Source organism: Staphylococcus sp. HMSC069E10, from assembly GCF_001809205.1.
GTDB lineage: Bacteria > Bacillota > Bacilli > Staphylococcales > Staphylococcaceae > Staphylococcus > Staphylococcus hominis.
Window position 1 is genome coordinate 1 of the sequence record NZ_KV796489.1, and the last position, 115,343, is coordinate 115,343.

Here is a 115,343-nt window from a genome sequence, read left to right on the forward strand (position 1 = left end):
CTAGATACTTTATGTCCCGGACTCTTTTTAAATTTTAATACTTAAAAAGTGGAAATATGTTATGATAATTAAAAGAAAGTGATTATAAATATTGGAGGTAATCAAGTCTTGTTACATATGCATATTGTGAGTTGGGTTTTAACCATTGTGTTATATATTATTGCATTTTTACACATTTCAAAATCACAGGGGCCAACACCAACTTTTAAATCATTACATATGGGGCTTAGAGTCTTTATGCTCCTTACAATATTCTCAGGATTTTGGGAATTAATTGAAGAGTTTATGGCAGCGAGTCATGGTGAAGGTGGCAACCACATGCTTCTTACTTTAAAAATGTTATGTGGCTTAGGTGTTGTTGCTTTAATGGAAGTATCATTAGCTAAAAGAAAAAAACATGCACCTAGTCATGGCTTATTTTGGGCAACAATTATTTTAATTATTATTACTATGGCTCTTGGAATTATCTTACCATGGGGTCCATTATCTAAAATGTTCGGTTTAAGTTAAGTAAAAAGAATCGTTTGAGTGTCTACTCAAACGATTCTTTTTATATATTGCGTGCTTTATAACCAATCATATTGATTAAATCTTTAGGATGACTATAAGGAGGCGCATAGGCAACTTCAAATTCAGCCAATTCATCTACTGTAAGTTGATTCATCATAGCCATTGATAAAATATCAATACGTTTATCGGCGCCTTGTTTTCCAACTGCTGCGGCGCGTATTAATTGTCTATTGTCTTTATTAAAATAGACACGTAAGTGTAGGGGTGTATTACCTGGGTAATATCCTGCGTGTGCACCAGACTTAATTTCAACCATCTCATAATTAAATAGACTTAATTCTTCAGGTTTTATTCCTACGCTCGCAAAAGTGTAGTCAAAAAATTTTACAATATTTGAACCAAGAAAACCTTTAAATGTAATATGTTTATTACCTGAGAGTTGTTCTGCTATAATACTTGCTGCACGATGAGCACCCCAAGCTAAAGGTACTTGAGCATTCATATTTACATGGCGATAATGTGAGGTGATGACATCACCTAGAGCATAAATATCAGGTATATTTGTTTTAAAGCAATCATCAACAGGAATAAAACCTTGTTTATCTATATGAATATTTGATGAACGTAAAAATGATGAATTAGGATGAGTTCCTATACCTTCAATAATGATATCGAAATCTTCATGTATACCAGATTTAAAATAAACAGTATGCGCTTGAATTGATTCAATTTCTTCATTTAATCTATATGAAATGTTTCTTTGATCAATTTCGCTAAAAATGGCTGCATTCATATCTTGGTCCATTAATTTATTGACTTTATCTGAACGATGAATCCATGTCACATCAAGACCACGTTGATAAAGGTTTTCTAATACTTCTAATGAAATGTAACCAGCACCGACAACTAATGCTCGCTTAGCTTTATGACGAGAAATATATTGATCGATTTGGTCCATATCTTCTGCATTTCTTAGAGTGAAAGTAAAATTATTAGTAAATCCAAGAGTATTCGCACTAGCGCCAGGACTTAAGATTAATTTGTCATAAGTTTCGTCGAATGTTTCGCCTGTTTGATGATTTAATACACGTACGACATGTTGTTGATCGTTTACTTCAATTACTTCATGATGTGTTTTAACTACAATATTTTTCTTCTCTTTAAAAATGTCTGGTGTAATAGGCAATATTTGATGACGATCAGAAACGAGATGTCCAATATAGTAAGGTAAACCACAATTAGCAAAACTCATATCTCGATCTTTTTCAAAAATGATAATGTCGCTTTCTTTATCTAAGCGACGAATTTGACTTGCACATGTTGCGCCTCCAGCAACAGCACCAACTATAATAATTTTAGCCATACATATCCTCCATAACTAAGAAGTAAACAAGTGAGATACAATTATAATTTTTAGAATCTTACTTTAAGTACTCTCATTTTTATTATTGATAAGGTATTTCTAGTTTGAAAAATTCATTTAGGTAACGCCCAATTCCATCTTCGTTATTGGAATAAGTGATATGATTAGCGATATGTTTTAAATCATCTAAACCATTGTCCATAGCAATTCCGTATTGAGCATATTTAATCATTTCTAAATCATTATCTTCATCTCCAAATGCAATAATATTAGAAGAATCTATATTTAAATATGATTTAACATAGTCAATGCCACGAGCTTTACTAATACCTCGTTTTACGATTTCAATAACAGGAAAAGGTGCACCCCAACGACGATGTTCAATATTTTCAGCATAAAAACGAGTTAACATTTGTTTAATACGTGTGATATTCACTTCTTCAGCTTCCACTAATATGGAAGTTGGAGATTCATCAAGTTTTTCTAATAAATTGCCTGTTTGGATTTTAGGATTGCCCATTGAAAAACCTTCAAATAATCGAGGATCATGGTCATTGATAAAGACACTGTCTCTCACTTCAGCAATAATGTTTGTAACATTAGCTTTTTGAAGTGCCTCTATCATACTTCTAGCGATGTCTACATCTAATACCTCATGTTTGGTTTCAAAGTCATCTGCTTTTGGATGATGAACATAGGCACCATTAAAATTAACAATAGGTGTATTCATGTTAAGTTCATGATAATATATTTGGCTTGCACGATAAGGACGTCCAGTTGCAATCATCAAGTAATGACCTTGTTTTTGTAAGGAAGTTAAAACTTTTTTTGTATAATCACTAATTTCTTTATTATCATTTAATAATGTTCCATCTAAATCTAAACAAATTAAATAAGGTTTCATAAATATCTCCTTGCATTACAGTTCATAAATATTAGTTTATTTGTATCATAGCATTTTATTGGCGTTTTGTCGGATATTTGATATATTAGTGTAAAGATAATTATTGAGAGGTGATACTAATGGAAGAAGCATTAAAAGATAGTATCCTTGGCGCTTTGGAAATGGTAATTGACCCTGAATTAGGTATAGACATTGTTAATTTAGGTTTAGTATATAAAGTAAATGTTGATGATGAAGGATTATGTACTGTAGAGATGACACTTACATCTATGGGCTGTCCACTTGGACCACAAATCATCGATCAAATTAAGACAGTATTAGCCGAAATTCCAGAGATTCAAGATACAGAAGTTAATATTGTTTGGAATCCGCCATGGAATAAAGATATGATGTCTAGATATGCAAAAATCGCATTAGGTGTTGGATAAATTTAAGTGAGCTCGACAGCATTAATTGTATGAAGCTCTTTATTATGAAGAGCTTCATATAATATTTAATAGAGAGTAGGGGATGAATTTTTCTTCTACTCTCTTTTTTAATATATAAGAATGTGACAATTTTATTTTTAAATGAGTAAAAAAGAAATGACACAATTGTAATATAAATTGAATTTACTTCTAGGTTATACTACAATACATAAGACTTATATCTTAAGAAAAGTATAATTTTCAACAATTAAGAATTAATCAATGAAAATGAATTTATATTTTATTTAATTGTATATCAAATTTTCAGTCAACTTAGTATAAAACACAGAATCATATTATACAGTGTATTAAATTCATAGACTATAGAATGACCAATCATACATACAAATTTCTATAATTAACTTTATTGTTATTCTGATTTTAGTGCTTTTATATCTAATGAATTTATTGAAAATTTATTATTTAATAGGGAAAGAATGTGAACAATGAAACAAAATTTAGAAAAGGGCGTTCATGATAAAATAAAAATGCGCTATATGCCTGGTTTAGATGGTCTAAGAGCAATTGCCGTATTAGGCATCATTATATATCATTTGAATAGAAAGTGGCTAACTGGTGGTTTTATTGGCGTAGATACTTTCTTCGTCATTTCAGGATACTTAATTACAAGTTTACTTTTGAGAGAGTATGAAGAAAAAGGAATTATTAATCTTAAACAATTTTGGATTAGACGCATAAAACGTCTACTGCCAGCGGTGATAGCTTTATTAATAACAGTAGGTATTGCGACCTTATTATTTGAACCTCAACAAATTATTAGAGTTAAACATGATATTATTGCGGCGTTATTTTATGTTTCAAATTGGTGGTATATCGCTAAAGATGTTAACTATTTTGAACAATTTTCATTCATGCCTCTTAAACATTTATGGTCTCTTGCTATCGAAGAACAATTTTATTTATTTTTCCCATTCGTTTTAGTGATATTATTACTTACGATTAAAAAATATCGTAATGTGACACTTATATTTTGGATAGTATCATTGGCCTCTTTATTAGAAATGGTCATTATATCACAACCAAATGTGGGATATTCACGTGTTTATTTTGGTACAGATACTCGTTTACAAACATTATTATTAGGCGTCATATTAGCATTTGTTTGGCCACCATTTAAATTAAAAGCTAATCCACCACAACGATTACGTCGTGCAATAGATGGTATTGGTATAGGTAGCCTACTTATCTTAATTATTTTATTCTTTACAGTTAATGACGATAGTGATTGGATATACAATGGTGGGTTTTATTTGATATCTTTAGTGACATTATTTGTTATTGCAAGTGTCGTTCACCCATCTACAATGATTGCTAAATTTTTAGGACATCCTTTGTTAGTGTATATCGGAAAACGTTCATATAGTTTATACTTATGGCATTTCGCCGTCATTAGTTTTCTACATATACATTTTGTTGATGGTCAGTTACCAATATATGTATATATCTTAGATATACTATTAACTGTGGTGTTTGCGGAATTATCTTATCGTTATATTGAAACACCATTTAGACGTGAAGGATTAAGTGCATTTTCTTTTGACCGATTACGTAAACCTAAATTTATAAGAACAATCGTTACTATCATAGCTGTGATTCCATTGTTATTAATATTTATGGGTGCATTTGATCGATTTGGAAAAGATGAAATTGCAAATAAAGCAAACAGTTTTAATACAAGTACTGCTGATAAATATTTAGTCAAAATGATGCCCGGTGAAAATATTAAGTTAAATGGACAAACAAGTAAGAGTGAGAATAAAGATAAAGTTTACACAAATATCAGCCCATTACTTATTGGCGATTCAGTTATGGTAGATATTGGTGAAGAATTTAAATCTCAAGTTCCTAAAGCAACTATAGATGGTAAAGTAGGTCGTCATTTACAAGAAGCCCTGATAGTTGCAAATAATTATACTAATTATAATAAACCATCAAATCAAGTTGTATTAGAACTTGGTACAAATGGAGATTTTACTCAAGATGAGCTTGATCAACTTATTAGTAAATTTGGTAAAGCTAAAATATATTTAGTTAATACAAGGGTACCGAGAAGCTGGCAAGATAATGTAAATAAACAACTTTCAGACGCAGCTAAGCGACATAAAAATGTTGTTTTAGTAGACTGGTATAAACGTTCTGCCGGTCACACTGAATATTTTGCATCTGATGGTGTGCACTTAGAACATAGTGGGGTACAAGCATTATCGGATGAAATACTAAAAAATATGACTAAAAAATAAATAATTAAAAAGGATTAACTAGTTGAGGATGCTCACAAAGTTAATCCTTTTTTAGCATTTAAGAAAAAAATAAGGTAACAATGTTTAAATAGTAAGGTAATATGATAAGTAATGAATGAAACGTAAATGAATGCTTGATATGATAGGATTTATTGAATTGTTAAAAAGATGAGTAAAAGTGTTGATTAATTAGTAAAGAAGGTCTATAATGTAATTAAGGTCAAAGAAAGTCAAAGTCAAACGAAGAAGTATTTGACCATACTCTTATACAAAAAGTAGGGGTGAATACATTTGGATATCAATCAAATGACTTATAAAGTACAAGAAGCTTTGCAAAAAGCAATTGAATTAAGTAAAGAAAATGAATTACAAAATATTGAAATTGAAGCAATACTAAAAGGAACTTTAGAAGAAGACGAAAGTTTGTTTAAAAGTATTTTAGAACGTGCAAATATAGACACTGATCAATTAAATCAAGCGTATAGTGAAAAATTAAAACACTATCCATCAGTACAAGGTGATAATGTTCAATATGGACAATATATTGGCTCAAAAGCAAACGAATTATTAAATAAAGCTGAGTCATATATGAAAGAATATGAAGATGAATATATCTCAATGGAACATATTTTACGTGCTGCTATGGACATTGATGAAACAACACAACAATTTGTAGGAAATAAAGAAGAAGTAGTCAAAGAAATTATTACTAAAGTTAGAGGGGGAAATCATGTGACTTCACAAAATCCAGAAGTAAATTATGAAGCTTTAGAGAAATATGGTAGAGATTTAGTAGAAGAAGTTCGCCAAGGCAAAATGGATCCAGTTATTGGTAGAGATGAAGAAATCCGTAATACCATTCGAATTTTAAGCCGTAAAACTAAAAATAACCCAGTATTAATTGGAGAGCCTGGTGTAGGTAAAACTGCAATTGTAGAAGGATTAGCACAACGTATTGTACGTAAAGATGTGCCGGAATCATTGCTAGATAAAACTATTTTTGAATTAGATTTAAGTGCATTAGTTGCAGGTGCAAAATTTAGAGGCGAATTTGAAGAACGTCTTAAAGCAGTACTTAAAGAAGTGAAAGAATCAGATGGACGTATTATCCTATTTATCGATGAAATTCACATGTTAGTTGGTGCTGGTAAAACAGATGGTGCAATGGATGCTGGTAATATGTTAAAACCAATGTTAGCTCGTGGTGAATTGCATTGTATCGGTGCTACAACATTAAATGAATATAGAGAATATATTGAAAAAGATTCAGCCTTAGAACGTCGATTCCAAAAAGTAGGTGTAAGTGAACCTGACGTAGAAGATACAATTTCAATCTTACGTGGTTTAAAAGAACGCTATGAAGTTTATCATGGTGTGCGTATTCAAGACCGTGCTTTAGTAGCAGCAGCAGAATTATCAGATCGTTATATTACTGATCGATTTTTACCAGATAAAGCAATTGATTTAGTCGACCAAGCTTGTGCAACTATCCGAACAGAAATGGGATCAAATCCAACTGAATTAGACCAAGTTAATCGCCGTGTTATGCAATTAGAAATTGAAGAAAGTGCATTAAAAAATGAATCAGATAATGCAAGTAAACATCGATTAGAAGAATTACAAGAAGAACTTTCAAATGAAAAAGAAAAACAAGCGTCATTACAATCTCGTGTAGAACAAGAAAAAGAAAAAATCGCGAAAGTTCAAGAAAAACGTGCTGAATTAGATCGTAGTCGTCAAGCTTTAGAAGATGCGCAAACAGAAAGTAATTATGAAAAAGCAGCAGAATTACAATATGGTACGATTCCACAATTAGAAAAAGAATTAAAAGAATACGAAGAAGCTTTCCATGATGAACAAGGCGATAATGAACGCATGATTCGCGAAGTTGTTTCTGATGAGGAAATTGGAGATATTGTAAGCCAATGGACAGGTATTCCAGTTTCTAAATTAGTCGAAACAGAAAGAGAAAAATTATTAAACTTAAGTGATATCTTACATGAACGTGTCGTAGGGCAAGATAAAGCGGTTGATCTTGTGTCAGATGCTGTAGTGAGAGCGCGTGCAGGTATAAAAGATCCTAATCGTCCAATAGGTAGTTTCTTATTCTTAGGTCCAACTGGTGTAGGTAAAACAGAGTTAGCTAAATCACTCGCTTCATCATTATTCGACTCTGAAAAACATATGATTCGTATTGACATGAGTGAATATATGGAAAAACATTCTGTTTCTAGATTAATTGGTGCGCCTCCTGGTTATGTAGGCCATGATGAAGGTGGTCAATTAACTGAAGCGGTAAGACGTAACCCATATTCAGTTATTCTACTCGACGAAGTTGAAAAAGCACATAGTGATGTATTCAACGTGTTACTTCAAATTTTAGATGAAGGGCGTTTAACTGATTCTAAAGGTCGTAGCGTAGATTTCAAAAATACAATTATTATCATGACAAGTAATATTGGTTCACAAATATTATTAGAAAATGTTAAAGATTCTGGTGAAATTACTGAAAGCACTGAAAAAGCAGTTATGGATAGTTTACATGCATTCTTTAAACCAGAAATTTTAAACCGTATGGATGATATTGTATTATTTAAACCATTATCTATAAATGATATGAGTATGATTGTAGATAAAATTTTAACTCAATTAAATATTCGATTAATGGATCAACGTATTTCAATTGAAGTATCAGACGAAGCTAAAAAATGGTTAGGTGAAGAAGCATACGAACCACAATTTGGTGCTAGACCACTTAAACGTTTTGTACAACGTCAAATTGAAACACCACTTGCTCGTATGATGATTAAAGAAAATATGCCAGAAGGTACAAAAGTAAATGTTGATCTTAACGATAGTCAAGAATTAACATTTGATGTACAAAAATCTTCAGCTGAATAGTATATAAAAAGGCATTGGAAAGCAAAGCTTTCCAATGCCTTTTCTTATTATTAAACTTGTTAAGAGCGTTATATTACTCCAAACACGTAATACAATACCATTTAGACGTCTCTATTCCCTTTACGAGCGAAATCATTAGGTTTAATCATAGCACCTAAAATGGCAATAGCAATGGTAATGATGATTGCAATAATAATTGGTTTAATCACATCTAAACTGCCGCCACCATTTAAACTATTAAGTACAAAGTTAACCATTTGTGTTAAGATTAACGCCCAAATAAAAGTTACGAGGTATTTCATATATATGACCTCCAATTTATATATATTATCATTTTAAAGTAAAGTGAATTATTTGTATAGTATTAGTAGAGAATGTATAAAAATTTGTGCCATTTTTTATATGAATTATTGGCTCGTGACTGTTTAACAAAATCGTCTAATAAAGTGTAACTACTTGAGTTAGATTTAAAAAGTATGTTAAATTAATACCTGGTATTAAAAAATGAAGTGAGAAGGTGTACGTTCATGAACGTAGGTATAAAAGGTTTTGGTGCTTATGCACCTGAGAGAGTAGTCGATAACGCCTATTTTGAAGGTTTTTTAGATACGTCTGATGAATGGATTTCAAAAATGACTGGCATTAAAGAAAGACGTTGGTCTCGTGACGACCAAGATACGTCAGATTTAGCATATGAAGCAAGTAAGAAAGCAATTGAAGATGCTGGTATTAAACCGAATGATATAGATATGATTATTGTAGCTACAGCAACTGGAGATATGCCATTTCCATCTGTAGCTAATATACTACAAGAAAAATTAGGTACTGGTAAAGTGCCTACTATGGATCAACTTGCTGCATGCTCAGGTTTCATGTATTCAATGATTACTGCAAAACAATATGTTCAATCTGGAGACTATAAAAATATTTTAGTAGTGGGTGCGGATAAATTATCCAAAATCACTGACTTAACTGATCGTTCAACTGCTGTACTATTTGGAGACGGTGCAGGTGCAGTAGTAATTGGTGAAGTCTCAGAAGGACGAGGTATTATTAGCTATGAAATAGGCTCAGATGGGTCAGGTGGAAAATATTTATATTTAAATAAAGAGACTGGTAAACTAGTAATGAATGGACGCGAAGTTTTTAAATTCGCTGTAAGAATTATGGGCGAAGCGTCTACACGTGTAGTTGAAAAAGCGGGTTTAGAATCTGATGATATTGATATGTTTATACCACATCAAGCAAATATCAGAATTATGGAATCAGCACGTGAAAGATTGGGTATTGAAAGAGAAAAAATGAGTGTTTCAGTTAACCGTTTTGGAAACACGTCAGCTGCTTCGATTCCTTTAAGTATTCAACAAGAGTTAGAAAACGGAAGAATTAAAGATGATGACACTTTAGTACTCGTAGGTTTCGGTGGTGGCCTAACCTGGGGCGCTATGGTAATCAAATGGGGTAAATAGGAGGATTTAATGTATGACTGAAAACAAAAGAGTGGTAATTACTGGTATGGGTGCATTATCACCTATTGGAAACGATGCCCAAACAAATTGGGAAAATGCCTTAAAAGGTGTCAATGGAATTGATACAATTACACGCGTTGATACTGAAGAATATAACGTTCACTTAGCAGGTGAATTAAAAGACTTTAATATTGAAGATCATATTTCGAAAAAAGATGCGCGTCGCATGGATCGTTTTACACAATATGCAGTAGTAGCGGCAAGACAAGCTGTAGAAGATGCTAATTTAACTATCAATGATGATAATGCTAATCGTATCGGTGTTTGGATTGGTTCAGGTATTGGGGGAATGGAAACATTTGAAGTTGCACATACAATACTGAAGAATAAGGGACCAAGAAGAGTTAGTCCTTTCTTTGTTCCAATGCTTATTCCTGACATGGCTACTGGGCAAGTTTCAATTGATTTAGGTGCAAAAGGACCTAATGGTTCAACTGTTACTGCTTGCGCAACAGGTACAAATTCTATCGGTGAAGCATTTAAAATCATTCAAAGAGGTGCTGCTGATGCTATGATTACTGGTGGTACTGAAGCACCTATTACGCATATGGCACTTGCAGGATTCAGTGCAAGTCGTGCATTATCAACAAACGATGATAAAGAAACAGCATGTCGTCCTTTCCAAGAAGGACGTGACGGATTTATCATGGGTGAAGGCGCTGGTATCTTAGTCATTGAATCATTAGAATCAGCACAAGCACGTGGCGCACAAATTTACGCTGAAATTGTAGGATATGGTTCAACTGGAGATGCTTATCACATTACTGCACCAGCACCTGAAGGCGAAGGTGGTTCTCGTGCAATGCAAGCGGCTTTAGATGATGCAGGTATTGAAGCTAAAGATATTCAATACTTAAATGCACATGGTACAAGTACGCCAGTAGGTGACTTGTATGAAATTAAAGCGATTAAAAATACATTTGGAGATGCAGCTAAAAACTTAAAAATTAGCTCAACTAAATCTATGACAGGACATTTATTAGGTGCTACTGGGGGAATTGAAGCAATTTTCTCTGCATTATCTATTCGTGACTCTAAAGTTGCACCGACGATTCATGCAGATTCACCAGATCCAGAATGTGACTTAGATATTGTTCCAAATGAAGCACAAGATTTAGAAATTGAATATGCAATGAGTAATAGTCTAGGTTTCGGTGGGCATAACGCAGTATTAGTATTTAAAAAGTTTAAAGATTAAAAATTAAGTTAAGAGTAGAAAACCATGCAATAAGATGCATGGTTTTCTTATATTATAGAAAAAGTGAAATGAGAATAGTCAAAATGAAGTAAAATGCACATAGTATTAGAGCAGGTAGTAACCATGTTGAAATGGTATAATGCTCTTTTTTTACTTGTTTTGGATTGAAAAAGTCATCGTTCTCTAAAGTTTTTTTCTTAGAGCGAGAAGCGAGTTGATAACGCATGCGTCTAAAACCAAAACTTGTAGCATCAAATATACCTTCTTGTACAAGGAGAATTAAAAATAACAATATAAATAATACAAGTGATATATAAAATAAGATATTAATAAATGAGACAAACGAATGTTGAGTTACGAACATCCAAAGTAAAAAAGTACATATGAGTGGCAAAAAGAGCCATATAAACCAAGTTTTAATATTGTTCATGTATACCTCCGACTTTTTTATCTATATAGTCTAATTTACTGTAAATTTACTATAAATAAAATCTAAAATTTATATTCTTTTAAATAATATATATAAAAATTACACTTATATTAAGAAAATGTAAAATTATATTGCAATTTTATGAAAATAGTATATATAATATGTATAAATATTTCTGAAAATTTTGAAGGGAATGTTAATTTTGAATATTTAGTAAAGGGGGACTATATGATGACGCGATATATATTAAAACGTTTGGGATATATGGTTTTATCGTTATTTATTATCATCACAATTACATTTTTCTTAATGAAAATGATGCCTGGATCACCATTTAATGATGCTAAATTAAGTGCTGAGCAAAAAGCAATTTTAAACGAAAAATATGGATTAAATGATCCAGTAGCAGTGCAATATCTTCATTATTTAAAAAATGTAGTAACTGGAGATTTTGGCTATTCGTTCCAATATCATAATCAACCAGTTTGGTCATTAATTAGACCGAGATTGATTCCTTCTATGGAAATGGGTATTACTGCAATGATTATTGGAGTGATTTTAGGTTTAATTTTAGGTGTAGCTGCTGCTACGAAACAAAACACTTGGGTAGACTATACAACTACTGTTATTTCAGTTATAGCAGTATCAGTACCTTCATTCGTCTTAGCAGTACTATTACAATACGTTTTTGCAGTACGTTTAAGATGGTTTCCAGTGGCAGGATGGGAAGGATTTTCAACAGCAGTATTGCCTTCCTTAGCATTATCAGCAAGTGTAATGGCCACAGTAGCTCGTTATATTCGAGCTGAAATGATAGAGGTACTAAGTTCTGATTACATATTATTAGCAAGAGCTAAAGGTAACTCGCCGATAAGAGTCCTTTTTGGACATGCATTAAGAAATGCATTAATTCCTATTATTACAATTATTGTTCCAATGTTAGCCGGTATTTTAACAGGGACTTTAACTATTGAAAATATCTTTGGTGTACCTGGTTTAGGGGACCAATTCGTTAGATCGATTACAACAAATGATTTCTCAGTTATTATGGCTACTACAATTTTATTTAGTACATTATTTATCGTTTCAATTTTTATCGTAGATATTCTTTATGGTGTAATTGATCCAAGAATCCGTGTACAAGGAGGTAAAAAATAATGCCTGAAAATTTTAATAAACCATTTGATGACCATTCAAATGCAGCGATGTCACATACCTCTGAGGGAGCGGTTGGGACGGATTTTGTTATTAGAGAACTCGATTTAAATAAAGAACCAGAAATACAACGTGAAAGTAAAAACTTCTGGCAAGATGCTTGGACACAGTTGAAAAGAAATAAACTAGCTATTGTCGGTTTGATTGGACTCATTTTAATTGTCATTCTTGCATTTTTAGGACCAGCATTTAGTAAACATGATTATGCTGAACAAGATGTTACTAGACGAAATTTACCTGCTAAAATTCCAGTACTAGATCAAGTACACTTTTTACCTTTTGATGGAACAGGGGCAGATGGTAAGAGCGCTTATAAAGAAGCGGGCGTGAAAGAAAATTTTTGGTTTGGTACAGACCAATTAGGTCGTGATCTTTGGACTAGAACATGGAAAGGTGCTCAAATTTCATTATTTATTGGCATTGTAGCTGCTGCACTAGATATCTTTATAGGAGTCGTTTATGGTGCTATTTCAGGATTTTTTGGGGGACGTGTTGATAATGTGATGCAACGTATTTTAGAAATTATAGCATCTATTCCTAATCTTATTATTGTTATTTTATTTGTATTGATATTTGAACCATCTATTTGGACGATTATTTTAGCTATGTCTATCACTGGATGGCTAGGTATGAGTAGAGTAGTGCGTGGTGAATTTTTAAAACTAAAAAGTCAAGAATTTGTAATGGCTTCAAGAACATTAGGGGCTTCAAAATTTAAATTAATTTTTAAACATATTTTACCGAATACACTAGGTGCCATTGTAGTAACATCTATGTTTACTGTACCAAGTGCAATTTTCTTCGAAGCATTTTTAAGCTTTATTGGTATAGGGGTACCTGCACCGAAAACATCACTTGGTTCACTCGTAAATGATGGACGAGCAATGTTGTTAATACACCCACACGAATTATTTATTCCAGCTACAGTATTAAGTTTATTAATTTTATTCTTTTACTTATTTAGTGACGGATTACGCGATGCATTTGATCCAAAAATGCGTAAATAACAAAGGAGGCAAAATCTATGTCAGAAAGAGTGTTAGAAGTCAACAACTTGCATGTTTCCTTTGATATTACTGCCGGGGAAGTGCAAGCGGTTAGAGGAGTAGATTTCTTTTTAAATAAAGGGGAAACATTAGCGATTGTCGGAGAATCAGGTTCTGGCAAATCTGTAACAACAAAAGCAATTACAAAATTGTTCCAGGGGGATACAGGGAGAATTAAAAAAGGGACAATTAATTTTTTAGGGGAAGATTTAGCAATTAAATCTGAAAAAGAATTAAACAAACTTCGTGGTAAAGATATTTCTATGATATTTCAAGACCCTATGACGTCATTAAATCCTACGATGCAAATTGGTAAGCAAGTTATGGAACCTTTAATAAAACATCGTCATTATAGTAAATCTGAAGCAAAAAAACGTGCACTTGAGATTTTAAATTTAGTAGGACTGCCTAATGCAGAAAAAAGATTTAAAGCATATCCTCATCAATTCTCTGGGGGTCAACGTCAAAGAATTGTTATTGCAACTGCATTGGCGTGCGAACCTAAAATTTTAATTGCAGATGAACCAACGACAGCACTTGATGTAACAATGCAAGCACAGATTTTAGATTTAATGAAAGAATTACAACAAAAAATTGAAACATCTATTATTTTTATTACACATGACTTAGGGGTAGTAGCAAATGTGGCTGATAGAGTGGCTGTTATGTATGGAGGGCAAATGATTGAGACTGGAAATGTCGATGAAATCTTCTATGATCCAAAACATCCATATACATGGGGATTATTATCTTCAATGCCTGATTTAACGACAAGTAACGAGACAGAGTTAATTGCAATTCCAGGTACTCCGCCTGATTTATTACATCCACCAAAGGGTGATGCATTTGCAAGACGTAGTCAATATGCACTAGACATTGACTTTAAAGAAGTTCCACCATGGTTTAAAATATCACCTACTCATTATGTAAAATCATGGTTATTAGACGAACGCGCTCCAAAAGTTGAACCGCCAGAGATGGTACAAAAGAGACAACGTCAAATGCCTAATAATTACGACAAGCCACGTCGAGTAGAAAGGGTGTCGTTCGATGGAGAAGAATAAAGAAATATTATTAGAAATTAAAAACTTAAAGCAGTATTTTAATGAAGGTAAACGTAATGAAGTTAGAGCAATCGAAGATATTTCATTTAATATTTATAAAGGGGAAACATTGGGATTAGTAGGAGAATCTGGATGTGGAAAGTCTACAACTGGAAAAGCCATTATTAAATTAAATGATATTACTGATGGTGAAATTCTTTATGAAGGACAAGATATTCAGAAGATTGCTAAAAGAAAAGATTTATTAAAATTTAATAAGAAAATTCAAATGATTTTTCAAGATCCATATGCTTCTTTAAATCCACGTCTAAAAGTCATGGATATTGTAGCAGAAGGTATTGATATTCATAAGTTAGCAAGTGATAAAAAAGATCGTAAACGTCGAGTATATGATTTGCTAGAAACAGTAGGTTTAAGTAAAGAACATGCGAACCGTTATCCACACGAGTTCTCTGGTGGACAACGTCAACGTATAGGAATTGCTCGTGCTTTAGCTGTAGAACCTGAGTTTATTATTGCAGATGAGCCAATTTCTGCATTAGATGTTTCTATTCAAGCTCAAGTAGTGAATTTAATGCTGAAATTACAAAAAGAACGAGGTATTACTTTCTTATTTATTGCCCATGATTTATCAATGGTCAAATATATTTCTGATCGTATAGCAGTAATGCATTTTGGAAAAATTGTAGAATTAGGATCGTCTGACGAAATTTATTATCATCCTTTACATGATTATACTAAATCACTATTATCTGCTATCCCTCAACCTGATCCTGATAGTGAAAGAACAAGAAAACGAATTGTGTATGAAGAAGATGAATCTAAAAATGCAGAACGTAGACTGCAAGAAATTAGACCTAATCATTACGTTTTTGTAACAGATGAAGAAGCAGTACGTTTAAAAGAACACGATCAAACTCATCTTCAACATAATTAAGTCTGAGGAAGGGAGGACAACATTAAGATGAAAAAGATAAATTTTAAAGTGATTTTAGGATTAATCGTGACAACTTTGCTACTTAGTGCATGTGGGAAAAGTGGCGGATTATATGATGATAGCGGTCAGACTTATCGAGTAGCAACGTCATCAGATATGAATACTCTGGATACCGTTTTGGCAACTGATACCGTTTCTTTTACAATTTATAATCAAGTTTTCGAAGGATTATATACATTAAATGGAAAAGATGAAGCAATTCCAGGAATAGCTAAAGGTGATCCAAAAGAATCTAATAATGGAAAAACATTAACGATTAAATTACGTAAAAATGCAAAATGGTCAAATGGAGATCCAGTTACAGCACATGATTTTGTATTTGCTTGGAGAAAAGCTGTAGATCCAAAAACGGCTTCAGAATATGCATACATAATGTATGATATTAAAAATGCAGAAGATATTAATTTAGGTAAACACGGAAAAAAACCAAAGGATCTAGGTATTAAAGCCTTAGATGATTACACATTAAAAATTGATCTTACTAAACCTATTCCATATTTTAAACAAATGCTAGCATTTGGTACATTTATGCCACAAAATGAAAAAGCAGTTAAAAAATATGGTGATAAATATGGAACAACTGCTGAAAAAGTAGTATATAATGGTCCGTTTAAAGTGAGTAAATGGGCAGTAGAAGATAAAATTATGCTGACCAAAAATGATAATTATTGGGATAAAAAGGCTGTTAAATTAGATAGAGTAAATTATAAAATTTTAAAAGATACTCAAGCTGGGGCATCACTATATGATACCAATTCGGTAGATAGTGCAGGTATCACGTCTGAACAAGTCGATAAATATAAAGATGATCCAGGTCTATTCAAACGTTTAATAGCATCTACTTTCTTCTTGAAAATGAATGAAAAACAGCAACCAGAGTTCAAAAATAGAGATATGCGTTTAGCAATCGCACAATCTGTAAATAAAAGAGATTATGTTAATGAAGTTCTAGGAACAGGTGCTAAACCTTTTGATGGTTTCACTGCACGAGATACTGTTAAAACACCTGAAGGAAAAGATTATGCGAGTACTGTTAAATCACCTTTAAAATTTAATCCTAAAGAAGCCAAACAACATCTGAATAAGGCGAAAAAAGCTTTAGGAAAAGATAAATTCACTTTTACTTTAAATACTGAAGATACACCAGATTCAAAAATTTCTGCAGAATTTATTAAATCTCAAATTGAATCTAATTTACCAGGTGTAACAGTTAAAATTAAACAATTACCATTCAAACAAAGAGTAGAAGCAGAGTTATCAATGAATTATTCAATGTCATTATCAGGTTGGGGTCCTGACTATCCAGATCCAACTACATTTTTAGATACAATGACTACTGGCAATGCCCAAAATAATACTGGATGGGGAAGTAAAGAGTACGATAATTTATTAAAAAAAGCGAATGGAGAATTATTGCAAAAACCTAAAGAACGTTTTGCGACGATGAGACAAGCTGAGGAGCTATTTTTAAACGATGCACCCGTAGCTCCAATTTATCAAAAAGGAACAGCTACATTAAGAAATCCACAAGTAAAAGGTATAGAATATCATCAAATCGGTGGAGATTATTCACTTAAACATGTATATATCGATAAATCAATTGATCGTGAAACAGGAAAAAAGAAAGATAACTAAAATAAGACCACGAGTATTTTACTTATACTCGTGGTCTTATTTATAATGATTTATCTCTTACGTCCTAAGCCCATTGCACGTTCCATTTTTTTCAGTGTTTTAAAAGAAGCTTTTTGAGCTTTGTCACGCCCTTGATCTAAGATGTCATCCAATCTATCTGAATTATAAAATTCGTTATATTTTTCTTGGAAATGTACTAAAAAGTCTTTAACTACTTCTGATAAGTCTGTTTTGAATGTTCCGTATCCTTCATTCTCGTATTGTGTTTCAAGCTCTTTAATAGATTTATTAGTTAAACTTGAATAAATTGTAAGTAGGTTAGAAATTCCTGGTTTATTGTCTTTATCAAACTTGATAATACCATCTGAATCAGTTACAGCGCTTTTAATTTTTTTCGCTGCAACATTTGGTTCGTCAAGTAATGAGATAAAGTTTTTTTGATTATCATCACTTTTACTCATTTTCTTTGTTGGATCCTGTAAACTCATTACACGTCCACCAACTTTTGGCATACGAATTTCTGGTTTAACTAATATATCGTTATAACGACTATTAAAACGTTCTACTAAATTTCTAGTAAGTTCCATATGTTGTTTTTGGTCTTCACCTACGGGCACAATATTTGTATTATAAATAACAATATCAGCTGCCATTAAAGGTGGATAAGTTAATAAACCAGCTGGAATACCATCTGTACGTTTTTGCGCTTTATCTTTATATTGCGTCATACGTTCAAGCTCGCCAACACTTGAAATGGTCGTTAACATCCAACCGGCTTGAACATGTGCTGGAACTTCTGATTGAATAAATAATGTTGATTTATCTGGATCAATACCTGAAGCTAAATAAATTGCTGCTAACTGACGAATTTGTTTACGCAATTTGATTTTATCTTGTGGGACAGTAATCGCATGTTGGTCTACAATACAAAAGTAACAGTTGTAATCGTTCTGTACGTCTGAAAATTGTTTTAATGCACCAATATAGTTACCTAATGTAGGTATCCCACTTGGCTGTATTCCTGAAAATAATGTCTCCATATAGATGCCTACTTTCTTTAAAAATAATTCATTTTAACTAGATTATAACAGTATTTTTTAAAATTGTAAGTTATGTTATAATAGAGATACACATAAGAAATTAGATTTTGTAGAGAAATTTTTAGAAAATTTGAAATTTCTCAGAAAAATTAGGATTTTCTCATTTAATTTTAATGTTAGCATATTATACTTATAATATAAGCTTAAGACAAATTAGCATAATTATTAATATAATGAATAATATTTATTCAATAGGAGAGTGAGATGTATGGTAACATTATTTACATCACCAAGTTGCACATCTTGCCGTAAAGCGAAAGCATGGTTACAAGAACATGACATTCCGTATACGGAGCGTAACATTTTTTCTGAACATTTAACAATTGATGAAATTAAACAAATTTTAAAAATGACTGAAGATGGAACAGATGAAATTATTTCAACTCGTTCTAAAACTTATCAAAAATTAAACGTAGATATTGATTCTTTACCATTGCAAGATTTATATACAATTATTCAAGATAATCCTGGACTATTACGTCGTCCAATTATTTTAGACGAAAAACGCTTGCAAGTTGGTTATAACGAAGATGAAATCAGACGTTTCTTACCTAGAAAGGTTCGTACTTTCCAATTACAAGAAGCTCAACGTTTAGTCGACTAATATTTAAAATTTAACAACATATTATTTAACAGCACTGGCTTAGCTATAGTGCTGTTTTTTATAATAAAAAAAGGGAATATAATATGATATAGTGTCCTATTTAAAATAGTGAAATTTAATCAAACAAATAAATTGTAATTTAACTTACGTTCTAATACAATATGGTTACTATTCATCGACTGTAAGGAGTGAGATGATATGAGAATAGAACGCGTTGACGACACAACTGTGAAATTATTTATCACTTATGGTGATATTGAAGCAAGAGGATTTAGTCGTGAAGATTTATGGACAAATCGTAAGCGTGGTGAAGAATTCTTTTGGTCAATGATGGACGAGATTAATGAAGAAGAAGATTTTGTAGTCGAAGGACCTCTTTGGATTCAAGTACATGCATTTGAAAAAGGCGTGGAAGTTACAATCTCTAAATCTAAAAATGAAGAAGCAATGAACATGTCAGATAATCATGCAAATGAACAATTTGAGGAACAAGTGAATGAATTGCTAGCTAATACATTAGAACAAGAAGAAAGTATTGAAGATTTATTTGAACAACGTGCACAACAAAAACAAGCACATAAATCTAAACGTAAATCATCACAACAACGTTCTAGTTTAAGAACAATTATTGTGAAATTCGAAGACTTAGAAGAAGTCATTCATTACGCTTATCATCATAATCTATCTACAGATGAGTTTGAAGATTTATTGTATATGAGTGATTCACATTACTACTATGCAATTCACTTCGATAGTACTGTTAGCCAAGAGACAATTAATGATAGCTATAGTCAATTACTTGAATTCGCTTATCCTAGTGATAAGACAGAAGTGTATTTAAATGATTATGCTAAAATTATTATGAGTCATAATGTTACTTCACAAGTACGTCGTTATTTTACTGATTCAGTAGAATAATATATAACGATTAATCGAGAGTAGAGAAGAAATTTAAAATGAATTTCTTTTCTACTCTCTTTTTTTAAAGTAAATGAATCACCTTAAACGTTTAATAGTATGAGGTGAATGCATGTTAGTAGCGATTAATCGTAATAATGAAACTGTATATGCTCATCAAGCTATCATTACTGAAGAATACCGATGTCCATATTGCAAAGAAAAACTTCTTTTAAAAAAAGGGTTAAAAAAGATTCCGCATTTTGCTCATGTTTCTCAAACTAAAAGAAGATGTATGAAAAATGAAACAGAAAAACATTACTACGTTAAATTTTTTATTGCTCAACGTCTAAAACAATATCACTTTAATGTTGAAATAGAGCCTTATTTTTCTGAAATTATGCAGTATCCTGATATTCTTGTGAATGCAAAAGTAGCTATAGAAGTTCAATTTTCAAGAATAAGTATAAAAGAGGTCAAATCTCGATCAAGAGGACTTGAACAAATTGGAGTAGCAGTTATTTGGATTATCGAACAAGTACAATATCATAAGGGTTATTTATACTTGAACACATTTCAAGCTTATTTCATTAATCCGATTGATAGAACGCTATATAGTTGGGAGCATGAAAAACAACTTATAGTAAAATATGTCAATATACAACATATTGGTGGCCGAAAATTTATTGCGCATAGACGAATGATTCAAATTTCTGAATTGTTATCATTCAATGAACAAAAGAATGAGTCATATTGTTATAAATTGTCAAATAGACATATCAGTCGTTATATTTTTAATTGTAGAAAAAAACGTTCAGTGCTAGAACCGTCTTTAAGTGCTATGTATCAATTACAAATAACTGACGATGAGGTATGTAGAGATACAGGTTATATTTTTTCGTATCAAATTTTTATTGAAAATCATCCAGTACAATGGCAACTCAAGCTGAAGTTGTTGTTAAAACATAATCTTCCCAAGCAGTATTTAATGTCGTATTTGAAATTCAGACAATTTTATCTACTGGATATTAATAAAGAAGAAATTACGTTAAAGTTAATAGATGATTATATTCAACAAATAAGCGGGAGTTTAAACGTGCAAAATAAATAAAAGAATGAGAAAATTATAACATTAATTCATTTAGGAGGTACATGTATGAGTCAACAACTTACTAGAGAAGAGCAAGAACGAAAATATCCAAATGAAACTTGGGATTTAACAACTATTTTTGAAAGCGATGAAGCTTTTGAAAAGGCATTAAAAGAGGTAGAGAGCTATCTAGGTAAAGAAGAACAATTTAAAGGACATCTAGGAGATAGTGCTAAAACTTTATATAATGCTTTAGCTTTAGAAGATGAGATTGGAACACAATTAGAAAAGGTATATGTTTATGCACATCTAAAACAAGACCAAGATACATCTAACGATAAATATACTGGTTTTGAATCTCGTGCGCATCAACTCATCATAAAAATTAGCTCAGCATGGAGTTTCTTAGTTCCAGAGATTTTGCAAATTGATGAAGAGAAATTAGAATCTTTTATTAAGAGTAACGATGATTTAAAACGTTATGCATTTGACTTGAAATTAATTAATGAAAAACGTCCGCATATTTTAGATGCTGATAAAGAAAAATTATTAACCCAAGCGCAAGATGCATTATCAACTCCAGAAAATGTCTATGGTATGTTTAGTAACGCTGATTTAGAGTTTAAAGATGCAGTAGATAAAGATGGGAAAAAACATCCTTTAACACAAGGTACATTTATTAAATATTTAGAATCAGATGATCGTGAATTACGTCAGTCAGCTTACAACAACTTATATGAGGCGTATGGTGCATATAACAATACATTAGGTTCAACTTTAGCTGGTGAAGTTAAGAAAAATATTTTCAATGCGCGTGCGCATAACTATAAAACGGCACGTGAACGCGCTTTAAGTAATAATCATATTCCTGAAGAAGTATATGATAATTTAGTTGCAACAGTTCACAAATATCTTCCATTGTTGCATAAATACACTCAATTGAGAAAAGAACTTTTAGGTATTGATGATTTGAAAATGTATGACATCTATACTCCATTAGTTAAAGATGTTAAATTTGAAATGCCATATGACGAAGCTAAAGAATGGATGCTAAAAGCCCTAGAACCAATGGGAAAAGAATATTTAGATGTAGTGAAAGAAGGTTTAAATCATCGTTGGGTAGATGTTTATGAGAATAAAGGAAAACGCTCAGGTGGTTATTCTTCAGGCGCACATTTAACTAATCCATTTATTTTATTAAATTGGTCTGATACTATCTCTGATTTATATACACTTGTTCATGAATTTGGACATTCTGCACATAGTTACTTTAGTCGTAAAAATCAACCATCAAACTCTAGTGATTATTCTATCTTTGTAGCTGAAGTTGCTTCAACATGTAATGAAGCTCTACTAAGTGATTATATGGATAAACATTTAGATGATGATCGACGTTTATTATTACTAAACCAAGAACTTGAGCGTTTCAGAGCAACATTATTCCGTCAAACTATGTTTGCTGAATTTGAACACAAAATTCATCAAATTGAGGAAGCGGGAGAACCATTAACTTCAACTCGTATGAATGAAGAGTATGCTAAATTAAATAGACTATACTTCGGTGATGTAGTAGAAACAGATGATCATATTAGTAAAGAGTGGTCTCGTATTCCACACTTCTATATGAATTATTATGTATATCAATATGCAACTGGATACAGTGCAGCTCAAAGTTTAAGTCATCAAATTTTAACAGAAGGACAGCCTGCTGTTGAAAGATATATAAATGAATTCTTGAAAAAAGGTAGTTCTAATTACCCAATTGAAATTCTTAAGAATGCGGGTGTAGATATGACTACACCAGAACCTATAGAGCAAGCGTGTGAAGTTTTTGAACAAAAATTAAAAGCATTTGAAAAATTAATGAAGCACTAAAAAGAGTGTATTCGTTTTCAATGTGTCTAATTTGTGACATTTAGGGTGGAAATGTAGTTTAATATTGAAACGACGTTTTGAGCGTGTTATATTATATACATGAAATTAATCACATAACAAACATACCCCTTTGTTTGAAGTGAAAAATTTCTCCCATCCCCTTTGTTTAGCGTCGTGTAATCAGACACGGCGTTTTTTTTATGCTTAATTATTAAATCAAGTTAATATAAAAAGAGCGATACACTTCATATAAGTGATCGCTCTTTGTTATTTCTTAGGCATTTTAGATTGCCAAAATTCGCCGTCAGGATAATTTAGTTTTTCAACTTTTTGTTGTAAAGCTAATTTTTTCAATTCTTTTACGAGTAATTTTTCCGGCCATTCATAAATAGTAAGCAATTCTTCCATCGTTACTATTTGTTTGGATTGAATATAAGTTTCGAGATTTGGAGGTAATTCTTTTTCGATAGGGCATCCCATTAATTCATTAATAATATAAGTATAAATATGATAAGGATAAAGGCCTTCGACTTTCAAACCTTCTTCATGTACATCTTCACTAAAAAATACAAGTGAAGGCGCTTGTTCAATTTCCATTTCTCTTGCAATATGCAAATCTATTTTCAAACTTTCGGTAAGTTTATTTTTTTGTAAGTCTTCTTTGAAAACATCATAATCTAAACCAGCATTTTTAATACAATTACAAATCATTTCTTCAGTGATAATATCTTTTTTCGGTATAATTTCGTTTTGCATTAAATGAATAAAACGTTCCGCTCTTAATCTACCTTGTAATTCAGCAGCTTTATATGCTAAAGCAATATTATCAAAATCTGAAGTACTTTGAGCTTGACATTTAGTCAAAACCTTTAATGAAGGATTCAAAATATGTCTGATTCGAATATATTGATTATACTCAATTCTTAATTTAGAAATAATTGCGGATAATTTAAAACAATCTTTATTAAAAGGATCAAAGAATGAATAAATTTCTATTTTATTTACAGGTGACAGATTAGTGTTTTCACGACTCGCATTATCTACAATTTTAAGTTCTTCAGCCATGTTTAACTCACCTTCAATTATATTTAGGAATTCACCATATGGTTAGCAGTTAAACGCAATCTTTCATACAAGTATTCGCCAACTCCTGCTGGAAATTGAGCTTTATTGATTGCTTTATACATATTTTCTAACCATGCATCTCTTTCATAAGTAGTAATTCTAAATTCCATATGTCTTTTTTTTAACATTGGGTGACCATGTTCTTGAGTGTATAAATCAGGACCTCCTAGAAATTGTGTTAAGAACTGCTTTTGCTTTCTACTTGTTTCTTTAAAATCTCCAGGAAATAAATGGTTGATTCTTTGATCATTCTCTACAAGAAAGTAGAAATAATCAATCATATCATACAAAGCTTTTTCTCCTATTACATCATAAGGTGTTGTAGCCATAGTATCACCAATTTCTATTAATATATTTCTAATATAACATGAATTTTTACATTTAAAAGTAATTTGACTTTTCACAAGTTCATCTCATATCTATCCTAATTGAGCTTGATATTCAAAAAAGCGTTGAACTTTATTTTTAGGGGGCTCATGAACTAAGTCAAATTGTTTTAATAAATTTTGAAACTTTTCAAAGCCTATTTGATAATCATTGACTTCAAATTCTAGTTCATAGTCTGTTTTATCAAAGTATTGACTTTTATCTAATACTAATAGTTCATTTTGAAATTCAACTTCTAATCTTTCAGTTGTCAATGCACCTAAAACACTTAATTCGTTTTCTTCAATATCAAATTCAGTAAGAATGTTTTGAATATCGTTAGGTAATGTTGATTTGACAATTGTTTGTCCAATATGAGGCTTAATATCGATTGGATGATTATATTCTATCAAGCCAACTTTAGCTGGTACTTTTAGTGTGATTTCAAATGTGTTTTGTTTAACACGTATTCTTAAAGCAGAACGATGATCACGTAGTTTGAAACTAGGTGATTCAATATAATAATTTGTTTGAGTGAATGGTGTGAATTGTTTAAAGTAAGAATCTTTAATCGCGTTATATGTATTGAAATCAATTAATTGCTTAAATTCAATTTCATTATTAGTACTCATAATTACACCTCATTAGAAAATCTTTAGTATATTATTGTAGTTCATTATGACGGACATTTGTAAAAAATTAAAGTAATAACAATACTAAAAATAAAATATATGGAGCTAAATATTTAATCGTTTAGAGCATACTTGAACTATGGTACTCTAATGTGTGTTTGAAAGTTAAATTATGTTAAACTAATAAGGAATAATAAGGAGGAACAAGCATGCGTATATATGTAAATGAAATTAAAATCAAAGATGATAGCATTTATTGCTACTCAGAAGATCCAACTGATGGATTAGATGAAGTAGGACAAATGCTTGTAGATAGTGATAATTTTAGTTTTGCTTATTTATTAGATGATGGCTCGTCGTATTCATATTTGATTTTTGTACAAGAGACGTGGTCAATGTTACATAATAATAGAGATAAAAAAGTAATTATTAACGATGAATTAGAATTAGAACATTTTCAAGATGAATTAAGTTATATCCTAGAAAATGTTGAAGGAAATAATAACTATGGTAAGGAGTTTGTTTCAGCAGTTGAAGAAACTTTCGAACTAAAGTGAAACGGAGTGGAACCATATGAATCAATGGGAGCAATTTTTAACACCATATAAACAAGCAGTCGATGAATTAAAGGTGAAATTAAAAGGCTTACGTAAGCAATATGAAGTTGGAGACAACGCCTCACCCATTGAATTTGTAACTGGTCGTGTAAAGCCTATTACAAGTATCATTGATAAAGCGAATAAAAGGGGAATTCCTTTTGATCGATTACGTGAAGAAATGTACGACATAGCTGGTTTAAGGATGATGTGTCAATTCGTTGATGATATTGATGTAGTTGTTAACATGCTTAGACAACGACAAGATTTTAAAGTTGTAGAAGAAAGAGATTATATTAACAATACAAAACAAAGTGGTTATCGTTCATATCATGTAATTATCGAGTATCCAATTGAAACATTAAGTGGTCAAAAAATGATATTAGCTGAAATTCAAATTCGAACATTAGCAATGAATTTTTGGGCTACAATCGAACATACATTAAGATATAAATATGATGGAGATTATCCTGCTGAGATACAACATCGTCTAGAAAGAGCTGCTGAAGCGGCTTACTTATTAGATGAAGAGATGTCTGAAATTAAAGAGGAAATACAAGAAGCTCAAAAATATTATACTCAAAAACGTGCAAAAAAACATGACTGATGAGGTGTCAATACATGCGTTATACGATTTTATCTAAAGGTGACTCTAAATCAAACACGCTTAAACATAAAATGATGAATCAAATGAACTCTTTTCATATGATGGAGGATACAGAAAATCCAGAAATAGTAATATCTGTCGGTGGAGATGGAACACTTTTGCAAGCTTTTCATCAGTATAGTCATATGTTATCAAATGTAGCATTCGTTGGAGTACATACTGGTCATTTAGGTTTTTACGCAGACTGGTTACCTCATGAAGTTGAAAAATTGATTGATGAAATTCATCATTCTGAATTTCAAGTGATTGAATATCCATTACTTGAAATTATTGTTAAATATAACAACACTAAGAATGAAACACGCTATCTAGCACTCAATGAAGCAACTATGAAAACTGAAAATGGATCAACATTAGTAGCAGATGTCGCAATTAGAGGTAAACATTTTGAACGATTTAGAGGGGATGGTCTATGTATTTCTACACCTTCTGGGTCGACGGCTTATAATAAAGCACTAGGTGGTGCACTGATTCATCCTTCTCTTGAAGCCATACAAATTGCTGAAATTGCATCTATTAATAATAGAGTATTTAGAACGGTAGGTTCACCATTAGTATTACCTAAGCATCATACATGTTTGATTACACCTGTAAATCATAATACAATTAGAACAACAATTGACCATGTCAGTCTAAAACATAAAAATGTGAGCGACATTCAATTTAGAGTCGCAAATGAAAAAGTTCGTTTTGCTAGGTTTAGACCATTTCCTTTTTGGAAAAGAGTTCATGATTCGTTTATTGAAAGTGAAGATGATTGATGAAATTTGTATACCATATTCATAGCGAAGAAATGCTTAAGACATTTTTACAACGTCATAATTATTCAAAGAAAACAATTAGCGCCATTAAACGTGATGGCGCTTTAATTATTAATAGGCAACCTGTGACAGTTAGATATATGTTGAAAAAAGATGATCAACTTATTGTTAAACTGCCGGAAGAAGTTCCAAGTACATATCTTCGTCCTTCAAACAAACATATTGAAATATTATATGAAGATACATATTTAATTATCGTTTCAAAACCGGTGCATTTAAATTGTGCACCTTCAAGAGAACATCCTCATGATAGTTTAATTGAGCGCGTGATGTATTATTTAAATCATTCTACAAATAAAGTACAATATGTAGTACCTCATATTGTTACAAGATTAGATCGTAATACGACGGGCATCGTTATCTTTACTAAACATGGTCATATTCATCACCTTATGTCGACATTTGAAATAGATAAGCGATATATATGTGTGTGTTACGGTAAAACTAAAGAACAATCTATGATAGAGGCACCTATTGGTAGAAACAAAGATAGTATTATTACTCGGTGTATTACGCCATCTGGTAAACATGCAAAAACTGAATATAAAACGTTGAGTAGTCATCACAGTGCAAGTTTATGTGAAGTTAAATTACATACTGGACGAACACACCAAATTAGAGTTCATTTTAAGCATATTGGTCATCCACTTATTGGGGATGACTTATATGATGGTTTTCATCCTCGGATTCAAACACAATCTTTACAGTGTTATAAAGTAAAATTTAGACATCCAATATATAATAAAGAAATCGAGATTATTTTAGACTATAAAAACTTAGAAAAAATATATCAAAGTGTAAATTAAAATTAGGAGGTACATTTGATGTCATTAAATACAGAAACAACTGACATACAACATAATAAAGTATACAATCAAAAACTACTAGATGACAGTTTAAACCGCAATGATATAGATCAATTCAGAAAAGAATTTCTAACTATACATCAATATGAACAAAGTGAATATTTTGAAAATACAACGAATCAGAATAGACAAAGAATATTCGAATTTTTATCGCCTCAAGAAGTGAGTAGATTTTTTAATCAATTAGATATTGAGGGGAAAGAATATGAAATATTATTTGATTCAATGCATGCACATTATGCAAGTGAAGTATTAGAAAATATGTCTACAGATAACGCAGTTGATATTCTAAATGAATTATCTAACTCAAAAGTTGCCAGTTTATTAGCTTTGATGGATAACAGAGTCACAGATAAAATCAAAAAGTTATTACATTATGAAGAAGATACTGCTGGCGGTATCATGACTACTGAATATATTTCATTGGATATTGGTACATCTGTAAAAGAGGCACTCATGCTAGTTAAAAGTCAAGCACCTGACGCAGAAACGATATATGTGATTTATGTCGTTGATACTGCCGGTCAACTCGTAGGTGTTCTATCTTTGAAAGATTTAATTGTAGCAAATATTGATGCTCATGTTGAAGAAGTAATGATTCGACGTGTTGTAAGTGTAAATGTAGAAGAAGATCAAGAACGTGTTGCTCAAAAAATGAAAGATTATGACTTTATTGCTATGCCTGTGATCGACTATCAACATCATTTAGTAGGGATTATCACAATAGATGATATTTTAGATGTTGTAAATGAAGAAGCAGATGAAGATTATTCACGTTTAGCGGGGGTTTCTGATACTAAGTCTACTGATCAATCAGTATTTAAGAAAGCATTGAAGAGATTACCGTGGCTTATTATTTTAACATTTTTAGGTATGATAACAGCAACGATTCTGGGTGGTTTTGAAGATACCTTGTCGCAAGTTGCATTATTAGCAGCATTTATCCCTATTATAAGTGGGATGTCAGGAAATTCAGGAACACAATCATTAGCAGTGTCTGTTCGTAATATTTCTAATGGTGATATTAAAGAAAAAAGTAAACTTAAAATAGCTTTAAAAGAAGCAGGTAGTGGGTTAATCACTGGTTTTGTATGTGCAGTGATTTTATTCTTAATTATTGTCATTATTTATCGTCAACCATTCTTGGCACTGATTGTAGGTGCAAGTTTAACTATTGCCATGACAGTAGGTACGTTAGTAGGATCAATGATTCCAATCTTAATGAATAAAATTCATATCGATCCTGCTGTCGCAAGTGGACCATTTATTACAACTATCAATGATATTGTAAGTATGTTAATTTATTTTGGACTTGCAACAACATTTATGTCATATCTAACATAGGGGGATGAAATGGAATTTTTTTCTTTGGTCATAGTCGTCGTCGCAGCATTTCTTACACCGATTATTGTTAATCGATTAAACGTCACTTTTTTACCTGTTGTCGTAGCTGAAATATTAATGGGAATTATTATAGGAAATTCATTTTTAGGACTTGTCCACAAAGATGAAATGTTAAATATTCTGTCAACATTAGGTTTTATCTTTTTAATGTTTTTAAGTGGATTGGAAATTGATTTCAGCGCATTTAAAAAAGACACAAGAAAGAGACAGGGTATTGATAAAAATGAAAAGAATTTACCAAGTCATTTACAATTAGCACTTACAGTTTTTTCATTAATAATGGTGCTTTCAATCATTTTAGCATTTGCATTTAAATGGTTAGGCTTTGTAGATGATGTATTATTAATGGTCATTATTATTTCAACTATTTCATTGGGTGTAGTTGTGCCAACACTTAAAGAAATGAATATCATGCGCACAACAATAGGACAATTTATATTATTAGTAGCAGTATTAGCAGATTTATTTACGATGGTTTTATTAACTATTTATGGTGGAATCAATGGTGAAGGCGGAGGGTCAATTTGGCTATCTGCAATTTTAATCGTGTTTACTGCAATATTTTATTTGTTAGGTTCTGTATTTAAACGGTTAAATTTTATGCAACGCTTAATGGGTGGTACAACACAAATTGGTATACGGGCCATTTTTGCATTAATCATTTTACTGGTTGCTCTTGCTGAGGGTGTTGGTGCTGAATATATATTAGGTGCTTTTTTAGCTGGTGTAGTTGTATCACTGTTAAAACCTGATGAAGAAATCATTCATACTTTAGATTCATTTGGATACGGATTCTTTATACCGATATTCTTTATTATGGTCGGTGTAGATTTAGATATACCATCTTTAATTAAAGAACCCTCTTTACTTATTATAATTCCGATACTTATATTGTCCTTTATCGTTTCTAAGTTGATTCCTGTCTTATTTATTCGAAGATGGTTTGATACTAAAACAACTATTGCATCAGCATTTTTATTAACATCAACACTTTCGCTTGTTATTGCTGCAGCAAAAATTGCTGAAGAATTAAAAGCAATTACTTCTGAAATGTCAGGAATATTAATATTAAGTGCAATTATTACATGTGTATTTGTACCTGTTGTATTTAAAAAATTATTCCCAATTCCAGATGAAGTGAACCGGAAAATTGATATTGCGTTAATTGGTAAAAATCAATTGACTATTCCAATTGTTCAAAATCTGACTTCACAGTTATATAATATAACGTTGTTTTACCGTAAAGATTTAGGTGATCAGCGTAATTTACCTGACAATGTGACTGTTATTGAAATTAGTGAATATGAAGAAAGTTTATTAGAGAGACTTGGCTTATTTAATCAAGATATTGTCGTATGTTCTGCTAATGATGATGGTTTAAATAAAATGATAGCAAAATTAGCTAAATCTCATGGTGTAAACAGAGTTATTTGTCGACTAGAAAATAGTGGTGATGATGAAGAGTTAAAAACAGATGGTATTGAAGTATTTAGTAATTTTATTAGTAATAAAATTTTCTTAAAAGGTTTAATTGAAACACCAAATATGCTAAATATTTTAAGTAACGTTGAAACTTCACTATATGAAATTGAAATGTTAAATTATAAATACGAAAATATTCTATTGCGTCATTTCCCATTTGGTGGGGACATCATATTTGTACGTATTGTTAGAAATAATGAATCCATTGTACCACATGGAGATACGCAACTTAGATATAAAGACCGTTTAATTGTAACAGGTTCTAAAGAATATGTAGATGAACTCAAATCTGAATTAGAATTTTATTATTAATCTATTTAAAAGAGAGGACAAAATAAAGGGTATCTTTGAAAAATAACATAAAAAGATACATTACTTTATGTACCTCTCTTTTTATTGAGATGATTTGAAAATTTATTATTACTTTATTAAATATTATTAACAATGGTAAAATATGTATGTTAAAAACGTTTATAATGAACGAATTAATATAAAGTAATATAAGGAGATAATTTATATGATTAATTTAGAAAATAAAACCTTTGTCATTATGGGTATCGCTAATAAACGTAGTATTGGTTTTGGCGTAGCTAAAGTATTAGACGAATTAGGTGCTCATCTCGTATTTACATATCGTAAAGAGCGCAGTAAAAAAGAATTAGAAAAATTATTAGGCCAATTAAATCAAAAAGAGCATCATTTGTATCAAATAGATGTTCAAAAAGATGAAGATGTCATTAATGGCTTTGCGAAAATTGGTGAAGAAGTTGGAACTATTGATGGCGTCTATCATTCAATTGCATTTGCTAATATGGAAGATTTACGTGGTCGTTTTTCTGAAACATCTCGTGAAGGGTTCCTACTTGCACAAGATATTAGTTCATATTCATTAACAATTGTAGCTCATGAAGCGAAAAAAATTATGCCGAATGGGGGTAGTATTGTAGCTACAACTTATTTAGGCGGAGAATTTGCAATTCAAAACTATAATGTGATGGGTGTTGCAAAAGCAAGTCTTGAAGCAAATGTTAAATATTTAGCATATGATTTAGGCCCAGATAATATTCGAGTAAATGCAATTTCTGCTGGACCAATTCGTACATTAAGTGCTAAAGGTGTAGGTGGTTTGAACTTAATTCTTAAAGAAGTTGAAGAACGTGCACCGTTAAGACGTAATGTAGATCAAGAAGAAGTGGGCAGAACTGCTGCTTATTTATTAAGTGATTTTTCAAGTGGTGTGACTGGAGAAAATATCCACGTAGATAGTGGTTTCCACGCAATTAAATAAGTTTAAATTGAAAAATAGATATAAGATATATGATAAATCCAAGAGTCTGAGACAATGAGTTGTCTTAGACTTTTTTAATAAATTGACAGTTGATGACTGAGTTGAAAATGCATTTGTATCAAGCTTTATTCAATTTCACTTCCAAGGCTAGAACATAGAGACTTTTAATAAGAACATCTATATTCAACGCAAATTGGAGAGGCATAGGCATTGATGATGTAGAACGACGACTTAAAAATGAATTTTATCCCTCTTCTAGCTTTATATTATTTAATGTGATATGACATAAAAAAACTGCGAATAGAATATGTTCTATCCGCAGTAAGTAATTAAAAAGCATTAATTATTAAATTAATCTTTAACATCGCTATTTGCTTTATCAATGATACGTTGACGATACTTAAATACATTTCTTGCTACTGTTTTTAATACTGCATAAAGTGGAACAGCAATTAAAATAAGTGTGAATCCTCCTAAATCACCCGCTGCTAAGATAACAACAATGATTGTAAGTGGATGAATACTTAATGATTTACCCATGACGTTAGGTGTGATGACATTACCTTCAAGTTGCTGTGCAATTAATGTAACAACACAAACCCAAATAAATGTTGATGGACCATCGATAATTCCTAATATTGCAGCCGGCGCAAATGATAACCAAGGTCCTAAAAATGGGATTAAGTTTGCTACACCAGCGAATAATACAAGCAATGGAGTATAAGGTAACCCAATAAGGGTATAACCAATATAAAGAATAATACCTAAGATGAAACTAACAGTAACTTGACCTTGAATATACGATTTTAACGTATAATTTAAATCTTTAAGTAAATCAACAACAAAAACTTTACGTTCTCCTTTGAAAAATTTACCAATTGCTGGAATAAATTTTTCATGATCTTTTAACATATAAATCAAGAAGAACGGTACCATAATCAATAAGAAGATGGTTGAAATAAGAGATTTGATATAAGTGATTGAATTTGCTAATATACCAGTTAAACTATCACTGATTGATTTCATTGTTGAATTAATTTTCGCTGTTACATCACTTGGTAATTTATCCATTTGATTTAATGAGAAATTAACCACTTGTTCTGCATCACGTTGTAAAGTTGGTGTTGCTTTGATTAAATTATTAACATTAGAAATAATAATAGGAGCAATGAAAGCTACTACGATAGCGATAATAGCGATTAATACGATAAAGATAGTTAAAATACTTGCCCAACGTGGGAAACCCCATTTTTCCAAAAGTGTTTGAAAAGGTAAGCAGATATAAAATAAAAATCCACTTAATAAGAATGGAAGAAACACTGAACCAATAATAGTTGCTATAGGTGTAAATACACTATGCACTTCCATAAATAACTTTATAAGTACGAACAGGATGATTAAGAAAATTCCAGTTCGAAACCATACTTTATTAAGCATAGACTTACTTCCTCCTAAAGTAATCAATTCATTAGTAATAAGTATATCTTAAATAAGAGATGTTAAAAAGGAAAAGTTGATTAACTAAAAAATAATTATATTATAATATTTAATTGTATAAAAATATATGAGCTTAATTAAACAATGCCTAATTCTCTTAAAAAAGTATATAGAATCTAAAATAAAAAAGCTTATTATAAGCGTTTATATCACTGTCACTAATAAATAAAATTGATACAATATGAATATATATGAAGGAGAGAGGATAATATGGAAGAATTTAAAGCTGGAAAAATTAATAAATATATTTTAAATAGTAAAATTCTAGAAAGAGATATCACATTGTCGATTTATCTTCCAGAAGATTTTACTGAATTATTTAAGTCTCAGGTGATTATTTGTTTTGATGGATTGGACTTTTTCCGATTTGGAAGGATTCAGCGTGAATATGAACGTCTAAGAAAAGAAGAACATATTGAACGTGCCATTATTGTTGGATTTCATTATGAAGATGTTGAGAAACGTAGAGAAGAGTTTCATCCTCAAGGTAGTCGTAGTCAAAAGACGATTCAGTCAGTAGTTAAAGAACTTTTACCTTTCATTGATCAAACGTTTCCTACATATAAGGTGGGAAATTCTAGATTATTAATAGGAGATAGTTTAGCTGGAAGTATTGCCTTTCTTACTTCATTGACTTATCCTTCAATATTTAGTCAAATAGCTATGTTTAGTCCGCACTCAGATCATACTGTTCTTGAAAAATTTGAGACATGTAAGCAACGTAATCGATTAACGATTTGGCATGCGATCGGTAAAGATGAAGTCGATTTTAAATTACCAACGACTGGTGAGCAAGCTGATTTTTTAACTCCAAATAGAAAGCTATCAAACCTTATTGAACAAGATGAGCGTGTCACTTACGTATACAATGAATTTAATGGTAGTCATAATTGGAAATCATGGAAACCTATGATCGGAGATATTCTCTATTATTTTTTAAATAATAATCATAGTACATATGAATAGTCTACAAATTTTTTTCGAAAGCCTTTTCAAAAAATGTTGTATCTAATAACGTATTAAATAGAATTTTGATATAATAGAAGTATGTTAAACAAAGGAGGAATTTCAATGAAGATAGGATTAGCACTTATTCCGTCACAATCATTTCAAAATGAAGTAGATGGCTATCGTAAGCGTTATGATACGGAGTATGCACGTATTATGCCACATATTACGATTAAACCTCACTTTGAACTTAAAGAAACAGAATTAGATTCATTTAAAGACGAAGTTAAACAAAAATTAGATGGATTTAAACCTGTAGAGGCCCACGTGACAAAAGCTTCAAGCTTTAAACCGACAAATAATGTTATTTATTTTAAAGTTGAAAAAACAGAAGAATTAGAAAATTTATTTAATACATTTAATAATGAATCATTTTATGGTAAAGCTGAACATCCATTCGTTCCTCATTTTACGATTGCTCAAGGTTTAACGAGTCAAGAATTTGAAGATATATTTGGTCAAGTGAAGCTTGCAGGGGTAGACCATAGAGAAACCATCGATGAACTTTCATTGTTACATTACAATGAAGATGAAGATAGATGGAACATTGTTGATAGTTTTAAACTAGCATAATATGTATATAAAAAAAGAAGTCAAAACATTTTAGTTTTGACTTCTTTTTTTAAGAATATTTTTGATGCTTTCTACTTTTGATAAAATAAATGCCATAAAAAATAGCGAGTAATAGAAAAATCAAAGCTGAGACATAGAATGTATTATTTAATCCATTTGAGAATTGAGCGATAAGGCCTCCGAAAAGAGGACCAATCATTGAACCAAAGCCTTGGACGCTATTAAATACACCCCAAGTTTCTTCTTGTTCAGATGGATCGATATGTCCAGCCATAAAAGTATTCCAAGCAGGTAATAAAATGCCATACATTAAACCTATAAAGGCGGCAACTATCCAAACAACAATAATATTGTTAACTAGTGAGAGACCAAAAATAAATAGCGTAAACAATATGAATCCTACAAAAATAACGGTATACATAAAGCCAGTGCTATTTTTATCGATCATTTTAGATAAAAATAACATTGATATTGCACAACCAATACCACCAATAGCGATAGCAGCAGTATATTCAATAGTTGTTACCCCCACAACTTTTGTAGCATACGTCGGCAATATTGGAAGCAAAGCTGATATTGAAGCACCTTGCAACAAAATACCTGGGAATAAAATCATATGACGTTTCATTACCTCTACGATTTGACCTAATTGTTCTTTCACAGGTTTAGTATTATAATTTGTGAGTTTTACATCTACAAAATAATAAAGTATCCATGCAATGATAACGACAAGAGACATCGCAAATGCAAATCGCGTTGGATGTATTTTGACTAGAACATTCATAAACGCCCAGCCTACAAGCAAACCTAATAACCATGAAAAGTATACATAACCCATTTGTTTGCCACGTTGACTTTCTTCCACACTAGATAACATGATTACCCATATTGGACTTACTGCAATCCCTAGCATAATTGCACTAATAATGATAATGATGGGATTAGCTGGAAAGAAAATAATTAGAAACAAGCTTAAAAAAGCTAATAAAAAACCTAAATTAAGGACGATTTTAGTCCCGAATTTCTTTAATAAAAATCCAATCACAAAGTTTGTAGCTGCATCTGAAATAAAATGAATAGATAGTGCTACTGAAGTCACAGCTACAGCGATAGAGGTTACAGTAGGTAAATAGTTAACATAACTTAATACATACATTCCTCTAGCAAATTCCATTAAAAATAAAATAACGAGCATTATTTTAAAGTTTTTACTTATGCTTTTATTGTTTGACAAAGAACTTGGCATATAATGGCACCTTTCCATAAATTTCTTGCTGTTGAGATGAATGATCGAGCATATTCAATAAATCGATACAAAGTCGATGGGTTGAATAATCTACTCTATCTTGACGCATTGTATTTATCATTAAAGTTAATTTGTTCGAATCATGTGTTAATTCAGAGACAATGTCAATTGCATCTTCAGGAGTATCAGCAATTCTACCATACCCTTTTTCTTGGAAATAATACGCATTTTCTAGTTCTTGTCCTGGAGCAGGATTTAAGAAAATCATTGGGATACTTCTTGTCAAACCTTCGGATATTGTAATCCCACCTGGTTTAGTGATCATTAATTGACTTGAAGCCATCCATTCATTCATATGTTTTGTATATCCTAAAATAAGAACGTTGTCGTAAGATTTAAATCTAGCTTCCAAATTACGTTTAAGTCCTTTACTTCTACCACAAATCATAACGACTTGAGAATGAGGACTTTTTTCTAAGATACGTTCTATCATATGTTCAAAACCTTTTGATACTCCAAAAGCACCTGCAGACATAAGAATAGTAGTTTTTTTAGGGTCTAAATGATATTTTTTTAGCCAAGCCTGTTGATCAATATCCGCTTCAAATTTATCAGAAATAGGGATACCTGTGACTTTAATTAAAGATGCCGGTACACCAACGTTTACAAAGTCTTCTTTTGTATCTTCAGTAGCCACATAATATCTATGAGAATTTGGAGTAATCCAGTTCTTTTGTAGACGATAATCCGTCATGACTGTTGCGATAGGAATACGCATGTTAAATTGTTCAGTTAATACTGACATCACGGGCGTTGGAAAAGTCATTAAAATCAAGTCAGGCTTTTCTTTTAAAAGTAGGTTAATTAATTTATTTAAACCATAGTATTTATAAAAACATTTATCTAATTCATCTGGTCGACTATAATAAAAGTTTTTATACATATTTCTAAAATATTTAAAGCTATTGATATACCATTTTTTACAAATAGACGTAAGGATGGGATGTGCTTCCATAAATAAATCATGCTCAATAACAGAAATATGAGATAGATTCATGTCATTCAATTGATTGACAATACTTTGTGTCACTTGTAAATGACCATTTCCAAATGATCCAGTGATAATCAATATCTTTTTATTTTGAGTAACCATTAATAGTCACCCTCCAATAATTTAAGTTTAATCCATCGAATAATGTATTACAGTAAAAAATACATACGGGTATAAATAATATGTATTTTATTCAAGAAAGTCATAAAATTCATTTATAGTGAATTATAGCATATTCGAACAATGATTACTTTAACTTTATACCCTTATCCTAGCACTAATAAAGTGAAATGTATGGGACTTACACTAAGATAAGAAAAAATTTATAAATAATTAACTTGGAATTAATATTAATAATATAGAAGATACAAAAATGATTTGATTTTGAGTAGTTCAGAATTTACTTTTTTAGGTGAGAATAAATTTATCAACAACTTTAAAATGTGTATAATAGAGATATTGAAAAAAAGGAGCGATACATTTTGAATGCGAATGAGTTGTTCAATAAAATAAGAGTTAAACAAGTTATAGGAACTTTAGATATAGATATCACTGATATTACTACAGATTCTCGAACTGCTAGTGGAGAAAGTATCTTTGTAGCTTCTAAGGGATATACTGTAGATAGTCATAGATTTTGTCAAAACGTCATTGACCAAGGAACTAAAATTATAGTTGTAAACCGTAAGCAAGAAGTTAAAGGAGAAGTCACACAAGTTATTGTACCTGATACTTTAAGAGTAGCCAGTATATTAGCGCATACATTATTTGATTATCCAAGTCAACAACTCACTACCTTTGGCGTCACTGGTACAAATGGTAAAACTTCAATCGCGACAATGATTCACTTAATTTATAGAGGATTAGACAAAAATAGTGCGTATTTAGGTACGAATGGATTTCAAATTAATGAAGAAAAAACAAAAGGGGCAAATACTACTCCTGAAACTGTATTGCTTACTAAGAAAATTAAGCAAGCTATAGATAGTAAAGCTGAAGCAATGACTATGGAGGTCTCAAGTCATGGATTAGCTCTAGGACGATTAAGAGGGGTAGAATTTGATGTAGCTATTTTTTCAAATTTAACCCAAGATCATTTAGACTTTCATGGCACAATGGAAGCTTATGGACATGCTAAATCATTACTATTTAGTCAATTAGGTGAAGATTTATCAAAAGAAAAATATGTGGTATTAAATAATGATGATGATTTCTCTAAATATTTAGAAACGGTAACACCATTTGAAATATTGACATATGGTATAGATAATGGAGCACAGTTTATGGCTCAAAATATCAAAGAATCTTTACAAGGTGTACAATTTGATTGTGTTACTCCATTTGGCACGTATCATGTTTCATCACCCTATGTAGGTAAATTTAATATCTCAAATCTTATGGCAGCTATGATAGCAGTGTGGAGTAAAGGAGTCGATTTCAAAGATATCGTAGAAGTGGTAAAATCTTTAGAGCCTGTTGAAGGGCGTCTAGAGGTTTTAGATCCATCACTTCCAATCGATTTAATTATTGATTATGCACATACTGCTGATGGTATGAATAAACTGATTGATGCAGTGCAACCTTTTGTTAAACAAAAGCTCATCTTTTTAGTAGGCATGGCTGGCGAACGTGATTTAACAAAAACGCCTGAAATGGGGGCTGTTGCATGTCGAGCAGACTATGTTATTTTTACACCTGACAATCCAGCAGATGACGATCCTAAAATGTTGACTGCAGAACTTGCTAAAGGTGCAACACATAATAACTATGTAGAATTTGAAGATCGAGCTGAAGGCATTAAACATGCTATCGAAGTCGCGAATCCAGGTGATACAGTTGTACTTGCTTCTAAAGGTAGAGAACCTTATCAAATTATGCCAGGACACGTGAAAGTGCCACATCGTGACGATTTAATTGGTTTAGAAGCTGCGTATAAAAAGTTTGGAAAATCCCATTATGATCATTAAGCAACTTTCTGAACAAAATGAAATAATCAATGTCTATCTATATAAAAATGTGCATCATGCTTATTATATGATAGCTATTCCAGATATGTTTTGGTCTGTAGAATTAAATGCACAACTCAATGAACAGGAAATAAATGAAGAGTTAATAATGCAATTATTTACATTTAAAGAAGAAAGTGAAGCATTGCGTATAGCTTCTCAGTTATCTAAGTGGATTCTAAGTGGATAATAAAGGATTTAAAGGAGAATAATGAATGAGTTTAAAAGAAGAAATAGAATCAAGAAAAACGTTTGCTATTATTTCACACCCGGATGCTGGTAAAACGACGCTAACTGAAAAATTATTATATTTTAGTGGTGCTATTCGTGAAGCGGGTACTGTAAAAGGAAAAAAAACAGGGAAATTTGCAACCAGTGACTGGATGAAAGTAGAACAAGAACGTGGTATTTCTGTAACCAGTTCAGTCATGCAGTTTGATTATGATGATTATAAAATTAATATTCTAGATACACCAGGACACGAAGACTTTTCTGAAGATACATACCGAACATTAATGGCGGTTGATAGTGCAGTAATGGTTATCGATTGTGCGAAAGGGATCGAACCTCAAACATTAAAATTATTTAAAGTATGTAAAATGAGAGGCATTCCTATCTTTACTTTTATCAACAAATTAGACCGTGTAGGTAAAGAACCATTTGAACTATTAGAAGAAATTGAAGAAACATTAAATATTGACACCTATCCAATGAATTGGCCAATAGGAATGGGTCAAAACTTTTTTGGTATTATCGATCGTGAGTCTAAAACTATTGAACCTTTTAGAGATGAAGAGAATGTATTACATTTAAATGATGAGTATGAACTTAAAGAAGAACACACTATTAGCAATGATAGTGCTTTCGAACAAGCGATTGAAGAGTTTATGTTAGTTGAAGAAGCTGGCGAAAAATTTGATAATGAAGCATTATTAAATGGTGATTTAACTCCTGTATTCTTTGGATCAGCATTGGCTAATTTCGGGGTTCAGAATTTCTTGAATGCATATGTAGATTATGCGCCCATGCCTAATGCTCGTCAGACAAATGAAGAAGTTGAAGTTAGCCCGTTTGATGACGAGTTCTCAGGTTTTATATTTAAAATTCAAGCGAATATGGATCCTAAACATAGAGATAGAATTGCTTTTATGAGAGTAGTTAGTGGTGCGTTTGAAAGAGGTATGGATGTGACCCTACAACGTACTAATAAAAAACAAAAAATCACACGTTCTACCTCTTTTATGGCAGATGATAAAGAAACTGTCAATCACGCTGTAGCTGGAGATATTATTGGATTATACGATACAGGTAACTACCAAATTGGTGATACATTAGTTGGAGGTAAACAAAAATTTAACTTCCAAGATTTACCGCAATTTACACCTGAAATTTTCATGAAAGTCTCTGCTAAAAATGTCATGAAACAAAAACATTTCCATAAAGGAATTGAACAGCTTGTGCAAGAAGGTGCGATTCAATATTATAAAACACTTCATACGAATCAAATTATTCTCGGTGCAGTGGGTCAATTACAATTTGAAGTATTCGAGCACAGAATGAAAAATGAATACAATGTAGATGTCGTCATGGAACCTGTAGGTAGAAAAATTGCACGTTGGATTGAAAATGAAGAGGATATTCAAGATAAGATGAACACGTCACGTTCTATTTTAGTGAAAGACAGATATGATAAGTTTGTTTTCTTATTTGAAAATGAGTTTGCTACACGTTGGTTTGAAGAAAAATTCCCAGATATTAAACTATATAGTTTATTATAAAAAATGACAATATAAGGTTTAATTTAAAATAATAATAAAGAGATACAATATTTTTAGCTTTAACATTGTTTATATATACCAAATCTGGTTATAATACTCTTAACAAATAAATACCTATGACTTAATGTCAGAGGGGAGTAACTTGAGAATTTGAGGGGCTATATTACTAACATCTTAAATTCAGCATTTTATCGTCATTACGAAGTTGATACTTCCGGTAAAATGAGCAGATTTGCTAAGTGAGACCTTTGCTATAAATTAGCATAGGTCTTTTTATTTGTAAAAAATAAATAAAGGAGCTGTCTTTTCATGGATCCAAGCTTAATTTTACCTTATTTGTGGGTAATATTAGTGTTAGTATTTTTAGAAGGATTACTAGCAGCAGATAACGCGGTTGTAATGGCAGTAATGGTTAAGCATTTACCACCAGCACAGCGTAAAAAAGCATTATTCTATGGTTTACTAGGAGCATTTGTTTTTCGTTTTATTGCTTTATTTTTAATTAGTATTATTGTGAATTTCTGGTTTATTCAAGCGATTGGTGCTGCATACTTAATTTTCATGTCTATTAGAAATCTTTGGAATTTCTTCCATAAGAAAGATGAAGAGGAACAAGTTGGAGATGAACATCATTATGATGAAACTGGCGCTGAAAAGAAAGTAAGTGTTGGAAAATTTTGGGCTACCGTATTTAAAGTAGAGTTTGCTGACATTGCCTTTGCAATTGATTCTATGTTAGCAGCAATGGCTATTGCAGTGACACTTCCTAAGATGGGTATTCATTTTGGCGGTATGGATTTAGGTCAATTTGGAGTCATGTTCATCGGTGGTATGATTGGTGTTATTTTAATGCGTTTTGCAGCAACATGGTTTGTTGATTTATTAAATAAATATCCAGGTTTAGAAGGTGCCGCTTTCGCAATTGTTGGCTGGGTAGGTATTAAATTAGTAGTTATCGTATTAGCGCATCCAGATATTGGCGTATTATCAGAAGACTTCCCACATAGTACGTTATGGCAAGCAATCTTCTGGACTGTAATGATTTTATTAGTTGTGATTGGATGGTTAACATCAGTACGAAAAAATAAAAAGAATGCTAAGCATTAGATATAATCGATACCTTTTGAAGTTTTTTATAAGAGACTTCAAAAGGTTTTTTCAATTAATAACTATTTGTATAATATTTTTAGAAAATATTTGACAATCGTTTGCTTATTAACACTAATGATATTAAAATTTAAGTAATATATAAATTAATTCAGATAGATATATAACCACATAAAAGTAAATCATTTTTTTAGTGATATATATTGTGATTTCAAGGTTAGGAGTGGGCATCTTTGGATAATGATAAAAAACAAGTGATACCGCGTAGTAAATATGGGCGTAAACGTCACGAATACTTTCATAATGAAGAACGCGAGGAACGTATTGAACGTGAAAGACAAAAGCGTGAACATTTAGCGGAAAAAGAACAGCATCAAGCAAAAGTAAATGAAGAACGCGTCAAAGATAATTTAAGAAAAGCTAGAATTGAGAAATTAACACAAGAAGAAATTCAACAACAACAACATTTAGCTAAGTTAAGATCAAAAAGAGATGCATCAAAAACAGCTAAGAAAAATGATAGGCATCATTTAACTCTGCCTGAAGAACAACATCTTAAACAAGAAGACATACATAATGAGAAATTGAAACAGCAAAAACCAATTTCGAGTAATGGCTCAAAAAGTGAAAATGAAACGAATAAATCTATAGAACCAACTTATAGTAGATTGAATAAAAATAATGAATCTCGTCAAAAGTCTAAAAAAGAAAAAGACAATCAGCATAATGATACAATTAAAACACAATCTAAACATCCAACAATCACTGAAGAATCATACACTTCAACTAAGGATAAAGAATCAATCCATACTGAGAAAGAACAAATGTCAACTCAGCAACGTTCAACTCAAGTAGAACATACTAAGAGTGAACAATCAAAGCACATATCTAATTCTGATAAGAATACGACAGAAAATATATCGGATCAACACCCTCATGAATCACATGAACAATCAGCAAATGATACACAAAATAAGATCGTTGACTTTTTAAAAGAACATTGGATTAAAATTTTAATTGCAATTGCTTTAATATTAATCTTAGTTTTAGTAAAAGCTATTTTTACTGAACCTTCTCAAGAACAACATTCAAATCAAACACATACACAAGATAAGAAGTACACAACAACTATGAAAAACGCTAATAATACTGTCAGATCAGTGGTAACAGTAGAAAGTGACGCACCTAAGAATACTTCAGTTCAAACAACAAATTCAAAATCAGATAATGAACTTGGCTCAGGTGTCGTCTACAAAACTGTAGGCGATACTTTTTTTGTATTAACAAATACGCATATTGTTGGTGAAGCGGATAAAGTTAAGATTACATATGGAGAGAATAAAAGTATAAAAGGTGACGTTGTCGGAAAAGATAAATGGTCAGATATTGCAGTAGTAAAAGCGAAAATCAATAATAAAAATATTAAACCTATCCATATTGGAAATTCAAATAAATTAGTTTTAGGGGAATCGATATTAATTGTAGGTAATCCTCTAGGAGAAGAGTTTAGAAATACGGTATCTAAAGGGATTATTTCAGGGTTAAATCGATTGGTTCCTGTTGATTTTGATAAAGATAATAAAAATGATGAATTGATGCAAACGTTTCAAATTGATGCTTCCGTTAATCCAGGACATTCAGGTGGAGCTGTAGTTAATAAAGATGGGGAGCTTATTGGTATCGTCTCATTAAAAATTAATATGCCAAGTATAGAAGGAATGGGTTTTGCTATTCCCATTAATGAAGCTAAATCAATTGCTAAAGAGCTTGAAAAAAATGGGAAAGTAAATTACCCCAATACTGGAATAGCTTTAGAAAATGTGAATGATTTAAATCATTATGAACGCTCACTTTTAAAATTACCTAATGATATAAATGATGGGATATTAGTGAAAAAATTAAAAGATGACGGTTTAGGTAAAAAATCAGGTTTAAAAATTGGTGATGTCATTGTAAAATTAGAAGGTAAAACATTAAAAGATAATTTGCAGTATAGACACATCCTGTTTAACCATCGACAAGATTTAAAAACGTTATCGGCTAAAATTTACAGAGATGGAAATATTCAAGATATAGAAATTAATTTGAAATGACATTGAGGTGACAAACTAATGTCTATTTTCAGTAAATTATTCAAAAAATCAACGCCTCAACAAGGTATTGTTTTATATTATTTAATTGCAATTGTCGTTGCATTTTTATTACTCAACTTACCTTTTGTACATAAACCTGGCGTGAAGGTAAGTCCTATAGATACGTTGTTTGTAGCTGTATCTGGAATTAGTGTGACCGGTTTAACGCCAGTCAGTATTATTGATACCTATTCATCATTTGGCCAACTTATCATTTTAATTATCTTAAACATCGGTGGCATAGGCGTAATGGCGATAGGTACAGTGTTGTGGGTAGTACTTGGTAAACACATTGGTATGCGCGAACGTCAACTTATTATGCTTGATAATAATAAAGACACAATGAGTGGGACAGTTAAGCTTATTATTGAAATTGTTAAAACAATCATGACTATCGAAATTGTAGGTGCACTCTTGCTTGCATTTTATTTTTACAGAGACAATCCTGATTTAAAAAATGCTTTAATGCAAGGTTTGTTTGTATCTATTTCAGCTACTACAAATGGTGGGTTAGATATTACTGGTCAATCGCTAGTTCCATATGCCAAGGATTACTTTGTACAAACTATTGTAATGTTTTTAATTATTCTTGGATCAATTGGTTTTCCAGTATTACTTGAAATCAGAGCTTATATACGAAATAGAGTAAGTCATTTTAGATTTTCTTTATTTACTAAAATTACAACAACGACTTACTTTTTCTTATTTATATCTGGATTTTTATCTATTTTAGCACTTGAGTACAATCATGCATTCAAAGGATATAATTGGCATCAATCTTTATTCTATGCATTATTTCAATCTGCAACTACACGTAGTGCTGGATTACAAACCATTGATGTGACACACTTTAGTGATGCAACAAATGTCATTATGAGTATTCTCATGTTTATTGGATCTTCTCCGAGTTCAGTAGGAGGAGGTATTCGAACAACGACATTTGCGATACTTATTTTATTTGTGATTAATTTTAATAACAATACAGAAAAATCATCGATTAAAGTATTTAATAGAGAAATTCATACCATCGATATACAGCGTTCTTTTGCTGTGTTTATAATGGCGACAGTACTTACTTTTGTAAGTATCATTATTATATTAGCATCAGAAGCCAATAATTTATCATTCTTACAGGTGTTTTTTGAAGTCATGTCTGCATTTGGAACATGTGGCTTATCACTTGGGGTGACAGATAATATTAGCAGTATTACCAAGGTCGTCTTAATGCTTCTTATGTTTATAGGACGTGTCGGTTTAATATCATTTATTATTATGATATCTGGTCGTAAAGAACCTGATAAATTTAGTTATCCAAAAGAGAGAATTCAAATTGGATAACTAAAAAAGGAAAGTGGGATACATTCATTTTGAATTCGTTATCCCACTCTTTTTTGTATGTAGATAGTTATGTTTTAAATAAAAAAAGAATATCGTTATTGAAATGAATCGTGATACCAATCAAAAAACCTTTTCTTAGTTTTAGCAACTAAGAAAAGGTTTTTATCCATGAAAAATAAGTAATAAAATGATGGCAACAATTTGACCTAAAGACGATGTAACAATACGTCTTGTATACTGATAACTCAATGATAATATGACTTGAGCTATAAAGATAAAAATAACAATCCACCATTTATCAAGATAGATAAATAAAGAACTAGAACATAATGCAGGTATTAAAATTGTTAGCCAGCGAGGTAGTCTAAATTTATTTAACTCTTTTTGTAAGACAGCACGCATGTATAACTCATGACAAGGGATGACAAATAAGATAGTAACTAACATTTGCCATTTAAAATATACACCTGTTCTTGATAACTCTTTAATTAATTCGGTATAAGTAATTTGTGACGATATAAGTGAAAATATAAGTTGTATTATCACTAATACAACACCTGTGATTACGCCCACACCAATAGAGGTTAATAGACGTTTTGATGTGATATCACGTTGATAAAATACATAACTAATGCCAGCAATTAACATTATACCAGTATATAAATACCAATATTCTTGATGTTCTCCCCACATTATAAATAAGATAAGATGAAATACAATAAAACTTGCAACAAACCAAATTAAGGGTTTAGATGTATTTTTCATTTAATATTAACCTTCTTATTCAACGATTTTATATCGTTTGTGATTAATAACTGTTTTTTCAGGTAAATCTAGTTCATTAAAATTTTCCATAATTGTCAAATCAACAATAACTGAATTATCATTAATTTTTTCAACACGGCCTCTTAAACCGTCATAAAATTCTACAATATTTCCAACTTCTGCAACAGTCATTTCGAGTCCTCCTCAAATCATAGCTAGATTATATTGTACTAAAATTTACACTACAAATAAACAAATATATACTAAAATCAGAAAATATTATATTATTTTTGAAAATAATGCCATAATTAAGTTAAATAATCGATAGTGGAAGATATATTGCATTATTAAATTTTAAAAGAAAGAGAAAGGTGAGAGCTATGAAATTTGTAAGTAATAATAATATTACTGATCCTACAATTAACTTAGCCATGGAAGAATATGTACTTAAATATTTACCTGCAGATGATAGTTACTTTTTATTTTATGTTAATGAACCCTCAATCATTGTAGGTAAAAATCAAAATACAATTGAAGAAGTTAATAAACAGTATGTAGATGAGCATCATATTCATGTTGTACGACGAATTTCTGGAGGAGGAGCTGTGTACCATGATAAAGGCAATTTGAATTTTAGTTTTGTAACGAGTGATGATGGTAACAGTTTTCATAACTTCAAGAAATTTACTGAGCCTATTGTTCAAGCTTTACAATCTATGGGTGTAGATGCAGAAATGACAGGCCGTAATGACATTCAAGTAGGCGCAGCTAAAATTTCTGGAAATGCTATGGTTAAGGTTAAAAATCGTATGTTTAGTCATGGTACATTAATGCTAAATAGTGATTTAGAAGAAGTACAAAACGCATTAAAAGTGAATCCTAAAAAAATTCAATCTAAAGGTGTGAAGTCTGTACGTAAACGCGTAGCAAATATTGAAGAATTTTTAGATGACTCTATTACAATTGATCAATTTAAGCAAATTATTTTAAAAAACATCTTTGGTGAGCATGAAGTAGAGGAATATCATTTAACGGAAGAAGACTGGAACAATATTAAGCAATTAAGCAATGAAAAATATCGCACTTGGGATTGGAATTATGGTAAAAATCCGAAATATAATTTTGAACGTGACGAGAAGTTTGAAAAAGGATTCATTCAAATTAAATTTGATGTCAAAAAAGGAAAAATTGAGCATGCTAAAATCTTTGGCGATTTCTTTGGAGAAGGAAATGTCAATGAATTAGAAGATGCTTTAGTAGGCACATTACACGATTATACTCATATAAAAGAAGTAATGGAAGACTATGACTTTTATCATTACTTTGGTGATATTGATAAAGACAGTATATTGAAATTAATGGCGTATTAAAATAGTAAATGATATAAAATCATTGATAAAAAAGTACATTATCATATTAATTTTAATATGATAATGTACTAAGCTAAATTCCTTGGAAAATATTATCTCTATGATATTTTAAATATGCAATTCTAGAAGAATCAAAAAACTTATTAATACCTATGTTTTTACCATTTGTAATATTTAGTCTTTTTTGATTCATTGGTGAAATAAAAGGAGAAACCATTAAATTGCCATTATCCTGAAATGAAATAAATCCACGGTCAAATAAAACATCATAAGTTGGAGATAAAGTTAATCCATTTTTAGGATCTAATTTTTCTTTATCATTGCTAACTACCCAAGGCTTTATATGTGAAGCTCTTAATAGTCGTTCATCGTTAATCATAGTAAAAGGACAATAAGGCATATCATTTAATAGTTTTTCTTTATATTTCCCTTGTCCTATTCTAGAAGTTTTAAGACTTAAAATTTGTTTTTCACTTTTATTAGAAGATTCAATTTCTTTTAATTCTTTCTTCTCTATTGAAGATAGATAATTGTAACCATCTATTTCATTAGAATATGATACGAAAGGTTTAAAGTAATACATAATATTATTTTTCTCATCTTTCAATTTTAGCACTGAAACATAAGAAATAGTTGGTATACCTATGTGTCTTAATAAGGTATAACTATCAGATTCTGAATTTATATAAACTCGTGGAGGTTTTATTTGTGACCGATAAAAAGAAAAATTAAGTATAGGGGATTTCTTCTTTAACTTATTAATTAATTCTCCCCACTTTTCTTTCAAATCATTAGTTACATTGACAGATTGTTTAATACCATTAATAGTTTTAGTAGTATAGTATTGATTTTGAGGGGATTTATACTCATTTTCTAAATCATTAAGCATCTTTAGCAAATCTTTTTGTAGAAAAAAACCATTCAAATCAATAGTAAATTCTTCAAAAAAGTCAAAAAGTTTTTCGGATACATTTCCTAAATATAATTTAGCTTCACCATTACCTGTACCGGTTTTATTTTTTAAAAAAGAATCAGCTAAAGTAATATTATTTAAAGCATCTAATACTTCAAAAGTATTGCCTAAAATTGTTACTTTGTTCATAACTAATCATTCCTTCCATAATTATATTAAAATAAAGTTAAAGTATAAATCTATCATTTTTTAGTATATTATTTTCGAAAAAGTAAATATCATTAAAACAATATTAATATTACACTAATTTTTTGTATACATTCCCTTGCAAATTTTAATATTATTGATATAATTATATTTGTATTGATTAAAGAACACGTTATATTATTCCGCAGTAGCTCAGTGGTAGAGCTATCGGCTGTTAACCGATCGGTCGTAGGTTCGAATCCTACCTGCGGAGCCATATGGAAACGTACTCAAGTTGGCTGAAGAGGCGCCCCTGCTAAGGGTGTAGGTCGCGAGAGCGGCGCGAGGGTTCGAATCCCTCCGTTTCCGTTTATTGATAAAAATTGATTAATTTTCATTTACTTAAACTTCGCTAGAACGTTGATATATCAACGTTCTTTTTTATTTCCATTAAAATTGATAAAAATCGATAAAAAAATAAATGGACAACCTTCGGACAATTCTAATGATGTTTTAGTAATCTTGTCCGTTTTGTTGTCCGTTTAATTATTACATTATTTTTATGTAAAAAAATCTCAGAACAGGAAATAACTGTTCTGAGTAACTATATGAAGAGTAAGGCCATTTTTGTACATTGTGATATGTATGAAAATGGCTTGATTATCGTATTTTTAAGAATAAACTTTAGAACTAAATAGAATGAATTAGAACATTTTTGACACGCGATTGACACTTTTGATTAGATTTGAAGTATTCATGAACCAGTTCTAGATAAACACTTTGAATTGGTTTAAGCTTTTTAGTCATAATTGACTACCTCCGAATAATTTTGTATCTTTAAAGTACGAATAATTTTGTGTACACTTGGACTGTTTGCTATTGGTAGTAGCAATCAGTCTTTTTTTACGTAGTAACAAGTGTCGAAGAACACATATGTCGCTAGTGACATTAGCAACGCTGTTCCTAATGCTTTCATGAAGAACATTCTTGTAATGAACAATGCTGTTGATAAAGCTAGGAACATTACTCCAGCAACTACGATTGATTTATCTTCGTTAGTCATGTCATCACCCCCTTATTTGTCATTTATATTGAGTTCTTTCTTTGATTTCTTCGTCATAATCGTTAAGAAACTGTTTCATTTTCTTACGATTAAACAAGTACTTTCCGTTGCCATCTTCATCAACAAGTTGACTGAATGGTTTAATTTTTCTTCTGAAGTAATCATCTTTAAGAATGTTCTTAACTATCCAAGTTTTTGTTTGATTATAATATTGTGCTACTTCTGTAAGTGTCATGTTCATTGGTTGATTATCAATTAATTCTTGATACTCAACTTTTGAGATGATCACATAGTCTTCAGGAATGGGTACTGTAACGTTAATTGTTTGAACCATAAGGCTCATTTCCTTTCGTGTATAATGTAGTTATTAAAAGAAAAAGGAGTTTTACTATGGAATTTATTCAATCTACTCTGTTTTCCAATATCATTGCTGTAATTGCTTTGTTAGTAGCTATTGCTAGTTTTGTCTACGCTTATATGAGCAACCGTCCTAGCATTGAATTAAGCGATTATGATGTCGAACCTTTAGACTTTGATAATTTACAATGTTTTAGTTTTATACTTGCTAACACTTCTTCTAAAACCATCATTGTAAAAGAAATTCGATTAATTAATAGCAAAGGTGAACAAATAGAACATATTGAGGTTGAACCTCCTAAAAACGAATGGTTAAAATATCCTAATCCTTCTTTTTCGCCGTATAATACTTATGTTCTTGAACGTCCTGAAACTTTTATTCCTAATGCTAAAATAGAATTTTCATACCATTTAAACGAAACACCAACTATCGTCCAAATAATTACTGACAAACGAATTAACGGATGTAGTAAAAAAAGAGAATTTAATTTTTAATATTAATAATTAATGTTAATACCATAAAAATTACTGTTAGCAGCATACAAATATTTGTAAATAGCATGTTTGTACCTCTTTTCTGATATAATTTGAATAGCAACTTATGGAGATGATTACTATGGATATAGTTACACTTTGTATAGCTATTTTCAGTTTTATACTGACTGCTCTTAAATATTATTTAGATTACATGAAAGACACTCTTGATATTGATGTCATACCAACTAGAAGTTCTCATTTTCTAAAAGAAAATAAATCAAGTTACAACGAATTGACATTCGTCAATTTTACAAAGTTTCCGATTTCTATAATTGATGTAAAATTTGATATTAAAAACAATGTTGGCGAGCAAGATACTTTCAACATAATTCCTTATGAAAACCAAAACTATACCGTACCTTTTACTTTGGGACCTTATGAAAGTATTAAATGTACATTTTTACTCGCAGAATACCCTGTGATTTGGAATTGGGATGTAAGCATTATAGTTACAACTAACAAAGGCACTTACATAAAACCAGTTAAAATAGAATCGCTGAGAAAATTCCAAGAATCAGAGCAATTAGTGACATTGATAAAATCAGTAAACAAGGTAAGTACTCTTTCCAACCCCAAGGATTCCGTTTAATCGAATGGAAAGAGCGTTGATATAAATCAACGCTCTTTTTTTCATATAATTTAAAACTTTTATTGAGTCTACTATATTTTTACTGTTATTAATTTGAACTTTTATAAATTATTATTAAAATATGGTTTTTAGATTTTTTATTATTATATAATTATTTTTAGTTTTACATAGTAATTCAATATTGTTTAGTATTTTTTGCATACTAAACTCTGTTTTTAAAAACAAATCACTTTTAAGATAAAATAATTCTTTATATATAATTTAAATCATTTATAGCAACTAATCCATAAATATTTTTATAAAAATACAGTTGATTTAAATTTTATGAAATTATATAATAAAATTAATAGATTATTTTATTATATAAAGGAGTCAGCTATGAAAAATCTATCTTTAAAAGAAATTATTTATGCCTCAATAATTGGTGGTTTATTATCTGGTATAGTCAAATTAGGGTGGGAGGTTATGTTACCGCCTAGAACACCTGTACGTAATGCAACAAACCCTCCTCAAGAATTGTTACAACATTTAGGGTTTAGTTCTAATTTTACACATATGACTTATCAATTCTCAGAGCAACAAATGCCTTGGATAAGTTTTATTGTTCACTTTAGTTTTTCTATTATTATTGCCATAATATATATATTATTAGTTAAACGTTATTCTAAAATATCTATGCTTTATGGATCAATATTTGGTATTTTAATTTGGATTGTTTTCCATTTAATATTAATGCCTTTAATGCACGTAGTTCCTAGTATGTTCAACCAACCATTCCAAGAACATTTATCTGAAATATTTGGACATATAGTTTGGATGATGGTAATCGAGTTAATAAGAAGATATTATATTTACAAAAAATCTATAGTTAGCTAAAAATTTCTGAACGAATAATTTGAAAATTCTGTATACAATTAATATTAAAAAATTAACCTACTCTTAAAGTAAAAAAAGAGTAGGTTAATTTATAATTTAGTAAATGAGTATAGTTTATAATAAAGTAAGTTGTTCATATTTATCTTGCTTATAAACATTTGTTTGAATTATTTGAAGTAATAAAAACATTAATACATCTACTACAATAGAGTTCCCTGATTGTCTATATGTTTGAGTATCCGAAGTGACTATTTTAAAACTATCGCAAAAGCCCATTAATCTTAAACATTCCCTAGGTGTCAATTTTCTTATTCTACCTTGTGTGGTCACATAATTATCAACACCAGCTCTATGCATTTTAGTCATTGAAGAAAGCAGGGGTCTTGCTATTTCTAAATCAATTTGAGGTTTAGAATAAAAGTTTTTTGTTCCACTAGACATTACATAATTAACTAATTTATCAGAAAGAAAATATTTTTCGTTTATAGTCGCGCCTTCCGTAGAATCAACAGGTTCAAATCGAAAATCTCCGTGCCAATTAAATTGTTGATTTGCCTTTTGACATAAACTAATTTTTCCATTAATTTGAGTATATCGTTTATCTATATTTTTTTGATCAATTACAAAATTGATTCCTTTTGTTCCCAAATAATATTTTTCACTTACATTAGATTCTAAGTAGTCAGCCATTGTGCTCTCTAAATCTATAGTATTAGGAAAAGAAAAATTCTCACCAAATTTTTCATCCCTAAATCCTACAATAAATAATCGCTCTCTATTTTGAGGAACTCCATAGTTTTTAGAGTTTAAAACTTGATAATGCCAAGAATAACCTAATTTATTAAAAATATTTTGCATTACTTTCCAAGTATTTCCCTTGTCATGACTTAATACACCTTTAACATTTTCATAGATAAATACTTTAGGTCGTATTTCATCGATAAGTCTCGCAAATTCGTAAAATAAAGTTCCTCTTGCATCATCAAACCCTCCACGCTTACCTACAAGAGAAAAGGATTGGCAAGGGCTACCTCCTACAAATAAATCTACTTCATTCCTAAAATCAAAACCATCAATAAATCTAACATCTTGGAAAAATCTATTATCATCTATATCATAATTTGATAAATAAGTTTCTCGTACGAAATTTCTTTTTTTACTTTTACTATACAAAGCATCGATATATTGTTTTTTTTCATCAATAGTTGACAAAGTTTTAATATAATTCTTAGTTTTTTCTTCATTAATATCGATGTCAATATCACCATTATCGGATGCAAAAACTATTTCATAGGGGAGGTTGAGTCGATCAAGAGCATGTTCTATAGCTCCAATTCCACTAAATACTGTAGCTAATTTAATTTTATTCAAATTTTAACCTCCTTTAATCGTTTATTATACTTGATATTTAATTAAACATTATAATGAAATTAATTAAACTTCAAGTGACCATACTAGTATAAAGAAGAAGTAAACAGAAAACAATATAAAAAAACACTTAAAATAATACTAAAATTGTAAAATTAAACTAAAAATTCTGAATATTCATTGATTTCAAAATAAAAAGCTTGTATACTATTTTTAAATTAATAGAAAGGTAGTGAATCTTATGTATTACAATACAAATGTTAAACATACCACACTAGAAGAATTTGTAACGACGGTGAATGATTTAGGTGTAGAACTTGTGATTGACGAAGCGTTACGTTTAGAAAGAAAGAAACAACTTGTAACATTAATTGATGAAGCTTTGGTTAATAGAAATGAAGATGATTTTAATCAATACACTACTGAATTAAAACATTTGGAGGCATTTCTCAATGAGTAAATCCGGTTCCAATGAGTCATTATAAAAAGGTCTATTCTCTAAAATAAAGTGAATAGACCTTTTTAAATTATTTTCTTTTTGAATTTCCTTCTATTTTATTTTTAATCCATTTTAATACATATCCTGTAATAATTGTTCTCACAATACGTTTAATAAAGTTTTTCATAGTCACATTCTCCTTTTTAAAACTATTATTAATTTATACCCCATTTTCTTTAATTTAAAGAAGAAAGTTTAAAAACTTTCGCTTGTTTTTATTTGGGTATAAAAATATATCCATTATTATCAGCTTTAGTAGTAAAGATAATGATAATGCCATGAATAATCGAAACAATTGTTGGAATAAGTGTCCAAAAGAAGACCAAATGTAATACACCTTGTCCAACTTTATCTACATAGAACTTGTGAATCCCAACACCACCTAAGAACAATGCACATAATACATATAATGTTTTGTTTACTCTCATATTATGGATGCCTCCTTATTTTCATATTGTAAGTAATTTATGACTAAAATCAAGAATGTCACTTATAAAAGAATCAGTTTATACTTACTATAATATTTAATTTCTTGTAAGAATATGAGTATGATGTAGATGGAGGGATAAATATGATTAGAAAAGCGACACCGAGTGATAATAAGCAAATTGCTAAACTTTATTATTTAATATGGAAAGATATGGAACTTGACATTGTAAAGGAAATTTCTAAAAAGCGTATGATCAATTTGCTTGAACTTAGTATAGTTAATGTACATTATCGTACCTATTATAAAAATATATGGGTATATGAAAAGAATAATGAAGTGGCCGGTTGTATTATCGCTTATGATGGTTCAAAAGAAATGGAGTACGAAGAACAATGGAACCAACTGCCTCTTGAAGAAGATATCAGATTAGTTGGAACACCTTTACCTATAAAAGAAGCTAAAAATGATGAGTGGTATATTGAAGCAGTGGTCACATCGCCTGATTATAGAGGACAAGGTATTGCGACACAATTGTTGGAACACTTGATCACCACAAGTTTTAATAAAAAATGGAGTTTAAATTGTGATTATAATAATGAGAAAGCACTTAAACTTTATAAACAACTAGGTTTCAAATGGGTTGAAGATATTAATTTATATGGCCATGATTATCTACATATGATATATATATAATAATAAAAAAACCAGCATTGTTAAAAAAGAACAATGCTGGTTAAAATAAATTAGATACCACCTAAAAGTGCGCTGATATAAATACCTAAAGCGTACAAAATACCAAAGATTGTATTCGTTTTGCCAGTCGCTGCCATCGCTGGCATCATGCTTGCTGGTGTATCATTTTTATTAAAACGGCGAATTGCTTTGATTGGCATTGGGAATGAGAATAATACTAACAAGTAGAATAATGAGCCACCTGATTTGAATAAAGCAGTAAATATTACGATTAAGTAAGCTAAGATATACATTGCTGCCATAAACGTAATAGAAGCTTTTTTACCTAATAAAATAGGCAAGGTTTTACGACCACTTGCTTTATCTTTAACACGGTCACGAATGTTATTAGCCATATTAATTAACCCGATTGTAATGACAATAGGTAAGCTAATCCAAACAACAAAACCATTCACATTACCTGTTTGAATAAAGAATGCAAGTAAAATGATAATCATACCCATAAATAATCCGGAGAATAATTCACCAAATGGCGTCCATGAAATAGGAATAGGTCCACCAGTATATAAATAACCAATTGCCATACATACAATACCAACTGGAATAATCCAAAATGAACTATTAACAGCTAGATATATACCAAGTAAAGCGGCAATAATATAAAAAGCAATTGCTAGATTCATGACAAGTTTTGGACTCATACCATTTCGAACAATCGCGCCACCGATGCCTACAGATGTATGATCGTCTAATCCTTTTTTAAAATCATAATATTCATTAAACATATTAGTCGCTGCTTGAATTAAAAGGCATGCGATTAACATTGCTAAGAATAGGCTGAATTTAATATGATCTTGACTGCCCAGTAAGAAAAGTTTAGCTGTCGCTGTTCCTACTAATACAGGGACAATAGACGCGGTTAAAGTATGAGGTCTCATTAAATGCCAATATTTTCTAACAGTTGAATATTGTTGATATTGATCTGCCATAATGTAATCTACCTCTTATAATATAAAGTTTTAACATATGTATTTTATAGGAATAGGTAAGAAAGGTCAATCAACGTGAAATATTTCTCTAAATTGATTAAGCAATTATGATACGATGAATAACGAAAAATGTTACAATACTTTAATGAGTAAAAAAAGATAATGAAAGAAGTGAAATGAATGGCTGCCAACCTAATGGAAGACAAAATTATGGAATCTATATATGAAAGCAATAAAAACTGGGTTTCTGTTGAAGTCGTGTTAAATAAATCTTTAACACCAAGTGAATTATTTAATTTAACTGAAAAACAAGCTGGAGATCGATTTTATTTGCGATTAAACGATAATATGTCTTCATTTTTCGGCTATCATGCAATTCAAAGGTTTAAGAATAACTTTGAAAATAAACAATCTATCTTTCGGGAATGGGAAAAATTTAAAAACGATGTAGAACTAATTCATGTTAATACGCAAAAGCATCACCTTAAAATAGTAGGGGGATTCCAATTTTCAAATCATAAGTCTGATGATGAGTGGCGTGAATTTGGGATTAATCATTTTGTGGTACCTGAAGTACTTATTTCTTCAGTTAACAATCAAACCATTTTGACATATACAGTTGAAAAAGCTCAATTTGAAATGGAAAAATTAAATCAAATTATTAATTATTTTGAAAATACTCAAGTCGATACGACAGAACGAGAGACAGCTTTAGGCAATGTAACACGCATGGAAGATATTTATGTTGATGAGTGGAAAGATCTTGTAAGTCATACGATTGAACAACTTGATAAAGATCAAAAAGTAGTGCTTGCGAGACGTCGTTTAATTAAGTTTGATAAGCCAATTAGTATTCCTTATGTACTTAATCGTGCGTTAAACAATGAGAAAAATAGTTACTTATTTATTCTAGAGTCTAACCAATCTGTATTCTTTTCTCAAACACCAGAGCAATTATTAAAAGTTGAAGACGGTGTATTATCTACGAAGGCTGTAGCAGGAACCATTCCTCGAACACAAGATGCTGAAAAAGATGAAAAAAATGTTCAAGCATTTCTACAAGACAGTAAAAATCTAGGTGAACATCAATTTGTCGTTAGAAGTATTTTAAATGATATTGAACCTTATGTAGAAAATGTAGAGTACAATCAAAAACCTAATATTTTAAAAAATGATCATATGTATCATTTGTATACTGAAATAAAAGGAACATTATTGAATCATTCGTATATTAGTTTAATTGATGAGTTGCATCCTACACCTGCCTTAGGTGGTTATCCTAAGAAAGAAGCAGTTGATTATATTGAAAAAAATGAGTTTGGTACACGAGGATTATATGGGTCTCCAGTTGGATATATCGATGTAGATGATGATTGTGAATTTATTGTGGCTATTCGTTCTATGTTAATTAAACAAAATCAAACTACTTTATTTGCAGGTTGTGGTATCGTAAAAGATTCTAATGCTGAAAGTGAAGTTGAAGAAACGTCGGTGAAATTTTCACCAATGATGAATGCTTTAGGAGTAGTGAATGAGAATGAATCATAAAGAAGCTTTAACTAAACAAGTTTATACATTTGCATCAGAGTTATATGCCTATGGTGTGCGAGAAGTCGTTATTAGTCCGGGCTCACGTTCGACTCCTTTAGCGATTGCATTTGAAGCACATCCAAATATAAAAACTTGGATACATCCTGATGAACGTAGCGCAGCTTTTTTTGCTTTAGGATTAATTAAAGGAAGCGAACGCCCAGTTGCGATTTTATGTACTTCTGGAACAGCGGCTGCTAATTACACGCCAGCTATAGCCGAAAGTCAAATCAGCCGTATACCGCTTATAGTATTAACTAGCGATCGTCCACACGAACTTAGAAGTGTAGGCGCACCACAAGCGATTAACCAAGTCAATATGTTTGCAAATTATATTAACTTCCAATTTGATATGCCTGTAGCTGATGGCAGTCAAGAAATGCTCAATACTATCAATTATCAAATGCAAATTGCAAGTCAATATTTATATGGTCCACACCGTGGTCCAATACATTTTAATTTACCATTTAGAGAACCGTTAACACCAGATCTTGAAATGACTGAGAATTTAAAATCTGAACATAAAATATTGCCTCATTATCAAAAAAATATAGATATACAAGATATAAAAAATGTATTAAAAGATAAGAAAGGTCTTATTATTGTAGGGGATATGCAGCACCAAGCAGTCGATCAAATTTTAACTTACGCTACAATTCATGATTTACCAATTCTTGCAGATCCACTTAGTCAATTACGCAAGTTTAACCATCCTAATGTTATTACAACATATGATTTATTATACCGTTCTCATTTAAATATTGATGCTGATTTTATTATACGTGTAGGTAAACCAGTTATTTCTAAAAAATTAAATCAATGGCTTACACGCACAAATGCATTTCAAATATTAGTTCAAAATAATGATAAAATTGATGTATTTCCAACACCGCCACACATCTCATATGAAATATCAGCAAATGATTTCTTCAGAAGTTTAGTGAATGAACCAACAGTAAATCGTAAGGATTGGATTGAACGTTGGCAATCTATAGAAGCACAATCTCGTAAAGCAATCACTCAACATATGTCTCAAGCGACAGATGAATCAGCATTTGTAAGTACACTGATTCAAAAACTCACTAAAGATGATGCATTATTTGTAAGTAATAGTATGCCTATTCGTGATGTAGATAATTTATTATTTGATAGTGAAGTAGAAGTGTATGCTAATCGAGGTGCAAATGGTATTGATGGCGTTATTTCTACTGCTTTAGGTATGGCAGTACATAAAAGAGTGACATTACTGATTGGAGATTTAGCTTTTTATCATGATATGAATGGATTATTAATGGCTAAATTAAACGATATTCATATTAATATTGTTATACTTAACAACGATGGTGGAGGTATATTTTCTTATTTGCCTCAAAAAACAGCAGCAGAGCAATACTTTGAACGTCTATTTGGTACACCAACTGGACTAAATTTTGAGTATACTGCCATGTTATATGATTTTTCATTTAAACGTTTGAATAATATTACCGATTTTTCTCAAGTATCATTTTCAAATATGAATTCATATATATATGAAATGATTACAAATCGTGAAGATAACTTAGAACAACATCAACTTTTATATCAGAAATTGAGTGAGATTTTAAATGTTACATTATAATTTTTATAAATCTGATCATCCAAGCAATCAATTATTAATTTTACTTCATGGTTTTATTAGTGATAGTCAAACGTATATGAATCATATAGAGGCGTTTCTTACTCAATGTAATATTTTAACTATTGATTTACCTGGACATGGCAAAGATGACTCACCTATAGATCAAACATGGAACTTTCCGTATATAACGGAACAAATAAATCGAGTTTTATCTCAATTTGAGAAATATAAATTCAGTTTATTAGGCTATTCAATGGGTGGGCGCGTAGCACTTTACTATGCAATATATGGTCAATATGAAATCAAACAATTAATATTAGAAAGTACATCGCCAGGCATTGCTGACGAAGCCTTACGTAAAGAACGACAGGCTATCGATCAAGCACGTGGACGTGTATTAGAAATAGCTGGAATTGAAGTGTTTGTAAATGATTGGGAAAAACTCCCTTTATTTCAAACACAATATCTATTAGATGATAATAAAAAACAGGCAATGCGTCGTATGCGACTTTCGCAGGATCCTAATAAATTAGCGAAAGCTTTAAGAGATTATGGGACTGGACATATGCCTAATTTATGGGGAGATATTAAGCGTATAAAAAGTGATTGCCTTATTCTAGCAGGAGAATTAGATGAAAAATTCGTTAATACTGCTAAAAAAATGGCACAAGAAATTAAAAACTATCAAATCCGTATTTTAAAAAATGTAGGTCACACAATTCATGTGGAAGATGAAGCGGAATTTGATACAATAGTATTAGGCTTTTTAAAGGAGGAGCAAAATGACTAGACAGTGGGAAACACTAAAAGAATATGATGAAATTAAATATGAATTCTTCGAAGGAATTGCAAAAGTAACAATTAACCGACCAGAAGTACGTAATGCATTTACACCTAAAACAGTAGCTGAAATGATTGATGCATTTACTAGAGCACGTGATGATCAAAATGTTTCTGTTATTATCTTAACAGGTGAAGGCGATAAAGCGTTTTGTTCAGGCGGAGATCAAAAGAAACGTGGACATGGTGGTTATGTTGGTGAAGACCAAATTCCTCGTTTAAATGTATTGGATTTACAACGTTTAATTCGTGTTATTCCTAAACCAGTTATTGCAATGGTTAGAGGTTATGCAATTGGTGGAGGTAACGTATTAAATGTAGTATGTGACTTAACAATTGCTGCAGATAATGCAATCTTTGGTCAAACTGGACCTAAAGTAGGTTCATTTGATGCTGGTTATGGTTCAGGATACTTAGCTCGTATCGTAGGCCACAAAAAAGCACGTGAAATTTGGTACTTATGTCGTCAATACAATGCTCAAGAGGCATTAGAAATGGGCTTAGTTAATACTGTAGTACCTTTAGATAAAGTAGAAGATGAAACAGTAGCTTGGTGTAAAGACATTATGAAACATTCACCAACAGCATTACGTTTCTTAAAAGCTGCAATGAATGCAGATACAGATGGTTTAGCTGGTTTACAACAAATGGCTGGAGATGCTACATTACTGTATTATACTACTGATGAAGCAAAAGAAGGTCGTGACGCATTTAAAGAAAAACGCGATCCTGATTTTGATCAATTCCCTAAATTCCCATAAACAATAGTAATAAAAAAACGCAAAATTGACTTAGTCAATCTTGCGTTTTTTTTAATTATCTAACACGTTAGGATAGTGTTCTTTTAAATATAATTCTAAACGACGCATACCTTCTTTTAAGACGTTCATTTCATAAGCATAAGAAATACGAATATAGCCTTTTCCTATATCTGTGAAAGAAGAGCCTGGCACCATCGCAACATGTGCTTCTTCCAGTACATTGACACAAAAGTCAAAATCATTATTAGTGAATCGTTTAATACTTGGGAAAATATAAAATGCACCTTCAGGTTGAGCTTCAAGTTCGAATCCTAGAGATAACAATTTAGCTTTTAAATAATCACGGCGTTCAATATAAGCTTCGTTCATATATTTTGGTGCTTCTAAGCCCTCATTTAATGCAGTGATACAAGCAATTTGAGCAGGAACATTAGCACAAATACAGTTATATGCATGCATGAAAGTTAATTTTTCAATTAAATATTCAGGACCGATTAAAAAACCGATACGGATGCCTGTAGCTGAATGTGATTTACTTAAGCCGCCAATGAGTAATAGTTGATCACGTATCTCTTCATATTCTGCGAAAGAAGTATGTGTTCCTGTAAACGTATTTTCAGCGTATATTTCATCACTGATAATAAATATTTCTTTAGTTTTTAAATAATGTACAAGGGCTTCAACTTCTGAGCGCTCTAATATAACACCAGTTGGATTAGTAGGGTAATTTAATAAAATTGCTTTAGTTTGATTAGTAAAGTAAGTTTCAATTAGCTCAGGTGTTACCTTAAAGTCAGAATGTGTGGTATCAATATAAATAGGTTTACCACCTAACGTTTCAACTAATGGAATATATCCGGCATAAATAGGACCAGGGATTAAAATTTCATCTCCAGGTTCGATTATACTTCTTAGCGATGTATCTAACGCTTCACTTGCACCGTTTGTAACAATAATTTCTTCTTCGCTATAAAAAAATCCATATCTACGTTTAAAATATTGACTAATCGCTTGACGCGTTTCAGTAAGACCTTTGTTATGTGAATAACTTGTTTTATCTTCACTTATTGCATTAATATATGCTTGCTTAACCACATCAGGCATTGGAAAATCAGGTTGGCCAATAGTTAAATTAACACAGTCGTCAATATTTTTTATTCGACTTGAAAACTGTCGGATACTTGGCGCTCTTAAAAACTTAGAATTTGAATTTAAAGTTAATTTCATATTTACACCTCTAAATATAATCATTCAAAGTATTATGACCTCATTACTTTGAAATAGAATATAATTATCATATCATATTTTTATTTATAATATTTAATTAATAAAATCTCATTTTCTCTCAATTTAAATAGAAAAATTAGAAATCGTGTATAATGAATAGATAATATCATATTATTAAAATGAATTTAGTCAATTTATTGAATAGTATTGTCTAATTATAAAATTAACTTTATAATATAAGCAATTACTAGAGTGGAGTAGAACAGCTATGTATAATCAACTAGAAAAACTTATTACCCTAACAAACAATGATCTTAATTTAGTAAATAGACGCTTTGGCCAACGGACTGATATAACAAATGACCAACTGGAATTATTAAGAATTCTTTATAACTATGATCGATTATCACAATATGATTTAACAATGAAGATTAGTAGAGAGCAGTCCATTGTATCTCGTTGGATAAAGAAATTAGTTCATAAAGGTTATATTACAAGTCAACAGTCACACGAAGATTTACGTTGTAAGGATTTATGTTTAACAACTGAAGCTAGAGATTTAATTAAACAAATCAATATAGCAAGATGTGAATTAATCGAAGCGAGATGTCAATGTTTAACAGAAGAGGAAATCAATAATTTGAATCATCTTTTAAATAAACTTAATAGTCGTCATCTTTATATCTAACATAGCACCCATCTTATTGTTCTTTATAACATAGTCCAATAAGATGGGTGCTTGTATGAAATATAAAATTTAGAGCAAAAAAGAATCTGAGACAGAAATAAGTGTCTCAGATTCTTTTAAGTATGGGTAGGCGATAACTGAAGGGCAACTGAATTCAGTCTCACTCCCAAGTAGTATTATTGATTAAATACTGGTATTTCAAAATATTTACCAACTGAATTAATTTGATCGTATAAGTATTTTAAACCTTCAGCATTCACATTTGCCCAATTAATATCAGTAGCATATTGATGTGTACCAGGTTGATCAGGATTCCAACGCATTTTATAAAGTGTATTTTGACCAGATTTAATATAATCTTGAGCAATAAATTTAGCTCCATCAATAATAGCTTTAGAAATACTATTCCAGCCAGATCGTTTTGCGTAATTAATTCCATTTACAAGTGGTGCATAATCATAAGCACCAATACCATATACATTATAGTATTTAATAGGGGAATTAGAAACGACTTGATTATTAACCAAATTTGCACCTTTAGCAAGTTTAGATTGGCCATTACCCGTTTCAAGTAGGGCATGAGCAATTAAGTAAATTTCATTAACACCTGTCAATTTTGCAGCATTAGCAAATGCTTGACCTTGGTTTTCTAACATTCCCTTACCTTTAAGTAGTCGATTTAAACGATCTACAGATAATGATTGTGGGCGATCTAAACGTAAAAATTGATATTTTAAAGTTGGATGTTTAGCAAGTGTTTTCGCGTTCATCGCATTTTTAATTTCACTATACGTTGCATTTGACCAACCGCTATTATTACGTTGAACTTGTGGTGGTGCACCGTAAACATTTTGTTGAATTTTAGTGACATCATCAAGTGTTCTATAGTTTTTAGATAGTTTAACTAATTGTTGTTGTAAATCGCTTTTCTTAATCCATACTGATTTACCATTACTTAATTTACCATAATACCAAGTGATACCATTTACTACTTTTCGTTTTGTAACTTGAAAAATTTGTTCATTAAATGGCTTGAGTAAGTACCCTTTAGCTGAAGTAGGGTCGTCATAGTAAAAACTATTACCATTAGTTATAACTAAATCATCGTTATAGTCTTCTACTGTATCGAAAGATGAAGCGTTAGTTAAATCATTTAGTGCAATCCAACCTGTTTGATTATTAACTGTACCGTATAAATACGTTTTACCATCAACAATTGTCGATTTAGAAGCTGTGAAAGTTTGATTAGCAATGTTGTTTTTATCTAATCGTTGTTGATTAGTGCCCCAAGCAATCGTATACAAGCCCTTATTATTTTGATTGACAGTATAAGTACCTTTCACTTTTTGTTCTTTATCTAAATTTTTAATATTTAAGTCTTTAACATTATACCAACCTAATGGGGTATTTCCAGAAGTACTAGATAATAAAACATATGTATTATCATCTAATTTTTTTTCTTTAGTTACAACATATGTTTTGTTAGCATATTGCTTTGCATGCTTACCACTTGCATCGTAAATACTTGAACGTATACCATCATTTGTTGAATTTACTTGAGCAATTTTTGAAACAGTTTGAACACTACTTGTTTTTTGACTCGTTTTTACAGTTTGAACATCGTCTGATAAAATCCAGCCCCAAACATTATTGATAACACCGTGAAGATACGTATTTGAGCCTACTTTTAAAGCGTCTATAGATTTTAGAACATCTCCCTTTGAAGGAACAGTTGCTTTAATTTGAGACGAACTGCCCCAAGGTGTTTCATATATATTACTATTTCCTTTGATATTGTAATTTTTAATACCATCATTTATAGGTGTTGTAGTTTGAATATTAATTTCTGATGAAGGAATCCAACCGTGTGATTGATTACCATTAAAGTCAGAAATCAAATAAAAGTTTTTATTATTTAATGTCGCTTTTTTAGTTACACGATAAGTATTACCGTTAATAGAAGGATTTATTTTTCCTGATGAGTCATATACTGTTGTGTAAGCACCACTATTTTTTTTAGCTACTTGTCCTAAAGTGTTATTTAATTGAGAAACATTAAGTACATTAGTTGTATCCGCTTTGTTTTGAATATCATTTAAATAATATTTACTTACCCAACCAGTTAAACCATTTACTGAACCATATACATAAGTTGATTTACCTACTTGTTGTGATGCACTCGCTTTAAATGGAGATTGATTTGATTTAGATACTGTTCCAGCAATTTGATTATAATTACCCCATGGAACCGTGTATAGTGTCGTTCCAGGTTTAATAGTATACGATTTATTTACTTTTGTTTTAGAAGTAGTATTATTATAAATCGTTTCACTTTGTTTAACCCATCCATATAATTTTCCACTATTATAATCGGATACTAGGTAATATTTATCTTTACCAAGCTGTGCAGATTTTGTAACTGCTAAAGTATTATGAACTTGATTCGTTGTTTTTCCCTTAGAATCATATACAGTAGTATAAAGACCGCTATTATCTGATTTAATTTGAGCTAAGCCATTATTAGATGTTACTGTTAATTTTTTATTATTTACACTTGGTTTAGTAGTAGGAGTTGAATTATTTGTAGATGTTGTACCCCATGGTGCAACTTTACCCATTTTAATTAAATATTTTTCGTTAATTAAATCATATAATTCATCATAACTATAATTATGATTACTCAAGTAGGCATGTGGATCAGCGTGATCTGTACCTCCAAGATAACGACTAATAGCATAATGAGTCCATACTGTTCCATTAGCATCATATTCAGCACTATTTGGTTTTAATCCATAATATTGTAATTGTGTAGCAGCGTAATCTGCATAGTTATTCATTGAACGTGCAAATGAAGCATAATCATGTGTATGGACAATTTCAACATTAATAAAACGATTATTTCCATATGGTCCAGCTCCCCAAGATAAATAATCAGTAGGGGCAGTTTCAATAATACGATTTCCATCTACAAATGCATGTACAAACGCATTTGTATAATTATTTCTCATATAATTAATTTCGCCTTCAATCGTTGAATTGTCATTTGCAGTATCATGAACGACGATGCCTTCAGGTTTTCCTACTCCATTTCGATACCCATATTTAGGGAAGTAAGATGTATAATGTTCTTCAATCGAAGGAGCTTTCAAATTATTTGAGCGAATATAATTATTAATTGAAGATTTAACTTGTGGTACATATTTTGGTAGTGAAGAAGTAGTTGAATATGTACTTACTGTAGCTGGACCACCTTTTCCACCGATACCTTTATACACTGATGATGTAGAGTCAGAGACAGATGCATCATTTGATTGAGTTGAAGTTGTAGTTTTATTATTAACATTAGTATTATTTAAAGCTGCACTGTATGCACGTACTTTTAAAGTATTATGCATTGGTGAAGTTTGAGTATTATTATTTTGAAGAGTAGTATCTTCATTGTTAACTGTAGTGTTGTCTGATTTATTTGATAAATTGTTAGACGTACTGTCACTTTCAGTAGTAGAAGTAGAAGATGTTGATACTTTATTATTGTCATTATTTGTCGTTGTCGTATCATCATCTACTTTTTGTTGCTTATTATTAACGAAAGTAGTGCTTGATTGAGTTTTTGATATGCTATTGTTTTGACTATCTACGTTATTTAATGTTGTTTTAGGCTCATCTGTATTTAACTTTTGTGTATTTGAAACTTGAGCACTTTCATTATGAGTTGGTTGTGTTTCAGTAGTTACATGATTTGAATTTATTTTATTATTAGACTCTGCTGATGTAACTAATTTAGTTGAATCAGTTGAAGTAGTAGAGGTAGTAGCTACTTCATTATTATTATGTTTTGTATTATCAGATTGATAATTTGAAATTGTATCATTGTTTTTAAGTGTATCATTAGTATTAGAACGCGTTGAGTTATTTTGAGATGACGCTGATTGATTTAAGTGATCTAATTTTGCATCATATGTGTATGTATTATTAGTAGTATTTGATTTTACTAATGTAGGGTCTTGGTAAGTTTGCACCCCAGAGATATTTTGAGCTGCATTACTGACTTGATGTTTAGCTACATTGGCATTTTCAATATTTTGTTGATCATCGATTACATTATTAGCAGCCTCTTGTTTGTTTTCAGAGGCTTCAGCATGATGTGTAGTAAATGCTGCACCAAATAAAGTAAGGGCGATCATTGATGGGAATTTAAAGCTAAATTTTTTCGACATAATAGTTGCTCCTTTTTTAATTTACTTTTTTATTATAACGTCAAGAAAAGTAAGAGTAATTATTTTTAACTAATTTGTAAACTAAATTTAATTTTGTTTTTAAAAAATATCTAGCTGGTGTAAATGGAATTCAAGTATCGAAAAATATAATTTAAATTATTTTATACATTTTAATATGAACAATATTTTCTTCTTGAAAAGGAAGACCAATACTAACATAACCTAGTTTTTCATAGAACGGTTTAGCTTGTAGTTGTGCGTTTAAAATAAGTTTATGATGATGTTTTCGTTTTGCAATACTTTCAATCGTGTTCATTAATGTTTTACCGAATCCTTTATTGCGATAAGGTTTTAAAATTGCTACACGTTCTACTTTTATACCATCTTCATATGGACGAAATCGTGCACAAGCAAATGGATGATTATCGTGATATCCAATAATATGAGTAGAAGTATTTTCAAATGCATCTAATTCGTTTTCTAATGGAACCCCTTGCTCTTCTACAAAAACTGACTTTCTAATTTCAAAACAGTCAGAAAGCATAGATTGATTAATTACTTCTCTAAACATGTGACATTTACCTACTCTCTTAAATTAAATAAACTCAATCATTGTATAGAATCATTTTATATTATTTAAATATAGAAAAAAAACTCCTTTTACTAAAAAGTAAAAAGGAGTAATAAATTATAATGCTTCTTGGCGAACAATTGCGCAATATTGCCAAAAGATCCTTAATTGTGCGATGTTCCAGTTATTCATACCCATAGTGAAACCTGAAGGTCTAAAAAGATTAACGTCTGTCACCTCTAAAGCAGCTGCAATTAAATATTGCAAAGGAATACTAATGCTTTGCATTGTTTCTGTAATTCCATTTTCATCATATACCCAAGAAAAGGGTAAATCAGATTCAAATACATCTACTTTATTAAAAATTTCAGGTAAAGCAACAATGTAACAAGCTCCATTTACAATTGGATTCACTGAATTTTCACCATAGTATACTAATAATGCCTCATAGTTTTCACGATGTTCATGATTAACATAAAAGAATTCACTTCTAAATAAAGCCATGTCTTGACTATGAATAATTTGTTGTTCTAATACGTTAAACATACCGTTAATATTAGCAATTTTTTCATATGTTTTGCGTGACATTCTACGTGCTCCTCTCAAATTAATATAATTGATTTATTTCATTTTGATTGTTGAAGTCGTTTGAGTTGTCTGGATTGTTGCTATTGACTTGATTACTCGTTTGATCTTGCTGAACCATAGTACTATCAGATGGATTTTGTTCTGATTGTGATTGCGTAGAAGGGTTAGTATCATTATTTTGAATAGAGTTTTCATCTGTTGTGGTATCTTTTTGATTATTTTCTAACAGAAACGAATCAATAGGTGTTAACGGTACTAGATTGCCATAATGTTTAATGACTCTTTCATCCAATAAATCATTCTTATCTGTTATTTTAGATAGTCCTAAATCAGAACGCAATAAATTTGAATATTTTAATATGCTCTTAATGCTAGGGTGATAATAGTAGATACCATTTAAATAATCATTGTCACCTTTAAGTTGAGACTTTTTAAAGTCTATATTATCAGATAAATAAATTGAAGCTATCGATTTAATTTCTTCTGTTGTTAGGTTATGTTTAGCATTTTTACCTACTATTTGAACGAGTTCATCTAGTCTGTCATATGAATCTAAATTTTTTGCTTTCTGAAATAAAATTTTGATTAAATCCATTTGTCTCTCGCCACGTTTTAAATCTGAATCGTGATGACGCGTGCGTGCTACAGCCAAAGCTTCATCACCATTTAATTTGTGATACCCTTTTTTAACTTTGATTCTTCCAGTATCATCTGTGTTAGGTTCATCTAAATCATAAGGTACATCGTAATAAATACCACCTAATTTATCTACCGCTTGAACAAAGGCATCCATATTAATTCGAACATAATAGTCGACAGGGACATTAAGTGTGGCTTCAACAGTATCCATAGTAGCAATAGGACCTCCATAGGCATGTGCGTGTGTGATTTTATCGTAATAACCTACTTTAGGAATATAACTGATTGTATCACGAGGAATACTTAATAAACGGATTTGTTGTTTATTTGGACTAAGTGTTGCTAAAATCATTGAATCAGTTCTTGAATGTTCAGTCGTTTGACCATTTTTACGTCTACCTTCATTATCGTCTATCCCAAGAAATAATATTGATATAGCGTTTTTAGAAGGATTTATTTTGCTATTTCTTAAAGTAGAATGACGTTTTGCATCAGATTTATTATATGAAGATTGCAAAGCATTCTCAGAATGATGATATAAATTGACAATAAAAATGACAGGAACAACAATAAGTAATAATGTTAATAGCATCATAAAATATTTTAAAAAACGATTCATAATTATGTGCTCCTATACGTATTTATTAAAAAAATAAGTTAATAATTTAATCATACCATTTTAATATAAAAGAATAATAATTATTACTCCCATAGCCATAAATTGTATTACTAATTGGCTAAAATTACAACTTAATTTTAATATAAAAAGATAATGTTTAAAAACTTTTATTTACAATGAAGCAGGCTTGAAAATTTACTTTATCGGTCTAAAGAATGATGTAATAAAAAATAGTCGGAGTAAGATATATTAAAGATGATATTTTAGGGGGAATAATATATAATATAATTTATTGAAAGAATAAAAAATTAATAAAATAGTGTAGAGTTAATAGTTTTTATTAAATTGTAATGAGGCAGCAAATGAAAAAAAGAATAGAAATAATAACATTAATCATAATTTTAATCATCTTAGTAACATTATTCGTTATATTCTTAATGAAAGTATATAAAACAAATCATAAAGATACAGAATATAACAAAATTAATGATAATAAAACGTATTTACAAAAAAGAGATTATCATGTATCGAAATTGCCACATTTAAAGATAATTGAAGTCGAAGAACCACATATCAAAAATATTGATGAATATTTAAAAGCAATTCATTTTAATGGGGCAGTTACAGTTCTTGAAAATGGTAAATTAAAGTTGAATAAAGGATACGGTTATCAAAATTTTCATCATAAAACTAAAAACTCACCAAATACAATGTATTTAATTGGTTCCGCACAGAAATTTACAACTGGATTAATTCTAAAAAAATTAGAAAATGAAAATAAAGTGAATATAAATGATTCTGTCACTAAATATTTACCTTGGTTTGAAACGACAAAAAAGATAACTTTAAAAGATCTAATGTTACATAGAAGTGGGCTATATAAATTTGAAGCTTCTCCTAAAACTAAAAGTCTTGATGGTGCAGTACATGCAATACAAGCAAGGGGAATTGATGAAAAATTTTATCATAAACATTTATATAATGATGCTAATTACTTAGTGCTTGCTCAAGTAATAGAAGTAGTCACACATAAACCCTATGCTGCGAATTATTATGATGATTTAGCACAACCATTTAGTTTACAACATAGTGCTTTCTTTAATGAAAAACCATATAAAAAATATATGGCTACAGGATATAAAATGATTGACGGTAAATTAACTGCTATGAAACCAAATATATTAGCTCAATATTATGGAGCAGGTAATTTATATATGACAACATATGATATGGCTCATTTAGTAAATAATTTAAAAAATAATAATATTTTTAGTGAATCAGTGTCAACACCACTGACTCAGCAATTAGGAACAACAGCATATCCTGAATCTTATCGTTACGGATTTTATGTTACACCGCAATATAACAGAATTAATGGTGTATTCTATGGACAAATATTTACCGTCTATTTCAATCAACATTATGTCATCGTACTTGCTTCAAATATAGGTGATAATTCTAAAGTAACAAATGAAAATCGCATCTCATATATTTATCATAAAATACTAAATCAACAATCTTATTATCAATAAGAGTAAAATTAAATATTAAAAGGTCGGAACATTAATTGTTTCGACCTTTAATTTTTTAAAGTATTTAAAAATATTGTTTTATAATGTTCATTTATACTTGATACGACTACAGAACAATTAGGATAGGAAGATTCAAAATCAACTACAGTAGCACCACGAGTCAGTGACCCTTGTAATTCAATTTGCACATCTGCTTCTTTAATTTCATAACTCTTAGGATCAAGTAAATAAAGAATCGTAAATGCATCATATAGTTTTATTCCTTCTTTAAAATCTTCACCGCGATAGTGTTGGAAAATATGATACAACATTTGTGTTGTGTTGTTTTTATCTTTAAGAGTGTCTAAATAAGAATGAGTAAATAATGATTGACGCGCTAAATCTAAGCCAATCATCGTTAAAGGTAAACCAGCATTAAAAACGATATGAGCTGCTTCAGGATCACAATAAATATTAAATTCAGCTAGGGGAGTAACATTACCTCTTCCAGTACTACCACCCATCATAATAATTTCTTTAACATGGTTTTTGCATTCAGGATACGTATTAAAAAGTAGAGCTATATTTGTTAAAGGGCCTAAAGTTACAAGAGTAATAGGTTCATTAGAATGACTTAATATCTCATTCATAGCTTCTACAGCATGAGAAGACGCTAAATCTGAAGTAGAAATTGTAGGGAATTGATAGCCATCCATACCACTTTCTCCATGAATATGACTAGCATCTTGTATTTCACTTATTAATGGTTGAGAAGCTCCTCTATGAATAGGGACCTCACTGTTGAAAAAGGCTTTTAATTTTAAAGCATTCGCTGTGGTTTTCTCAACACCTACATTTCCATTTACAGTAGAAATCATTTTGACATCAAATTTTGTATGAGATAATGCAAGAGCGATTGCTGCTGCATCATCTATACCTGGATCAGTATCAATAATAATAGGTAATGACATGAATACACCTCCAAAGATTTTTACTTTTTCTTATATCTATCATACACAAAGAAGTAATTAATATAAACAAAACAAAAAGCCTGTACAAGTTAAAAAACTCGTACAGGCTTTTTAAGAAAGGTAGAAATTGAATTATAAGTGACTAGAATGTCCACCTTGCATAACCCAATAAGTACCAATAACTGTGATTAAAGTAATAATAATCGCAAAGATAACTTTGGCAGATTGTAAACGTCCATCTTTACCTTCAGTTAAGTGCATGAACATTAATAATTGTAATGCAGCTTGGATGAAAGCAAAACCAAAGATAATTGTTGTTTTAGCATGGAATGTCATGTTTGTGTATAGAGTTACAAAAACTGCTAATAACGTTAAAACGATTGAAGCAATAAAGCCAACTGTATGTTTTACGATTGTGTTCATCCGCTATACACCATCCCTATCATATATACGGCAGTAAAGATGAAGATCCATACAACATCTAAGAAGTGCCAGTATAAACTTACTATAAATAATTTTGGAGCATTAAATTTATTTAATCCACGTGTTGCTACTTGGATTAATAAACAAATAATCCAACCGATACCTAATGAAACATGGGCACCATGTGTACCTAATAGGATGAAGAAACTTGACCAGTAAGAGCCTACTTTAGGTGTTACACCTTCAGAAGCATAATGTGCAAATTCATAAATTTCGAATCCGACAAATACTAAGCCAAGGATTACTGTTAAAATCATCCAAAACATCATTTTACCTTTTTCTTCTTTACGTAAGTAGTAAATTGAAATACCACAAGTATAAGAACTGATTAATAAGGCAAATGTCATGATTAGGACAAGTGGTAATTCAAACAATTCAGTTGTCAATTTACCACCGTAACCGCCCCCATGTTGCAACGTTAATAACGCTGCAAATAGGGTACCGAATAATGCAAATTCGGCTGTAAGGAAAATCCAGAAGCCAAGTTTATTCAATTGACCTTCATGCGTACGTGAATCAATAGTGTTTGTATCATGACTCATGACCTACAGCCTCCCTTTCTTTAATACGTGCTTCTCTTAAACGTGCTTCGTTTTCAGCAACTTCAGAAGCTGGAATATGATAACCGTGATCTTGTACGAAACTTTGATAAATCATAGTTCCGAAGATACCAGCTACACAAATTAGGAATGGAATGATAGATTCGAAGATTAAGAAGAAACCACCAACTAACATGAATATACCCATAAATACACCAGTATGTGTGTTGTTAGGCATATGAATGTCTTTGTAGTTATGATTGTCTAAGAAATGACGACCATGTTCTTTCATATCAACAAATGTATCATAGTCATTCCAATCTGGAGTGATTGCGAAGTTGTATTTAGGTGGAATAGCAGAAGCTGTTGACCACTCTAAAGTACGACCTAAACCATCCCAGTTATCTCCAGTTGCTTCACGTGGAGATTTAATGTGGCTGTAGATAATGCTTGCTACTAAGAATAGGAAGCCGACTGCCATCATTAATGCACCGATAGTTGAGATGAAGTTTAATAACCACCAACCATCAGATGGCATATATGTGTATAAACGACGTGGCATACCGTCTAAACCAAGAATGAATTGTGGTAAGAAACATACGTTAAATCCAATCATGAATAACCAGAATGCCCATTTATTTAATTTTTCATTTAATTTGTAACCCATCATTTTAGGATACCAGAAGATTAAACCAGCTAGACAGGCAAATACTACACCAGTAACCAATGTATAGTGGAAGTGAGCTACTAAGAAATAAGTGTTGTGATATTGATAGTCAGCTGATGCCATTGCTAACATTACACCAGTAACCCCACCTAATAAGAAGTTAGGGATAAAGGCTAATGAGAATAACATTGGTGACTCAAAAGTAATACGTCCTTTATATAATGTTAATAACCAGTTAAATAATTTAACTCCGGTAGGTACACCGATTAACATTGTTGAGATTGAGAAGAATGAGTTAATTAAAGCACCATTACCCATTGTGAAGAAATGGTGAACCCAAACTAAGAAACTTAAGAACGCGATACCAGCAGTTGCCCACACCATACTTTGGTGACCGAATAAACGTTTACGAGCAAATGTTGGAATAATTTCTGAATAAATACCAAATGCAGGCAAGATAACGATATAAACTTCAGGGTGCCCCCATACCCAGAAGAAGTTTGCCCATAACATTGGCATACCGCCATCTGCTACTGTAAAGAAATGAGTTCCGAATACTCTATCAGCTGTCATTAAAGCAAGAACAACTGTGAATACTGGGAATGCTAAAATTACGATTAATGTCGTAATAAAAGTAGTTACAGTAAACATAGGCATTTGCATAAACTTCATAGTAGGTGTTTTACATCTAAGTATTGTTACAAAGAAGTTAATACCTGTCATTAAAGTACCGATACCTGAAATTTGAATTGCTACTAAGTAGTAGTTAACTCCTGGACCAGGACTAAATTCTCCTGCTAGTGGAGCATAGTTTGTCCAACCAGCTGCTGGTGATCCACCTACGATAAATGATAGGTTAAATAAAATCATACCAACAAAGAATAACCAGAAGCTGATGTTGTTCATTACAGGGAATGCCACATCACGAGCCCCAATTTGTAAAGGAACAACAACGTTCCATAAACCGAAAACGAATGGCATAGCCATAAAGATAATCATGATAACGCCGTGCGTACTAAAAATTTCGTTATAGTGATTTGATTCCAAGAAAGTATTATCCGGAATAGTTAATTGAGTACGAAGTAATAACGCATCAATACCACCACGAACGAACATTAATACTGCACAAATTAAGTACATTAAACCGATTTTTTTATGGTCTACGGATGTGAACCATTCTTTGTATAGATATTTCCATAATTTGAAATAAGTAATTACTGCGATTAAACCGATAACTAAGAATGGAGCACCAATTTGTGCCATAGTAATCATCCAGTTACCTTTAACGAGTAATTCATCCCATGGAAAATTCATTAATGTTCACCTCCATGATCATTATCTGCTTTAGACGCATTCTCGTCTTTAGCTCCTTTATTGATTTTTTCCATTTCCTTAGCGTTGTGAGTTTCTTCATCTTTGAACTCACTATCGTAAGGGTCATCGTTGCCTAAAATCATTGGCTTCATACCATGACGAGGATAGTTGACATTTGTAACTGTTACCTTACGAGCTGGTTTTTGAGGTTTATCTGTTACATCTTTGTAAAGATCTTTTTCAGCAACGAAGTTAGGATCTTTTTGAGTATAGTTGTAACGTTTATATGCATAGAAGATATACTCTGGATCAGCTGCAGGATCGACAAATGCCATGTGAGTACCACTAAATGTTAATTCTTTATTTGGAGTACTTGGTAAGATTTGTTTATCAAACTCATCTTGGCTAATAGTTTTCTTACTTTTAGCATCTTTAACCCAAGCATCGAAATCTTTTTGGTCTACAGAGTGAACTTTAAATGTTTGGCGAGAGAAACCTTCACCATTGAAGTTAGAGTTACGTCCTCTGAATGTACCAGCTTGATCGGCTGTTAAAGTCCAATTCATTGTCATGCCAGTCATGGCATATTTTTGACCACCTAATTGAGGAATCCAGAAACTAGTCATTGTATCCATAGATTGTAATTTAAATACCACTGGACGGTTTTTAGGAATAGTTAATGTATTCACTGTTTCAACCTTTTGTTCTGGATAAGCAAAGAACCATTTATATCCGGCACTAACTGCATAGACAACTAATGGATCTTCCTTACTTTCAGGTGGTTTCTCGTAATCGTATAATGTTTTAACTGTTGGAATAGCTAAAGCAATTACGATTAAGATTGGTACCACAAACCAAATTGTTTCAATTAAAGAATTGTGGTGCATCTTACCAGATTCGTCATTTTTATTGTAACTATACTTGAAAATAAAAACAGCGAACATAGTAAGTACAACAGCAACAATAACAAGCATGAAGATGATTGAGTAAATAATCAAGAACTTCTGACTACTTGCTACTGGCCCTTTTGCATTAAACACTTCTATGTTTGAACAACCACTAAGTAAAATTAGTGTGCCAAACATAAGAAGCAACGACTTAAATTTTGACACTTTTTTGACCTCCTAATACTACAAATGTAGGGCTTACCATTAATTTTAGTTTATTACGCGATATTTACAAGACCTTATTAGAAAAAAATTACAATAATAAATAGGAAAAAACTAGTAACAATAGGAATGACGGGGAATGTAAGGTTTGTTAAAATTATGTGTCTATTCTGTGAAAAATGTCAAAAATAGAAAATTGTTCGTTACATTTGAGAAACATTATCAATTCTAGCGTTTACAATAAAAATTAAATAAAAAAGACGAGATATTCATCTCGTCTTTTTCAGAAAATTGACACATTTATTTAACTTTTATGTAACGTGTTGATGATTCTTCGGCTCCCTCTGAGTCGATGACATTATATCTTACTTTATAAGTACCTACTTTTGACGTATCTACGTGACCATCAACTGTAATTTTATGTGTTAAATCACCATCTTCTTTATCATAGGCACTAATTCCATTTAATACATTATAATCTTGACCTTTTTCAATAACAATATCGTTTACTCCTTTAAGCTGTGGAGTATGATTTGAAGTAGCTTCTGCACTTAAATTTGGAGTCACAAGAGTAGCGGAGACACCGAGAGCTGAAAGAGATTGTATGAGTTTATTCATTACGTTAACCTCCGAATGTAATAAGTCATTTGAATAATTTAACTATACTTTAATTTCTGATTTTTAACATCATACTATAGTCTTAATATAGCTTATTCAAGATTAAATTTAAATGAACTTAAGATAAATAAATATTAAATTTATGTAAAATGAAAGTTCTGTGAATTTAAAAAAATCTATATTACATTATAATAAGTATTGTACTAAAATATATTTGTAGTAAATAAATATATTTTACACATATAATTTTAAGTAGGAGTGGATTTGAATGTTAACAGAACAAGAAAAAGGAATTGTAAAAGAAACTGTTCCAGTATTACAAGAAAGAGGAACAGAGATCACTTCTTATTTTTACAATAGAATGTTTCAACAACATCCAGAGTTAAAAAATATGTTTAACCAAACTAACCAACAAAAAGGATTCCAATCTACTGCTTTAGCTCAAAGTGTATTAGCAGCTGCAGTTAATATTGAGCATTTAGAAAATATTTTGCCAGTTGTTAAAGAAATTGCATATAAACATTGTGCGTTGCAAGTACCACCAGCTGGATATGATATCGTAGGAGAAAACTTAATTGAAGCAATTAAAGCTGTTTTAGGATTAGAAGATAGTCATCCTATTATTCAAACTTGGAAAAAAGCATATCAAGAAATTGCTGATGTATTTATTCAAGTTGAAAAAGATATTTATAGTAAAATGTTATGGGAAGGTTTCCAACCATTTAAAATAGAAAAAATTGACCAACTTTCATCTGATATTAAATCCTTTACTGTAGTATCAGATAAATATGATTTAAGTCAATTTACACCAGGAGAATATATTACAGTTGATGTAAGTAGTGAAAAAATGCCTTATCGTGCAAAACGTCACTATTCAATTGTTAGTGGCGATAACAATCATTTAACTTTTGCTGTCAAACGTGATGTATCTACAGACCATGAAGGTGAAGTTTCAACTATTTTACATGATGAATTAAAAGAAGGAAATGATATTAACTTATCAGCTCCAGTAGGTCCATTTGGTGTGGTTAACCAAAATCAACCACAAGTATTTATTGGTGCGGGTATTGGTGTCACACCACTTGTTTCAATGTTTGATAAAGTAGCTGAAAATGGAAGTCATGCACAGTTTATTCAAGTAACTGGAGACGTTAACGATACACCATTCACTTCTCATTTAAAAGATATTTCAAAACGCTACGACAACGCGAAATATGAATTATATGATAGACAAGCTAAAGGTTATTTAACTAAAGAAACTCTTGAAAATTATGTGAATAATGATAGTGAAGTATATGTTTGTGGAAGTGCTAAATTTATTCAATCAGTGATTGAAGTATTAAAAGAAATAGGCGTAAGCCAAGAACATATTCATTATGAAACATTTGTTCCAAAATTAAGTGTTTCAGTATAAATGTAATATATTATTAAAAAAAGAGAGAGGCATAATTAATTTGAAATTATGTCTCTCTCTTTTTTAATAATAAACGTTTGAATTTAAATTATTCAATGCCTCTACGCATTTTTTCAGCTAATAATGTATTATTTAAAACCATCGTAATAGTTAAAGGACCTACACCGCCTGGTACTGGAGTAATAGCACCTGCAATTTCTTTTACTTCTTCAAATTCAACGTCACCTTTTAGTTTGCCATTTTCATCAGGAGTATTACCTACATCCACAATCACTGCGCCTTCTTTTACATCGTCTTTAGTAACTAATCCAGGTTTACCTACTGCACTGACGATAACATCTGCATGTTTTAAATGGCTATGCATATCTTTAGTACGTGAATGTAAGATTGTTACTGTCGCATTTGCTTGTAATAATAACTTAGACACGGGTTGACCTACAATGTGACTTCGGCCAATTACGACAGCATTTTTACCTTCTAAATCGATATCTGCATGTTTTAAAATTTCCATAATTCCTAATGGTGTACAAGGAACAAACGTTTGTTCATCAATGTATAATTTACCAATGTTTGATGGGTGAAAACCATCAACGTCTTTTTCTGGATTAATTGCTTCTAAAATTTTTTGTTCGCTAACCTGTTTAGGAAGAGGTACTTGGACTAAAATACCACTTACCGAATCATCATTATTTAAACGATCTAGTTCTTTTAATACGTCTTCTTCAGAAGTATCTTCAGATAAATGAACAATTTCAGATATCATCCCTATTTTTTCAGCAGCTTTCTTTTTAGAATTAACATAGCTTTGACTTGCACCATCATTCCCAACTAAAATAACGGATAATTTTGGTGTATATCCCTTTTCTTTTAAAGTTTCAACTTGGTCTTGCAACCCTTGTCTATAATCTTTTGCAATATGTTTCCCATCTAAAATTTTTGCAACCACAAAAAACTCCTCCTTGTTTATTAAACATCTGTCTATAGATTAACTTTAAAGGTATAAAAACGTCAAATTTTAGCTAAAAAGCGTAAATTAAGTTAAGAAACATAGATAAAGTTCGATTTTTGATTGAAATTAAATCTTATACTTGGTATGCTATACGTGTAATATACAACTAATAAGATTTATATTTTAAACTTTGAAAGGGTGTACAAAGTGAAAGTAGCAGTCATTATGGGTAGTTCCTCAGACTGGAAGATTATGCAAGAAAGTTGTGCAATGTTAGAACAATTTGAAATACCATATGAAAAGAAAGTAGTGTCAGCACATCGTACGCCAAAGTTAATGTTTGATTTTGCAAGTGAAGCACGTACAAACGGTTATGACGTTATTATTGCTGGCGCTGGTGGTGCAGCACATTTACCTGGGATGGTTGCTTCAATGACAACGTTACCTGTTATCGGTGTACCTATTGAATCTAAAAGTTTAAAAGGACTAGATTCACTATTGTCTATTGTTCAAATGCCTGGTGGAATTCCTGTTGCTACAACGGCAATCGGTAAATCTGGGGCTAAAAATGCTGGTATTTTAGCAGCGAGAATTTTAAGTATTGGAAATGATTCAGTTCGTAAACATCTTGAACAATATGAACAATCTTTAGTAGATAAGGTAGGCGAAATGCAAGATGAACTTCAATAGATTAAAGTTCGGAGCAACAATTGGTATTATTGGTGGAGGACAATTAGGTAAGATGATGGCACAATCTGCCCAAAAAATGGGCTTTAATGTAGCGTGTTTAGATCCTAATCCAGATAGTCCATGTAAATCAGTAGCAGATGTTTTTATCACGGCAGAGTATGATGATGAAGAAGCCTTAAACAAATTGGGTCAACAATCAGATGTGATTACTTATGAATTTGAAAATATATCTGCTCAACAACTTAAGCAACTAACTCAACAATTTAACATTCCTCAAAGTTATCAAGCAATTGAATTATTACAAGATCGTTTAACTGAAAAACAAACATTAGAATCTGCAGGTACGAAAATTGTTCCTTATGTATCTTTAAAAGATGAAAAAGATTTGAATCAAGCAATTGAAACATTAAGTTATCCATTTATCGTAAAAACACGTTTTGGTGGATATGATGGTAAAGGACAAATTTTAGTGAAAAATGATTCCAATGTTGAAGAAGCTAAAGTACTTGTTTCAAAACATGAATGTGTGGCAGAAAAATTTTTAGATCTCGATCGAGAAGTATCTTTAACTGTAACGATTGGTAATCAAAAACAAATTGCTTATTTCCCACTACAAGAAAACGAGCATCGTAATCAAATACTATTTAAAACTATTATTCCAGCTAGATGCGATAAAGAGCAAGAAGCGAGAAAAGAAGTAGATAAAATAATCGAAAAAGTTCACTTTGTTGGTACTTTTACCGTGGAATTCTTTATTGATAAATCAAATCACTTATATGTAAATGAAATTGCACCGAGACCACATAACTCTGGACATTATACGATTGAAGCATGTGATTATTCTCAATTTGATACACATATCTTAGCAGTAACTGGTCAAGATTTACCTCAAGAGATTGAAATTTTAAAACCAGCTGTGATGATGAATTTACTAGGACGCGATTTAGACTTATTAGAAGATAAATTTGGAGATCATCCTGAATGGCATGTCCACATCTATGGAAAAACAGAACGAAAATCGGATAGAAAAATGGGGCATATGACCATTCTTACAAATAATGTTAATGAAACTGAAAATGAAATGTTGAAACAATTTAAAGGGAGAGAATAATCAATGTCATTACTTTATGAAGGTAAAGCAAAAAGAGTATTTTCAACTGAAACAGTACATCAGTTGAGAGTTGAATACAAAGATGAAGTCACAGCAGGTAACGGCGCCAAAAAGGATAAGATGCAAGGGAAAGGACGTTTAAATAATCGAATTACTTCAATTATTTTCGAATATTTAAATAAACATGGCCTTGAAAGCCATTTTATTAAACAGCTTTCTGAAACTGAGCAATTAGTTAAAGAAGTAAAGATTATACCACTAGAAGTAGTTGTAAGAAATATTGCAACAGGTTCTATTACGAAACGTTTAGGTTTTGAAAAAGGCCATGTATTTGATGAACCACTTGTAGAATTCTTTTATAAAAATGACGATTTAAATGATCCATTGATTACTGATGATCATGTCAAATTACTTCATATTGCTAATGATGAGGAAATTAAGGCATTAAAAGATATGGCTAAAAATATTAATAAAGTATTAATTCAATTAATGAATGAAATGGATTTAAGATTAGTAGATTTTAAAGTTGAATTTGGAAAAACAGAAAATGGTGATATTTTATTAGCGGATGAAATTTCACCAGATACTTGTCGTATTTGGGATAAATATTCAGATACGAATTTCGATAAAGATGTATATAGAAATGATACTGGTTCTTTAATAGATACGTATCAAACATTTTTGGATAAATTGGAGGAACTAAAATAATGAAAACAATTGAACTTCACATTACATTACAACCACAGGTATTGGATACACAAGGTCAAGCATTAAATCGTGCTGTGCATGACTTAGGTTATAAACAAGTTAATGACATTAGAGTAGGTAAAGTATTATATATGACTGTTGATGAAGCTACAGATGAAGCAGTAAATAATATTATTACGACATTAAGCGAAAAGTTATTTGCTAATACGGTTATTGAAGAATATAGTTATAAAATTGTTGATGAAAAGGAGAATGCATAATATGAAATTTGCAGTTCTCGTTTTTCCAGGATCTAACTGTGATAGAGATATGTATAATACGGCTATTAAAACAGGTGCAGAAGCTGAATATGTAGATTATCGTGAAACATCTTTAAAAGGTTTTGACGGGGTATTAATTCCAGGTGGTTTTTCATTTGGTGACTATTTACGTTCAGGGGCTATGGCAAGTGTCGCTCCAATTATTAGCGAAGTGAAACGTTTTGCCAGTGAAGGTAAGCCCGTTTTAGGTGTATGTAATGGATTCCAGATTTTAACTGAGATAGGACTATTACCCGGCGCCTTATTACATAATGATTCACATCTATTTATTAGCAGAAATGAAAAACTGAAAATTGTTAATAATCAAACTCCTTTTACTAATTTATATGGAGAAAATGAAATTGTTGTTTATCCTGTAGCACATGGAGAAGGACATTATTATTGTACAGATGATATGTACAATGAATTAGTTGAAAATAATCAAATTATTTTAACATATGAAGATAACCCGAATGGGTCTCATGAACATATTGCAGGTATTGTAAATAAAGCAGGCAATGTATGTGGAATGATGCCTCATCCTGAAAGAGCACTTGAAACACTTCTTGGTACAGACAGTGGTGTTAAATTATTCGAAGCAATGGTAAATAGTTGGAGGGAACAAAATGTCTAAGTTTATCGAACCTAGTATTGAAGAAATTAAACTTGAAAAACTATATCAAGACATGGGTTTAAGTGATGAAGAATATAATAAGGTACGTGAGATTTTAGGAAGAGAGCCTAACTTTACAGAAGTAGGTATTTTCTCAGTCATGTGGAGTGAACATTGCTCTTATAAACATTCTAAACCTTTCTTAAAGCAATTCCCGACAACTGGCGAGCATGTCCTTATGGGACCAGGTGAAGGTGCTGGAGTTGTAGATATTGGTGATAATCAAGCGGTAGTTTTCAAAGTAGAATCTCACAATCATCCTTCAGCAATCGAACCTTATCAAGGTGCAGCTACTGGTGTAGGAGGTATCATCAGAGATATCGTATCGATTGGAGCAAGACCCATTAACCTACTAAATAGTTTGCGATTCGGTGAATTATCAGTAAAACAAAATCAACGTTTATTAAAAGGCGTTGTCCGTGGTATTGGTGGTTACGGTAATTGTATTGGTATACCAACTACAGCAGGAGAAATCGAATTCGATGAACGTTACGATGGAAATCCGCTTGTCAATGCAATGTGTGTAGGTGTTATCGATCACGATATGGTACAAAAAGGTACTGCTAAAGGTGAAGGAAATTCAGTCATTTATGTAGGCCTTAAAACTGGACGTGATGGTATTCATGGTGCCACATTTGCATCTGAAGAATTAACTGAAGAAAGTGAAAGTAAACGACCTTCAGTACAAATTGGTGACCCATTTGTAGGTAAAAAATTAATGGAAGCCACACTTGAAGCAATCACATTTGATGAACTTGTAGGTATCCAAGATATGGGAGCAGCAGGTCTTACCTCTTCTTCATCAGAAATGGCTGCTAAAGGCGGTAGTGGATTAGTACTGTATCTAGATCAAGTCCCAACACGTGAACCAGGAATCTCACCATATGAAATGATGTTATCTGAAACACAAGAAAGAATGTTACTTGTTGTTGAAAAAGGAACAGAACAAAAGTTCTTGGACTTATTTGATAAACATGAACTTGATAGTGCAGTAATTGGTGAAGTAACGGATACTGACCGCTTCGTTCTTAAATACGAAGATGAAGTGTATGCAGATATTCCTGTTGATGCACTAGCTGATGAAGCACCTGTCTATATTTTAGAAGGTGAAGAAAAAGAATATAATACCTCAAAAAATGATTATAGTGAGATCAATGTACAAGATGTATTTAAGAAATTATTAAAGCATCCAACAATTGCTTCGAAACATTATTTATATGAACAATACGATCAACAAGTAGGTGCTAATACCATTATTAAACCTGGACTACAATCATCTGTAGTAAGAGTTGAAGGAACAAATAAAGCCATTGCTTCAACCATTGATGGTGAAGCTCGATATGTATTTAATCAACCTTACGAAGGTGGGAAAATGGTTGTGGCAGAAGCTTATAGAAATTTAATTGCTGTAGGCGCAACACCATTAGCTATGACAGACTGTTTAAATTATGGTTCTCCAGAAAAGAAAGAAATTTACCAACAATTGATTGATTCTACAAAAGGAATGGCAGAAGCTTGTGAAGTATTAAAAACACCGGTAGTATCAGGAAACGTTTCTTTATATAACGAAACTAGAGGAACTTCTATTTTCCCTACACCAGTAGTAGGAATGGTAGGACTCATTGAAGATATTCAATATTTAAATGATTTCCATCCAGAAACAGGGCATACATTATATCTTGTAGGAGAAACAAGAAATGATTTTGGTGGAAGTCAAATTGAAAAACTTTTATATAGTAAAGTCAATCATGAGTATGAAGAAATTGATTTAGGTGATGAAGTGGCAAAAGGCGAAGCAATAAAAACATCTATTAGAAATGGAATTGCTTCTCATGTACAAACTGTAGGTAAAGGCGGTTTACTTATTACGCTTGCTAAAATAAGTGCTTATTATAATTTAGGATTAGAAGCAAAAGTAGAACTCTCTGATGCACAATTATTTAGTGAAACACAAGGACGTTATGTCGTTGCAGTCAAAGAAGGACAAACACTAGATGTAGATGGAGCTATTAAAATTGGTGAATTAACAGATGTTGATGAATTTAAAGTATCTAATACTACATCTACAATTACAGAAAAAGTCTCAGATATTAAAGCAATTTGGGAAGGAGCTATTTCAGAATGTTTAACTACAGTGGATTAAACGAAGAATGCGGTGTCTTTGGCATTTGGAATCATTCAGAAGCAGCTCAGTTAACTTATATGGGATTGCATAGTTTACAACATAGAGGGCAAGAAGGTGCAGGGATTGTAGTTTCTGATGAAGATACTCTAAAGGGTGAACGTGGTTTAGGTTTACTTACTGAAGCCATTAAAGAACCACAACTTAATAAACTAAAAGATGGCAATCATGCTATTGGACATGTTCGTTATGCGACATCAGGAAATAAAGGTATCGAAAATATCCAACCATTTTTATATCATTTCTACGATATGAGTGTCGCAATTTGTCATAATGGTAATTTAATTAATGCACAAACTTTAAGACAGTACCTTGAAAAACATGGTGCCATTTTCCACTCATCTTCTGATACTGAAGTGATTATGCATTTAATTCGTCGTAGTAAAGCTCCTACATTTGAAGAGGCGCTAAAAGAAAGTTTACGACAAATTAAAGGCGGATTTACTTTCGCAATATTGACTAAAGACGCTTTGTATGGTGCTGTTGATCCAAATGCGATTCGTCCTCTAGTAGTTGGTAAGATGCAAGATGGAACATACATTTTAGCTAGTGAAACATGTGCCATAGATGTGCTAGGAGCAGAATATGTTCAAGATATTCATGCTGGAGAGTATGTTGTCATTAATCACAATGGCATTGAAGTAAAATCATATACAAGTCACACTAACACAGCTATTTCAGCAATGGAATATATTTACTTTGCGCGTCCAGATTCAACAATTGCTGGAAAAAATGTGCATGCAGTTCGTAAAGTTTCTGGTAAAAAATTAGCTCAAGAAAGTCCGGCTCAAGCAGATATGGTTATCGGTGTTCCAAACTCATCATTATCTGCAGCTAGTGGCTATGCTGAAGAGATTCAATTACCTTATGAAATGGGGCTTGTGAAAAACCAATATGTCGCACGAACTTTTATTCAACCTACACAAGAATTACGTGAACAAGGAGTACGCGTTAAGCTATCGGCAGTGAAAGATATTGTAGAAGGTAAAGACATTATTTTAGTTGATGATTCTATTGTAAGAGGAACAACAAGTAAACGTATTGTCAAAATGCTTAAAGATGCTGGAGCAAATAAAATACATGTACGTATAGCTTCTCCAGAATTTATGTTCCCTAGTTTTTATGGAATTGATGTGTCTACTACTGCTGAATTGATTTCTGCTAGTAAATCTCCAGAAGAAATTTGTGAGTATATTGGTGCAGATTCTCTTGCATATTTAAGTGTTGAAGGTCTTATAGAATCAATTGGATTAGATTTTGATGCACCATATAGTGGATTATGTGTAGAAAGTTTTACAGGAGATTATCCAGCAGGTCTATTTGACTATGAAGAAAACTATTTAAATAATTTAAGTACACGTCAAAAAGAATATATTGATAATCATAAACATTATTTTGATAGAGAGGGAAATATACATGTCTAAAGCTTATGAACAATCAGGTGTTGATATTCATGCAGGTTATGAAGCGGTAGAAAGAATGTCTAGTCATGTTCAACGTACAATGCGTAAAGAAGTACTTGGTGGATTAGGTGGATTTGGTGCGACTTTTGATTTATCCCAGCTTAATATGAAAGCGCCAGTATTAGTCTCTGGTACAGATGGTGTAGGAACAAAATTAAAGCTTGCCATTGATAATAATAAGCATGACACGATTGGTATTGATGCAGTTGCCATGTGTGTAAATGATATTCTTACAACGGGCGCAGAACCGCTATATTTTTTAGATTATATAGCAACAAATAAAGTTGTTCCGGAAGTGATAGAGCAAATTGTAAAAGGTGTGAGTGATGGTTGTGAAGCTACTCATACTGCTCTTATTGGTGGAGAAACAGCCGAGATGGGTGAAATGTATCACGAAGGAGAATATGACTTAGCAGGTTTTGCTGTAGGGGCAGTCGAAAAAGATGAATATATTGATGGATCTGAAGTAGAAGAGGGACAAATTATCATTGGTTTAGCTTCTAATGGAATTCATTCTAATGGGTATAGTTTAGTAAGAAAGTTAATTCAAGAATCCGGAATTAATTTGAATGATTCATTTGATGGAAGTACTTATCTTGATACATTTTTAGCTCCGACTCAATTGTATGTGAAACCTATTTTAACTTTAAAAGAAAAAGTTAAAATCAAAGGCATGAATCATATTACTGGTGGCGGATTTTATGAAAATATACCTAGAGGCTTACCTAACGGGTTAGCAGCTAAAATTGATACACAATCCTTCCCAACACCAAAAGTATTTGAATGGTTACAACAACAAGCTGACATTGAAACGAGTGAAATGTATAACGTTTTTAATATGGGCATAGGCTATACTGTCATTGTAAATAAAGAAGATGTATCTAAAGCACTTGATATCTTAAAAGAACAAGATATTGCTGCATATCAAATAGGGGAAATTGTTAAAAGTAATGATGCACCGATTTATCTTGAGGGGGTATAGATATGACTAAGGTGGCTATATTTGCCTCTGGATCAGGAAGTAACTTCGAAAATATTGTATCTAAAGTTGATAAGGGGCACCTTAATAATATAGAAATTACTTCTTTGTATACAGATCATCACGATGCTTATTGCATTGAGCGTGCAAAACAGTTGAAAGTGATGGTTCATATTAATGAACCTAAAGACTTTGAAAACAAAGCAGAATATGAACAAAAATTAATTCAACTTCTTCATAGTGAAGAGGTGGAGTGGATTATCTTAGCAGGTTATATGAGATTAGTGGGACCAGACTTATTAAATGCTTATGAAGGTAAAATATTGAATATTCATCCTTCATTATTACCAAAGTACAAGGGGAAAGATGCAATTGGTCAAGCATTTAATAGTGGGGATAAGGAAACAGGTTCAACAGTTCACTATGTAGATAGTGGAATGGATACGGGAGAAATAATTGAACAACGAAAATGTGATATAAAACCGGACGATACAAAAGAAGCGTTAGAAGAACGTGTGAAACAATTAGAATATGAACTTTATCCAAGTGTAATAGCTAAAGTTATTAAATAAGGAGCATAGTTAATCATGAAAAAAGCAATTATTAGTGTTTCAAATAAAAGTGGAGTCGTGGAATTTGCTAAATCATTAACGCAATTAGATTATGAATTATATTCAACGGGCGGTACAAAACGTGCTTTAGAAGAAGCTAATGTAACTGTTAAATCTGTATCAGAGTTGACGCAATTCCCTGAAATTATGGATGGTCGTGTAAAAACGTTACATCCAGCAGTACACGGTGGTATTTTAGCAGATCGTAATAAACCTGAACATTTAGAACAATTATCAGAACAACACATTGATTTAATTGATATGGTTGTGGTCAACTTATATCTTTTCCAACAAACTGTAGCTAATCCAGATGTAACTGAAGATGATGCAATTGAAAATATCGATATTGGTGGTCCAACTATGTTACGTGCTGCAGCCAAAAATTTTAAACATGTAACAACCATTGTCCATCCATCTGATTATAATGAAGTCATTCAACGAATTAAAGAACATCGACTTGATGAATCATACCGTAAGTCATTAATGATTAAAGTATTTGAACATACAAATGAATATGATCATGCAATTGTAAGTTTCTTCAAAGGAGATAGTGAAGAATTACGATATGGTGAGAATCCTCAACAATCAGCACGTTTTGTTCGTACTTCTAATAGTAAACATACTATTGCTGGTGCGAAACAATTACATGGTAAGGCATTGAGTTTTAATAATATTAAAGATGCAGATTCAGCATTAGCATTAGTGAAAAAATTTAAAGAACCAGCTGCCGTTGCAGTTAAACACATGAATCCATGTGGTGTAGGTATTGGCACTGATATTGAAACTGCATTTAAACATGCGTATGATGCAGATAATCAGTCTATCTTTGGTGGGATCATTGCACTCAATAGAACAGTTACCAAAGATTTAGCGGAAACGTTACATTCTATTTTCTTAGAAGTTGTCATTGCACCAAAATTTGATAAAGAAGCTTTAGATATTTTAACTCAAAAGAAAAATATTCGCTTATTAGAAATTGATATGACAATTGATAATCGTGAAGAAGAATTTGTTTCAGTCTCAGGTGGATATTTGGTTCAAGATAAAGATAATTACGAAGTGTCTAAAGAAGAAATGAAGGTTGTTACAGACGTTGAACCTACCGATGCTCAGTGGGAGGCAATGCTTCTAGGATGGAAAGTTATTCCATCAGTGAAAAGTAATGCGATCATTTTAAGTAATAATAAACAGACAGTTGGAATTGGTGCAGGACAAATGAATAGAGTAGGTGCAGCTAAGATTGCATTAGAGCGCGCAATTGAAATAAATGACAATGTAGTAATGATTTCTGATGGCTTCTTCCCAATGGATGATACTGTTGAACTTGCTGCAAAACATGGTATTAAAGCTATTATTCAACCAGGCGGTTCAATTAAAGACCAAGATTCGATTGATATGGCTAACAAACATGGTATTGCTATGGTTACTACTGGTATGCGTCATTTTAAACACTAATTTAAAATAATTGAGAGAATAGAGGGAGAAAAGAAATGAATGTTTTAGTTATAGGTGCAGGCGGTCGTGAACATGCATTAGTATCAAAATTACATCAGTCGCCACTTATTGAAAAACTTTATGCTATTCCTGGAAATGATGCAATGACTCATTTAGCTGAAATACACACTGAAATTGCTGAAACTGATCATGAGGCTATTTTACAATTTGTCCACCAACATCACATAGAATGGGTGATTATTGGTCCAGAACAACCATTGATAGATGGTTTATCTAATAAATTGAGAGACAATCATGTTAAAGTTTTTGGTCCTAACAAAGAAGCAGCCCAAATTGAAGGTTCTAAATCTTTTGCTAAAAGGTTAATGGAAAAATATGATATTCCAACTGCTGATTATAAAGAAATAGACAATAAAACTGAGGCACTTAATTATGTAAATGAATGCGAATTACCTATTGTAGTCAAAAAGGATGGGCTAGCTGCTGGTAAAGGCGTAATTATTGCTAATACACGAGATGAAGCAATTGAAGCGGTAGAAGTGCTATATCCACAAGAAGATGGAAAAGTTGTCTTTGAACAATTTCTTGAAGGAGAAGAATTTTCATTAATGACATTCATTAATGGGGATTATGCAGTTCCTTTTGACTGTATTGCTCAAGATCATAAACGTGCCTATGATAATGATGAAGGTCCTAATACTGGTGGGATGGGCGCTTATTGTCCTGTTCCCCATATTTCAAATGACGTTTTAGAGCGTACAAACAAAGATATTGCTCAACCAATTGCTAGAGCGTTAAAAGAAGAGGGTTATGACTATTTTGGTTTACTTTATATAGGTGCAATTTTAACTAAAGAAGGTCCTAAAGTTATTGAATTTAATGCACGATTTGGTGATCCAGAAGCGCAAGTATTGTTAAGTCGTCTAGAAAGTGACTTGATGGCACAAATCGTAGCTCTAGACCGTAAAGAACCTATTCATTTTCAATGGATTGACGATTATGTGGTAGGGGTAATGCTTGCTTCGAAAGGCTATCCTGGGTCATATGAGAAAGGTGCAGAGGTTTCAGGCTTTGAAGTAAATAACCATTATTTCGTTAGTGGTTTGAAAAAAGAAAATGATACATTTCTTACATCTGGCGGACGAGTTGTATTAGCCATTGGAAAAGGAAAAACTATTCAACAAGCACAAAAAGATGCTTATGGAAATGTAGAAAAAATTAAGAGTGATCAACTATTTTATCGTAAAGATATTGGAAATAAAGCGCTCAAATAAACTAAAAATAATAGCCCATAGATGACATTCATCTATGGGTATTTTATAATGCTAGGGCTTAATATACTAGCAAGATGAATTTACTGTGTTTTTGAAACTGCTTTTATCTTTGAACTCAATCTTTACTTTAGTTTGTCTTATGTTATATATTACTCTAACATTTCTGAAACACGAGCATCTTTAATACCAGTGATTGGAAAATATTGAGATAAATAAAAAGCAATAATAAGTAAAGCAATTGTCATACCAATAAAAAGAATATCTTTGTATGAGAAAGGTGCTTTATAATAATAGGTACGTGGGCCATCTTTAAATCCTTTTGATTCCATAGCTACTGATAATTGATGTGCACGACGTATGTTTTGGCTTAAGACTGGAATAAGTAAGTGTTTTATACGTTTAAATCCACGATAATTGGAAGCATCAATCATTTGGTAACGCATTTTTAAAGAACGTCTTAATTGGATAAATGATGTGAAAATAAGTGGTACCATACGAATAGCAGCCATAAATGCATAAGCGATTTTAGGTTTTACTTTTAAATGTTGCATTAAACTATAGAAAATCATTACAATTTGTGATGTTAATGCAATCAACACACCAAACATTGAAACTGTAATTGTTCTTAAAGATAAGTGAAGACCTCTTACAATGCTCTCAGTACTAATATGAATAATTCCCCATTCAAATAACATATGTGTACCATCACCATATAAAATCATGAATAATGATGATAGCAAGGCAAAGAGAATGGTTGCTGATAAAAATGCAGCAATGACTTTAAAAGCTGTACCATTAAAAGATAATAAAAATATAAACATCAATAAAGTAATATAAATCATATAATCAAAATTATGCACAAAAATGATAAAAATAAATAACAAAACTCCAAGAATTAATTTCGTAATAATGTTTACATCATCTACAAGTGTATGACGCTTTTTCCAACGTTCAAACATTTGATTCACCTGCCATTTCTAAAAGCTTATGATTTTCTACGACAAGTCGACGTGTTGGATAACGATGAATAATTTCAGGGTCATGCGTCACCATTACGATTGATTGGCCTTGTTCAACACGTTCTTCAAATAGCTTAATCAATTGAAATGTATTATGACTATCAAGTCCAAATGTTGGCTCATCTAATAAAATAATTTCAGCTTTTGAACTTAAAGCAGTTGCTACGCTCAATCGGCGTTTCTGACCTGTAGATATTTCAAAAGGATGATGATGTTTAACTTTTTCTAAATGTAAAAGTTTCAAAAGATGTTCAGTTTCTTCTTTCGATTTTGCTTTATCAAGATGATTATAATGAATATTAATTTCGTCATAAACTGAATTAGTAATAAACTGAAGTTCAGGATTTTGGTATACAAGATACATATTTTGAGCAGCATCTTTAATTTTCTTCAGTAATCGGTTCTCATAAAACATTGTACCGTTGTATTTCACTAATTGCATCATAGATTCAAGTAAAGTAGTTTTGCCAGCTCCATTTTTTCCAGTAATTGTAATCCATTCTCCAGGATGAATATTTAGTTCTGAAACTTCAAATAGTGTATTTTTACTGCGAATTATTTGTCCGTTTTGAAATTTAAAAAGTGTTTTAGAAGTCTGTGGTGTTAAATCTGTTCGTATAGGTGCATAATCCCATGCATGAGGGTGCCATACGCCAAATTCAGTAAGTAACGATTCACAATGTTTGAGTATGTATTCAGGTGTATTATCAGCTATAATTTCTCCATCATAGTTCATTAATATGACTCGATCTACATGATGCCAAATATGTTCCACTTTATGTTCTACAATTAATACCGTTTGATCAGTCCATAATTGAATGAGTCGTTGCCATAAGTCAGCAGTTGCTTGTACATCTAACATAGCTGTAGGTTCATCTAAAAAGAGTGTATCAGCTTTCTGTAAAATGGTTTCGACGATAGCAAGTTTTTGTTTCATGCCACCACTTAAATTATTTACGAAAGTTGAATTATCTACATCTAAATCTACTGACGCAAGTGCTTTTTTAATTTGTTCATCCATGTCTTCTCTTGGCACTTGTTGATTTTCTAAGACGAAAGCTAATTCTTCGTAAACTTTTGGCATACAAAATTGTGTATCTGGGTCTTGAAAAATAACCCCTGAATTAGGGTCAATGTCTAGTTCATCATATTTCATCGGTAATTCTATAAGATTAGGAACAATACCACTCAGTACATTAAGTAATGTGCTTTTACCAGATCCTGAAGGACCTAGTAAAAGCACTTTTTCTTTATCTTTAATTTCTATATTTAGATTATCGAAAATTTTTCGATCACCATTTGGATATTTTAGACGTAAATTTTTGACTTTTAACACAATCATTTCCCCTTATAAGTTGTCGTAATCTTTTTGAGAGGCAGGACGGAATAATTTAGTTACTCCAGTTTGATCTAAGGCTTTTACAATTAAATAAGAGAGTATACCAGACAGTACAATACCACTAATAGCACGGAAAATGATGAAAAGTAGTAAGTTCCAACCCGCAACTTCGTTTAGATAGCCATAAAAATAATCTACAGGGAAAGATACTAATGCTGTTACTAAACCAGCTAACATTGCTACCATTAAAGAACGTGATTTGTATTTAAAGATAGCAAACACAACTTCACATGCTAGACCTTGTAAAATTGCATATACTATAGTAGGAATATCAAATTTCCCCATAACAATAGTTTCACCTGCACCAGCAGCAAATTCAGCAATTAATGCAATACCTGGTTTAGGAATAATTAAGTAAGCTACAATAGCAGCCATAAACCAAATACCGTATGTAAGTTGTTCTAGATGTATACCAGCTACTTGAGCTAAATTATATGGCAACCACCATAAGTTATAAATGATTGCAAAAATAACAGCAATCAGCACAGTAACTAGAATTTCTGAAAGCTTTAAACCTTTAGACATAAAATAGTTCCTCCTAAAAAAACGCACAACCCTTCGTAGAAAAGTTGTGCGTAAATTTAAATAAAAATGCTATTGATTATTAAAAACATGATTTATTTAAGTTAACACTTTCCTACGCTAGTATTTAACTAGATCAGGTTCAAAGGGTTTGAGGTTAAGCCTCATCTCAGTGCTATACACCCCTAGTGCATTTATATTTTATTTATTTTAAATGTATGACTTTTAATAGTAGATGTCAAGATGCTTTTAATCTATATTTAATTAAAAATAAATTATAATTAAACAGTTTACATATTTAATAAGTGAAATGTAATTAGTTCTAAAAATAATTGAATAAAAGTAGGACAGATTTATTTCCAACTCAGCCATCGATAGCCAATATATTAAAAATACCTGAGACAACTTGTATGTCTCAGGCTTATTCATTAATTACTATTAATGATGACATAAATAAGAAAATTAGTCTAATGTATTTTGAACGTCTTGTTTAGTTTGTTCAATATCATCAGTTTTTTCTTCTTTTTGTTCTTTTAATTTTTCTTCATATTCTTTTGCTTTTTTTGCATCTTCATGTGTCATAGGACAACTCTCCTTTTTCATAAATTACTTTACAAAACTAATATACCCAATTAATAAAAGAATAAACTTCATCTCAGTCTAGAGAAGTATTTTATTTTTTATTAAAGACAAGAATAGAAAGTTCATATATAATTAATTTTGAGGTGAACTGTATGTCTTTTGTTAAGAAACACGCCGAGATTATCTATAGTTACTTGATCGGTATCGTTTCACTCTTCACAGGTCTCATTATCTTGATCAATTTGCCTTTAATTCATAAACTAAAAAATAAAGATAAAATTGACTTAAAAATACATAATATATGGGACTTTCTTAATGCATTTTTTAGTGAAATAATTAGAGTGATGAGTAGATTCATAGGCAACTTTCCAGTTGTAAGTGCAGTCATAATTATTCTATTTGGTATTCTAGTCATATTGATTGGATATACGTTATTTAGAACAACCAAATATGATTACGACATCTCAATTTTCTTTTTAGTCATTGGTATTTTATACTTCCTCATTACAATTACATTGATGACTCAAGTATATGGTTTTTGGGCAATTATATTCATTATTCCATTTGTGATTCATACAGGATATATCGTTTATAAAGATGAATTGTATCAAGAAAATAGAAAAGTTCATTATTTATGGATTATTATTTCATATGGAATAAGTTACTTGATTACTCAACTGTCATTGTATGGCAAAATCGATGCAAATGAGATTGAGCCTATTGATATTTTAAGTGTAAATACATTCTTCATCATTATGTGGTTATTAGCTCAAGCGGCAATTTGGAATTTCTTATTCTTACGCCGTGCGTTACCTTTAACAAAAGAAGAATTAGGGGAAGAAGAGCCTGAATTATCAAGAACTCAAAAAGGAAACGTTTCGACTCAATCAAAAGTTCATTTTAAACAACTTCAAGATAAAACATCAGAATATGCACATAAGACAAGAAGAAGTGTAGATTTAGATAAAATTAGATCTAAACGCGATAAATTTAAAAGTAAATTTAAAAATATTGTAGATATAGAAGAAGATGATATTCCTAAGTGGATGAGACGTCCTAAATGGATTAAACCAGCATATGTGGAAATTTTCTGTGGGTTTATCTTATTCTTATTTACATTTATAGAATTTAATAACAGAAATGCTCTATTTGTATCTGGAGAATGGAAATTATCACAAACTCAATACGTGATTGAATGGATTACATTGTTAATATTACTCTTTATTATTATCATTTACATTGCTACGACATTTACTCATTTTTTAAGAGGCAAATTTTACTATTTACAGTTGTTTATGATTAGTATTCTATTTTTCAAATTGCTTACTGAATTTATTAATATAATGATTCATGGTCTATTACTTTCAATATTTATAACACCTACATTAATTATTATGTTAATACCTGTAATTATAGCATTTTCATTGCAATTAAAAGAAAAACCATAATCTGAGTAAGGGAGTGGAATAGAATTCATTTTTGAATTCAGTGTTCCACTTCTTTTTTTAATTTAATATTTAGGTGAAGAATTTTAAATTTGTTAAAATAGTAGAGTAAATCACAACAGATTCGTTAAAAAAATTAAAATAGGAGAAATTAAAATGAAAATAGCAACTTTAAATAAAGGCAAAGAAACTAAATATTTAAATCAATATCCTTTAGTTGAAGAAGAAGATATTTTTCAACATGATCATTTAAAAGAAGGTGACTTGTTTAATATAGTTACTGAAAATAACCAATACATAGCAACAGCTTATGTAGGACGTCAACATAAAGGCATAGGATGGGTAATTACATATAGCCAAGAAGAAGATATCAATATTACTTTCTTTGAAAATTTATTTAAAAAAGCGCTAGAAGAAAGAGAGTATTACTATAATATAGAAGGAACTAATGCTTTTAGACTATTTAATGCTGAGGGAGACGGCGTTGGAGGCTTAACTATTGATAATTATAATGGACATTTACTTATTCAATGGTATTCAAAAGGAATTTACAAGTTTCGTTATATAATTATTGAAGCAATAAAAAAAGTATTTAAATTTGAATCTGTTTTTGAAAAAATGCGCTTTAAAGATACGGAGTATACAGGGGGACATGTACTTGGAAAAACTCCAGAATTTCCAATAGTTATTGAAGAAAATTTTACATTTTACAATGTTGATTTAAACGATGGATTGATGACAGGAATATTTTTAGATCAAAAAGAAGTTCGTAAAAAATTACGTGATTATTTTGCCGAAAATAGAAGTATTTTAAATTTATTTAGTTATACGGGCGCGTTTTCAGTAGTAGCATCTAAAAATGCTAAAGTTACAACAAGTGTAGATTTAGCTAATCGTTCTCGTACATTAACCGAAGAAAATTTTGGGTTAAATGGTGTAGACCCTAAAAGTCAATATATCTATGTTATGGATACATTTGATTTTTATAATTATGCAGCACGTCATGGAAAACAATATGACACAATAGTTATTGATCCGCCTAGTTTTGCACGTAATAAAAAGAAAACTTTTTCAGTACAAAAAAATTATGATGATTTAATTAATGGTGCTTTAGATGTTTTAGCACCAGATGGTACATTGCTGCTATGTACAAATTCAAGTGCTTTTTCTTTAAAAGCATTTAAAAATGTAATTAAGAAAACATTGGAACAAGCTAACGTAGAATATGAAATAGAAGAAGTCATGGGATTACCAAAAGACTTTAAAACACATCCACATTATAAACCTTCTAAATATTTAAAAGCTGTATTCATAAATATTAAGCATTAAAGTACTGAAATAGGGTATTAAATGTATATTGAAAATATTATGAAAAACGAAAGGTGAGTCAGTAAGTGAGTATTATTAATAAAATTACAAATGGAGTTACTGATAAAGTTGGTAAAAAGGTCTTAGATATAGAAGAAATTAACGAAAAAGATATCTTACCTAAAAATGAAGAAGAAATTGCACAACGTAGAGAAAAAGCTAAAGCTGTTGTTAAGAAAAAATCTTTATTATCTTCAGGGATGAGTGTTGTGCCAATTCCAGGATTAGACTTTGGTGTAGATATCAAATTGATGAAAGATATTATTGAAGATATTAATAAAATTTATGGTCTTGATCAAAAACAAGTCAATTCTCTTGGTGAAGATGTTAAAGAACGTATTTTATCAGCAGCAGCAATTCAAGGTAGTTCAATGATTGGTGAAAAAGTAACTAGTGGTGCTTTGAAATTAATTATTAGAGATGTTGCTAAGCGTACAGCAGCAAAACAAACAAAATGGTTCCCAATAGTGGGACAAGCTGTTTCAGCTTCAATTAGTTACTACTTTATGAATAAATTAGGTCAAGATCATATAGAAAAATGTGAAAAAGTTTTACGTGATATTATTTAATTTTTTAAAAATGTAGTATAATAAAAGGGAAGAAATTTATATATAACATTAGAAAATTGACTAACATAACGCTATACCTATTATAAGTAATCAAACTTTGTTTGATTACTTATATAATGATTGCTACTTTATTAATATAAGTGTATTTTTCTATAATAATTCAATTATATAAGAATTGAATTCAGTTATATATTTTGGTAGTGTTAGGGTATAAATTTTTATGTTAGATAATAAGAAAATTAATTTTCTAACTTACGGAGGAGAAATAGATTATGGAACAAAAATCATATGTAATTGTTGACGAAACTGGAATTCATGCACGCCCAGCTACAATGTTAGTGCAAACTGCATCTAAATTTGATTCAGATATTCAATTAGAATATAACGGTAAAAAAGTAAATTTAAAATCAATTATGGGCGTTATGAGTTTAGGTGTAGGTAAAGATGCTGAAATCACTATCTATGCTGATGGAAGCGATGAACAAGATGCAATTCAAGCTATCAGTGAAGTTTTATCAAAAGAAGGTTTAACAGAGTAATTATGTCTAAATTAATTAAAGGTATTGCAGCTTCTGATGGAGTTGCAATTGCCAAAGCATATTTACTAGTAGAACCTGATTTATCATTTACAAATGAGAAAATTACTGATACTGATGCTGAAATTAAAAAGTTCAGAAATGCTTTAGAAGCTTCCAAAATTGAATTAACAAAAATTAGAAATAATGCTGAAAAATCATTAGGTGCAGATAAAGCTGCTATTTTTGATGCACATTTACTTGTACTTGATGACCCAGAATTAATTCAGCCAATTGAAGATAAAATTGCGAATGAGAAAGTCAATGCTCCAGAAGCATTAAATGAAGTTACGACTCAATTCATTACTATTTTTGAATCTATGGATAATGAATATATGAGAGAACGTGCAGCAGATATTCGTGACGTTTCTAAGCGTGTACTTGCTCATCTTTTAGGCGTGGAGTTACCAAATCCTAGTATGATTGATGAAAGTGTAGTTATTATAGGAAACGATTTAACACCATCTGATACTGCACAATTAAACAAAGAGTTTGTTCAAGGTTTTGTTACAAATATTGGTGGACGTACAAGTCATTCTGCAATTATGAGCCGTTCATTAGAAATTGCAGCCGTGGTTGGTACTAAATCGATTACTCATGAAGTAAAACAAGGAGATATGGTTATTGTTGACGGTATTACTGGTGACGTTATCATAGATCCAACTGAAGACGAACTCATTGCTTATCAAAATAAACGTGAGCGTTTCTTTGAAGATAAAAAAGAATTACAAAAACTTCGTGATGCCGAAACTGTAACTGTTGACGGTGAACATGCAGAATTAGCTGCTAATATTGGTACACCTGATGATTTATATGGTGTTATGGAAAATGGCGCTGAAGGAATTGGTCTTTATAGAACAGAATTTTTATATATGGGTAGAGATCAAATGCCAACTGAAGACGAACAATTTGAAGCGTATAAAAAAGTGTTAGAAACTATGAAAGATAAACGCGTTGTTGTACGTACTTTAGATATTGGTGGAGATAAAGAATTACCATATTTAAATTTACCTAAAGAAATGAATCCATTCTTAGGTTATCGTGCAATTCGTTTGTGCTTAGATCAACAAGACATCTTCAGAACACAATTACGTGCGTTATTACGCGCATCTGCTTATGGTAAATTAAATATTATGTTCCCAATGGTAGCCACTATTAAAGAGTTTAGAGATGCTAAAGCTATTCTTTTAGAAGAAAAAGATAAATTAACTAGCGAAGGACAAGAAGTTGCTGATGATATCGAAGTAGGTATCATGGTAGAGATTCCTTCTACTGCTGCGTTAGCTGATATCTTTGCTAAAGAAGTAGATTTCTTTAGTATAGGAACTAATGACTTAATTCAATATACTATGGCAGCTGACCGTATGTCTGAACGTGTTTCATATTTATATCAACCATATAACCCAGCAATTTTACGTTTAGTTAAACAGGTCATTGAAGCTTCTCATAAAGAAGGTAAATGGACTGGTATGTGTGGTGAAATGGCTGGCGATGAAACAGCAATTCCATTATTATTAGGTTTAGGATTAGATGAGTTCTCTATGAGTGCAACCTCTATTCTTAAAGCTAGAAGACAAATTAATGGTTTAAGTAAAAACGAAATGGCGGAATTAGCAAATCGTGCCATTAATTGTGCAACACAAGATGAAGTTAAAGAACTTGTTCATCGCATTTCTAAATAATATTAAAAATACCTGAGACAACTTATGATGTCTCAGGTTCTTTTTTTATGTATTACAGTTGGATATCAAATATTCTGTTGATTTTTTCTAAATCTACATGATACATAGGCTCCTCATTTAATAAGATAAATGGTGTAGAGAATGCATCATATTCTAACATTTCATTACGATAAGAAGGATGCTTAATATTTTTTTCAATAAAATTAATATGATGTTCCGTTAAATAATTTTTTATAAAATTACAAGGTGGACAATCATCTTGTGTATAGATAATTATTTTAGACATAAATCATATTCTCCTTTTAATTATACTTTTCTTACTATATATAAGGTAATTAAAAAATGCAAATTTTGAATTTTATGTGAATTCCATTTAAATTATCTATTAAAAAGTAAACAAAAAAATTTTAGTTACTAATGTTTAGGTATATAATTTAAATCTATAGGATTAAATTTTAAATTATAGAAAAGGTGGTTAAGTATGAATTCTGTCGAAATTAGTCGTTTTTTGACAGGGATGACATTAGGCGTTCATATTATTTTTGCTACTATTGGAGTAGGAATGCCATTAATGTTTGCAATCGCAGAGTTTTTAGGGATCAAAAAGAAAGATCCTAAATATATAGCATTAGCAAAACGTTGGTCAAAAGGGTATACGATTACAGTTGCAGTTGGGGTTGTAACTGGAACAATTATTGGATTACAACTTTCACTTGTTTGGCCTACGTTTATGAAAATGGGTGGCCATGTTATCGCGCTTCCTCTTTTCATGGAAACATTTGCTTTCTTCTTTGAAGCAATCTTTTTAAGTATTTATCTGTATACATGGAATCGTTTTAAAAATCAATGGATACATTTTTTAATTAGTTTACCTGTTATTATTGGTGGTTCATTCTCAGCGTTCTTTATTACTTCAGTGAACTCATTTATGAATACTCCAGCAGGTTTTGAAATGAAAAAAGGTAAAATGGTGAATGTTCAACCATTTGAAGCAATGTTCAATTCTTCATTTTTAGTTAGAGCATTTCATGTTGTTGCAACAGCTGGTATGACGATGGCATTTATTTTGGCAGCAATTGCTGCATTTAAATTATTGAAAAATAAATATAGTGAAGATGCGCCATATCATAAAAAAGCGTTAAAAATGACTATGATTCTTGGATTTATTCAAACATTATTATCAATGTTAGCGGGAGATTTGTCTGCTAAGTTTCTTCATAAAGTACAACCAGAAAAATTAGCTGCATATGAGTGGCATTTTGATACACATTCCAAAGCAGATTTAGTATTTTTTGGTGTCTTAAATGAAAACACTCAAGAAGTTTCAGGAGCTATAAAAATTCCTGGATTACTGAGCTTTTTAGCTGATAATAATATTAATACTAAAGTAAAAGGTTTAAATGAATTTCCTAAAAATGATTTACCTCCATTAATCGTTCATTATTTCTTTGATTTAATGGTAGCTATGGGAATCTTTTGTTTTATCGTATCAGGCATTTTTATATTAGCATTATTGATAAAAAAACTACGTCCTATTATAACTAAAAAAGTAATGCTTTATGCAGTACTTTTAACAGGACCTGCTTCAATGCTTGCTATAGAGTTTGGTTGGTTCTTAACTGAAATGGGACGTCAACCATGGATTGTTAGAGGTTACATGCGTGTTAGCCAAGCTGCTACACAGGCAGGAGGAATTACATTAGTAACAATTTTATTCGGTTTACTTTATTTTGTACTTCTCTTTACATCTGCTTATGTATTATTGAGAATGTTTAGAAATAAACCAGCTCGCGAGGATATTGATAAAGTGATTGGAGGTCAAGAATAATGGATTATACTGGCATAGGTATTACAGTATTATGGACTTTCCTATTTTGTTATATTATCGTAGCGTCTATTGATTTTGGTGCTGGATTTTTAACTTTGCATACAAAATTAACGGGAGAAGAAAAAAAGATTAATCATCTTATAGAAAGATATTTAAATCCTGTATGGGAAGTAACAAATGTATTTTTTGTATTTTTCTTTGTAGGTTTTGTCGGATTTTTCCCAGATTCAGCTCTTTATTTAGGGACAGTGTTATTAGTTCCTGGTTCAATCGCTTTAATTCTTATTTCTATTAGAAGTAGTTTTTATGCTTTTGAACATTATGGACAAGATAATAAACTGCCTTGGATATTTTTATATGGTATTACTGGGCTTTTAATACCCGCAGCACTCGCAACTGTATTGACTATCTCAGAAGGCGGATACATTAATGAACAAGGCAATCATTTTGATTTGGATTGGGTACAATTACTATTAAGTCCTTTTGCATGGTCAGTTGTATTTTTAGCAATTGTAAGTGTGTTATATATATCATCAGGGTTTTTAACATATTACGCTTCTAAAGCAAAAGATAAAGTGGCTTATAAATTTATGCGTCAATGGTTTATGTTCTGGGGTCCACCGATGATTATTATTTCATTATTTGTATTCTTATCATTAAGAATACAAAACTCTAATCACTTTTATAATGCAATTACGCATTATTGGTGGATGTTTGCAATTAGTTTTATTTTCTTCTTAATTGCAGGAATTTTAAATATGATTAAAAAGTATCATGGTTTAGCATTTATTATGGTGATTTTACAAATGGCTTTCGCTTTTTACGGCTACGGTATGAGTAAGTTACCTTATATTCTTTATCCATATATTAAAATTTCAGATTCAGGTGTAAACTCATCAATGGGCTTAGCATTAACGATCGTCTTTATTTTAGGTTTACTTTTATTACTTCCATCGTTAATATTGTTATTGAGATTATTCGTTTTTGATAAACAATATGTGGAAGGTAAAAAGTAATTTAAATTAAGAGAGGAGCTGAAATGAGAGTGATTTATATTTATAGAACTTTGAATAAGTTTCTAGTATATAAATGAACTTATCATTTTAGCTCTTATTTTTTAGATGGGAGTTCCAGAATTCATGGAGAAAGAGTATGTAGTAATAGGATTAGGTCGTTTTGGAGGAAGTATTGTAAGAGAGTTAAACGCTTTAGATATGGATGTTATGGCTATTGATAGAGATGAAGCTCGAGTAAATGAATATAGTGAAATTGCGACACATGCTGTTGTAGCTGACACTACAGATGAAGCGGTAATGAAAAGTTTAGGTATACGAAATTTTGATCATGTCATTGTAGCAATAGGTGAGAATATTCAATCTAGTACATTAACAACTTTAATATTGAAAGAATTAGGTGTTAAAAAAGTTACGGCCAAAGCACAAAACGATTATCATGCAAAGATCTTGAATAAAATTGGTGCTGACACTGTGGTACATCCAGAAAGAGATATGGGTCGTCGTATTGCACATAATGTAGCAAGTGCAAGTGTACTAGACTACCTTGAACTCGCAGATGAGCATTCATTAGTAGAGTTAAAAGTAAGTGAAAAATTGACTGGTCAAACAATCAGAGATTTAGATATTCGAGCACAATTCGGTATTAATATTATTGCAATAAAAAGAGGACGAGAAATCATTGTGTCACCAGATCCAAACATGAATATTGAAATTGGAGATATTATGATAATGATCGGCCACGATAATGATTTAAATCGTTTTGAGAAAAAAATAGTAAGATAGTAAAACACACGGTATTTCTTAAGAAATACCGTGTGTGTTTATTCTTCATTTACTTTCATAATTACTGGTAAAATCATTGGACGACGAGCTGTTTTTTCATATAAATACGGCTGTAACGTTTCAATGATTGAAGATTTAATTTGATGCCATTGAATATCATCATTTGAATTTAGTTTTGAAATAACATCCGTTTTAATTTTTCGTTGTGCATCATAAATTAATTGGCCAGATTCACGCATGTAAACAAAACCACGTGAAATAATATCTGGACCTGAAAGAAGTTTATTTGTATTAAAATCAATACTTACTACAACAATAACCAATCCTTCTTCAGATAATAATTTACGATCTCGAATGACAACATTACCAATATCACCGATGCCACTTCCATCAACTAATACATTACCAGATGGAATTCGACCAGCTTTACGCGCAGAATCGTGTGTTAAAGCTAAAACATCACCAATATCAAAAATAAAGACATTTTCTTCTTTAACACCACAATCAATACCTGTTTGACCATGAGCTTTTAGCATACGATATTCACCATGAATAGGTAAGAAGTATTTAGGTTGAATTAAACGAAGCATTAACTGCTGGTCGCCTTGAGAACCATGTCCTGATGTATGAATATTAGAAATCTTACTGTGAATAACATCAGCACCAGCTTTATATAATGCGTTAATTGTACGATTGATACTTTTAGTATTCCCTGGAATAGGAGAAGAACTGAATACTACAGTATCATCAGGTATAATTTTAATTTGTTTGTGTGTACCATTAGCGATACGTGAAAGTGCAGCCATTGGTTCACCTTGAGAGCCAGTGCATAAAATAAGTAACTCGTGTTTAGGAATATTATTAATTTTGTTAGGCTCAACAAATGTTTCTGGGGGTGCTTTGATATAACCCAGCTCCATACCAATCTTAATATTATTTTCCATTGAACGGCCAAAAGTTACAATTTTACGATTATATTTAATTGCTGCTTCCACCGCTTGTTGGACACGATAGATGTTTGATGCAAAGGTTGCGAAAATAATACGACCTTTACAGTTACGGAAAATTTTATCGACATTTTGTCCAACTTCACGTTCACTTAATGTGAAATCAGGAACTAGCGCATTCGTAGAGTCAGATAACAAGCATAATACGCCTTCTTTACCAAGCTCTGCCATTTTGGCGATATTTGCAGGCGCACCAACAGGTGTAAAATCAAATTTGAAGTCACCAGTATGGACAATTTTACCTTCAGGTGTGTCAACAACAACACCATATGCTTCTGGGATACTATGCGTAGTTAAGTAAAAAGAAATTTCAAAATGTTTAGATTTTATAACACTATCTTCTGTAATTTCATTTAAACTAGCATTACGCAGTAAATTGTGTTCTTCTAATTTATTGCGTATTAAACCTAAAGCTAAAGGGCCACCATAAATAGGCACATTAATTTGCTTTAATAGGTAGGGCACACCACCTATATGGTCTTCATGTCCATGAGTAATAAATAAACCAACAATTTTATCTTGATTTTGTTCTAAGTAGGTATAATCAGGAATAACGTAGTCTATACCTAATAAATTATCATCAGGGAACTTAATTCCAGCATCGATGATAACAATTTCATCTTTATACTCCACAGCATAAGTGTTTTTACCAACCTCACCTAAGCCGCCTAGAGCATATACACCTACTTCATTAGAATGTAATTGTTTCATTATTGAGCGTTCTCCACATTAAAGTGATCAGAATGTTCTTTTTCATATTCTAAATGTGCGCCCTCTAATTTAGTAATAAACTCGATATTATAATTGCGATCTTTTAAATAACGTCTTACTTGTTCTTCAGTTTCACCTTCAACATAAATTGTATTTGTGTTCTCACGAACAATTACTTCGTCTTTATTATGTTGAAAAAATACTTTAAATACTGCCATGATATATATTTCCTCCTAAATAAATGTTTATTTATTGTCTTATGAGCACAAGTAGAAAATAAATAAAATATACATGTTTATTTATTTTCACATCTAACGTGAATGCTACATAACAGGTATTTTAAATTTTTAATATAAAATAATATTTATTTTACTGTGCTTAAAGGCAAATCATACATGTCGTTCATTTTTTGAAAGATAGTAATTTACTATGATTTCAGTTAATTTTTATTTTACCTTATGTATCAGAATAAATAAAGCAGTTTATATGTAGTAAAAGTAGGAGGAAATTGAATAAAAAAAGAAAAACCTAACACATTTATTACAATAATGTAAAAATGCATTAGGCTTGAATATTAGACTTCAACTGAGTCTGGTAATGGAGTAAGAGGATGATCTTTATCGATATAATCGTAGAACATAATACCATTTAAATGATCAATTTCATGTTGAAATACAATTGCTGGATAACCTTTTAAACGTAATTTAACTTCATTACCATCAATATCATAAGCTTTAATTGTTGTTCTATAATGACGATGAACTAAACCAGGTATATTTTCATCTACACTTAAACAACCCTCACCAGTAGGTAAATAAGCGTGTTGAACACTATGACTAATTACTTTAGGATTGACCAACATATAGTCGTAAGATTTACCTTCCCCATCGTCAGGTAAATACACAGCTATCATTTTTTTTGAAATATTAATTTGTGGTGCAGCTAAACCTACTCCAGAGCGTAGACCATATTTTTTAGCAATTTCATCATCTTGACTATTAATTAAAAATTCACGCATATCACGCAAAGTATTTTTGTCTTCTTCAGAAAGAGGTAAATTCACGTCTTTTGCTTTTTCGCGTAACGTAGGATGTCCATCTCTAATAATATCTTTCATTGTTAACATGTTATACACCTTCCTTATATAATATAAAATATAACAGATAATATACATTTACGTACATTATATAGTTTCATTTGATTTATAAACTATCTTTATATAATATTACAATCGAAACACTATGAGGAGGAATGACATTAATGAAATTACGTAAAACCATAGTTGTTGCAGCTGCCTCTACACTTTTATTAGCTGGTTGTACAACTGATAAAAAAGAGGTAAAAGCTTATGACGATAATGTTCAAAAAGCATTTGATAAAGAACAATCTATAAATGAGGTTAGTAAAAAACTAAATTCACTTGAAGAAAAGAAACAAGGTTTGTATAAAAAAGCAAATAGTAATGACAGTAATACACGTAGTAAAGCAGCTGACGATGTACTTGATAATATTGATAAACGAAAAAAAACCTTTGATAAGGAAGTTTCAATTTTAAAAAATTCCGAAAAGCAATTTAAAAAAGGCGATTCTCATATTAACGATATTAAAAATGATAATAAAAGAAAAGAAGTTAAACAACTTGATGATGCTATAAAAAACAAATATAAAACACATGACGACTATGCTAAGGCTTATAAAAATGTATTAAGTAAAGAAAAAGATTTATTTGAATTAGTCAAACAAGATGGAGTAACGCAATCTCAAGTAGACGAAAAAAACAATGCGCTTAATAAAGCTCAAGAAAACTTTAAGAAAAAATTCCAGGCTTATGCTAAGGCAATGAATACAGTTAATAAAGAAAAACAAGACGTCGATCATTTAATCTCTTAACATCACTAATACAGTGTTAATTGTTACATTGATACAGTTTCTCAGACTGTATCTTTTTTTAGTAATACAGAACTTTATGAAAATGTTTAACAGTCTAAAATAATTGTGGTACACTATGAGTGGATAAAATGAATTTCTATTATATGGGAAAGGTATGGTGAATTGAATGGCTCCTAAGTTACAAGCCCAATTCGATGCAGTAAAAGTATTAAATGATACTCAGTCGAAATTTGAAATGGTTCAAATTTTGGACGTAGATGGTAATGTCGTAAATGAAGACTTAGTACCTGATTTAACTGATGAACAATTAGTAGAATTAATGGAAAGAATGGTGTGGACACGTATTCTTGACCAACGTTCTATTTCTTTAAATAGACAAGGTCGTTTAGGTTTCTATGCTCCAACAGCAGGACAAGAAGCATCTCAATTAGCTTCTCAATATGCTTTAGAAAAAGAAGACTTCATTTTACCTGGTTACCGTGATGTACCACAACTTATTTGGCACGGTTTACCGTTAACTGATGCTTTCTTATTCTCAAGAGGTCACTTTAAAGGTAACCAATTCCCTGAAGGCGTAAACGCATTCAGTCCACAAATCATTATCGGTGCACAATATATCCAAACAGCTGGTGTGGCATTCGGTATTAAAAAACGTGGTAAAAAAGCAGTTGCTATCACTTACACTGGTGATGGTGGTTCTTCACAAGGTGATTTCTACGAAGGTATTAACTTTGCTTCTGCTTATAAAGCACCAGCAATCTTTGTTATCCAAAACAATAACTATGCTATTTCTACTCCACGTAGTAAACAAACAGCTGCTACTACATTAGCTCAAAAAGCAATTGCAGTAGGTATCCCTGGTATCCAAGTTGATGGTATGGATGCATTAGCTGTATATCAAGCTACTAAAGAAGCTCGTGATCGCGCAATTAATGGTGAAGGTCCAACATTAATCGAAACTATGACTTATCGTTATGGTCCACATACAATGGCTGGAGATGATCCAACTCGTTACAGAACTTCAGATGAAGATGCAGAGTGGGAGAAAAAAGACCCGTTAGTTCGTTTCAGAAAATTCTTAGAAAATAAAGGATTATGGAGCGAAGAGAAAGAAAACGAAGTTATTGAACGTGCTAAAGACGACATCAAGAAAGCAATTAAAGAGGCTGACAATACTCCAAAACAAACTGTTCTTGATTTAATGGATATCATGTATGAAGATATGCCTCAAAATTTAGCTGAACAATATGAAATTTACAAAGAGAAGGAGTCGAAATAAGCCATGGCACAAATGACAATGGTTCAAGCGATTAACAATGCGCTTAAAACTGAATTGCAAAATGACGAAAACGTTTTAATTTTCGGTGAAGACGTTGGTGTTAACGGCGGTGTATTCCGTGTTACTGAAGGTTTACAAAAAGAATTCGGTGAAGACCGTGTATTCGACACACCATTAGCTGAATCTGGTATTGGTGGTTTAGCTCTTGGTTTAACTGTAGAAGGTTTCCGTCCTGTAATGGAAATTCAATTCTTAGGATTCGTATTTGAAGTGTTTGACGAAGTTGCTGGTCAAATCGCTCGTACGCGTTTCCGTTCAGGTGGTTCTAAAACTGCTCCTGTAACAATTCGTACACCATTTGGTGGTGGGGTACACACTCCAGAATTACACGCAGATAACTTAGAAGGTATTTTAGCTCAATCACCAGGTATTAAAGTAGTTATTCCATCTGGTCCTTATGATGCTAAAGGTTTATTACTTTCATCAATTAGATCAAACGATCCAGTTGTATATTTAGAGCACATGAAATTATATCGTTCATTCCGTGAAGAAGTTCCTGAAGAAGAATATACAATTGAAATTGGTAAAGCAAATGTCAAAAAAGAAGGTAATGACATTACATTAATTGCATACGGTGCAATGGTACAAGAATCTGAAAAAGCTGCAGAAGAACTTGAAAAAGAAGGTTACTCTGTAGAAGTTATCGATTTACGTACAGTTCAACCAATCGATATTGATACATTAGTTGCATCAGTTGAAAAAACTGGTCGTGCAGTAGTTGTTCAAGAAGCTCAACGTCAAGCTGGTGTTGGTGCTACTGTAGCAGCTGAATTAGCTGAACGTGCTATTCTTTCATTAGAAGCTCCAATTGCACGTGTTGCTGCTGCTGATACTGTATATCCATTTACTCAAGCTGAAAACGTTTGGTTACCAAATAAAAATGATATTATTGAACAAGCTAAAGCTACTTTAGAATTCTAATAGTATATACAAAACAGTAAGCTATATATGAATCTATATATTTAAAATAAGTATTTTCTATTTATTTTATGTATATATAATTAGTATATATAATTAATTGTAAACTAGAGACGTAGGACAAAATGATAAAGTGTTAACAGACACGACATATTATTCTGTCCTTCCTCTATGTTATAAATTTATTTAAATAATAAATATTTAAATCTTAGGAGGATAAGAACGTGGCATTTGAATTTAGACTACCCGACATTGGTGAAGGTATCCACGAAGGTGAAATCGTTAAGTGGTTTGTTTCAGCCGGAGATACAATTGAAGAGGATGACGTATTAGCAGAGGTTCAAAATGATAAATCTGTAGTAGAAATCCCATCTCCTGTAAGCGGTACAATTGAAGAAGTAGTAGTTGAAGAAGGCACTGTAGCAGTTGTAGGTGATGTCATTGTTAAAATTGACGCACCAGATGCAGAAGAAATGCAATTTAAAGGTCATGATGATGACGATGCTTCATCTAAAGAAGAAGAACCTGCAAAAGAAGAAGCTAAAACTGAAGAAACTCCAGCAGCTTCAACATCACAAGATGAAAAAGTAGACGAAAATAGACGAATTAAAGCAATGCCATCTGTACGTAAATATGCACGTGAAAAAGGCGTGAACATTAAAGCAGTTTCTGGTTCAGGTAAAAATGGACGTATTACTAAAGAAGACATCGATAACCACTTAAATGGTGGCGGTGCTCAAGCAGCAACAGCTTCAAATGAAAGTGCAGCTGCTTCAACATCAGAAGATACTTCTGCAGTTCAAACTCAATCAGTACCTGAAGGAGACTTCCCTGAAACTACAGAAAAAATCCCTGCTATGCGTAAAGCAATTGCTAAAGCAATGGTTAACTCAAAACACACTGCTCCACACGTAACATTAATGGATGAAATTGATGTTCAAGACTTATGGGATCACCGTAAAAAATTCAAAGAAGTTGCAGCTGAACAAGGTATTAAATTAACATTCTTACCATATGTTGTTAAAGCGCTTGTTTCTGCACTTAAAAAATACCCAGCACTGAATACGTCATTTAATGAAGAAGCTGGTGAAATTGTACACAAACATTACTGGAATATCGGTATCGCTGCAGATACTGAAAGAGGTTTATTAGTACCTGTAGTTAAAAATGCAGATCGTAAATCTATTTTCCAAATCTCAGATGAAATCAATGAATTAGCTGTTAAAGCTCGTGATGGTAAATTAACATCTCAAGAAATGAGCGGTGCTACATGTACAATTAGTAACATCGGTTCAGCTGGTGGACAATGGTTCACTCCAGTTATCAATCACCCAGAAGTAGCTATTTTAGGTATTGGACGTATTGCTCAAAAACCTATTGTTAAAGATGGTGAAATTGTAGCAGCTCCAGTATTAGCATTATCATTAAGCTTTGACCACAGACAAATTGATGGTGCAACTGGTCAAAATGCTATGAATCATATCAAACGCTTATTAAATAATCCAGAATTATTATTAATGGAGGGGTAAAACATGGTAGTTGGAGATTTCCCAATTGAAACAGATACTATTGTAATCGGAGCAGGTCCTGGTGGATATGTTGCTGCAATTCGTGCAGCTCAATTAGGACAAAAAGTTACTATTGTTGAAAAAGGTGACTTAGGTGGTGTGTGCTTAAACGTTGGATGTATTCCATCAAAAGCGTTATTACATGCTTCTCATCGTTTCGTAGAAGCTCAACATTCTGAAAATTTAGGGATTATTGCTGAAAGCGTATCACTTAAATTTGATAAAGTTCAAGAATTTAAACAATCAGTTGTTAATAAATTAACTGGCGGTGTTGAAGGTTTATTAAAAGGTAATAAAGTTGACATCGTTCGTGGTGAAGCTTATTTCGTAGATGAAAATAGTTTACGTGTTATGGATGAGAAAAGTGCTCAAACGTATAACTTCAAAAATGCTATTATTGCAACTGGTTCAAGACCAATTGAAATTCCTAATTTTGAATTTGGTAAACGCGTTATCGATTCAACAGGCGCTTTAAACTTACAAGAAGTTCCTGGTAAATTAGTAGTTGTCGGTGGCGGTTATATTGGTTCAGAACTTGGTACTGCCTTTGCTAACTTCGGTTCTGAAGTTACAATTTTAGAAGGTGCTAAAGAAATTCTTGGCGGTTTCGAAAAACAAATGGTTCAACCTGTTAAAAAAGGTATGAAAGAAAAAGGCGTTGAAATTATCACTGAAGCTATGGCTAAAAACGCTGAAGAAACTGAAAACGGTGTTAAAGTTACTTACGAAGCTAAAGGTGAAGAAAAAACAATTGAAGCTGATTATGTATTAGTAACTGTAGGTCGTCGTCCAAATACAGACGAATTAGGCTTAGAAGAATTAGGTCTTAAATTTGCTGATCGTGGATTATTAGAAGTAGACAAACAAAGTCGTACTTCTATTAAAAACATCTACGCAATTGGTGATATCGTACCTGGTTTACCACTTGCACACAAAGCAAGTTATGAAGGTAAAGTAGCTGCAGAAGTAATTTCAGGTCAAGCATCAGAAGTTGATTATATTGGTATGCCTGCTGTATGCTTCACTGAACCAGAATTAGCTCAAGTTGGTTATACTGAAGCTCAAGCTAAAGAAGAAGGTTTAGATTTCAAAGCATCTAAATTCCCTTATGCTGCTAACGGACGTGCATTATCATTAGATGATACAACTGGTTTTGTTAAATTAATTACATTAAAAGAAGATGACACAGTTATTGGTGCTCAAGTAGCAGGTAATGGTGCTTCTGATATTATTTCTGAATTAGGTTTAGCAATCGAAGCAGGTATGAATGCTGAAGATATCGCATTAACTGTTCATGCTCACCCAACATTAGGTGAAATGACTATGGAAGTTGCTGAAAAAGCTATTGGATTACCAATCCATACTATGTAATTTCCTTTTGAAATAATTGTGAATTAAATCGACGTATTTAATTGAAATAATTGAAATAACCATTTACGGTGGGACTATGATTTTTATAAGGAATCTAGTTCCACCTTTTTTTATAGAAATAAGTTTATATTTTGGAGGGTAACTATGGAATATCAATATCCACTCGATTTAGATTGGTCTAATGATGAAATGGTTGAAGTTATTAAATTTTTTAATCAAATCGAAAACTATTATGAAAAGTCTATAATAGGTACTGAGTTAATGGAACAATATAAAAAATTTAAACAAATTGTGCCAAGTAAAGCTGAAGAAAAACAAATTTTTAAAGAATTTGAAGAAAAAAGTGGCTATAATAGCTATAAAGTAATCCAAGAAGTTAAAAAGCATCCTGATCGAGAAAATTTTAGTAAACATTAAGATTGCTAATTCAATCTCAATTTTTTAATATACCTATTGAATTTAAAGCTGTATTTTGTTATTTTTATTAAGCATTAAACAAAATGTTTGATAATAGTAAACAATATACAGCTTTTTTAGGTGGTTAGTTATGCAGATTGGATATAAATTAAAAAATTTAAGACGTCAAAAAAATCTTACTCAAGAAGAGTTAGCGGAACGAACTGATTTATCAAAAGGATATATTTCACAAATTGAAAGTGAATATGCGTCTCCAAGTATGGAAACATTTTTAAATATATTAGAAGTATTAGGTACTACACCAAGTGATTTTTTTAAAGAAAAAGCGAAAGAGAAAGTATTATATAAAAAAAGTGAACGAACTATTTATGATGAATATGACAGAGGATATATTTTAAATTGGGTTGTACCTAGTTCAAATGAATATGAAATGGAACCTCTTATATTAACAATTAAGCCTGGATCATCGTACAAATCTTTTGAACCTTCTGAATCTGATACCTTTATTTATTGTTTAGAGGGATGTGTAATACTTACGTTAGGTAAGGAGCGCTATCAAGCTTATGAGGGAGATGTACTTTATTTTAGAGCAAATGAATTACATCAATTACATAATCATTCAGAAAATGAAGTTAAAATTCTAATTGTAGCAACAGCATCATATTTGTAAAGGAGGAAATGGATTGGAATCACTATTATCTTTTAAAAAAGTTACTAAGAAATTTAATGATACAACAATATTAAATAATATGAACTTAGATATTGAATCGGGATATTTTTATACGTTACTTGGTCCCTCAGGTTGTGGTAAAACTACGATTTTAAAGCTTATTGCAGGATTTGAACAACCTAATGAAGGTCAAATTATTTATAAAAATCAGTCTATCGAAAAATTACCTGCAAATAAACGTAAAGTAAATACAGTATTTCAAGATTATGCTTTATTTCCTCATTTAAATGTATATGAGAATATTGCTTTTGGTTTAAGACTAAAAAAGTTTTCTAAACAAGAGATTGATAAGGAAGTTAAAGAAGCATTAAAACTTGTTAAGCTCACAGGTTATGAACAACGTCATATTGATGAAATGAGTGGGGGACAAAAACAAAGAGTCGCTATTGCCAGAGCTATTGTAAATAAACCTGAAATTTTATTATTAGATGAATCTCTTTCGGCACTAGATTTAAAATTACGTACTGAAATGCAATATGAACTGCGTGAGTTACAAAAAAGATTAGGCATCACTTTTATTTTTGTTACTCATGATCAAGAAGAAGCATTGGCACTTAGTGATTATATTTTTGTGATGAAAGATGGTGAAATACAACAATTTGGTACACCAACAGATATTTATGATGAACCAGTGAATCGATTCGTGGCTGATTTTATTGGAGAATCTAATATTGTTGATGGCACAATGGTTAAAGATTTTGTAGTGAATATATATGGTCAGGATTTTGAATGTGTTGATGCTCGGATTCCATCTGGGAAAAAAATTGAAGTAGTGATTCGTCCAGAGGATATTTCTTTAGTTGAATCGACACAAGGTTTATTCACTGCAACTGTCGATTCAATGCTTTTTAGAGGTGTACATTACGAAATTTGTTGTATTGATGAGAAAGGGTATGAATGGGTTATTCAATCTACTAAAAAGACAACGATAGGAAGTCAGGTAGGTTTGTTTTTTGAACCTGAAGCTATTCATATTATGGTTCCTGGAGAAACTGAAGAAGAATTTGATAAACGTATTGAAAGTTATGAGGATATTGAACATGCGTAATTTAAATAAATTTCTCATCATTCCATATTTATTATGGATGATTATTTTTATTATTATTCCTGTGCTATTACTTGTATATTTTTCATTTATCGATATAAATGGTCACTTTAGTTTTACAAATTATCGACAAGTTTTTTCAATGAAATATTTAAAAATGATGTGGGATTCTATTTTTTATGCGACACTTATAACAATCATTACACTAATTATAAGTTATCCTGCAGCCTATTTTATTAGATCTTCAAAATTCCAAAATATTTGGTTACTTATATTAATCATACCCACATGGATTAATTTATTGTTAAAAACGTATGCTTTTATTGGAATTTTAAGTCACGAAGGTATGATTAATAAAATGTTAGGTATAATGCATATTGATCCCCTAAATTTGTTGTTTACATCAGGTGCGTTTTTACTTGTTGCAAGTTATATTTATATACCATTTATGATTTTGCCTATTTTTAATAGCATGAA

General features: G+C 31.2%; 111 protein-coding genes, 2 tRNA genes and 2 riboswitches (1 of these 115 running past the window's edge). Of the genes, 73 read left to right on the forward strand and 40 right to left on the reverse strand.

What is annotated here, in order from left to right:
- The first annotated feature begins 108 nt into the window (after positions 1–108).
- Positions 109–510, forward strand: coding sequence for a YisL family protein (locus HMPREF2561_RS07035; RefSeq protein WP_017175835.1), 402 nt, complete (start codon positions 109–111; stop codon positions 508–510).
- A 40-nt stretch (positions 511–550) separates the two neighbouring features.
- Here the strand turns inward: HMPREF2561_RS07035 and HMPREF2561_RS07040 are convergent, their stop codons facing one another.
- Together HMPREF2561_RS07040 and HMPREF2561_RS07045 are read right to left on the reverse strand one after the other, a co-directional pair.
- Positions 551–1,873 (reverse strand): CoA-disulfide reductase, encoded by a 1,323-nt coding sequence (locus HMPREF2561_RS07040; RefSeq protein ID WP_017175834.1) that lies wholly within the window; start codon positions 1,871–1,873, stop codon positions 551–553.
- Between the two features lie 82 nt (positions 1,874–1,955).
- Entirely contained in the window at positions 1,956–2,777 is an 822-nt protein-coding gene (locus tag HMPREF2561_RS07045) for a Cof-type HAD-IIB family hydrolase (protein WP_017175833.1), read from the reverse strand.
- Between the two features lie 119 nt (positions 2,778–2,896).
- Between HMPREF2561_RS07045 and HMPREF2561_RS07050 the strand changes: the two genes are divergently transcribed.
- The 3 genes from HMPREF2561_RS07050 (at position 2,897) to clpB (ending at position 8,406) form a co-directional block, all read left to right on the forward strand.
- On the forward strand, positions 2,897–3,205 hold the full coding sequence (locus HMPREF2561_RS07050; protein ID WP_002448080.1) for a metal-sulfur cluster assembly factor: 309 nt from the start codon (positions 2,897–2,899) through the stop codon (positions 3,203–3,205).
- Positions 3,206–3,690: 485 nt separating this feature from the next.
- Entirely contained in the window at positions 3,691–5,505 is a 1,815-nt protein-coding gene (locus HMPREF2561_RS07055; protein WP_017175832.1) for an acyltransferase family protein, read from the forward strand.
- Positions 5,506–5,796: 291 nt separating this feature from the next.
- A complete protein-coding gene (clpB, locus tag HMPREF2561_RS07060) occupies positions 5,797–8,406 on the forward strand; it encodes an ATP-dependent chaperone ClpB (RefSeq protein ID WP_017175831.1) in 2,610 nt (869 codons plus the stop codon).
- 101 nt (positions 8,407–8,507) lie between these two features.
- Here the strand turns inward: clpB and HMPREF2561_RS07065 are convergent, their stop codons facing one another.
- Complete coding sequence (locus tag HMPREF2561_RS07065) at positions 8,508–8,708, reverse strand: DUF2929 family protein (protein ID WP_017175830.1); 201 nt, start codon at positions 8,706–8,708, stop codon at positions 8,508–8,510.
- A 225-nt stretch (positions 8,709–8,933) separates the two neighbouring features.
- Here HMPREF2561_RS07065 and HMPREF2561_RS07070 point away from each other — a divergent pair, with 225 nt between their 5' ends.
- Both HMPREF2561_RS07070 and fabF read left to right on the forward strand, forming a co-directional pair.
- Positions 8,934–9,875: a beta-ketoacyl-ACP synthase III gene (locus HMPREF2561_RS07070; RefSeq protein WP_017175829.1), complete on the forward strand. Its 942-nt coding sequence runs from the start codon at positions 8,934–8,936 to the stop codon at positions 9,873–9,875.
- A 13-nt stretch (positions 9,876–9,888) separates the two neighbouring features.
- A complete protein-coding gene (gene fabF / locus HMPREF2561_RS07075) occupies positions 9,889–11,133 on the forward strand; it encodes a beta-ketoacyl-ACP synthase II (protein ID WP_049382334.1) in 1,245 nt (414 codons plus the stop codon).
- Positions 11,134–11,185: 52 nt separating this feature from the next.
- On the opposite strand, the gene HMPREF2561_RS07080 is transcribed toward fabF, so the two are convergent.
- On the reverse strand, positions 11,186–11,563 hold the full coding sequence (locus HMPREF2561_RS07080; RefSeq protein WP_017175827.1) for a DUF3899 domain-containing protein: 378 nt from the start codon (positions 11,561–11,563) through the stop codon (positions 11,186–11,188).
- 231 nt (positions 11,564–11,794) lie between these two features.
- On the opposite strand from HMPREF2561_RS07080, the gene opp3b reads away from it, so the two are divergent.
- The 5 genes from opp3b to HMPREF2561_RS07105 are packed head-to-tail and all read left to right on the forward strand — an operon-like array spanning position 11,795 to position 17,520.
- Complete coding sequence (opp3b, locus tag HMPREF2561_RS07085) at positions 11,795–12,721, forward strand: oligopeptide ABC transporter permease (RefSeq protein ID WP_037554449.1); 927 nt, start codon at positions 11,795–11,797, stop codon at positions 12,719–12,721.
- Positions 12,721–13,785, forward strand: a complete 1,065-nt coding sequence (opp3C, locus tag HMPREF2561_RS07090; protein ID WP_048761203.1) for an oligopeptide ABC transporter permease — start codon at positions 12,721–12,723, stop codon at positions 13,783–13,785. Before opp3b ends, opp3C begins: the two co-directional genes overlap by 1 nt.
- A 17-nt stretch (positions 13,786–13,802) precedes the next feature.
- Positions 13,803–14,888 carry an ABC transporter ATP-binding protein gene (locus tag HMPREF2561_RS07095; protein WP_019835660.1) on the forward strand — a complete coding sequence of 362 codons (1,086 nt, stop codon included), beginning with the start codon at positions 13,803–13,805 and terminating at the stop codon, positions 14,886–14,888.
- On the forward strand, positions 14,875–15,825 hold the full coding sequence (locus HMPREF2561_RS07100; RefSeq protein WP_070468587.1) for an ABC transporter ATP-binding protein: 951 nt from the start codon (positions 14,875–14,877) through the stop codon (positions 15,823–15,825). Before HMPREF2561_RS07095 ends, HMPREF2561_RS07100 begins: the two co-directional genes overlap by 14 nt.
- Before the next feature lie 27 nt (positions 15,826–15,852).
- Positions 15,853–17,520 (forward strand): peptide ABC transporter substrate-binding protein, encoded by a 1,668-nt coding sequence (locus HMPREF2561_RS07105; protein ID WP_070468589.1) that lies wholly within the window; start codon positions 15,853–15,855, stop codon positions 17,518–17,520.
- Positions 17,521–17,570: 50 nt separating this feature from the next.
- On the opposite strand, the gene trpS is transcribed toward HMPREF2561_RS07105, so the two are convergent.
- Positions 17,571–18,560 (reverse strand): tryptophan--tRNA ligase, encoded by a 990-nt coding sequence (gene trpS / locus HMPREF2561_RS07110; RefSeq protein WP_017175817.1) that lies wholly within the window; start codon positions 18,558–18,560, stop codon positions 17,571–17,573.
- A gap of 268 nt (positions 18,561–18,828) precedes the next feature.
- Here trpS and spxA point away from each other — a divergent pair, with 268 nt between their 5' ends.
- The 4 genes from spxA (at position 18,829) to pepF (ending at position 23,086) form a co-directional block, all read left to right on the forward strand.
- The gene (spxA, locus tag HMPREF2561_RS07115) at positions 18,829–19,224 is read left to right on the forward strand and encodes a transcriptional regulator SpxA (protein ID WP_002448146.1); all 396 of its coding nucleotides are present in this window, start codon (positions 18,829–18,831) and stop codon (positions 19,222–19,224) included.
- Positions 19,225–19,422: 198 nt separating this feature from the next.
- Positions 19,423–20,142 (forward strand): adaptor protein MecA, encoded by a 720-nt coding sequence (mecA, locus tag HMPREF2561_RS07120; RefSeq protein ID WP_048761209.1) that lies wholly within the window; start codon positions 19,423–19,425, stop codon positions 20,140–20,142.
- Positions 20,143–20,254: 112 nt separating this feature from the next.
- Positions 20,255–21,232 (forward strand): competence protein CoiA, encoded by a 978-nt coding sequence (locus HMPREF2561_RS07125; RefSeq protein WP_048682892.1) that lies wholly within the window; start codon positions 20,255–20,257, stop codon positions 21,230–21,232.
- A 45-nt stretch (positions 21,233–21,277) separates the two neighbouring features.
- A complete protein-coding gene (gene pepF / locus HMPREF2561_RS07130; RefSeq protein WP_048682889.1) occupies positions 21,278–23,086 on the forward strand; it encodes an oligoendopeptidase F in 1,809 nt (602 codons plus the stop codon).
- 267 nt (positions 23,087–23,353) lie between these two features.
- On the opposite strand, the gene yjbH is transcribed toward pepF, so the two are convergent.
- The 3 genes from yjbH to HMPREF2561_RS07145 all read right to left on the reverse strand — a co-directional run bounded on the left by yjbH (position 23,354) and on the right by HMPREF2561_RS07145 (position 25,209).
- A complete protein-coding gene (gene yjbH / locus HMPREF2561_RS07135) occupies positions 23,354–24,151 on the reverse strand; it encodes a protease adaptor protein YjbH (protein ID WP_048682885.1) in 798 nt (265 codons plus the stop codon).
- 23 nt (positions 24,152–24,174) lie between these two features.
- Positions 24,175–24,540 carry a truncated hemoglobin YjbI gene (locus HMPREF2561_RS07140; RefSeq protein ID WP_048761221.1) on the reverse strand — a complete coding sequence of 122 codons (366 nt, stop codon included), beginning with the start codon at positions 24,538–24,540 and terminating at the stop codon, positions 24,175–24,177.
- Between the two features lie 90 nt (positions 24,541–24,630).
- Entirely contained in the window at positions 24,631–25,209 is a 579-nt protein-coding gene (locus HMPREF2561_RS07145; protein ID WP_048680686.1) for a CYTH domain-containing protein, read from the reverse strand.
- A gap of 209 nt (positions 25,210–25,418) precedes the next feature.
- Between HMPREF2561_RS07145 and HMPREF2561_RS07150 the strand changes: the two genes are divergently transcribed.
- From HMPREF2561_RS07150 to fabI, 7 genes are all read left to right on the forward strand, one after another.
- Positions 25,419–25,766 (forward strand): UPF0738 family protein, encoded by a 348-nt coding sequence (locus tag HMPREF2561_RS07150; protein ID WP_002448177.1) that lies wholly within the window; start codon positions 25,419–25,421, stop codon positions 25,764–25,766.
- Positions 25,767–25,782: 16 nt separating this feature from the next.
- Entirely contained in the window at positions 25,783–26,412 is a 630-nt protein-coding gene (locus HMPREF2561_RS07155; protein WP_017175811.1) for a GTP diphosphokinase, read from the forward strand.
- Positions 26,413–26,426: 14 nt separating this feature from the next.
- Positions 26,427–27,233: an NAD kinase gene (locus HMPREF2561_RS07160; protein WP_019835656.1), complete on the forward strand. Its 807-nt coding sequence runs from the start codon at positions 26,427–26,429 to the stop codon at positions 27,231–27,233.
- Positions 27,233–28,099: an RluA family pseudouridine synthase gene (locus HMPREF2561_RS07165; RefSeq protein ID WP_019835655.1), complete on the forward strand. Its 867-nt coding sequence runs from the start codon at positions 27,233–27,235 to the stop codon at positions 28,097–28,099. Before HMPREF2561_RS07160 ends, HMPREF2561_RS07165 begins: the two co-directional genes overlap by 1 nt.
- Before the next feature lie 18 nt (positions 28,100–28,117).
- Positions 28,118–29,503, forward strand: coding sequence for a magnesium transporter (mgtE, locus tag HMPREF2561_RS07170; protein WP_019835654.1), 1,386 nt, complete (start codon positions 28,118–28,120; stop codon positions 29,501–29,503).
- A 9-nt stretch (positions 29,504–29,512) separates the two neighbouring features.
- Positions 29,513–31,357 (forward strand): monovalent cation:proton antiporter family protein, encoded by a 1,845-nt coding sequence (locus tag HMPREF2561_RS07175; protein WP_049434452.1) that lies wholly within the window; start codon positions 29,513–29,515, stop codon positions 31,355–31,357.
- 205 nt (positions 31,358–31,562) lie between these two features.
- Positions 31,563–32,333, forward strand: coding sequence for an enoyl-ACP reductase FabI (gene fabI, locus HMPREF2561_RS07180; protein WP_019835652.1), 771 nt, complete (start codon positions 31,563–31,565; stop codon positions 32,331–32,333).
- 351 nt (positions 32,334–32,684) lie between these two features.
- On the opposite strand, the gene cozEa is transcribed toward fabI, so the two are convergent.
- Positions 32,685–33,770 carry a lipoteichoic acid biosynthesis protein CozEa gene (cozEa, locus tag HMPREF2561_RS07185; protein ID WP_070468592.1) on the reverse strand — a complete coding sequence of 362 codons (1,086 nt, stop codon included), beginning with the start codon at positions 33,768–33,770 and terminating at the stop codon, positions 32,685–32,687.
- 270 nt (positions 33,771–34,040) lie between these two features.
- On the opposite strand from cozEa, the gene HMPREF2561_RS07190 reads away from it, so the two are divergent.
- Together HMPREF2561_RS07190 and HMPREF2561_RS07195 are read left to right on the forward strand one after the other, a co-directional pair.
- Positions 34,041–34,796, forward strand: a complete 756-nt coding sequence (locus HMPREF2561_RS07190) for an esterase family protein (RefSeq protein ID WP_070468594.1) — start codon at positions 34,041–34,043, stop codon at positions 34,794–34,796.
- Between the two features lie 105 nt (positions 34,797–34,901).
- On the forward strand, positions 34,902–35,411 hold the full coding sequence (locus HMPREF2561_RS07195; RefSeq protein ID WP_070468596.1) for a 2'-5' RNA ligase family protein: 510 nt from the start codon (positions 34,902–34,904) through the stop codon (positions 35,409–35,411).
- A 49-nt stretch (positions 35,412–35,460) separates the two neighbouring features.
- Here the strand turns inward: HMPREF2561_RS07195 and ltaA are convergent, their stop codons facing one another.
- Positions 35,461–36,657: a lipoteichoic acid biosynthesis MFS flippase LtaA gene (gene ltaA / locus HMPREF2561_RS07200; RefSeq protein WP_049379561.1), complete on the reverse strand. Its 1,197-nt coding sequence runs from the start codon at positions 36,655–36,657 to the stop codon at positions 35,461–35,463.
- Positions 36,632–37,810 carry a diglucosyl diacylglycerol synthase gene (locus tag HMPREF2561_RS07205; RefSeq protein ID WP_017175802.1) on the reverse strand — a complete coding sequence of 393 codons (1,179 nt, stop codon included), beginning with the start codon at positions 37,808–37,810 and terminating at the stop codon, positions 36,632–36,634. The genes ltaA and HMPREF2561_RS07205 overlap by 26 nt, the downstream gene beginning before the upstream one ends.
- Positions 37,811–38,190: 380 nt before the next feature.
- Between HMPREF2561_RS07205 and HMPREF2561_RS07210 the strand changes: the two genes are divergently transcribed.
- From HMPREF2561_RS07210 to HMPREF2561_RS07235, 6 genes are all read left to right on the forward strand, one after another.
- Entirely contained in the window at positions 38,191–39,675 is a 1,485-nt protein-coding gene (locus HMPREF2561_RS07210) for a UDP-N-acetylmuramoyl-L-alanyl-D-glutamate--L-lysine ligase (RefSeq protein ID WP_070468598.1), read from the forward strand.
- Positions 39,665–39,904: a YueH family protein gene (locus tag HMPREF2561_RS07215; RefSeq protein ID WP_070468600.1), complete on the forward strand. Its 240-nt coding sequence runs from the start codon at positions 39,665–39,667 to the stop codon at positions 39,902–39,904. The genes HMPREF2561_RS07210 and HMPREF2561_RS07215 overlap by 11 nt, the downstream gene beginning before the upstream one ends.
- A gap of 25 nt (positions 39,905–39,929) precedes the next feature.
- Positions 39,930–41,492 (forward strand): peptide chain release factor 3, encoded by a 1,563-nt coding sequence (locus tag HMPREF2561_RS07220; RefSeq protein WP_017175799.1) that lies wholly within the window; start codon positions 39,930–39,932, stop codon positions 41,490–41,492.
- Between the two features lie 120 nt (positions 41,493–41,612).
- Positions 41,613–41,729, forward strand: a riboswitch (yybP-ykoY riboswitch).
- A gap of 72 nt (positions 41,730–41,801) precedes the next feature.
- Positions 41,802–42,599, forward strand: coding sequence for a TerC family protein (locus HMPREF2561_RS07225; protein WP_070468602.1), 798 nt, complete (start codon positions 41,802–41,804; stop codon positions 42,597–42,599).
- Positions 42,600–42,832: 233 nt separating this feature from the next.
- A complete protein-coding gene (locus HMPREF2561_RS07230; protein WP_070468605.1) occupies positions 42,833–44,692 on the forward strand; it encodes a S1C family serine protease in 1,860 nt (619 codons plus the stop codon).
- 18 nt (positions 44,693–44,710) lie between these two features.
- Positions 44,711–46,069: a TrkH family potassium uptake protein gene (locus HMPREF2561_RS07235; protein WP_070468607.1), complete on the forward strand. Its 1,359-nt coding sequence runs from the start codon at positions 44,711–44,713 to the stop codon at positions 46,067–46,069.
- Positions 46,070–46,231: 162 nt separating this feature from the next.
- Here HMPREF2561_RS07235 and HMPREF2561_RS07240 read toward each other — a convergent pair whose 3' ends face one another.
- Both HMPREF2561_RS07240 and HMPREF2561_RS07245 read right to left on the reverse strand, forming a co-directional pair.
- The gene (locus tag HMPREF2561_RS07240; protein WP_019835286.1) at positions 46,232–46,834 is read right to left on the reverse strand and encodes a CPBP family glutamic-type intramembrane protease; all 603 of its coding nucleotides are present in this window, start codon (positions 46,832–46,834) and stop codon (positions 46,232–46,234) included.
- 15 nt (positions 46,835–46,849) lie between these two features.
- A complete protein-coding gene (locus tag HMPREF2561_RS07245; protein ID WP_002448045.1) occupies positions 46,850–47,026 on the reverse strand; it encodes a YkvS family protein in 177 nt (58 codons plus the stop codon).
- Between the two features lie 188 nt (positions 47,027–47,214).
- Here HMPREF2561_RS07245 and HMPREF2561_RS07250 point away from each other — a divergent pair, with 188 nt between their 5' ends.
- Positions 47,215–48,204: a lipoate--protein ligase gene (locus HMPREF2561_RS07250; RefSeq protein ID WP_048762301.1), complete on the forward strand. Its 990-nt coding sequence runs from the start codon at positions 47,215–47,217 to the stop codon at positions 48,202–48,204.
- A gap of 73 nt (positions 48,205–48,277) precedes the next feature.
- Here HMPREF2561_RS07250 and HMPREF2561_RS07255 read toward each other — a convergent pair whose 3' ends face one another.
- A complete protein-coding gene (locus tag HMPREF2561_RS07255; protein ID WP_049437419.1) occupies positions 48,278–49,306 on the reverse strand; it encodes an HNH endonuclease in 1,029 nt (342 codons plus the stop codon).
- Positions 49,307–49,505: 199 nt separating this feature from the next.
- On the opposite strand from HMPREF2561_RS07255, the gene HMPREF2561_RS07260 reads away from it, so the two are divergent.
- Together HMPREF2561_RS07260 and HMPREF2561_RS07265 are read left to right on the forward strand one after the other, a co-directional pair.
- Positions 49,506–49,580: transfer RNA gene (locus tag HMPREF2561_RS07260), tRNA-Asn, on the forward strand.
- A gap of 3 nt (positions 49,581–49,583) precedes the next feature.
- Positions 49,584–49,672, forward strand: a tRNA-Ser gene (locus tag HMPREF2561_RS07265).
- Between the two features lie 523 nt (positions 49,673–50,195).
- Here the strand turns inward: HMPREF2561_RS07265 and HMPREF2561_RS10885 are convergent.
- Both HMPREF2561_RS10885 and HMPREF2561_RS07270 read right to left on the reverse strand, forming a co-directional pair.
- On the reverse strand, positions 50,196–50,366 hold the full coding sequence (locus HMPREF2561_RS10885) for a hypothetical protein (RefSeq protein ID WP_176743831.1): 171 nt from the start codon (positions 50,364–50,366) through the stop codon (positions 50,196–50,198).
- A gap of 19 nt (positions 50,367–50,385) precedes the next feature.
- Positions 50,386–50,700 (reverse strand): DUF771 domain-containing protein, encoded by a 315-nt coding sequence (locus HMPREF2561_RS07270; RefSeq protein ID WP_070468609.1) that lies wholly within the window; start codon positions 50,698–50,700, stop codon positions 50,386–50,388.
- A 56-nt stretch (positions 50,701–50,756) separates the two neighbouring features.
- Here HMPREF2561_RS07270 and HMPREF2561_RS07275 point away from each other — a divergent pair, with 56 nt between their 5' ends.
- From HMPREF2561_RS07275 to HMPREF2561_RS07285, 3 genes are all read left to right on the forward strand, one after another.
- A complete protein-coding gene (locus HMPREF2561_RS07275) occupies positions 50,757–51,218 on the forward strand; it encodes a hypothetical protein (RefSeq protein ID WP_070468611.1) in 462 nt (153 codons plus the stop codon).
- A 121-nt stretch (positions 51,219–51,339) separates the two neighbouring features.
- Positions 51,340–51,849 carry a hypothetical protein gene (locus HMPREF2561_RS07280; protein ID WP_070468614.1) on the forward strand — a complete coding sequence of 170 codons (510 nt, stop codon included), beginning with the start codon at positions 51,340–51,342 and terminating at the stop codon, positions 51,847–51,849.
- Between the two features lie 378 nt (positions 51,850–52,227).
- Positions 52,228–52,725 (forward strand): YagU family protein, encoded by a 498-nt coding sequence (locus HMPREF2561_RS07285; protein ID WP_049438032.1) that lies wholly within the window; start codon positions 52,228–52,230, stop codon positions 52,723–52,725.
- A gap of 114 nt (positions 52,726–52,839) precedes the next feature.
- Here the strand turns inward: HMPREF2561_RS07285 and HMPREF2561_RS07290 are convergent, their stop codons facing one another.
- Positions 52,840–54,096 carry a DNA cytosine methyltransferase gene (locus tag HMPREF2561_RS07290; RefSeq protein WP_049438030.1) on the reverse strand — a complete coding sequence of 419 codons (1,257 nt, stop codon included), beginning with the start codon at positions 54,094–54,096 and terminating at the stop codon, positions 52,840–52,842.
- A gap of 238 nt (positions 54,097–54,334) precedes the next feature.
- Here HMPREF2561_RS07290 and HMPREF2561_RS07295 point away from each other — a divergent pair, with 238 nt between their 5' ends.
- Entirely contained in the window at positions 54,335–54,553 is a 219-nt protein-coding gene (locus HMPREF2561_RS07295; protein ID WP_002488353.1) for an IDEAL domain-containing protein, read from the forward strand.
- 67 nt (positions 54,554–54,620) lie between these two features.
- Here HMPREF2561_RS07295 and HMPREF2561_RS11015 read toward each other — a convergent pair whose 3' ends face one another.
- A complete protein-coding gene (locus tag HMPREF2561_RS11015; protein ID WP_017175792.1) occupies positions 54,621–54,719 on the reverse strand; it encodes an SAR1012 family small protein in 99 nt (32 codons plus the stop codon).
- Positions 54,720–54,807: 88 nt separating this feature from the next.
- The gene (locus HMPREF2561_RS07300) at positions 54,808–55,020 is read right to left on the reverse strand and encodes a TM2 domain-containing protein (protein ID WP_070468616.1); all 213 of its coding nucleotides are present in this window, start codon (positions 55,018–55,020) and stop codon (positions 54,808–54,810) included.
- Positions 55,021–55,163: 143 nt separating this feature from the next.
- On the opposite strand from HMPREF2561_RS07300, the gene HMPREF2561_RS07305 reads away from it, so the two are divergent.
- Positions 55,164–55,715 carry a GNAT family N-acetyltransferase gene (locus HMPREF2561_RS07305; protein ID WP_017175790.1) on the forward strand — a complete coding sequence of 184 codons (552 nt, stop codon included), beginning with the start codon at positions 55,164–55,166 and terminating at the stop codon, positions 55,713–55,715.
- 50 nt (positions 55,716–55,765) lie between these two features.
- On the opposite strand, the gene HMPREF2561_RS07310 is transcribed toward HMPREF2561_RS07305, so the two are convergent.
- A complete protein-coding gene (locus tag HMPREF2561_RS07310) occupies positions 55,766–56,704 on the reverse strand; it encodes a 1,4-dihydroxy-2-naphthoate polyprenyltransferase (RefSeq protein WP_048679857.1) in 939 nt (312 codons plus the stop codon).
- Between the two features lie 180 nt (positions 56,705–56,884).
- Here HMPREF2561_RS07310 and HMPREF2561_RS07315 point away from each other — a divergent pair, with 180 nt between their 5' ends.
- The 4 genes from HMPREF2561_RS07315 to menB are packed head-to-tail and all read left to right on the forward strand — an operon-like array spanning position 56,885 to position 61,513.
- Positions 56,885–58,252, forward strand: a complete 1,368-nt coding sequence (locus HMPREF2561_RS07315) for an isochorismate synthase (RefSeq protein WP_017175788.1) — start codon at positions 56,885–56,887, stop codon at positions 58,250–58,252.
- Positions 58,242–59,912 (forward strand): 2-succinyl-5-enolpyruvyl-6-hydroxy-3-cyclohexene-1-carboxylic-acid synthase, encoded by a 1,671-nt coding sequence (menD, locus tag HMPREF2561_RS07320; RefSeq protein ID WP_025987184.1) that lies wholly within the window; start codon positions 58,242–58,244, stop codon positions 59,910–59,912. The genes HMPREF2561_RS07315 and menD overlap by 11 nt, the downstream gene beginning before the upstream one ends.
- Complete coding sequence (gene menH, locus HMPREF2561_RS07325) at positions 59,899–60,702, forward strand: 2-succinyl-6-hydroxy-2,4-cyclohexadiene-1-carboxylate synthase (RefSeq protein WP_070468618.1); 804 nt, start codon at positions 59,899–59,901, stop codon at positions 60,700–60,702. The genes menD and menH overlap by 14 nt, the downstream gene beginning before the upstream one ends.
- Positions 60,695–61,513: a 1,4-dihydroxy-2-naphthoyl-CoA synthase gene (gene menB, locus HMPREF2561_RS07330; RefSeq protein WP_002448062.1), complete on the forward strand. Its 819-nt coding sequence runs from the start codon at positions 60,695–60,697 to the stop codon at positions 61,511–61,513. The genes menH and menB overlap by 8 nt, the downstream gene beginning before the upstream one ends.
- A 51-nt stretch (positions 61,514–61,564) precedes the next feature.
- On the opposite strand, the gene HMPREF2561_RS07335 is transcribed toward menB, so the two are convergent.
- Positions 61,565–62,740 carry an aminotransferase class I/II-fold pyridoxal phosphate-dependent enzyme gene (locus HMPREF2561_RS07335; RefSeq protein ID WP_019835348.1) on the reverse strand — a complete coding sequence of 392 codons (1,176 nt, stop codon included), beginning with the start codon at positions 62,738–62,740 and terminating at the stop codon, positions 61,565–61,567.
- A 268-nt stretch (positions 62,741–63,008) separates the two neighbouring features.
- Here HMPREF2561_RS07335 and HMPREF2561_RS07340 point away from each other — a divergent pair, with 268 nt between their 5' ends.
- Positions 63,009–63,428, forward strand: a complete 420-nt coding sequence (locus HMPREF2561_RS07340; RefSeq protein WP_002448073.1) for a MarR family transcriptional regulator — start codon at positions 63,009–63,011, stop codon at positions 63,426–63,428.
- A 176-nt stretch (positions 63,429–63,604) separates the two neighbouring features.
- On the opposite strand, the gene HMPREF2561_RS07345 is transcribed toward HMPREF2561_RS07340, so the two are convergent.
- The 4 genes from HMPREF2561_RS07345 to HMPREF2561_RS07360 form a co-directional block, all read right to left on the reverse strand.
- Positions 63,605–67,645, reverse strand: a complete 4,041-nt coding sequence (locus tag HMPREF2561_RS07345) for a glucosaminidase domain-containing protein (protein ID WP_048762308.1) — start codon at positions 67,643–67,645, stop codon at positions 63,605–63,607.
- Between the two features lie 151 nt (positions 67,646–67,796).
- Positions 67,797–68,216, reverse strand: coding sequence for a GNAT family N-acetyltransferase (locus tag HMPREF2561_RS07350; RefSeq protein ID WP_017175782.1), 420 nt, complete (start codon positions 68,214–68,216; stop codon positions 67,797–67,799).
- 117 nt (positions 68,217–68,333) lie between these two features.
- Positions 68,334–68,804: a DUF2538 family protein gene (locus HMPREF2561_RS07355; RefSeq protein WP_002448219.1), complete on the reverse strand. Its 471-nt coding sequence runs from the start codon at positions 68,802–68,804 to the stop codon at positions 68,334–68,336.
- Between the two features lie 19 nt (positions 68,805–68,823).
- On the reverse strand, positions 68,824–70,062 hold the full coding sequence (locus HMPREF2561_RS07360; protein ID WP_048762311.1) for an LCP family protein: 1,239 nt from the start codon (positions 70,060–70,062) through the stop codon (positions 68,824–68,826).
- A 362-nt stretch (positions 70,063–70,424) separates the two neighbouring features.
- Between HMPREF2561_RS07360 and HMPREF2561_RS07365 the strand changes: the two genes are divergently transcribed.
- Positions 70,425–71,594 (forward strand): serine hydrolase domain-containing protein, encoded by a 1,170-nt coding sequence (locus tag HMPREF2561_RS07365; RefSeq protein ID WP_048762313.1) that lies wholly within the window; start codon positions 70,425–70,427, stop codon positions 71,592–71,594.
- A gap of 47 nt (positions 71,595–71,641) precedes the next feature.
- Here HMPREF2561_RS07365 and rihC read toward each other — a convergent pair whose 3' ends face one another.
- The 6 genes from rihC to HMPREF2561_RS07395 form a co-directional block, all read right to left on the reverse strand.
- The gene (gene rihC, locus HMPREF2561_RS07370; protein ID WP_017175779.1) at positions 71,642–72,544 is read right to left on the reverse strand and encodes a ribonucleoside hydrolase RihC; all 903 of its coding nucleotides are present in this window, start codon (positions 72,542–72,544) and stop codon (positions 71,642–71,644) included.
- A 132-nt stretch (positions 72,545–72,676) separates the two neighbouring features.
- Entirely contained in the window at positions 72,677–72,967 is a 291-nt protein-coding gene (qoxD, locus tag HMPREF2561_RS07375; RefSeq protein WP_002448242.1) for a cytochrome aa3 quinol oxidase subunit IV, read from the reverse strand.
- Positions 72,964–73,569 (reverse strand): cytochrome aa3 quinol oxidase subunit III, encoded by a 606-nt coding sequence (qoxC, locus tag HMPREF2561_RS07380; RefSeq protein ID WP_017175778.1) that lies wholly within the window; start codon positions 73,567–73,569, stop codon positions 72,964–72,966. The genes qoxD and qoxC overlap by 4 nt, the downstream gene beginning before the upstream one ends.
- Entirely contained in the window at positions 73,559–75,547 is a 1,989-nt protein-coding gene (gene qoxB / locus HMPREF2561_RS07385; protein WP_017175777.1) for a cytochrome aa3 quinol oxidase subunit I, read from the reverse strand. Before qoxB ends, qoxC begins: the two co-directional genes overlap by 11 nt.
- Complete coding sequence (gene qoxA / locus HMPREF2561_RS07390; RefSeq protein ID WP_048762314.1) at positions 75,547–76,659, reverse strand: cytochrome aa3 quinol oxidase subunit II; 1,113 nt, start codon at positions 76,657–76,659, stop codon at positions 75,547–75,549. Before qoxA ends, qoxB begins: the two co-directional genes overlap by 1 nt.
- Before the next feature lie 297 nt (positions 76,660–76,956).
- Positions 76,957–77,274 (reverse strand): DUF5011 domain-containing protein, encoded by a 318-nt coding sequence (locus HMPREF2561_RS07395; RefSeq protein ID WP_017175775.1) that lies wholly within the window; start codon positions 77,272–77,274, stop codon positions 76,957–76,959.
- 268 nt (positions 77,275–77,542) lie between these two features.
- On the opposite strand from HMPREF2561_RS07395, the gene HMPREF2561_RS07400 reads away from it, so the two are divergent.
- Positions 77,543–78,688, forward strand: a complete 1,146-nt coding sequence (locus HMPREF2561_RS07400) for a globin domain-containing protein (RefSeq protein ID WP_017175774.1) — start codon at positions 77,543–77,545, stop codon at positions 78,686–78,688.
- Positions 78,689–78,776: 88 nt separating this feature from the next.
- Here HMPREF2561_RS07400 and folD read toward each other — a convergent pair whose 3' ends face one another.
- Positions 78,777–79,634 (reverse strand): bifunctional methylenetetrahydrofolate dehydrogenase/methenyltetrahydrofolate cyclohydrolase FolD, encoded by an 858-nt coding sequence (gene folD / locus HMPREF2561_RS07405; protein WP_017175773.1) that lies wholly within the window; start codon positions 79,632–79,634, stop codon positions 78,777–78,779.
- A 210-nt stretch (positions 79,635–79,844) separates the two neighbouring features.
- On the opposite strand from folD, the gene purE reads away from it, so the two are divergent.
- Genes purE through purD form a run of 11 tightly spaced genes read left to right on the forward strand, consistent with a single transcriptional unit; the run spans position 79,845 to position 91,082 of the window.
- Positions 79,845–80,327, forward strand: coding sequence for a 5-(carboxyamino)imidazole ribonucleotide mutase (gene purE / locus HMPREF2561_RS07410; RefSeq protein WP_002448044.1), 483 nt, complete (start codon positions 79,845–79,847; stop codon positions 80,325–80,327).
- Positions 80,314–81,438: a 5-(carboxyamino)imidazole ribonucleotide synthase gene (purK, locus tag HMPREF2561_RS07415; RefSeq protein WP_017175772.1), complete on the forward strand. Its 1,125-nt coding sequence runs from the start codon at positions 80,314–80,316 to the stop codon at positions 81,436–81,438. Before purE ends, purK begins: the two co-directional genes overlap by 14 nt.
- 3 nt (positions 81,439–81,441) lie before the next feature.
- Complete coding sequence (gene purC, locus HMPREF2561_RS07420; RefSeq protein WP_017175771.1) at positions 81,442–82,146, forward strand: phosphoribosylaminoimidazolesuccinocarboxamide synthase; 705 nt, start codon at positions 81,442–81,444, stop codon at positions 82,144–82,146.
- The gene (purS, locus tag HMPREF2561_RS07425; protein ID WP_002448160.1) at positions 82,146–82,406 is read left to right on the forward strand and encodes a phosphoribosylformylglycinamidine synthase subunit PurS; all 261 of its coding nucleotides are present in this window, start codon (positions 82,146–82,148) and stop codon (positions 82,404–82,406) included. The genes purC and purS overlap by 1 nt, the downstream gene beginning before the upstream one ends.
- 1 nt (position 82,407) lies before the next feature.
- Entirely contained in the window at positions 82,408–83,079 is a 672-nt protein-coding gene (gene purQ, locus HMPREF2561_RS07430) for a phosphoribosylformylglycinamidine synthase subunit PurQ (protein ID WP_070468620.1), read from the forward strand.
- A complete protein-coding gene (gene purL / locus HMPREF2561_RS07435) occupies positions 83,072–85,261 on the forward strand; it encodes a phosphoribosylformylglycinamidine synthase subunit PurL (RefSeq protein ID WP_017175769.1) in 2,190 nt (729 codons plus the stop codon). The genes purQ and purL overlap by 8 nt, the downstream gene beginning before the upstream one ends.
- Positions 85,240–86,724, forward strand: a complete 1,485-nt coding sequence (purF, locus tag HMPREF2561_RS07440) for an amidophosphoribosyltransferase (protein WP_017175768.1) — start codon at positions 85,240–85,242, stop codon at positions 86,722–86,724. The genes purL and purF overlap by 22 nt, the downstream gene beginning before the upstream one ends.
- Positions 86,717–87,745, forward strand: coding sequence for a phosphoribosylformylglycinamidine cyclo-ligase (gene purM / locus HMPREF2561_RS07445; RefSeq protein WP_017175767.1), 1,029 nt, complete (start codon positions 86,717–86,719; stop codon positions 87,743–87,745). The genes purF and purM overlap by 8 nt, the downstream gene beginning before the upstream one ends.
- Before the next feature lie 2 nt (positions 87,746–87,747).
- Positions 87,748–88,314 (forward strand): phosphoribosylglycinamide formyltransferase, encoded by a 567-nt coding sequence (purN, locus tag HMPREF2561_RS07450; RefSeq protein WP_017175766.1) that lies wholly within the window; start codon positions 87,748–87,750, stop codon positions 88,312–88,314.
- 15 nt (positions 88,315–88,329) lie between these two features.
- Positions 88,330–89,808, forward strand: a complete 1,479-nt coding sequence (gene purH, locus HMPREF2561_RS07455) for a bifunctional phosphoribosylaminoimidazolecarboxamide formyltransferase/IMP cyclohydrolase (RefSeq protein WP_070468622.1) — start codon at positions 88,330–88,332, stop codon at positions 89,806–89,808.
- Positions 89,809–89,843: 35 nt separating this feature from the next.
- The gene (purD, locus tag HMPREF2561_RS07460; protein ID WP_070468624.1) at positions 89,844–91,082 is read left to right on the forward strand and encodes a phosphoribosylamine--glycine ligase; all 1,239 of its coding nucleotides are present in this window, start codon (positions 89,844–89,846) and stop codon (positions 91,080–91,082) included.
- A gap of 149 nt (positions 91,083–91,231) precedes the next feature.
- Here the strand turns inward: purD and HMPREF2561_RS07465 are convergent, their stop codons facing one another.
- The 4 genes from HMPREF2561_RS07465 to graF form a co-directional block, all read right to left on the reverse strand.
- Positions 91,232–92,041, reverse strand: coding sequence for an energy-coupling factor transporter transmembrane component T family protein (locus HMPREF2561_RS07465; protein ID WP_002448247.1), 810 nt, complete (start codon positions 92,039–92,041; stop codon positions 91,232–91,234).
- The gene (locus tag HMPREF2561_RS07470; RefSeq protein WP_049420036.1) at positions 92,034–93,437 is read right to left on the reverse strand and encodes an ABC transporter ATP-binding protein; all 1,404 of its coding nucleotides are present in this window, start codon (positions 93,435–93,437) and stop codon (positions 92,034–92,036) included. The genes HMPREF2561_RS07465 and HMPREF2561_RS07470 overlap by 8 nt, the downstream gene beginning before the upstream one ends.
- A 12-nt stretch (positions 93,438–93,449) precedes the next feature.
- Entirely contained in the window at positions 93,450–94,025 is a 576-nt protein-coding gene (locus tag HMPREF2561_RS07475) for an ECF transporter S component (RefSeq protein WP_002448226.1), read from the reverse strand.
- A gap of 92 nt (positions 94,026–94,117) precedes the next feature.
- Positions 94,118–94,219: riboswitch (TPP riboswitch) on the reverse strand.
- A gap of 265 nt (positions 94,220–94,484) precedes the next feature.
- Positions 94,485–94,604 carry a glycopeptide resistance-associated protein GraF gene (graF, locus tag HMPREF2561_RS10935; RefSeq protein WP_002448238.1) on the reverse strand — a complete coding sequence of 40 codons (120 nt, stop codon included), beginning with the start codon at positions 94,602–94,604 and terminating at the stop codon, positions 94,485–94,487.
- Between the two features lie 152 nt (positions 94,605–94,756).
- Here graF and auxA point away from each other — a divergent pair, with 152 nt between their 5' ends.
- The 5 genes from auxA to ptsP all read left to right on the forward strand — a co-directional run bounded on the left by auxA (position 94,757) and on the right by ptsP (position 100,243).
- Positions 94,757–96,052 carry a lipoteichoic acid stability factor AuxA gene (gene auxA / locus HMPREF2561_RS07480; RefSeq protein ID WP_049420037.1) on the forward strand — a complete coding sequence of 432 codons (1,296 nt, stop codon included), beginning with the start codon at positions 94,757–94,759 and terminating at the stop codon, positions 96,050–96,052.
- A gap of 153 nt (positions 96,053–96,205) precedes the next feature.
- Positions 96,206–97,378: a class I SAM-dependent rRNA methyltransferase gene (locus HMPREF2561_RS07485; RefSeq protein ID WP_049420038.1), complete on the forward strand. Its 1,173-nt coding sequence runs from the start codon at positions 96,206–96,208 to the stop codon at positions 97,376–97,378.
- 65 nt (positions 97,379–97,443) lie between these two features.
- Positions 97,444–97,986, forward strand: coding sequence for a DUF697 domain-containing protein (locus HMPREF2561_RS07490; RefSeq protein WP_049420039.1), 543 nt, complete (start codon positions 97,444–97,446; stop codon positions 97,984–97,986).
- Positions 97,987–98,258: 272 nt separating this feature from the next.
- The gene (locus HMPREF2561_RS07495) at positions 98,259–98,525 is read left to right on the forward strand and encodes a phosphocarrier protein HPr (RefSeq protein ID WP_002448249.1); all 267 of its coding nucleotides are present in this window, start codon (positions 98,259–98,261) and stop codon (positions 98,523–98,525) included.
- A 2-nt stretch (positions 98,526–98,527) separates the two neighbouring features.
- Positions 98,528–100,243: a phosphoenolpyruvate--protein phosphotransferase gene (ptsP, locus tag HMPREF2561_RS07500; RefSeq protein WP_049416172.1), complete on the forward strand. Its 1,716-nt coding sequence runs from the start codon at positions 98,528–98,530 to the stop codon at positions 100,241–100,243.
- A 52-nt stretch (positions 100,244–100,295) separates the two neighbouring features.
- Here ptsP and HMPREF2561_RS07505 read toward each other — a convergent pair whose 3' ends face one another.
- Positions 100,296–100,529: a glutaredoxin family protein gene (locus HMPREF2561_RS07505; RefSeq protein ID WP_049382531.1), complete on the reverse strand. Its 234-nt coding sequence runs from the start codon at positions 100,527–100,529 to the stop codon at positions 100,296–100,298.
- Positions 100,530–100,724: 195 nt separating this feature from the next.
- Here HMPREF2561_RS07505 and HMPREF2561_RS07510 point away from each other — a divergent pair, with 195 nt between their 5' ends.
- The 3 genes from HMPREF2561_RS07510 to HMPREF2561_RS07520 all read left to right on the forward strand — a co-directional run bounded on the left by HMPREF2561_RS07510 (position 100,725) and on the right by HMPREF2561_RS07520 (position 103,870).
- Complete coding sequence (locus HMPREF2561_RS07510; RefSeq protein WP_017175753.1) at positions 100,725–102,071, forward strand: cytochrome ubiquinol oxidase subunit I; 1,347 nt, start codon at positions 100,725–100,727, stop codon at positions 102,069–102,071.
- Positions 102,071–103,087, forward strand: a complete 1,017-nt coding sequence (locus tag HMPREF2561_RS07515) for a cytochrome d ubiquinol oxidase subunit II (RefSeq protein WP_017175752.1) — start codon at positions 102,071–102,073, stop codon at positions 103,085–103,087. Before HMPREF2561_RS07510 ends, HMPREF2561_RS07515 begins: the two co-directional genes overlap by 1 nt.
- A 123-nt stretch (positions 103,088–103,210) precedes the next feature.
- Positions 103,211–103,870, forward strand: coding sequence for a potassium channel family protein (locus HMPREF2561_RS07520; protein WP_002448135.1), 660 nt, complete (start codon positions 103,211–103,213; stop codon positions 103,868–103,870).
- A 38-nt stretch (positions 103,871–103,908) separates the two neighbouring features.
- Here the strand turns inward: HMPREF2561_RS07520 and rnjA are convergent, their stop codons facing one another.
- The 3 genes from rnjA to def form a co-directional block, all read right to left on the reverse strand.
- On the reverse strand, positions 103,909–105,588 hold the full coding sequence (gene rnjA / locus HMPREF2561_RS07525; protein ID WP_002448244.1) for a ribonuclease J1: 1,680 nt from the start codon (positions 105,586–105,588) through the stop codon (positions 103,909–103,911).
- Entirely contained in the window at positions 105,588–105,806 is a 219-nt protein-coding gene (locus HMPREF2561_RS07530; protein WP_002448185.1) for a DNA-dependent RNA polymerase subunit epsilon, read from the reverse strand. Before HMPREF2561_RS07530 ends, rnjA begins: the two co-directional genes overlap by 1 nt.
- A 356-nt stretch (positions 105,807–106,162) precedes the next feature.
- Complete coding sequence (def, locus tag HMPREF2561_RS07535) at positions 106,163–106,714, reverse strand: peptide deformylase (protein ID WP_002448106.1); 552 nt, start codon at positions 106,712–106,714, stop codon at positions 106,163–106,165.
- A gap of 134 nt (positions 106,715–106,848) precedes the next feature.
- Here def and HMPREF2561_RS07540 point away from each other — a divergent pair, with 134 nt between their 5' ends.
- From HMPREF2561_RS07540 to HMPREF2561_RS07580, 9 genes are all read left to right on the forward strand, one after another.
- Positions 106,849–107,478, forward strand: coding sequence for a YkyA family protein (locus tag HMPREF2561_RS07540; protein WP_049416174.1), 630 nt, complete (start codon positions 106,849–106,851; stop codon positions 107,476–107,478).
- A gap of 166 nt (positions 107,479–107,644) precedes the next feature.
- Positions 107,645–108,757 carry a pyruvate dehydrogenase (acetyl-transferring) E1 component subunit alpha gene (gene pdhA, locus HMPREF2561_RS07545; protein WP_002448048.1) on the forward strand — a complete coding sequence of 371 codons (1,113 nt, stop codon included), beginning with the start codon at positions 107,645–107,647 and terminating at the stop codon, positions 108,755–108,757.
- A gap of 3 nt (positions 108,758–108,760) precedes the next feature.
- Positions 108,761–109,738, forward strand: coding sequence for an alpha-ketoacid dehydrogenase subunit beta (locus tag HMPREF2561_RS07550; protein WP_002448131.1), 978 nt, complete (start codon positions 108,761–108,763; stop codon positions 109,736–109,738).
- A gap of 221 nt (positions 109,739–109,959) precedes the next feature.
- Positions 109,960–111,264: a dihydrolipoamide acetyltransferase family protein gene (locus HMPREF2561_RS07555; RefSeq protein ID WP_002488351.1), complete on the forward strand. Its 1,305-nt coding sequence runs from the start codon at positions 109,960–109,962 to the stop codon at positions 111,262–111,264.
- A 3-nt stretch (positions 111,265–111,267) separates the two neighbouring features.
- Positions 111,268–112,674: a dihydrolipoyl dehydrogenase gene (gene lpdA / locus HMPREF2561_RS07560; RefSeq protein WP_002455496.1), complete on the forward strand. Its 1,407-nt coding sequence runs from the start codon at positions 111,268–111,270 to the stop codon at positions 112,672–112,674.
- A 144-nt stretch (positions 112,675–112,818) separates the two neighbouring features.
- Positions 112,819–113,091, forward strand: coding sequence for a UPF0223 family protein (locus HMPREF2561_RS07565; protein ID WP_048762325.1), 273 nt, complete (start codon positions 112,819–112,821; stop codon positions 113,089–113,091).
- 130 nt (positions 113,092–113,221) lie between these two features.
- Complete coding sequence (locus HMPREF2561_RS07570) at positions 113,222–113,761, forward strand: helix-turn-helix domain-containing protein (protein WP_017175747.1); 540 nt, start codon at positions 113,222–113,224, stop codon at positions 113,759–113,761.
- Positions 113,762–113,774: 13 nt separating this feature from the next.
- The gene (locus tag HMPREF2561_RS07575; protein ID WP_017175746.1) at positions 113,775–114,869 is read left to right on the forward strand and encodes an ABC transporter ATP-binding protein; all 1,095 of its coding nucleotides are present in this window, start codon (positions 113,775–113,777) and stop codon (positions 114,867–114,869) included.
- Positions 114,862–115,343: the 5' portion of an ABC transporter permease gene (locus HMPREF2561_RS07580; protein ID WP_017175745.1), read on the forward strand. It continues 322 nt past the right edge of the window; only the first 482 of its 804 coding nucleotides appear in the window; its start codon is at positions 114,862–114,864; the stop codon falls past the right edge of the window. Before HMPREF2561_RS07575 ends, HMPREF2561_RS07580 begins: the two co-directional genes overlap by 8 nt.

Bases quoted from the DNA above. Each gene is read 5' to 3' on its own strand.
- HMPREF2561_RS07040 (WP_017175834.1), bottom strand. From the start codon at position 1,873: ATGGCTAAAATTATTATAGTTGGTGCTGTTGCTGGAGGCGCAACATGT.
- HMPREF2561_RS07045 (WP_017175833.1), bottom strand. From the start codon at position 2,777: ATGAAACCTTATTTAATTTGTTTAGATTTAGATGGAACATTATTAAAT.
- HMPREF2561_RS07050 (WP_002448080.1), top strand. From the start codon at position 2,897: ATGGAAGAAGCATTAAAAGATAGTATCCTTGGCGCTTTGGAAATGGTA.
- HMPREF2561_RS07055 (WP_017175832.1), top strand. From the start codon at position 3,691: ATGAAACAAAATTTAGAAAAGGGCGTTCATGATAAAATAAAAATGCGC.
- HMPREF2561_RS07065 (WP_017175830.1), bottom strand. From the start codon at position 8,708: ATGAAATACCTCGTAACTTTTATTTGGGCGTTAATCTTAACACAAATG.
- HMPREF2561_RS07070 (WP_017175829.1), top strand. From the start codon at position 8,934: ATGAACGTAGGTATAAAAGGTTTTGGTGCTTATGCACCTGAGAGAGTA.
- fabF (WP_049382334.1), top strand. From the start codon at position 9,889: ATGACTGAAAACAAAAGAGTGGTAATTACTGGTATGGGTGCATTATCA.
- HMPREF2561_RS07080 (WP_017175827.1), bottom strand. From the start codon at position 11,563: ATGAACAATATTAAAACTTGGTTTATATGGCTCTTTTTGCCACTCATA.
- opp3b (WP_037554449.1), top strand. From the start codon at position 11,795: ATGACGCGATATATATTAAAACGTTTGGGATATATGGTTTTATCGTTA.
- opp3C (WP_048761203.1), top strand. From the start codon at position 12,721: ATGCCTGAAAATTTTAATAAACCATTTGATGACCATTCAAATGCAGCG.
- HMPREF2561_RS07095 (WP_019835660.1), top strand. From the start codon at position 13,803: ATGTCAGAAAGAGTGTTAGAAGTCAACAACTTGCATGTTTCCTTTGAT.
- HMPREF2561_RS07100 (WP_070468587.1), top strand. From the start codon at position 14,875: ATGGAGAAGAATAAAGAAATATTATTAGAAATTAAAAACTTAAAGCAG.
- HMPREF2561_RS07105 (WP_070468589.1), top strand. From the start codon at position 15,853: ATGAAAAAGATAAATTTTAAAGTGATTTTAGGATTAATCGTGACAACT.
- trpS (WP_017175817.1), bottom strand. From the start codon at position 18,560: ATGGAGACATTATTTTCAGGAATACAGCCAAGTGGGATACCTACATTA.
- spxA (WP_002448146.1), top strand. From the start codon at position 18,829: ATGGTAACATTATTTACATCACCAAGTTGCACATCTTGCCGTAAAGCG.
- mecA (WP_048761209.1), top strand. From the start codon at position 19,423: ATGAGAATAGAACGCGTTGACGACACAACTGTGAAATTATTTATCACT.
- HMPREF2561_RS07125 (WP_048682892.1), top strand. From the start codon at position 20,255: ATGTTAGTAGCGATTAATCGTAATAATGAAACTGTATATGCTCATCAA.
- pepF (WP_048682889.1), top strand. From the start codon at position 21,278: ATGAGTCAACAACTTACTAGAGAAGAGCAAGAACGAAAATATCCAAAT.
- yjbH (WP_048682885.1), bottom strand. From the start codon at position 24,151: ATGGCTGAAGAACTTAAAATTGTAGATAATGCGAGTCGTGAAAACACT.
- HMPREF2561_RS07140 (WP_048761221.1), bottom strand. From the start codon at position 24,540: ATGGCTACAACACCTTATGATGTAATAGGAGAAAAAGCTTTGTATGAT.
- HMPREF2561_RS07145 (WP_048680686.1), bottom strand. From the start codon at position 25,209: ATGAGTACTAATAATGAAATTGAATTTAAGCAATTAATTGATTTCAAT.
- HMPREF2561_RS07150 (WP_002448177.1), top strand. From the start codon at position 25,419: ATGCGTATATATGTAAATGAAATTAAAATCAAAGATGATAGCATTTAT.
- HMPREF2561_RS07155 (WP_017175811.1), top strand. From the start codon at position 25,783: ATGAATCAATGGGAGCAATTTTTAACACCATATAAACAAGCAGTCGAT.
- HMPREF2561_RS07160 (WP_019835656.1), top strand. From the start codon at position 26,427: ATGCGTTATACGATTTTATCTAAAGGTGACTCTAAATCAAACACGCTT.
- HMPREF2561_RS07165 (WP_019835655.1), top strand. From the start codon at position 27,233: ATGAAATTTGTATACCATATTCATAGCGAAGAAATGCTTAAGACATTT.
- mgtE (WP_019835654.1), top strand. From the start codon at position 28,118: ATGTCATTAAATACAGAAACAACTGACATACAACATAATAAAGTATAC.
- HMPREF2561_RS07175 (WP_049434452.1), top strand. From the start codon at position 29,513: ATGGAATTTTTTTCTTTGGTCATAGTCGTCGTCGCAGCATTTCTTACA.
- fabI (WP_019835652.1), top strand. From the start codon at position 31,563: ATGATTAATTTAGAAAATAAAACCTTTGTCATTATGGGTATCGCTAAT.
- cozEa (WP_070468592.1), bottom strand. From the start codon at position 33,770: ATGCTTAATAAAGTATGGTTTCGAACTGGAATTTTCTTAATCATCCTG.
- HMPREF2561_RS07190 (WP_070468594.1), top strand. From the start codon at position 34,041: ATGGAAGAATTTAAAGCTGGAAAAATTAATAAATATATTTTAAATAGT.
- HMPREF2561_RS07195 (WP_070468596.1), top strand. From the start codon at position 34,902: ATGAAGATAGGATTAGCACTTATTCCGTCACAATCATTTCAAAATGAA.
- ltaA (WP_049379561.1), bottom strand. From the start codon at position 36,657: ATGCCAAGTTCTTTGTCAAACAATAAAAGCATAAGTAAAAACTTTAAA.
- HMPREF2561_RS07205 (WP_017175802.1), bottom strand. From the start codon at position 37,810: ATGGTTACTCAAAATAAAAAGATATTGATTATCACTGGATCATTTGGA.
- HMPREF2561_RS07215 (WP_070468600.1), top strand. From the start codon at position 39,665: ATGATCATTAAGCAACTTTCTGAACAAAATGAAATAATCAATGTCTAT.
- HMPREF2561_RS07220 (WP_017175799.1), top strand. From the start codon at position 39,930: ATGAGTTTAAAAGAAGAAATAGAATCAAGAAAAACGTTTGCTATTATT.
- HMPREF2561_RS07225 (WP_070468602.1), top strand. From the start codon at position 41,802: ATGGATCCAAGCTTAATTTTACCTTATTTGTGGGTAATATTAGTGTTA.
- HMPREF2561_RS07235 (WP_070468607.1), top strand. From the start codon at position 44,711: ATGTCTATTTTCAGTAAATTATTCAAAAAATCAACGCCTCAACAAGGT.
- HMPREF2561_RS07240 (WP_019835286.1), bottom strand. From the start codon at position 46,834: ATGAAAAATACATCTAAACCCTTAATTTGGTTTGTTGCAAGTTTTATT.
- HMPREF2561_RS07245 (WP_002448045.1), bottom strand. From the start codon at position 47,026: ATGACTGTTGCAGAAGTTGGAAATATTGTAGAATTTTATGACGGTTTA.
- HMPREF2561_RS07250 (WP_048762301.1), top strand. From the start codon at position 47,215: ATGAAATTTGTAAGTAATAATAATATTACTGATCCTACAATTAACTTA.
- HMPREF2561_RS07255 (WP_049437419.1), bottom strand. From the start codon at position 49,306: ATGAACAAAGTAACAATTTTAGGCAATACTTTTGAAGTATTAGATGCT.
- HMPREF2561_RS10885 (WP_176743831.1), bottom strand. From the start codon at position 50,366: ATGACTAACGAAGATAAATCAATCGTAGTTGCTGGAGTAATGTTCCTA.
- HMPREF2561_RS07270 (WP_070468609.1), bottom strand. From the start codon at position 50,700: ATGGTTCAAACAATTAACGTTACAGTACCCATTCCTGAAGACTATGTG.
- HMPREF2561_RS07275 (WP_070468611.1), top strand. From the start codon at position 50,757: ATGGAATTTATTCAATCTACTCTGTTTTCCAATATCATTGCTGTAATT.
- HMPREF2561_RS07280 (WP_070468614.1), top strand. From the start codon at position 51,340: ATGGATATAGTTACACTTTGTATAGCTATTTTCAGTTTTATACTGACT.
- HMPREF2561_RS07285 (WP_049438032.1), top strand. From the start codon at position 52,228: ATGAAAAATCTATCTTTAAAAGAAATTATTTATGCCTCAATAATTGGT.
- HMPREF2561_RS07295 (WP_002488353.1), top strand. From the start codon at position 54,335: ATGTATTACAATACAAATGTTAAACATACCACACTAGAAGAATTTGTA.
- HMPREF2561_RS11015 (WP_017175792.1), bottom strand. From the start codon at position 54,719: ATGAAAAACTTTATTAAACGTATTGTGAGAACAATTATTACAGGATAT.
- HMPREF2561_RS07300 (WP_070468616.1), bottom strand. From the start codon at position 55,020: ATGAGAGTAAACAAAACATTATATGTATTATGTGCATTGTTCTTAGGT.
- HMPREF2561_RS07305 (WP_017175790.1), top strand. From the start codon at position 55,164: ATGATTAGAAAAGCGACACCGAGTGATAATAAGCAAATTGCTAAACTT.
- HMPREF2561_RS07310 (WP_048679857.1), bottom strand. From the start codon at position 56,704: ATGGCAGATCAATATCAACAATATTCAACTGTTAGAAAATATTGGCAT.
- HMPREF2561_RS07315 (WP_017175788.1), top strand. From the start codon at position 56,885: ATGGCTGCCAACCTAATGGAAGACAAAATTATGGAATCTATATATGAA.
- menD (WP_025987184.1), top strand. From the start codon at position 58,242: ATGAATCATAAAGAAGCTTTAACTAAACAAGTTTATACATTTGCATCA.
- menH (WP_070468618.1), top strand. From the start codon at position 59,899: ATGTTACATTATAATTTTTATAAATCTGATCATCCAAGCAATCAATTA.
- menB (WP_002448062.1), top strand. From the start codon at position 60,695: ATGACTAGACAGTGGGAAACACTAAAAGAATATGATGAAATTAAATAT.
- HMPREF2561_RS07335 (WP_019835348.1), bottom strand. From the start codon at position 62,740: ATGAAATTAACTTTAAATTCAAATTCTAAGTTTTTAAGAGCGCCAAGT.
- HMPREF2561_RS07340 (WP_002448073.1), top strand. From the start codon at position 63,009: ATGTATAATCAACTAGAAAAACTTATTACCCTAACAAACAATGATCTT.
- HMPREF2561_RS07345 (WP_048762308.1), bottom strand. From the start codon at position 67,645: ATGTCGAAAAAATTTAGCTTTAAATTCCCATCAATGATCGCCCTTACT.
- HMPREF2561_RS07350 (WP_017175782.1), bottom strand. From the start codon at position 68,216: ATGTTTAGAGAAGTAATTAATCAATCTATGCTTTCTGACTGTTTTGAA.
- HMPREF2561_RS07355 (WP_002448219.1), bottom strand. From the start codon at position 68,804: ATGTCACGCAAAACATATGAAAAAATTGCTAATATTAACGGTATGTTT.
- HMPREF2561_RS07360 (WP_048762311.1), bottom strand. From the start codon at position 70,062: ATGAATCGTTTTTTAAAATATTTTATGATGCTATTAACATTATTACTT.
- HMPREF2561_RS07365 (WP_048762313.1), top strand. From the start codon at position 70,425: ATGAAAAAAAGAATAGAAATAATAACATTAATCATAATTTTAATCATC.
- rihC (WP_017175779.1), bottom strand. From the start codon at position 72,544: ATGTCATTACCTATTATTATTGATACTGATCCAGGTATAGATGATGCA.
- qoxD (WP_002448242.1), bottom strand. From the start codon at position 72,967: ATGAACACAATCGTAAAACATACAGTTGGCTTTATTGCTTCAATCGTT.
- qoxC (WP_017175778.1), bottom strand. From the start codon at position 73,569: ATGAGTCATGATACAAACACTATTGATTCACGTACGCATGAAGGTCAA.
- qoxB (WP_017175777.1), bottom strand. From the start codon at position 75,547: ATGAATTTTCCATGGGATGAATTACTCGTTAAAGGTAACTGGATGATT.
- HMPREF2561_RS07395 (WP_017175775.1), bottom strand. From the start codon at position 77,274: ATGAATAAACTCATACAATCTCTTTCAGCTCTCGGTGTCTCCGCTACT.
- HMPREF2561_RS07400 (WP_017175774.1), top strand. From the start codon at position 77,543: ATGTTAACAGAACAAGAAAAAGGAATTGTAAAAGAAACTGTTCCAGTA.
- purK (WP_017175772.1), top strand. From the start codon at position 80,314: ATGAACTTCAATAGATTAAAGTTCGGAGCAACAATTGGTATTATTGGT.
- purC (WP_017175771.1), top strand. From the start codon at position 81,442: ATGTCATTACTTTATGAAGGTAAAGCAAAAAGAGTATTTTCAACTGAA.
- purS (WP_002448160.1), top strand. From the start codon at position 82,146: ATGAAAACAATTGAACTTCACATTACATTACAACCACAGGTATTGGAT.
- purQ (WP_070468620.1), top strand. From the start codon at position 82,408: ATGAAATTTGCAGTTCTCGTTTTTCCAGGATCTAACTGTGATAGAGAT.
- purL (WP_017175769.1), top strand. From the start codon at position 83,072: ATGTCTAAGTTTATCGAACCTAGTATTGAAGAAATTAAACTTGAAAAA.
- purF (WP_017175768.1), top strand. From the start codon at position 85,240: ATGTTTAACTACAGTGGATTAAACGAAGAATGCGGTGTCTTTGGCATT.
- purM (WP_017175767.1), top strand. From the start codon at position 86,717: ATGTCTAAAGCTTATGAACAATCAGGTGTTGATATTCATGCAGGTTAT.
- purN (WP_017175766.1), top strand. From the start codon at position 87,748: ATGACTAAGGTGGCTATATTTGCCTCTGGATCAGGAAGTAACTTCGAA.
- purH (WP_070468622.1), top strand. From the start codon at position 88,330: ATGAAAAAAGCAATTATTAGTGTTTCAAATAAAAGTGGAGTCGTGGAA.
- purD (WP_070468624.1), top strand. From the start codon at position 89,844: ATGAATGTTTTAGTTATAGGTGCAGGCGGTCGTGAACATGCATTAGTA.
- HMPREF2561_RS07465 (WP_002448247.1), bottom strand. From the start codon at position 92,041: ATGTTTGAACGTTGGAAAAAGCGTCATACACTTGTAGATGATGTAAAC.
- HMPREF2561_RS07475 (WP_002448226.1), bottom strand. From the start codon at position 94,025: ATGTCTAAAGGTTTAAAGCTTTCAGAAATTCTAGTTACTGTGCTGATT.
- graF (WP_002448238.1), bottom strand. From the start codon at position 94,604: ATGACACATGAAGATGCAAAAAAAGCAAAAGAATATGAAGAAAAATTA.
- auxA (WP_049420037.1), top strand. From the start codon at position 94,757: ATGTCTTTTGTTAAGAAACACGCCGAGATTATCTATAGTTACTTGATC.
- HMPREF2561_RS07485 (WP_049420038.1), top strand. From the start codon at position 96,206: ATGAAAATAGCAACTTTAAATAAAGGCAAAGAAACTAAATATTTAAAT.
- HMPREF2561_RS07495 (WP_002448249.1), top strand. From the start codon at position 98,259: ATGGAACAAAAATCATATGTAATTGTTGACGAAACTGGAATTCATGCA.
- ptsP (WP_049416172.1), top strand. From the start codon at position 98,528: ATGTCTAAATTAATTAAAGGTATTGCAGCTTCTGATGGAGTTGCAATT.
- HMPREF2561_RS07505 (WP_049382531.1), bottom strand. From the start codon at position 100,529: ATGTCTAAAATAATTATCTATACACAAGATGATTGTCCACCTTGTAAT.
- HMPREF2561_RS07510 (WP_017175753.1), top strand. From the start codon at position 100,725: ATGAATTCTGTCGAAATTAGTCGTTTTTTGACAGGGATGACATTAGGC.
- HMPREF2561_RS07515 (WP_017175752.1), top strand. From the start codon at position 102,071: ATGGATTATACTGGCATAGGTATTACAGTATTATGGACTTTCCTATTT.
- HMPREF2561_RS07520 (WP_002448135.1), top strand. From the start codon at position 103,211: ATGGAGAAAGAGTATGTAGTAATAGGATTAGGTCGTTTTGGAGGAAGT.
- rnjA (WP_002448244.1), bottom strand. From the start codon at position 105,588: ATGAAACAATTACATTCTAATGAAGTAGGTGTATATGCTCTAGGCGGC.
- HMPREF2561_RS07530 (WP_002448185.1), bottom strand. From the start codon at position 105,806: ATGGCAGTATTTAAAGTATTTTTTCAACATAATAAAGACGAAGTAATT.
- def (WP_002448106.1), bottom strand. From the start codon at position 106,714: ATGTTAACAATGAAAGATATTATTAGAGATGGACATCCTACGTTACGC.
- HMPREF2561_RS07540 (WP_049416174.1), top strand. From the start codon at position 106,849: ATGAAATTACGTAAAACCATAGTTGTTGCAGCTGCCTCTACACTTTTA.
- pdhA (WP_002448048.1), top strand. From the start codon at position 107,645: ATGGCTCCTAAGTTACAAGCCCAATTCGATGCAGTAAAAGTATTAAAT.
- HMPREF2561_RS07550 (WP_002448131.1), top strand. From the start codon at position 108,761: ATGGCACAAATGACAATGGTTCAAGCGATTAACAATGCGCTTAAAACT.
- lpdA (WP_002455496.1), top strand. From the start codon at position 111,268: ATGGTAGTTGGAGATTTCCCAATTGAAACAGATACTATTGTAATCGGA.
- HMPREF2561_RS07565 (WP_048762325.1), top strand. From the start codon at position 112,819: ATGGAATATCAATATCCACTCGATTTAGATTGGTCTAATGATGAAATG.
- HMPREF2561_RS07570 (WP_017175747.1), top strand. From the start codon at position 113,222: ATGCAGATTGGATATAAATTAAAAAATTTAAGACGTCAAAAAAATCTT.